Origin of the sequence: Bifidobacterium sp. B4142 (assembly GCF_026537325.1) — a bacterium.
GTDB lineage: Bacteria > Actinomycetota > Actinomycetes > Actinomycetales > Bifidobacteriaceae > Bombiscardovia.
Window position 1 is genome coordinate 115,343 of the sequence record NZ_JAFNMJ010000002.1, and the last position, 115,343, is coordinate 230,685.

At 60.1% G+C, this 115,343-nt stretch carries 94 protein-coding genes, 1 other RNA gene and 4 pseudogenes (2 of these 99 running past the window's edge); 68 read left to right on the plus strand and 31 right to left on the minus strand.

Translation table 11 applies throughout. The features are described from left to right. The 14 genes from ftsZ to glnA form a co-directional block, all read left to right on the plus strand. Positions 1-118, plus strand: the 3' portion of a protein-coding gene (ftsZ, locus tag J3U06_RS04965) for a cell division protein FtsZ (RefSeq protein ID WP_267431323.1). The gene continues 1,055 nt to the left of window position 1, outside the view; only the last 118 of its 1,173 coding nucleotides appear in the window; its start codon lies beyond the left edge, outside the window; the stop codon is at positions 116-118. A gap of 18 nt (positions 119-136) precedes the next feature. After that, positions 137-604, plus strand: coding sequence for a cell division protein SepF (locus J3U06_RS04970; RefSeq protein ID WP_267431324.1), 468 nt, complete (start codon positions 137-139; stop codon positions 602-604). Positions 605-645: 41 nt separating this feature from the next. Next, complete coding sequence (locus tag J3U06_RS04975; RefSeq protein WP_220237037.1) at positions 646-930, plus strand: YggT family protein; 285 nt, start codon at positions 646-648, stop codon at positions 928-930. A gap of 91 nt (positions 931-1,021) precedes the next feature. Then, positions 1,022-2,314, plus strand: coding sequence for a DivIVA domain-containing protein (locus J3U06_RS04980; RefSeq protein ID WP_267431326.1), 1,293 nt, complete (start codon positions 1,022-1,024; stop codon positions 2,312-2,314). Between the two features lie 21 nt (positions 2,315-2,335). Beyond that, on the plus strand, positions 2,336-2,866 hold the full coding sequence (locus tag J3U06_RS04985; protein WP_267444497.1) for a signal peptidase II: 531 nt from the start codon (positions 2,336-2,338) through the stop codon (positions 2,864-2,866). After that, entirely contained in the window at positions 2,863-3,792 is a 930-nt protein-coding gene (locus tag J3U06_RS04990; RefSeq protein WP_267400701.1) for an RluA family pseudouridine synthase, read from the plus strand. Before J3U06_RS04985 ends, J3U06_RS04990 begins: the two co-directional genes overlap by 4 nt. 43 nt (positions 3,793-3,835) lie before the next feature. Continuing rightward, positions 3,836-7,393, plus strand: a complete 3,558-nt coding sequence (dnaE, locus tag J3U06_RS04995) for a DNA polymerase III subunit alpha (protein WP_267400700.1) — start codon at positions 3,836-3,838, stop codon at positions 7,391-7,393. Positions 7,394-7,475: 82 nt separating this feature from the next. Then, a complete protein-coding gene (gene hisD, locus J3U06_RS05000; RefSeq protein WP_267400699.1) occupies positions 7,476-8,873 on the plus strand; it encodes a histidinol dehydrogenase in 1,398 nt (465 codons plus the stop codon). After that, positions 8,870-10,018 (plus strand): histidinol-phosphate transaminase, encoded by a 1,149-nt coding sequence (locus J3U06_RS05005; protein WP_267400697.1) that lies wholly within the window; start codon positions 8,870-8,872, stop codon positions 10,016-10,018. The genes hisD and J3U06_RS05005 overlap by 4 nt, the downstream gene beginning before the upstream one ends. A 98-nt stretch (positions 10,019-10,116) precedes the next feature. Further along, positions 10,117-10,719 carry an imidazoleglycerol-phosphate dehydratase HisB gene (gene hisB, locus J3U06_RS05010; protein ID WP_267400695.1) on the plus strand — a complete coding sequence of 201 codons (603 nt, stop codon included), beginning with the start codon at positions 10,117-10,119 and terminating at the stop codon, positions 10,717-10,719. Beyond that, entirely contained in the window at positions 10,716-11,468 is a 753-nt protein-coding gene (locus J3U06_RS05015; protein WP_267400693.1) for a hypothetical protein, read from the plus strand. Before hisB ends, J3U06_RS05015 begins: the two co-directional genes overlap by 4 nt. A gap of 31 nt (positions 11,469-11,499) precedes the next feature. Continuing rightward, positions 11,500-12,258, plus strand: coding sequence for an imidazole glycerol phosphate synthase subunit HisH (gene hisH, locus J3U06_RS05020; RefSeq protein WP_267400691.1), 759 nt, complete (start codon positions 11,500-11,502; stop codon positions 12,256-12,258). A 2-nt stretch (positions 12,259-12,260) separates the two neighbouring features. Further along, positions 12,261-12,992, plus strand: a complete 732-nt coding sequence (gene priA, locus J3U06_RS05025) for a bifunctional 1-(5-phosphoribosyl)-5-((5-phosphoribosylamino)methylideneamino)imidazole-4-carboxamide isomerase/phosphoribosylanthranilate isomerase PriA (RefSeq protein WP_267444498.1) — start codon at positions 12,261-12,263, stop codon at positions 12,990-12,992. A 46-nt stretch (positions 12,993-13,038) separates the two neighbouring features. Further along, complete coding sequence (glnA, locus tag J3U06_RS05030) at positions 13,039-14,376, plus strand: type I glutamate--ammonia ligase (protein WP_267400686.1); 1,338 nt, start codon at positions 13,039-13,041, stop codon at positions 14,374-14,376. A gap of 9 nt (positions 14,377-14,385) precedes the next feature. Here the strand turns inward: glnA and J3U06_RS05035 are convergent, their stop codons facing one another. From J3U06_RS05035 to J3U06_RS05045, 3 genes are read right to left on the minus strand one after another with little or no spacing between them, the layout of a single operon-like run. After that, positions 14,386-15,273, minus strand: coding sequence for a hemagglutinin (locus tag J3U06_RS05035; RefSeq protein ID WP_267400684.1), 888 nt, complete (start codon positions 15,271-15,273; stop codon positions 14,386-14,388). Beyond that, the gene (gene hrpA, locus J3U06_RS05040; protein ID WP_267444499.1) at positions 15,270-19,337 is read right to left on the minus strand and encodes an ATP-dependent RNA helicase HrpA; all 4,068 of its coding nucleotides are present in this window, start codon (positions 19,335-19,337) and stop codon (positions 15,270-15,272) included. The genes J3U06_RS05035 and hrpA overlap by 4 nt, the downstream gene beginning before the upstream one ends. After that, entirely contained in the window at positions 19,334-19,996 is a 663-nt protein-coding gene (locus J3U06_RS05045; RefSeq protein WP_267431334.1) for a class I SAM-dependent methyltransferase, read from the minus strand. Before J3U06_RS05045 ends, hrpA begins: the two co-directional genes overlap by 4 nt. 222 nt (positions 19,997-20,218) lie before the next feature. Between J3U06_RS05045 and hflX the strand changes: the two genes are divergently transcribed. From hflX to J3U06_RS05060, 3 genes are all read left to right on the plus strand, one after another. Beyond that, the gene (hflX, locus tag J3U06_RS05050) at positions 20,219-21,685 is read left to right on the plus strand and encodes a GTPase HflX (protein WP_267444618.1); all 1,467 of its coding nucleotides are present in this window, start codon (positions 20,219-20,221) and stop codon (positions 21,683-21,685) included. Between the two features lie 99 nt (positions 21,686-21,784). Then, positions 21,785-22,747, plus strand: a complete 963-nt coding sequence (locus J3U06_RS05055; RefSeq protein ID WP_024627229.1) for an L-lactate dehydrogenase — start codon at positions 21,785-21,787, stop codon at positions 22,745-22,747. A gap of 71 nt (positions 22,748-22,818) precedes the next feature. Further along, positions 22,819-23,748: a cation diffusion facilitator family transporter gene (locus J3U06_RS05060; RefSeq protein WP_267444500.1), complete on the plus strand. Its 930-nt coding sequence runs from the start codon at positions 22,819-22,821 to the stop codon at positions 23,746-23,748. A gap of 3 nt (positions 23,749-23,751) precedes the next feature. Here J3U06_RS05060 and lexA read toward each other — a convergent pair whose 3' ends face one another. Further along, a complete protein-coding gene (lexA, locus tag J3U06_RS05065) occupies positions 23,752-24,567 on the minus strand; it encodes a transcriptional repressor LexA (RefSeq protein ID WP_267400676.1) in 816 nt (271 codons plus the stop codon). Positions 24,568-24,904: 337 nt separating this feature from the next. Between lexA and J3U06_RS05070 the strand changes: the two genes are divergently transcribed. Next, positions 24,905-25,147 (plus strand): LysM peptidoglycan-binding domain-containing protein, encoded by a 243-nt coding sequence (locus tag J3U06_RS05070; protein ID WP_267444501.1) that lies wholly within the window; start codon positions 24,905-24,907, stop codon positions 25,145-25,147. A gap of 158 nt (positions 25,148-25,305) precedes the next feature. Further along, positions 25,306-25,788, plus strand: coding sequence for a transcriptional regulator NrdR (gene nrdR / locus J3U06_RS05075; RefSeq protein WP_024627226.1), 483 nt, complete (start codon positions 25,306-25,308; stop codon positions 25,786-25,788). 130 nt (positions 25,789-25,918) lie between these two features. Here nrdR and J3U06_RS05080 read toward each other — a convergent pair whose 3' ends face one another. Next, entirely contained in the window at positions 25,919-28,153 is a 2,235-nt protein-coding gene (locus J3U06_RS05080; protein ID WP_267444502.1) for a HelD family protein, read from the minus strand. Between the two features lie 276 nt (positions 28,154-28,429). Here J3U06_RS05080 and mraZ point away from each other — a divergent pair, with 276 nt between their 5' ends. The 12 genes from mraZ (at position 28,430) to J3U06_RS05140 (ending at position 42,912) form a co-directional block, all read left to right on the plus strand. Beyond that, on the plus strand, positions 28,430-28,912 hold the full coding sequence (mraZ, locus tag J3U06_RS05085; RefSeq protein WP_267444503.1) for a division/cell wall cluster transcriptional repressor MraZ: 483 nt from the start codon (positions 28,430-28,432) through the stop codon (positions 28,910-28,912). 11 nt (positions 28,913-28,923) lie between these two features. Further along, on the plus strand, positions 28,924-30,015 hold the full coding sequence (gene rsmH, locus J3U06_RS05090) for a 16S rRNA (cytosine(1402)-N(4))-methyltransferase RsmH (RefSeq protein ID WP_267444504.1): 1,092 nt from the start codon (positions 28,924-28,926) through the stop codon (positions 30,013-30,015). Next, positions 30,012-30,494, plus strand: coding sequence for a hypothetical protein (locus J3U06_RS05095; protein WP_267444505.1), 483 nt, complete (start codon positions 30,012-30,014; stop codon positions 30,492-30,494). The genes rsmH and J3U06_RS05095 overlap by 4 nt, the downstream gene beginning before the upstream one ends. Next, on the plus strand, positions 30,491-32,272 hold the full coding sequence (locus J3U06_RS05100; protein ID WP_267444506.1) for a peptidoglycan D,D-transpeptidase FtsI family protein: 1,782 nt from the start codon (positions 30,491-30,493) through the stop codon (positions 32,270-32,272). The genes J3U06_RS05095 and J3U06_RS05100 overlap by 4 nt, the downstream gene beginning before the upstream one ends. Positions 32,273-32,318: 46 nt before the next feature. Beyond that, positions 32,319-33,200 carry a UDP-N-acetylmuramyl peptide synthase gene (locus J3U06_RS05105; protein WP_121914017.1) on the plus strand — a complete coding sequence of 294 codons (882 nt, stop codon included), beginning with the start codon at positions 32,319-32,321 and terminating at the stop codon, positions 33,198-33,200. 9 nt (positions 33,201-33,209) lie between these two features. Continuing rightward, positions 33,210-34,736: a UDP-N-acetylmuramoyl-tripeptide--D-alanyl-D-alanine ligase gene (locus tag J3U06_RS05110; RefSeq protein ID WP_267444507.1), complete on the plus strand. Its 1,527-nt coding sequence runs from the start codon at positions 33,210-33,212 to the stop codon at positions 34,734-34,736. 74 nt (positions 34,737-34,810) lie between these two features. Further along, positions 34,811-35,914, plus strand: coding sequence for a phospho-N-acetylmuramoyl-pentapeptide-transferase (gene mraY / locus J3U06_RS05115; RefSeq protein WP_267400657.1), 1,104 nt, complete (start codon positions 34,811-34,813; stop codon positions 35,912-35,914). Positions 35,915-35,993: 79 nt separating this feature from the next. After that, positions 35,994-37,433 carry a UDP-N-acetylmuramoyl-L-alanine--D-glutamate ligase gene (gene murD, locus J3U06_RS05120; protein WP_267444508.1) on the plus strand — a complete coding sequence of 480 codons (1,440 nt, stop codon included), beginning with the start codon at positions 35,994-35,996 and terminating at the stop codon, positions 37,431-37,433. Beyond that, positions 37,417-38,640, plus strand: a complete 1,224-nt coding sequence (locus J3U06_RS05125; RefSeq protein WP_267431339.1) for a peptidoglycan glycosyltransferase FtsW — start codon at positions 37,417-37,419, stop codon at positions 38,638-38,640. The genes murD and J3U06_RS05125 overlap by 17 nt, the downstream gene beginning before the upstream one ends. Positions 38,641-38,710: 70 nt before the next feature. Continuing rightward, positions 38,711-39,943 carry a UDP-N-acetylglucosamine--N-acetylmuramyl-(pentapeptide) pyrophosphoryl-undecaprenol N-acetylglucosamine transferase gene (locus J3U06_RS05130; RefSeq protein ID WP_267444619.1) on the plus strand — a complete coding sequence of 411 codons (1,233 nt, stop codon included), beginning with the start codon at positions 38,711-38,713 and terminating at the stop codon, positions 39,941-39,943. Between the two features lie 99 nt (positions 39,944-40,042). After that, entirely contained in the window at positions 40,043-41,653 is a 1,611-nt protein-coding gene (gene murC / locus J3U06_RS05135) for a UDP-N-acetylmuramate--L-alanine ligase (protein WP_416378936.1), read from the plus strand. 362 nt (positions 41,654-42,015) lie between these two features. Beyond that, complete coding sequence (locus J3U06_RS05140; protein WP_267444509.1) at positions 42,016-42,912, plus strand: cell division protein FtsQ/DivIB; 897 nt, start codon at positions 42,016-42,018, stop codon at positions 42,910-42,912. On the opposite strand, the gene dtd is transcribed toward J3U06_RS05140, so the two are convergent. From dtd to J3U06_RS05155, 3 genes are read right to left on the minus strand one after another with little or no spacing between them, the layout of a single operon-like run. Beyond that, on the minus strand, positions 42,905-43,405 hold the full coding sequence (dtd, locus tag J3U06_RS05145; protein ID WP_267444510.1) for a D-aminoacyl-tRNA deacylase: 501 nt from the start codon (positions 43,403-43,405) through the stop codon (positions 42,905-42,907). The two genes, J3U06_RS05140 and dtd, sit on opposite strands and share 8 nt — an antisense overlap. Before the next feature lie 18 nt (positions 43,406-43,423). Next, complete coding sequence (locus tag J3U06_RS05150) at positions 43,424-44,290, minus strand: AraC family transcriptional regulator (protein WP_324123886.1); 867 nt, start codon at positions 44,288-44,290, stop codon at positions 43,424-43,426. Positions 44,291-44,347: 57 nt separating this feature from the next. Continuing rightward, the gene (locus J3U06_RS05155) at positions 44,348-46,666 is read right to left on the minus strand and encodes a beta-L-arabinofuranosidase domain-containing protein (RefSeq protein WP_267444511.1); all 2,319 of its coding nucleotides are present in this window, start codon (positions 46,664-46,666) and stop codon (positions 44,348-44,350) included. Positions 46,667-47,123: 457 nt separating this feature from the next. Here J3U06_RS05155 and J3U06_RS05160 point away from each other — a divergent pair, with 457 nt between their 5' ends. Continuing rightward, positions 47,124-48,689 carry an oligopeptide:H+ symporter gene (locus J3U06_RS05160; protein ID WP_267444512.1) on the plus strand — a complete coding sequence of 522 codons (1,566 nt, stop codon included), beginning with the start codon at positions 47,124-47,126 and terminating at the stop codon, positions 48,687-48,689. 81 nt (positions 48,690-48,770) lie between these two features. On the opposite strand, the pseudogene J3U06_RS05165 reads toward J3U06_RS05160, so the two are convergent. Beyond that, a pseudogene (locus tag J3U06_RS05165) lies at positions 48,771-49,067 on the minus strand (DMT family transporter); the annotation flags it as partial. Positions 49,068-49,176: 109 nt separating this feature from the next. On the opposite strand from J3U06_RS05165, the gene J3U06_RS05170 reads away from it, so the two are divergent. Next, entirely contained in the window at positions 49,177-50,616 is a 1,440-nt protein-coding gene (locus J3U06_RS05170) for an FtsX-like permease family protein (RefSeq protein WP_267444513.1), read from the plus strand. A gap of 355 nt (positions 50,617-50,971) precedes the next feature. Here the strand turns inward: J3U06_RS05170 and J3U06_RS05175 are convergent, their stop codons facing one another. The 4 genes from J3U06_RS05175 to J3U06_RS05190 all read right to left on the minus strand — a co-directional run bounded on the left by J3U06_RS05175 (position 50,972) and on the right by J3U06_RS05190 (position 54,996). Next, the gene (locus tag J3U06_RS05175; RefSeq protein ID WP_220237072.1) at positions 50,972-51,196 is read right to left on the minus strand and encodes a type II toxin-antitoxin system mRNA interferase toxin, RelE/StbE family; all 225 of its coding nucleotides are present in this window, start codon (positions 51,194-51,196) and stop codon (positions 50,972-50,974) included. 493 nt (positions 51,197-51,689) lie between these two features. Then, positions 51,690-52,088, minus strand: a transfer-messenger RNA (tmRNA) gene (gene ssrA / locus J3U06_RS05180). A 112-nt stretch (positions 52,089-52,200) separates the two neighbouring features. Further along, complete coding sequence (locus J3U06_RS05185; protein ID WP_220237073.1) at positions 52,201-53,145, minus strand: LysR family transcriptional regulator; 945 nt, start codon at positions 53,143-53,145, stop codon at positions 52,201-52,203. 228 nt (positions 53,146-53,373) lie between these two features. Then, positions 53,374-54,996 carry an NAD-dependent malic enzyme gene (locus J3U06_RS05190; RefSeq protein WP_267444514.1) on the minus strand — a complete coding sequence of 541 codons (1,623 nt, stop codon included), beginning with the start codon at positions 54,994-54,996 and terminating at the stop codon, positions 53,374-53,376. 299 nt (positions 54,997-55,295) lie between these two features. Here J3U06_RS05190 and J3U06_RS05195 point away from each other — a divergent pair, with 299 nt between their 5' ends. Next, a complete protein-coding gene (locus tag J3U06_RS05195; RefSeq protein WP_267444515.1) occupies positions 55,296-56,774 on the plus strand; it encodes a DASS family sodium-coupled anion symporter in 1,479 nt (492 codons plus the stop codon). 90 nt (positions 56,775-56,864) lie between these two features. Here the strand turns inward: J3U06_RS05195 and J3U06_RS05200 are convergent, their stop codons facing one another. Together J3U06_RS05200 and J3U06_RS05205 are read right to left on the minus strand one after the other, a co-directional pair. Beyond that, positions 56,865-57,764, minus strand: a complete 900-nt coding sequence (locus tag J3U06_RS05200) for a carbohydrate kinase family protein (protein ID WP_267444516.1) — start codon at positions 57,762-57,764, stop codon at positions 56,865-56,867. Continuing rightward, a complete protein-coding gene (locus J3U06_RS05205; protein WP_267444517.1) occupies positions 57,754-59,031 on the minus strand; it encodes an ROK family transcriptional regulator in 1,278 nt (425 codons plus the stop codon). The genes J3U06_RS05200 and J3U06_RS05205 overlap by 11 nt, the downstream gene beginning before the upstream one ends. 386 nt (positions 59,032-59,417) lie before the next feature. On the opposite strand from J3U06_RS05205, the gene J3U06_RS05210 reads away from it, so the two are divergent. Both J3U06_RS05210 and xylA read left to right on the plus strand, forming a co-directional pair. Next, entirely contained in the window at positions 59,418-61,430 is a 2,013-nt protein-coding gene (locus J3U06_RS05210; RefSeq protein ID WP_267444518.1) for a glycoside hydrolase family 20 zincin-like fold domain-containing protein, read from the plus strand. Between the two features lie 453 nt (positions 61,431-61,883). Further along, entirely contained in the window at positions 61,884-63,227 is a 1,344-nt protein-coding gene (gene xylA, locus J3U06_RS05215; protein ID WP_220237077.1) for a xylose isomerase, read from the plus strand. Positions 63,228-63,486: 259 nt separating this feature from the next. Here xylA and J3U06_RS05220 read toward each other — a convergent pair whose 3' ends face one another. Next, complete coding sequence (locus J3U06_RS05220) at positions 63,487-63,879, minus strand: carbohydrate kinase family protein (protein ID WP_267444519.1); 393 nt, start codon at positions 63,877-63,879, stop codon at positions 63,487-63,489. Next, complete coding sequence (locus J3U06_RS05225) at positions 63,855-64,247, minus strand: PfkB family carbohydrate kinase (RefSeq protein ID WP_267444520.1); 393 nt, start codon at positions 64,245-64,247, stop codon at positions 63,855-63,857. The genes J3U06_RS05220 and J3U06_RS05225 overlap by 25 nt, the downstream gene beginning before the upstream one ends. Positions 64,248-64,337: 90 nt before the next feature. Here J3U06_RS05225 and J3U06_RS05230 point away from each other — a divergent pair, with 90 nt between their 5' ends. The 25 genes and pseudogenes from J3U06_RS05230 (at position 64,338) to J3U06_RS05335 (ending at position 91,445) form a co-directional block, all read left to right on the plus strand. Further along, the gene (locus tag J3U06_RS05230; protein ID WP_267444521.1) at positions 64,338-64,550 is read left to right on the plus strand and encodes a DeoR family transcriptional regulator; all 213 of its coding nucleotides are present in this window, start codon (positions 64,338-64,340) and stop codon (positions 64,548-64,550) included. Positions 64,551-64,580: 30 nt separating this feature from the next. Then, on the plus strand, positions 64,581-65,111 hold the full coding sequence (locus J3U06_RS05235) for a DeoR/GlpR family DNA-binding transcription regulator (RefSeq protein WP_267444622.1): 531 nt from the start codon (positions 64,581-64,583) through the stop codon (positions 65,109-65,111). Positions 65,112-65,388: 277 nt separating this feature from the next. Beyond that, positions 65,389-65,579: pseudogene (locus tag J3U06_RS09380) on the plus strand (6-phospho-beta-glucosidase); the annotation flags it as partial. Positions 65,580-65,663: 84 nt separating this feature from the next. After that, complete coding sequence (locus J3U06_RS05240) at positions 65,664-65,810, plus strand: hypothetical protein (RefSeq protein ID WP_267444522.1); 147 nt, start codon at positions 65,664-65,666, stop codon at positions 65,808-65,810. A 78-nt stretch (positions 65,811-65,888) separates the two neighbouring features. Next, positions 65,889-66,485 (plus strand): hypothetical protein, encoded by a 597-nt coding sequence (locus J3U06_RS05245; RefSeq protein ID WP_267444523.1) that lies wholly within the window; start codon positions 65,889-65,891, stop codon positions 66,483-66,485. Between the two features lie 301 nt (positions 66,486-66,786). Then, positions 66,787-67,149, plus strand: coding sequence for a hypothetical protein (locus tag J3U06_RS05250; RefSeq protein WP_267444524.1), 363 nt, complete (start codon positions 66,787-66,789; stop codon positions 67,147-67,149). A gap of 34 nt (positions 67,150-67,183) precedes the next feature. Further along, on the plus strand, positions 67,184-67,393 hold the full coding sequence (locus J3U06_RS05255) for a hypothetical protein (RefSeq protein WP_267444525.1): 210 nt from the start codon (positions 67,184-67,186) through the stop codon (positions 67,391-67,393). Continuing rightward, positions 67,387-67,776 (plus strand): annotated as a pseudogene (locus J3U06_RS05260) (alpha-mannosidase); the annotation flags it as partial. The gene J3U06_RS05255 and the pseudogene J3U06_RS05260, both read left to right, overlap by 7 nt. Positions 67,777-67,814: 38 nt before the next feature. Next, positions 67,815-67,949 carry a hypothetical protein gene (locus tag J3U06_RS09385; protein ID WP_416378937.1) on the plus strand — a complete coding sequence of 45 codons (135 nt, stop codon included), beginning with the start codon at positions 67,815-67,817 and terminating at the stop codon, positions 67,947-67,949. Between the two features lie 162 nt (positions 67,950-68,111). Further along, positions 68,112-68,999 (plus strand): glycoside hydrolase family 38 C-terminal domain-containing protein, encoded by an 888-nt coding sequence (locus J3U06_RS05265; RefSeq protein ID WP_267444527.1) that lies wholly within the window; start codon positions 68,112-68,114, stop codon positions 68,997-68,999. Beyond that, positions 68,977-69,327: a glycoside hydrolase family 38 C-terminal domain-containing protein gene (locus tag J3U06_RS09390; protein WP_416378938.1), complete on the plus strand. Its 351-nt coding sequence runs from the start codon at positions 68,977-68,979 to the stop codon at positions 69,325-69,327. The genes J3U06_RS05265 and J3U06_RS09390 overlap by 23 nt, the downstream gene beginning before the upstream one ends. Before the next feature lie 159 nt (positions 69,328-69,486). After that, positions 69,487-69,756, plus strand: a complete 270-nt coding sequence (locus tag J3U06_RS05270) for a glycosyl hydrolase-related protein (RefSeq protein WP_267444528.1) — start codon at positions 69,487-69,489, stop codon at positions 69,754-69,756. An 86-nt stretch (positions 69,757-69,842) separates the two neighbouring features. After that, a pseudogene (locus J3U06_RS09395) lies at positions 69,843-70,839 on the plus strand (carbohydrate ABC transporter permease). Further along, positions 70,836-71,549, plus strand: a complete 714-nt coding sequence (locus tag J3U06_RS05280; RefSeq protein ID WP_267444530.1) for a carbohydrate ABC transporter permease — start codon at positions 70,836-70,838, stop codon at positions 71,547-71,549. The pseudogene J3U06_RS09395 and the gene J3U06_RS05280 overlap by 4 nt, the downstream one beginning before the upstream one ends. Positions 71,550-72,056: 507 nt before the next feature. Next, positions 72,057-72,866: an extracellular solute-binding protein gene (locus J3U06_RS05285; RefSeq protein ID WP_267444531.1), complete on the plus strand. Its 810-nt coding sequence runs from the start codon at positions 72,057-72,059 to the stop codon at positions 72,864-72,866. Beyond that, positions 72,835-73,188 carry a hypothetical protein gene (locus J3U06_RS05290; RefSeq protein WP_267444532.1) on the plus strand — a complete coding sequence of 118 codons (354 nt, stop codon included), beginning with the start codon at positions 72,835-72,837 and terminating at the stop codon, positions 73,186-73,188. The genes J3U06_RS05285 and J3U06_RS05290 overlap by 32 nt, the downstream gene beginning before the upstream one ends. 397 nt (positions 73,189-73,585) lie before the next feature. Next, the gene (locus tag J3U06_RS05295; protein WP_267444533.1) at positions 73,586-76,729 is read left to right on the plus strand and encodes an alpha-mannosidase; all 3,144 of its coding nucleotides are present in this window, start codon (positions 73,586-73,588) and stop codon (positions 76,727-76,729) included. Positions 76,730-76,775: 46 nt separating this feature from the next. Further along, entirely contained in the window at positions 76,776-79,922 is a 3,147-nt protein-coding gene (locus tag J3U06_RS05300; RefSeq protein WP_267444534.1) for an alpha-mannosidase, read from the plus strand. A 21-nt stretch (positions 79,923-79,943) separates the two neighbouring features. Then, on the plus strand, positions 79,944-81,218 hold the full coding sequence (locus J3U06_RS05305) for an ABC transporter substrate-binding protein (protein ID WP_267444535.1): 1,275 nt from the start codon (positions 79,944-79,946) through the stop codon (positions 81,216-81,218). Then, positions 81,215-82,192 (plus strand): carbohydrate ABC transporter permease, encoded by a 978-nt coding sequence (locus tag J3U06_RS05310; RefSeq protein WP_416378939.1) that lies wholly within the window; start codon positions 81,215-81,217, stop codon positions 82,190-82,192. The genes J3U06_RS05305 and J3U06_RS05310 overlap by 4 nt, the downstream gene beginning before the upstream one ends. Continuing rightward, positions 82,182-83,015, plus strand: a complete 834-nt coding sequence (locus J3U06_RS05315; RefSeq protein WP_267444537.1) for a carbohydrate ABC transporter permease — start codon at positions 82,182-82,184, stop codon at positions 83,013-83,015. The genes J3U06_RS05310 and J3U06_RS05315 overlap by 11 nt, the downstream gene beginning before the upstream one ends. A gap of 16 nt (positions 83,016-83,031) precedes the next feature. Next, positions 83,032-84,300: a glycoside hydrolase 5 family protein gene (locus J3U06_RS05320; protein ID WP_267444538.1), complete on the plus strand. Its 1,269-nt coding sequence runs from the start codon at positions 83,032-83,034 to the stop codon at positions 84,298-84,300. An 85-nt stretch (positions 84,301-84,385) separates the two neighbouring features. Continuing rightward, on the plus strand, positions 84,386-86,938 hold the full coding sequence (locus J3U06_RS05325) for a glycoside hydrolase family 31 protein (RefSeq protein WP_267444539.1): 2,553 nt from the start codon (positions 84,386-84,388) through the stop codon (positions 86,936-86,938). 81 nt (positions 86,939-87,019) lie between these two features. Next, positions 87,020-88,093, plus strand: a complete 1,074-nt coding sequence (locus J3U06_RS05330) for a LacI family DNA-binding transcriptional regulator (protein ID WP_267444540.1) — start codon at positions 87,020-87,022, stop codon at positions 88,091-88,093. Positions 88,094-88,148: 55 nt separating this feature from the next. After that, positions 88,149-91,445 carry a glycoside hydrolase family 2 TIM barrel-domain containing protein gene (locus J3U06_RS05335; RefSeq protein ID WP_416378933.1) on the plus strand — a complete coding sequence of 1,099 codons (3,297 nt, stop codon included), beginning with the start codon at positions 88,149-88,151 and terminating at the stop codon, positions 91,443-91,445. A gap of 19 nt (positions 91,446-91,464) precedes the next feature. On the opposite strand, the gene J3U06_RS05340 is transcribed toward J3U06_RS05335, so the two are convergent. After that, positions 91,465-93,006 (minus strand): xylulokinase, encoded by a 1,542-nt coding sequence (locus J3U06_RS05340; protein WP_267444541.1) that lies wholly within the window; start codon positions 93,004-93,006, stop codon positions 91,465-91,467. Positions 93,007-93,205: 199 nt separating this feature from the next. Between J3U06_RS05340 and J3U06_RS05345 the strand changes: the two genes are divergently transcribed. Beyond that, a complete protein-coding gene (locus J3U06_RS05345) occupies positions 93,206-94,441 on the plus strand; it encodes an ROK family protein (protein WP_267444542.1) in 1,236 nt (411 codons plus the stop codon). A gap of 506 nt (positions 94,442-94,947) precedes the next feature. Here the strand turns inward: J3U06_RS05345 and J3U06_RS05350 are convergent. The 4 genes from J3U06_RS05350 to J3U06_RS05365 form a co-directional block, all read right to left on the minus strand. Beyond that, on the minus strand, positions 94,948-96,384 hold the full coding sequence (locus J3U06_RS05350; RefSeq protein ID WP_267444543.1) for an FtsX-like permease family protein: 1,437 nt from the start codon (positions 96,382-96,384) through the stop codon (positions 94,948-94,950). A 1-nt stretch (position 96,385) separates the two neighbouring features. Further along, positions 96,386-97,192 (minus strand): ABC transporter ATP-binding protein, encoded by an 807-nt coding sequence (locus J3U06_RS05355; protein ID WP_267444544.1) that lies wholly within the window; start codon positions 97,190-97,192, stop codon positions 96,386-96,388. Positions 97,193-97,267: 75 nt separating this feature from the next. Beyond that, positions 97,268-97,822 carry an NUDIX hydrolase gene (locus J3U06_RS05360; RefSeq protein ID WP_267444545.1) on the minus strand — a complete coding sequence of 185 codons (555 nt, stop codon included), beginning with the start codon at positions 97,820-97,822 and terminating at the stop codon, positions 97,268-97,270. A gap of 3 nt (positions 97,823-97,825) precedes the next feature. Continuing rightward, the gene (locus J3U06_RS05365; protein WP_416378934.1) at positions 97,826-99,427 is read right to left on the minus strand and encodes an aminopeptidase P family protein; all 1,602 of its coding nucleotides are present in this window, start codon (positions 99,425-99,427) and stop codon (positions 97,826-97,828) included. A 155-nt stretch (positions 99,428-99,582) separates the two neighbouring features. Here J3U06_RS05365 and J3U06_RS05370 point away from each other — a divergent pair, with 155 nt between their 5' ends. Together J3U06_RS05370 and smc are read left to right on the plus strand one after the other, a co-directional pair. Continuing rightward, positions 99,583-101,004 carry a bifunctional folylpolyglutamate synthase/dihydrofolate synthase gene (locus J3U06_RS05370; RefSeq protein ID WP_267444546.1) on the plus strand — a complete coding sequence of 474 codons (1,422 nt, stop codon included), beginning with the start codon at positions 99,583-99,585 and terminating at the stop codon, positions 101,002-101,004. Continuing rightward, entirely contained in the window at positions 101,004-104,642 is a 3,639-nt protein-coding gene (gene smc, locus J3U06_RS05375) for a chromosome segregation protein SMC (protein WP_267444547.1), read from the plus strand. The genes J3U06_RS05370 and smc overlap by 1 nt, the downstream gene beginning before the upstream one ends. Here the strand turns inward: smc and J3U06_RS05380 are convergent. From J3U06_RS05380 to J3U06_RS05395, 4 genes are all read right to left on the minus strand, one after another. Next, entirely contained in the window at positions 104,575-105,318 is a 744-nt protein-coding gene (locus tag J3U06_RS05380; protein WP_267444548.1) for an aspartate/glutamate racemase family protein, read from the minus strand. The genes smc and J3U06_RS05380 overlap by 68 nt on opposite strands. Next, positions 105,315-106,559 (minus strand): carboxylate--amine ligase, encoded by a 1,245-nt coding sequence (locus tag J3U06_RS05385; RefSeq protein ID WP_267444549.1) that lies wholly within the window; start codon positions 106,557-106,559, stop codon positions 105,315-105,317. The genes J3U06_RS05380 and J3U06_RS05385 overlap by 4 nt, the downstream gene beginning before the upstream one ends. Positions 106,560-106,645: 86 nt before the next feature. Further along, positions 106,646-108,214, minus strand: coding sequence for a Mur ligase family protein (locus tag J3U06_RS05390; RefSeq protein WP_267401222.1), 1,569 nt, complete (start codon positions 108,212-108,214; stop codon positions 106,646-106,648). A gap of 173 nt (positions 108,215-108,387) precedes the next feature. Then, a complete protein-coding gene (locus J3U06_RS05395; protein WP_267444550.1) occupies positions 108,388-109,146 on the minus strand; it encodes an exonuclease domain-containing protein in 759 nt (252 codons plus the stop codon). Between the two features lie 143 nt (positions 109,147-109,289). Here J3U06_RS05395 and J3U06_RS05400 point away from each other — a divergent pair, with 143 nt between their 5' ends. Together J3U06_RS05400 and J3U06_RS05405 are read left to right on the plus strand one after the other, a co-directional pair. Then, positions 109,290-109,910 (plus strand): sigma-70 family RNA polymerase sigma factor, encoded by a 621-nt coding sequence (locus tag J3U06_RS05400; protein ID WP_220237384.1) that lies wholly within the window; start codon positions 109,290-109,292, stop codon positions 109,908-109,910. Between the two features lie 39 nt (positions 109,911-109,949). Next, positions 109,950-110,237, plus strand: coding sequence for a hypothetical protein (locus J3U06_RS05405; protein ID WP_267431462.1), 288 nt, complete (start codon positions 109,950-109,952; stop codon positions 110,235-110,237). 139 nt (positions 110,238-110,376) lie between these two features. On the opposite strand, the gene J3U06_RS09400 is transcribed toward J3U06_RS05405, so the two are convergent. Together J3U06_RS09400 and J3U06_RS05410 are read right to left on the minus strand one after the other, a co-directional pair. Continuing rightward, complete coding sequence (locus J3U06_RS09400; RefSeq protein WP_099327425.1) at positions 110,377-110,451, minus strand: 50S ribosomal protein bL37; 75 nt, start codon at positions 110,449-110,451, stop codon at positions 110,377-110,379. Between the two features lie 85 nt (positions 110,452-110,536). Then, on the minus strand, positions 110,537-111,505 hold the full coding sequence (locus J3U06_RS05410; RefSeq protein ID WP_267444551.1) for an aldose 1-epimerase family protein: 969 nt from the start codon (positions 111,503-111,505) through the stop codon (positions 110,537-110,539). Between the two features lie 172 nt (positions 111,506-111,677). Here J3U06_RS05410 and J3U06_RS05415 point away from each other — a divergent pair, with 172 nt between their 5' ends. Next, on the plus strand, positions 111,678-112,763 hold the full coding sequence (locus J3U06_RS05415) for a 4-hydroxy-3-methylbut-2-enyl diphosphate reductase (RefSeq protein WP_267401216.1): 1,086 nt from the start codon (positions 111,678-111,680) through the stop codon (positions 112,761-112,763). 6 nt (positions 112,764-112,769) lie between these two features. On the opposite strand, the gene ybaK is transcribed toward J3U06_RS05415, so the two are convergent. Beyond that, the gene (gene ybaK, locus J3U06_RS05420) at positions 112,770-113,276 is read right to left on the minus strand and encodes a Cys-tRNA(Pro) deacylase (protein WP_267401215.1); all 507 of its coding nucleotides are present in this window, start codon (positions 113,274-113,276) and stop codon (positions 112,770-112,772) included. A 77-nt stretch (positions 113,277-113,353) separates the two neighbouring features. Here ybaK and J3U06_RS05425 point away from each other — a divergent pair, with 77 nt between their 5' ends. Then, on the plus strand, positions 113,354-113,950 hold the full coding sequence (locus J3U06_RS05425; RefSeq protein WP_267444552.1) for a DedA family protein: 597 nt from the start codon (positions 113,354-113,356) through the stop codon (positions 113,948-113,950). A 72-nt stretch (positions 113,951-114,022) separates the two neighbouring features. Here the strand turns inward: J3U06_RS05425 and gap are convergent, their stop codons facing one another. Then, positions 114,023-115,078, minus strand: a complete 1,056-nt coding sequence (gene gap / locus J3U06_RS05430; protein WP_267444553.1) for a type I glyceraldehyde-3-phosphate dehydrogenase — start codon at positions 115,076-115,078, stop codon at positions 114,023-114,025. A 189-nt stretch (positions 115,079-115,267) separates the two neighbouring features. Beyond that, positions 115,268-115,343, minus strand: partial view of an arsenate reductase family protein gene (locus tag J3U06_RS05435; RefSeq protein ID WP_267444554.1) — the 3' end only. The gene runs 350 nt beyond the window's last position; only the last 76 of its 426 coding nucleotides appear in the window; its start codon lies beyond the right edge, outside the window — the gene reads right to left on this strand; it ends in the stop codon at positions 115,268-115,270.

Here is a 115,343-nt window from a genome sequence, read left to right on the forward strand (position 1 = left end):
CCCGTCTGTCCAGGCGGAGTCCGATGAGACCTCCGAACACGATGTGGTGCCCCCTGCCTCCGGCGATGACGGCACCTCCGACCCGGGATATCTGGATATCCCTGACTTTCTGCGGTAATCAGGCGAAGGAGCAGGTATGGCAGGATTGATGAAGAACGCAATGTCCTTTTTCGGCATGTCGGATGTCGTGGACGACGATGACGACGACCTGGCCGACGATGAAGAGGCCAGCGATGGCTTCGACACTGATCACTCTGTGACTCCCATGGCTCCGCAATCCACGTCCAGCAGCCAGGAGACCGAGTCCACGCCCTTCAAGAGCCGGATCAACCGCATCACCACCATCCATCCCAAGTCCTATGAGGATGCCCAGATGGTCGGCAGGGCCCTGCGGGATGGGGTGCCGGTGGTCCTCAACCTGACTGGCGTGTCCGAGTCGGTGGCCTATAGGATCGTCGATTTCTCAGCCGGCGTGGTCTTCGGGGTGCGTGGATCCATCGAGCGGGTCACCCCCAGGGTCTTCCTGCTCAGTCCTGCACAGGTCAACATCAAGGTGGAGGAGCCCGAATCAGGCTCTTCGGCCAAGGGGCTTTTCGCCCAGTGACCGACCCTCTGGCAGCCGTGTCCGCAGGAGCCTAAAGACGCATGCTTGTTCCCTTTATCCGATATCTGGTAGACATCTGCATTGAAACCTACCTGCTCATCCTATTCGTGCGGATGATTCTGGACTGGGTCATGGTTCTGTCACCTCGCTGGTATCCCCGCGGCTTCCTGGCCTCGCTCATTCGGGTCATCTATGCCTTGACTGAGCCGCCCCTGCGCTGGCTGCGCCGGTACATCCCGCCCCTGCCCATGGGCAGGATCCAGCTCGACGTCTCCTTCATGGTGCTCTATGCCGCCCTGATTATCATCCAGGTGCTGCTGGGATAAAGGCAAGACCGCGGATACGGCAGACTCCGTGCTAGCATGCAGTAAGAGAACACAATCGGGCTGGTTGGCCTGAAGCGAGGTGGAGAAACATATGGCTCTATTGACGCCTAATGACATAAGGGAGCATACCTTCCAGACAGTGCGGTTCAAGGAAGGCTACGACGTCGACGAGGTTGACGACTTCCTGGATCAGGTCACCGACACGGTTGAAGCCTTGGGCAAGCAGGCCATGCAGGGCAACACCGCTTCCACCCAGTCCCTGGGTACCGACGTGGCCTCGCTGAACTCCAAGATCTCTGACCTGACGGCTCAGGTGGAATCCCTGCAGACAGAAAACCGGGATCTGAAGCAGGCCCAGGGTAATGCCGCCCAGCAGCCTGCCGTGGATGCCCAGACCAAGCGTCTCCTGGCTGAGTCCCAGAGTCAGGTCAAGACCCTGGCCTCCCAGAACGACCAGCTCAAACGTCAGGTCGAGCAGCTCAACTCGCAGATCGACCAGCTGACTGCCCAGGCCGCCGCGGGCAACAACACCCAGGCTCTGACCAACCAGCTGACCGCAATGCAAAAGGAGCGCGACCAGGCCCGCCAGCAGGCCCAGGCTCTGACCAGCCAGCTCAATGCCTCCAAGCAGAGCATGGCCGCGGCTCGCCAGCAGGTCGCTCAGGCCCAGAAGGCCTCTCAGGAACAGCAACAACGCACTGAGCAGCTGAACAAGCAGCTGGAGGAGTCCCACAAGCGCGAGGAGCAGCTGCGCCAGCAGGTCTCCAAGTCTGAGCCCTCCACCGAAACGGGCAGCCTGCAGCGGATTGCTGGTGCTGGCGCCGAGGTCAGCGAACCCGAGAGGGCCACTGCCATGATCTCCCTGGCTATGACCCTGCACGACCAGTACGTAGACAAGGGCAAGGCCGACGCTTCTCAGCTGGTGGCTGAGGGCCACGCCCGGCACGACGACATCGTCAAGAAAGCGGAGGACTACTCCAAGAGGACCCGCGCCGAGGTGGACGAGTACTCCAAGCGAGTGCACTCCGAGGCTGATGGCTACTCACAGCGTGTACGCTCCCAGGCTGACGAGTACTCGGTCAAGACCCGTTCCGATGCTGACGCTTATTCCAAGCGCCAGCACACCCAGGCCGACGAGTACGAAACCCAGGTGCAGACCCGGGCTCAGGAGTACGACAAGAACACTCGCGACGGAGCGGACCGCTATGCAGCCGATGTCAAGAACAAGCTCATGGATCAGTCCAAGGTTCTTGAGGAGAACATCCAGGGGCTCAAGCAGTTCGAGGCGGGTTACCGCAGCAAGCTGACCGAGTTCCTCAACCAGCTGATCAACCAGATCTCGGACACCAGCAATTACCAGTCCATGGAAAAGAAGCCTGAATAGCCCCACTTATTCCATCCGGTAATGACCAAGAACATATACAAGAGACGGCTGCGCGGGCACGTGGCCGTCTTCGTTGCTCTGGCGGCAGTGGCCATAGCCCTGGACCAGGTGACCAAAGCCCTGGCCGTGGCACGGCTGGGCAACGGGATCAGAGTGGCTCTGCCTGGACCGTTGCGTGGACTGCGTCTGGTGCGCAACCCCGGGGCTTCGCTTGGATTGGGGTCCGGGAGCACCTGGGTCATATCCCTTATTGCTCTGGCGGCCTGTCTGCTTATCATTGTTCTGGCTCTGCGCACCACCTCCATGGTCTGGACCCTGGTCCTCTCCCTGGCCTTTTCCGGGGCAGCAGGCAATTTGATCGACAGGGCGGCCTATGCTTCCGGTTTTCTTGACGGTGCCGTGGTCGACTTTCTGGACTACGGCTGGTCGGTGGGCAATGTGGCCGACGTGTATCTGACCCTGGCAGGCATGGCCGTAGTGGTGCTCATTATCTGCAATGTGCGGTTCAGCGACAGGGACAAGACACCGGATCATGGGGGAGCGGCCAAGTGACCCGGCTTCTTCCCGCGCCTGATGCCTTGGTGGGTCGGCGCCTGGACATGGCCCTGTCCAAGATGCTGGGCCTGTCCAGGGCCAAGGCCAGCGATCTGGTGGCCCAGGGCCATGTGCGGATCATGGGCCGTCGGGTAAACAAGGCCACAACCCTGATGGGCGGTGATCTTATCGAGCTGGACGAGCCCGAGCCAGCCAAACAGGTTGAGCCGGTGGCCGAAGACATGCCTGTGGTCTACGAGGACGAGGACGTGGTAGTCGTAGACAAGCCGGTGGGGGTGGCGGCCCATCCCTCCATAGGCTGGACCGGCCCAACCGTTCTGGGCAGCCTTTTGCAGCGGGGCACCCACATCACTTCCATGGGGGCCCAGGGCCGTCAGGGCATCGTCTCCCGCCTGGACGCAGGCACCAGCGGCCTTATGCTGGTCTGCAAGTCCGACCTGGCCTACAAGGAGATGCGTCGGCAGTTCGCCCGGCATGAGGTGGTCAAGATTTACCACGCCTTGGTCCAGGGCAACCTGACCGAGGACAAGGCCACCATAGAGGCCCCCATCGGACGGGCACGCGTCTCGGACTTCCGCTTTACGGTCACGCCTGCCGGCAAGGAGGCCATCACCCACTGGGATGTGCTGGAGCGCTTCGGCTCGGCTACCCTGGTCAGCGTCAATCTGGAGACCGGGCGTACCCATCAGATACGTGTGCACTTCTCCTCCATAGGTCATCCCCTGGTGGGCGACCACATGTATGGGGCCAACCCCGACCTGGCGGACAGACTGGGCCTGAAGCGGCAGTGGTTGCATGCCATGCGCTTGGAATTCCGCCATCCGCGCACCAAAATCTGGACCCAGGTGGTCTCCTCCTACCCGGCTGATCTGCGCCGCTCCCTACAGATCGAGCGTCAGAGCGCCACTGGTATACGCAGCTAGCGGACTCCGGCGATTCGGCCAGGGATCTGGGTAGGTTGGAGATATGTCCTCAACCCGGTCAGACTTCGTTCACCTTCACACCCACACCCACTATTCCACCTTGGACGGGGCCAGCAGGATTCCCGATCTGGTAACCGAGGTGAGTCGCTTGGAGCAGCCGGCCGTGGCCATCACCGACCACGGCAACATGCACGGGGCCTACGAGCTCTGGCGGACGGCCGTGGATGCCGACATCAAGCCCATCATCGGCATCGAGGCCTACGTGACCCCTGAGACTGCCCGCCAGGACAAAAGCCGGGTCCACTGGGGAACCGACGAACAGCGTTCTGACGACGTCTCCGGCGGCGGCTTCATCACCCACATGACCCTCTGGGCCAGTGACGACACAGGCCTGGTCAACCTGATCAAGGCTTCCTCGGTGGCCAACCTGGAGGGCTTGGTGGGCAAGTGGCCCCGCATGGACAAGGATCTGCTGTCCACCTATCACCAGGGGGTCATCGCCACCACTGGCTGCCCATCTGGCATCGTTCAGACCAGACTGAGGCTGGGCCAGTTCGACGAGGCCCTGAGGGCCGCCGGGGAGTTCCAGGACATCTTCGGCAAGGAAAACTATTACGTGGAGCTGATGGACCACGGGCTGGAGATCGAGCATCGGGTGACCAAGGATCTGCTGGAAATCGCTCGTCGTCTGGATGCACCCCTAGTGGCCACCAACGATTCGCACTATGTGCGCAAGGACGATGCCTCGGCCCAGGATGCCTTGCTCTGCATCAACTCGGGGTCCCGGCTGACCGACCCCGGCCGCTTCAAGTTCGATGGCAGCGGCTACTACATTCGCTCCGCCCAGGAGATGCGCGAGATTTTCAAGGAGTTCCCAGAAGCCTGCGACAACACCTTGGAGATCGCGGAACGCTGCAACGTCATGTTCGACGACCACGAGGACGGGGCCTTCATGCCCCGCTTCGAATGCCCGGAGGGCTGGGACGAAACCTCCCTCTTCCTGAAGAAGGTGGACGAGGGGTTGAAGAACCGCTACCCGGACGGGGTGCCCGAGGAGGTCTCCCACCAGGCTGACTACGAGTGCGGCGTCATCTGCCAGATGCAGTTCACCGGATACTTCCTGGTCGTGGCCGATTACATCAACTGGGCCAAGAACCACGGAATCATGGTGGGGCCGGGCCGTGGATCGGCGGCAGGATCCATGGTGGCCTACGCCATGGGCATCACCGAGCTGGACCCGCTCAAGCACGGGCTGATCTTCGAGCGCTTCCTCAACCCCGAGCGCGTCTCCCTGCCTGATATCGACGTGGACTTCGACCCCGAGGGGCGCATGAAGGTCCTGGACTATGTGGGCCGCAAGTACGGCTCCGACAAGGTGGCCCAGTGCGTGACCTACGGCACCATCAAGACCAAACAGGCCTTGAAGGACTCAGCCAGGATCATGGACTACGAGTACTCCGTTGGCGACCAGGTCACCAAGGCCCTGCCGCCTACGGTCAACGGCAAGGACATGAGCCTCAAGGAGATCTTCGACCCCCAGTCCAAGCGCTACCCGGAGGCCAAGGAGTTCCGCGATCTGTACGAGTCCAACCCGGATGTCAAGCGGATCACCGAGGAGGCCAAGGGCATCGAGGGCATCATCCGCCAGACCGGTGTGCACGCCTGTGCCACCATCATGGCCTCCAATCCCATCACCAATACCTCACCGCTGATGGAGCGCACCGACGGCACGGTGACCACCACCTTCGAGTACCACACCTGCGAGACCCTGGGGCTGGTCAAGATGGACTTCCTGGGGCTGTCCAACTTGACGGTCATCAGGGACACGGTCACCAACATCGAGCGCAACGGCAAGGAGCCCATCAGCATCGAGAAGGTCCCCTTGGATGACAAGGAGACTTACCAACTGCTGTCCCGGGGCGACACCCTGGGCGTCTTCCAGCTCGATGGCGACGGGATGCGATCCCTGCTGCGCATGCTTAAGCCCGACAACTTCAACGACATCTCCGCCCTGATCGCCCTCTACCGGCCGGGGCCCATGGATATGAACTCGCACATCAACTATGCAAAGCGCAAGAACGGACTGCAGAAGATCGAGCCCATCCACCCCGAGGTGGCCAAGCCCCTGGCGGGCGTGCTGGACGAGACCTACGGCCTGATCGTCTACCAGGAGCAGGTCCAGTCCGCAGCGCGAATTCTGGCCGGGTACTCCCTGGGCCGAGCCGATGTGCTGCGAAGGGCCATGGGCAAGAAGAAGCCCGACGTCCTGGCCAAGGAGCAGGTGCCCTTCTTTGAGGGCATGAAGGCGCACGGCTACTCCCAGGAGGCCGCCCAGGCGGTCTGGGACGTCCTGGTGCCCTTCTCCGGCTACGCATTCAACAAGGCGCACTCGGCAGCCTACGCCCTGATCGCATACTGGACCGCCTACCTGAAGACCCACTATCCGGTGGAATTCATGGCCGCCCTGCTGCAGAACGAGCGGACCAACAAGGACAAGACCGCCCTCTACCTGGGCGAGGCCAGAAGGATGGGCATCCGCATCCTGGCTCCCGACATCAACGAGTCCGTGTCCGAGTATTCCGCTGTCGGCGACGTGGTCCGCTTCGGCCTGGGAGCCATCCGAAATGTGGGCGACAAGGTGGTGGCGGACATCATCAAGGAGCGCCAGGGGCCCCGGGGCAAGTACATCAACTTTATGGACTTCGTCAAGCGGGTGCCCATGGAAGTGCTCAACAAGCGAACCGTGGAATCCCTGATCAAGGGCGGCGCCTTCGACGGTATCGACCCCAACAGAAGGGCCCTCTTCCAGATCCACGACGAGGCCGTCGACCAGGTCATGCCCATCAAGCGCAAGCAGGCCGAGGGCCAGTTCGACCTCTTCGCCGACGCCGATGACGACGCACCCCAGCAGGATGCCTTGGGCGACGCCCAAGTGACTGTGCCCGACATCGATGAGTGGGACAAGTCCACCAAGCTCAACTTCGAGCGACAGATGCTGGGTCTGTATGTGTCCGACCACCCGCTGAGCGGCATGACCTCGGTTCTGGCCGGCATGCGCGACATGTCCATCGCCCAGCTGCTCAACCGGTCCAGGGGCATGGAAGGCAAGGCGGTGACCCTGGCCGGGCTGGTCACTGCAGTGGACCGACGGGTCTCCAAGAAGGGCAATCCCTGGGCCATCGTCACCATTGAGGACCTGGAGAGCTCCATCCAATGCATGTTCTTCGGCAAGGTCTACGACGCCCACTCCGACGACCTGGCCCTGGACTCGGTCATCCGAGTGAGGGGGTTGGTCGAGCTGCGCGATGAGGCCACCAATATCCGCGTCAACGATATGGAGGTGCCCGTCCTGGAGTCGGCGGACGAGCGGCCATTGACCATCACCCTGCCCAGGCAGGCCCTGGATCGGGGGCACATGGAGCGGCTGGCCCGGATACTCAAGTCCCACCCCGGCTACTGCCAGGTCCGCCTGGCCGTCACCGACGACCGGGGCAACGTCCGTCTGCTGACCTTTGGCGACGGATTCCGCACCGGGCACGACACCTCCATGATGGCCGAGATCAAGTCGGTGTTCGGGCCCTCCTGCCTGCCGTCGGCCTAGGACGCGCCCGAAACCGTCTCACCATTTGGGACGGTGGTCAGTCACTGGCTTTGGCGACACAAAAGTTCACTACCATCAAAGTATGACAAAGCTCATGATGAGAACCATGGATCTGCGCGGGAAAACCATGTCCCGCGCCCAACTTCTCGCCGCCATGCCCCGTGCCGATATGGGTACCCGGGAGGCCAGTGCCCAGGTGCAGCCCATACTGGACCGGGTGCGCGAGCATGGGGCCGCTGCCCTGCGTGACCTGGAGGAGAGGTTCGACCATGTGCGTCCCCATGATCTGAGGGTCCCGGCATCGGCCATGCAGAAGGCCTTGGAGGGGCTTGATCCCAAGGTCAGGGCGGCAATCGAGGAGTCCGTTACCCGCATCCGCAAGGTCTGCACCACCCAGGTGCCCAAGCCCATGGCCACCGACCTGGCACCCGGTGCCCGGGTCAGCGAGCGGTGGATCCCGGTCCAACGCGTAGGTCTCTACGTGCCGGGAGGCAAGGCCCTGTATCCTTCCTCGGTCATCATGAACGCAGTGCCCGCCCAGGTGGCCGGCGTCGATTCCCTGGCCGTGGCCACTCCGCCCGCCTCTGACGATCCCCGTGGTCTGCCAGCGGCCATCATCCTGGCCACCTGTGCCATCCTGGGCGTGGATGAGGTCTATGCCGTGGGCGGTGCCCAGGCTATAGCCATGTTTGCTTACGGGGCCAAGGGGTCGGAACCTCAGGACGGGGAGATTCTCTGCGACCCGGTCGATAAGATCACAGGCCCGGGCAACATCTTTGTTGCGACGGCCAAGCAGATGGTCTCCGGCATGGTGGGAATCGATGCCGTGGCAGGACCCACGGAAATCGCTATTCTAGCCGACGGCCAGGCCAACCCCGACTGGGTGGCAGCAGACCTGATCGGACAGGCCGAGCATGACGAGCTGGCCGGCTCGGTGCTGATCACCGACAGCCAGGACCTGGCCCAGGGCGTTCAGGAGGCCCTGGATCGCAGGGTGCCTAGGACCGAGCACGCCGACCGGGTGCGCACCTCCCTGGGCGGCAACCAGTCGGGAATCATCCTGACCGACGGAATCGACCAGTCCATCGACGTGGCCAATGCCTATGCCGCCGAGCATCTGGAGGTTCAGACGGCCGATCCTGATGCCGTCATCGACCGGATTCGGAATGCAGGGGCCATCTTCCGCGGCCCTTACGCTCCTGTGCCCTTGGGCGACTACATGTCCGGGTCCAACCACGTCCTGCCCACCGGCGGCACCGCCCGGTTCGACGTGGCCCTGGGCGTCCACACCTTCATGAAACCTGTCGAAGTCATCGAATATGACCAGGAAGGGCTCAAGCCTATCGCAGCCAAGATCAATGATTTCGCCGTATCCGAGGATCTGCCCGCCCATGGCGAGTGCGTCCTGAGCCGGTTCCTGGAGGATCCCTACGACAAGGCCGACCTGGAAGCCAACGAAGAGAATGCCGGTCTGCGGTGAGTGCCATACCTGCCGATCTTCCCCTCCGTAGGGACTTGGTAGGGGAGGAGCCCTATGGCGCCCCCCAGCTGGATGTCCCGGTCTGTCTGAATGTGAACGAGAACCCCTACCCCCTGGACCAGGAGGTGGTCGATGCCATCTGCCAGCGTGTGCGCCAGGCGGCCCCCGGTCTCAACCGCTATCCGGACAGGGAGCATGAGGATCTGCGGCGGGCCTTGTCTGCCTATCTGAAGAAGGAGTCAGGGACCTCGCTCCAACCCGAGCAGATCTGGGCGGCCAACGGGTCCAACGAGATCATGCTCCAGCTCTTCCAGGCCTTCGGTGGACCGGGCAGGATCGCCTTGGGCTGCGATCCGACCTACTCCATGTATCCCGAGTACGCCAGAGACACCTTCACAGACTGGGAGCTGGCTCATCGGCAGCCTGATTTCAGCCTGGATATTGAAACGACCATCGAGCGCATCAAGACGCTAGGCCCCGCCATGGTCCTGGTCACCAGCCCCAACAATCCCACGGGGACGCCCCTGCCCATGGATCAGCTGACCAGGCTCCTGGAGGCCTGCTCCAAGGTCCCTGTAGCGGGCGCGGATAAGTCCGCCCAGCCCATCGTGGTCGTGGATGAGGCCTACATCGAGTTCCGAGACCCGGGCACGCCCTCGGCGGTCAGTCTGATCGGGCAGTACGACCATCTGGCAGTCACCCGGACCATGTCCAAGGCCTTCGCCTTCGCCGGCGCCAGGGTGGGCTACCTGGCAGCATCCAGGGGAATAGTTGACGCGGTCCGCATCGTTCGTATGCCCTACCACCTGAGCGCCCTGACCCAGGCTGCGGCCCTGGCTGCCCTGGAGCACACCGACCTCCAGCTGGCTCGGGTGGATCAGCTTCGCCAGACCCGTCGGGAAACCGCTGAGTGGCTGGCCGGACAGAAGTTCCATGGTCGTCCCTTGACCGTGGTCCCCTCGGCCTCCAACTTTATCCTCTTCGGTACCTTCCCCGACCGCGATGCCATCTTCGAGGCCATGAAGGATGAAGGCGTGCTGATCCGGGCCGTCGGTCCTCAGGGCTACCTGAGGGTCTGCATGGGCACGGACGCGGAGATGGAGCGATTCCGTCAAACCCTGGTCCATGTCCTCAAGCGGTTCTGAAGGATCAGACCAGCGGCACGGCTATGCTGGTGGTCTAGATGCCGTGCAGGAGCCGCAGTGCGGACTGGAATGCGCGGCAAGAAAGCGGAGGAGCAGCAATGGCAGGCAGAACAGCCACCATCACCCGCCAGACCAGTGAATCCAAGGTGAGTCTGAGTCTGGACCTGGATGGCACCGGAGTGACCGACATCGACACCTCAGTTCCCTTCTATGACCATATGATGACGGCCTTGGGCAGGCATTCCCTGATTGACCTGACCATCAAGGCCAGCGGGGACACACAGATCGACGTCCACCACACCGTCGAAGATGTGGCCATCGTCTTTGGCGAGGCCCTGGCCCAAGCTTTGGGGGACAAGCGGGGCATCAAGCGTTTCGCTGACGCCACTGTTCCCCTGGACGAGGCTCTGGCCCGAGCCGTGGTCGACATTTCCGGCAGGCCCTATGCGGTCTGCGCCGGCGAACCGGAAGGGTTCGAGTACGCCATGATCGGCGGGCACTTCACCGGCTCCCTGGTAAGGCACGTCATGGAGTCCATCGCCCTGCACGCCGGCATCTGCCTGCACCTGATCCTTTTGTCGGGCAGGGATCCGCACCACATTGCCGAGGCTGAGTTCAAGGCCCTGGCCAGGGCCTTGCGCTTTGCTGTGGAGCCTGATCCCAGGGTGAAGGGCATCCCCAGCACCAAGGGGTCGCTATGAGCGCTGATGAACACGATAACAAGGACGGCAAGGATCAGGACCTGCCGGATTCCGGCCATCATCTGAGCGAGGAGGAGGTCGAGCGGGCCCTGGCCAGCTTTGAGGCCGAGTTCAATGAGGGCCAGGATCAAGCGGATCAACCTGTTGAACGGTCTGCATCAGGCGTGGATGACGAGGCTGGTTCGGATTCTGCGCCCACTGACGAATCGTCGGTGGAACCAGATGGGACTGATGGTGTTGCTGCCGATTTCGATCAGGAACTGGAAGGTCTGATCGGCAACCGGGCCAAGGCCGCCGTCATGGTGACCCGTCTGGCTTCGGCAGAGCTTCTGGCGGCCTTCTGCCAAATCTCCGATATCTCGGCCTGGTGCATTCAGGCCCGTGAGGGTGCCGTGGCCGTCCTGAGAAACCTGGACGGTGACGGACCCGAGGCAGCCATCCGCGATCTGACTACCGTCGTATCCGGGCTCAGCGCCATCCTGGCGGTCAACAGGGCCGACAAGCTCGAAGTGACCCTCTGGATCAGCGGACAGTCGGGGCAGACGCTTGCGCCGCCCATTCTCTTTGCCGCCACCGCCGACTTCGTGGAGGACCTGATGATCGGGACCACTACGGTGGACAGGCTGCGCCAGGATGGGGCCACCATCTTCGACTCGGGGGAGTACAACCGCGAGAAGGCCATGGGCATCATCGCTTCGCACACCAGGTTCGGGGCCGGAGGATCGACCCGCCAGGGTCGCGTCGAGTAATCGTTGAGACCAAAGACCTGCTAGGAGGAACATGACCAGGATACAGGTGCTTGACTATGGGTTCGGCAATGTCAGATCCATGGTGCATGCCCTCTCCCAGCTGGGGGTAGATGCCCAAATCAGCGCCGACCAAGACCTGGCCATGAAGGCCGACGGCCTGGTCATTCCCGGCGTGGGGGCTTACGGGGCCTGCATGGCGGGGTTACGCGCCGTCGGCGGCGATCGGATCATCCTGGACCGCCTGACCCAGGGTCTACCGGTTCTAGGGGTCTGCATAGGTCTTCAGATCATGTTCCAGTTCGGGGACGAGGATGGCCGCAGCGAACCCGGAATGGGCCTGATCCCCGGTCGGGTGACCAAGCTGGATGCTGATGTCGTGCCCCATATGGGCTGGGATCATGTCCAGGCACCTCAGGGAACACAACTGCTGGCGGGGGTTCAGGATCAGCGTTTCTACTTCGTCCACTCCTATGCAGCTATGGCGGTGCAGGGGGATGACCGGGCCGGCGAGACACAGCACGACCTGGCCCTACGAGTTTCGGCGTTGAATGAACAAAGCGGCAGCCAGCCGGAGTCAGGCAAGACCTCACAGGGCGTCACTTTTGGTGAACCGCTGGTTACCTGGGCCACCTATGGGCGCAGCAGGTTCGTGGCTGCCTATGAGTGCGGTCCCTTGAGCGCCACTCAGTTCCATCCGGAAAAGTCCGGTCAGGCCGGGGCACGGTTGCTGACCAATTGGGTGCGGACCCTTCCCGGGGCTTCCGGACTCCCCTCCGAGAAAGGTGAATGAAGATGCTGACGCTGCTACCCGCTGTCGATATCCGCGACGGAAAGGCGGTCCGTCTCAGGCAAGGGGTCTCCGGCTCCGAGAAGGTCTACGGCGAGCCTGCCGATGCAGCCAAGGCCTGGGTCGACCAGGGTGCCGAGTGGCTCCACCTGGTCGACCTGGATGCGGCTTTCGGTACCGGAGAAAACCGTGACAAGTTGGCCGCCCTGGTCAACCAGCTGGGCGATCGCGTCAAGGTGGAGCTCAGCGGCGGCATCCGCGACGACGCCAGCTTGAAGGCCGCCCTGGATGCCGGTGCCACCCGGGTCAACATCGGCACGGCGGCCCTGGAGGATCCGGAGTGGACCAGCCAGGTCCTGGCTCGCTACGGACAGAAAGTCTGCGTGGGTTTGGACGTGCGTGGACACACCCTGGCCGCCCGGGGCTGGACCAGACAGGGCGGAGATCTCTTCGAGGCCATGGAACGATTGGACCGGGACGGGTGCAGCCGGTACGTGGTCACCGACGTGACCTGCGATGGGATGATGACCGGCCCCAACCTGGATCTGCTGGGCCAGGTGGCTGACCGGACTCCGGCCAAGGTGACCGCTTCCGGGGGCATCTCCAGTCTGGATGACCTGAGTCACATCCTGGACCTGGTCGATCGGGGCGTGGACAGCGCTATTCTGGGCAAGTCCCTTTATGAAGGGGCCTTCACCCTGGAGCAGGCGCTGGACCTGGTCTCGGGGCATTGTTAACGCTATAAGCAAGTCTGCGAAATATAGGAATGGGAGCATAAGCTCTATGGATAAACAAGAGGAGTTCGCGCTGCGCACTGTCGAGGAGCGCGATGTCCGGTTCATTCGCCTCTGGTTCACCGACGTCTTGGGAACCCTGAAGTCGGTGGCCATAGCGCCTACCGAGCTGGAGGTGGCCTTCGAGGAGGGACTGGGCTTTGACGGCTCGGCCATCGAGGGCATGACCAGGGTCTCCGAGGACGACATGATCGTCAAGCCCGACCCATCCACCTTCCAGATACTTCCCTGGAGGGGAGGGCCGCAGGGCACAGCGCGAATCTTCTGCGACGTGCTCACCCCGGACGGCGAGCCCAGCAGCGGGGATCCCCGGCACGTGCTCAAGCGGGCCTTGGCCAAGGCCAAGGAGAAGGGCTTCATCTTCTACACGCATCCGGAGATTGAGTTCTACCTGTTTGAAAACCAGGATGACTGGTCCCAGACCCCGACCCCTATCGACGAGGGCGGCTACTTCGACCACGTGCCCCGCAGCCCGGGGATGGACTTCCGCCGGGCCTGCGTCAACATGCTGGAGCAGATGGGCATCTCGGTGGAATACTCCCACCACGAAGCCGGACCGGGTCAGAATGAGATCGACCTGCGCTATGCTGACGCCCTGACCACCTCCGACAACATCATGACCTTCAGGACCGTAGTCAAGGAGATCTCCCTGGAGCGGGGGATTTACGCCAGCTTCATGCCCAAGCCCTTCACCGACCAGCCGGGCTCGGGCATGCACACCCATCTGAGCCTGTTCGAGGGCGACGCCAACGCCTTCTACGAGGTGGGCCAGGAGTTCAACATGTCCCAGACGGCCCGGCAGTTTGCAGCCGGCATCCTGGCCCATGCGGCTGAGATCTGCGCGGTGACCGACCAGTACGTCAACTCATACAAGCGGCTCTGGGGCGGGGCCGAGGCGCCCAGCTACGTCTGCTGGGGGCACAACAACCGGTCCGCCCTCCTGCGCATACCCCAGTACAAGCCCGGTAAGGGCAACTCGGCCAGGATGGAGTTCCGCGGGCTGGATCCAGGGGCCAACCCCTACCTGGCATACTCGGTGCTGCTGGCTGCCGGCCTGGACGGGATCGAGCAGAAGATGACCCTGGGCGAGCCCACCAGCGACGACGTCTGGGAGCTGACCGACGCTGAGCGTCAGGCCTTGGGCATCGAACCCCTGCCTGACAGCCTGGACGCGGCGCTGAAGGTCATGGAGAAGTCGGACTTCGTGGCCCAGGTGCTGGGCGAGCAGACCTTCGAGTATTTCCTGCGCAACAAGCATCGGGAGTGGGCCGGGTACAGCCGGCAGGTCACCCCCTACGAGCTGGCCTACTACCTGCCTAGGCTTTGAAACCGGGGCTCACTGGTCCGATCGGCCGAACCAATTGTTGTAGATGATGACGAAGTTGCGGTTGCCGTAGCTGGAGCAGCGGTCGCCTTCGCCGTCGCCTGCCTGTAGCGCTGCCTCGTTGGGTTGGTAGGGCGTATAGATGTAGAGCAGGGCAGTGGCATCATTTTCGATGTAGACTTTGCCGCTGCCACAGGATACATCGGGGCTGAAGCGTACATCGTTCAGAGCCTTGGTCTGGTAGGCATACTGGTTCCGATGGGCCTGGTAGTAGCGGAATCGGTGGGCAGCCCCGTAGACCTGATTGAAGAATCCGGCATAGCGGGTGTCACAGTCTGCATCATCTGGGCAGGAAAGGCCCATGGCCGACCGAAGCTGGACCTGGGTGGGGGGATGATTGGTGGCCACTAGATGCTGCTCCTTTTCCAGCATGGTCAGGAGGACCTTCTGGCTGATTCCACAGGAGCGGGCGGCCCCGTCGATGATCTGAGCCGCGCTCTGTTTCTTGCCGCCCTTGTAGGCATCACATAGACCGTCACCGGGACGGTCGGGAACATCCATCTGCAGGCTGCGCAGGCAGGTGGATCCGTTGCATGAGGCCTCGTGTTTGTTTAAAAAGGCCTGGACGTCGTCGGCGTTCATGTCCACGGTGTCATGGAAACGGTGATCGGTGATGATTTTGCCTGGATTGAAAACGTATTCCTGGGACAGCTCCTCCTGGTGGCGGATGACGCGGCCTACCATCAGCCGGTAGGAGACGAAGCGGACAGCCAGGATGCATAGGGCGACCACCAGGACTACGGCCATCAGGGCGGCCCCCAAGGTCTGCGCGCGGCGGAGGCTCGTCCCTCCGCGTTTGGTGCCGCCCTTACGTGATCGTCCCGATGGTCTTTTGCTCATGGCTTTCCTTCCAGCACCTTCCTGATTCGTTGCAGACTGACAGGGATTGCTGTCCCCAACTCCTGGGCCCAGATGGAGACGAAGTACTCCTCCATCATCCAACGTCCCCTTCGTGCACGGTCCATGGCCTGGTCTCTTCCGGGACCGGCGGGCAGAGCCTGGGCCGTCTTGGCCGCCTGGCCCACCAGATCCTGGGCGGTCTGTGCCTGCCATGCCCATCGTACGTCACGGTCCTTGTCCCTACGGGCCTTGTCCAGGCGCATCAGGTCCGCCTTCAGGTATGTGCGCAGGCGGGGAAGGGCATAGGGCGGGTCGGCGCCGATGAAGCCCTTGGCCACCAGGCTGGCCGAGTGCTGGCGTATCCACTGCAGGACGGAGAGCAGGGGCAAATCGGCCGGGCCAGACACGGCCTTGTCCACCTGGGCCGAAGTCTCCAGAATGGCAACCACATCCTTGGCCACCTGATACACAGTGTCCTCGTAGACCTGGCTGACGCCGGCCACAGCCTCCTGCAGGGTCTGATCGTCGGTGATGGTCTCGGTGTGGGGGATCAGTCGCTTGACAGCGGCCATCTGCAGGTCTTCGGCAAGGGCAGAGGTGTCCGGGTAGGGGGCCGAAGCCAATATCAGGGCTTCCCGGCTCAGCCAGCGTGAGGAGATCCGCTGGGCAGGCAGGTGGAGCTTGTCCAGGGCGACCTGCCAGATCAGTTCCTCGCGCGGTTTGGTGGTGGCGCCGGACTGGTGGAGGAGGTCGGCGCTCTTGACCACCTGGCCCTGTTGGGCGGCCTTGCTGGCCTGGGAGTCCACCCGTGACCGGGCCGACTGTCGGGCCTGTCCAGCCAGGTTTCGCTGCAGATCGGTCAAGGACTTGGACCGGCCCAGGACCTTGGGGTGGCCGTGGCGCCGTTTCTCCTCCACCTGGAAGGTGGGCCGCAGGTAGTCGGGCAGTCGTTCCAGCCTGGCCTGGGTGAAGACCTCCGGGTGTAGCTGGGCTCCGAGAGTATCAATGGCCGCCGCTGTGAAGACCTGCTCGAAGTCCGGCCAGCCCCCGGTGGGGATGGCTCCTGCACCATTTTCGTCTCCGTCCGCATGCTGGTCTGCCGACCCGTAGGTGGCCTGCTCTGCCGACGCAGGATCGGCACCGGGCAGCAGGGGATAGTGGCCGTCTATCCAGGAGCGGATGGTCCGGGCGGCGTCAGGGGCGGGAACGAACTGGACCCGGAGGGCCTTGGGCAGGGACTTGATGGTGGCTGTGATCAGGTCGTCCAGGAGGCCGGGCACAGTCCAGCTGAACTGTCCTGGCGTCAGCTGGTTCAGGCAGTGCAGGGGGATGTGGACTGTGATGCCGTCGTCAGGCTCTCCCGGCTGGTAGCGATAGGTCAGGGGCAGATCCATGGGCCGGCCGTCGGTGCCCAGGGTGTGCCAGTGGTCGGGGTAGTCTCCGGGTCGATAGGAGGCGGACTGGTCGTTCAGGCGCTCCACCTTGTCAGGGTCGAAGTCCAACAGGTGCGGGTCCGCATCGTGGTGCTTCCGCCACCAAGAGCCCAGTGCGGCCAGGGAGGTGGCCTCCTGGGGAATGCGTTCCTGGTAGAAATCGTAAAGGTCCTCTTCGGTGACGGTGCCGGTCACTTGGCGGGTTCGGCTGGTCCGCTCGCCAGCCTCGCTGAGCACCTGCCGGTTGGCCTGGATGAAGCCGTCATGGGGGAAGCGCTCGCGCACGTCGCCCTGCACTAGGCCCTGGCGTATCAGCATATCCCGAGCCTGGCCCGGGTTGATCCGTGCCCATTGGACGGTCCGGTCGCGCACGATGGGCAGACCATAGAGCAGGACCTTGGAGGTCGCCACCGCGGCACCACGGGAGGCCGACCAGTGGGGTTCGGCGTAGGTGGTTCTGGTCAGGGACTTGGCCAGGGGCTCGGCCCAGGCCGGATCGATGGCCGCGCAGCAGCGAGCCCAGAGCCGGGAGGTCTCCACCAGCTCAGCAGCCATAATCCAGGGCGGATTGGCCTTGGAGAGTGCAGAACCTGGGAAGATGGCGAAATGTGTGCCGCGCGCACCCTGATAGTCGTTCTTGGCCTGCCGGCGTGCCCGCTTCATAGCCTTGGCCCGGGCCGCGCCATGCAGGCCGGCGAAATCGGAGGCCTTGGGTTCGTGAACCACCTGCATGCCCATGCTGGAGAGCAGGCCAGCCAGCATGGAACGGTGGATGCCCTGGTCGTCCCAGGAGCAGACCAGGGCGTGTGCTGCCTGCTGTCCAATAGGCAGGTCCAGCAGGGTCTGGTCCGGTCCCTTGACAGGTACTGGGGAACCCACTTTCATGTGCAGGCCTCGGCACATCTGGGCCAGCTGCCGGTAGAGGTCATGCCACTGCCGCATGCGCAGGAAGGCCATGTACTCCTGCTTGCAGGCCTTGCGCAGGGTCCCGTTGGAGGGCTCCTTGTCCTGCGGGAAAAATCGGTTCCAGATGTTCAGGGCCGTCAGGAAGTCGCTGGAGGGGTCCTCGTAGCGGGCGTGGATCCGGTCGGCCTCCTCGCGCTTCTCCTCCGGGCGCTCGCGAGGGTCCTGCAGGGAGAGGAAGGCCACGACCACCAGAACAGCGGCCAGGGTGTCCGGGGTGGCGTCCTGACCGGCCTGCAGGATCATTCTGCCCAGGCGGATGTCGATGGGGATTCTGGCCAGCCGCCGTCCCAGATTGGTCAGACGGATGAGGCCCTGCTGCCGGGATATGGCCTGCAGCTCGGTCAGTTTGCGTAGACCGTCGCTGACCGCACGGGTGTCGGGCGGATCGATGAAGCCGAAGTCGGTGACGTCCTCGGCCGTATGGGCCACACCTACCGAGAGCATGTGCAGGATGACCGACCCCAGGGATGTGCGCAGGATCTCCGGGTCGGTGAACTTGGGACGGGCGTCGTAGTCGTCCTTGGCATACAGGCGGATGGCGATGCCGTCGGCCACACGTCCGCAGCGGCCTGCACGCTGATCGGCCGAGGCCTGGGAGATGGGCTCGATGGGCAGCCGCTGGACCTTGGCCGACTTGGAATAGCGGCTGATTCTGGCCAGTCCGGGGTCCACCACGTATCGGATGCCCGGCACCGTCAGGGAGGTTTCGGCCACATTGGTGGCGATGACGATGCGCTGATGGCCGTGGTGTTCGAAGACCCGGTGCTGCTCCTTGGCGGACAGGCGGGCGAAGAGGGGGATGATCTCCAGGGCATCCGGGCGACGCATGTCGGAAGTCCGCGGGCCGAAGTAGCGCCGCATGGCAGTCTCGTACTCCCGGGTGTCGCGCTCGCCGGCGGCGAAGACCAGGATGTCCCTGGGGCCGTCGACATGGGTGGAGTGGATGACCAGTTCAGCGCAGGCCCGGGCCACCGCCTTGGGTATGTCCGGCTCCTCCCTGTCCTGGCCCTCCTCCTCGGAGTCGAACCCGGGGACATGCCGCATCAGGGCAGGGGCCGATCCGGCAGGCTCGTAGAGGGTCTGGACCGGATAAGTGCGGCCGGAGACCTCCAGCACGGGCACCTGGGTGTGCAGGGCCTTGGCGAAGTGGTCCCGGAACTTGACCGAATCGATGGTGGCCGAGGTGATGATCAGTTTAAGATCGGGCCGTTTGGGCAGCAGGGCGGTCAGATACCCCAGCAGAAAGTCGATGTTGAGGCTGCGCTCGTGGGCCTCGTCGATGATGATGGTGTCGTAGGCCCGCAGTTGCGGATCGCCCTGGATCTGCGCCAGGAGGATGCCGTCGGTGACCACTCGCAGGCGGGTGCTTCGGCTGGACTTGTCGGTGAAACGTACCTGGTAGCCGATCTGGTCGCCCAGCCTGGTGCCCGTCTCCGAGGCGATACGCTCGGCCACGGTTCTGGCGGCGATCCTCCTGGGCTGGGTGTGCACAATCTGGCGGCCGTGGTCGCCACGGCCCATTTCCAGGAGGATCTTGGGGATCTGGGTCGTCTTGCCCGAGCCGGTCTGTCCCGAGACGATGACCACCTGGGAGGACTGCACGGCATGGACGATGTCCTCCTTGGCCGCGCTGATGGGCAGCTCGGCTGGATACTCGAACCTCATGCCCGGCCCACCTCGATGACCCGGTAGCCCTTGGCTGAGGCGTATTTCTCCGCCGTCCAGCCGGAGCCCAGGGTGTCAGCCAGCCAGGGAATCAGGGAGTCGGCACCCAGGTTGCGCTGGACCACCAGATAGGCACGGCCCTGGGGCTTTAGCCTGGGTAGGTAGGTCATCAGTATGTCGTGCAGGGCCGCCTTGCCCACCCGGATGGGCGGATTGGACCAGATCAGGTCGAAGTGCAGATCGTCCGGCACCTGTTCCGGGGTTAGGGTGCGCACCCTGTCAAGACCCTGGGTTTGTGCGTTGCGGGCGGTAAGGTCCAGGGCTCGCAGGTTGGTGTCCACAGCGTAGACGTCAGCCTTGGGCGACTGCATGGCCATGCTCAGGGCTATGGGCCCCCAGCCGCAGCCCAGATCCAGAAAATCGCCCTCGGCCGGAGGCTGGGGGACGCGTTTGAGCAGGACCGAAGTCCCCAGGTCAAGCCTTCCTGACGAGAAGACCCCGTGGGAGACCTCCACCTGGCAGGTACGGCCGGCCAGCTCCACCTGGATGGTCCGCCGCTGGTCGGGGGAGGCCGGACGGGCCACGAAGTACTGTTCGCCTCCGTCCGTCCCGGTCCTGGAGGATTGTCCCCGGCTGCTGCCATGGTCCCTGTGCGTCATGTCCATCCTGTCCGTCTTCGAATCCTGCCCGTCCCTCGGGCACTCACTGATGTCTGCTAAGAAGATGATAATAAAGACTGTGTCATGATTCCGCCTATACCGGATTCGTTCCCTAGTTCATAAACCAGTGCAGAGGTGCCTTTGACCCAAGAACAACCGACCCAAGAGCTTGGCCCAACAATTGTCGATGCCCACCAGGACCCGCTCGCCCACAAGTCCGAGGTGCTGACCGGCAGCGAGGGGCAGGTCGGGCAGGACCAGGATCAGGAGTGGCAGGAGCGCAGCCGGCGCAACGCCTTCCGCCATGTCGAGGGGCTGGGCGAGCTCCAGGACGTGACCGAGGTGGAGTATCGGAAGGTTCGTCTGGAGCGGGTGGTCCTGGTCGGCGTCTGGTCGGGTTCGCGCACCACGGTCGGTCAGGCCGAGGAGTCCCTGCGCGAGCTGGCCGCCCTGGCACGGACTGCCGGGGCTCAGGTGCTTGATGGACTGCTCCAGCAGCGGGTCAAGCCCGATCCGGCCACCTACCTGGGTTCAGGCAAGGCGCGGGAGCTGGCGGATATCGTGGCCCGGCTGGGCGCCGACACCATCATCACCGATGACGACCTTCATCCCTCCCAGCGACGGGCCCTGGAGGATGTCACCAAGGTCAAGGTGGTCGACAGGACGGCCCTGATCCTGGACATCTTCGCCCAGCACGCCACCAGCCGCGAGGGCAAGGCCCAGGTGGAGCTGGCCCAGCTGGAGTACATGCTGCCTAGGCTGCGCGGCTGGGGCGGATCCCTCTCCCGGCAGGCTGGCGGCCAGGCTGCCGGGCAGGCCGGCGGCATAGGCTCCCGAGGCCCTGGTGAGACCAAGATCGAGACCGACCGACGGGTCATCAGACGACGGATTTCCCGGTTGAAGCGTCAGATCGCCCAGATGGCCCCCTCGCGTCAGGTCAAGCGTGGATCCCGGCGGCGCTACCAGCTGCCGGCAGTGGCCGTGGTGGGGTACACCAATGCCGGCAAGTCTTCGCTGACCAACCGGCTGACCGGGTCCGAGGAACTGGTGGAGAACGCCCTCTTCGCCACCCTGGATACGGCCGTCAGGCGCACCAAGGCGGCGGACGGTCGGCTCTACGTCTACGTGGACACGGTCGGGTTCGTCCGCCGTCTGCCTACTCAGCTGGTCGAAGCTTTCAAATCCACCCTGGAGGAAGTGGGTCAGTCCGACCTGATTCTGCACGTCGTGGACGGCTCCCACCCCGATCCTTTTGGGCAGATCAGGGCTGTGGATGCCGTGCTGGCAGACATCCCCGGCGCTGAGTCCATCCCCCGTCTGCTGGTTTTCAACAAGGTGGATCTGATCGATCAGGATGCCCGGCAGCGGCTCGCCAACCTTGAGCCTGATGCCTTTTTGGTCTCGGCCAGGCAGGGTCAGGGCCTTGAGTCCCTGCGCAGACGAGTGGAGGAGCTGCTGCCCGCCCCCGCCGTGCATGTCGAGGCCATCCTGCCCTACACCAGTGGCTCCCTGCTGGAACAGGTGCGGCAGTTGGGACGGGTGAATTCGTTGGAATACCGGGCCGATGGGGTTGTGCTGAGCGCTGATGTGGACGACCGGCTGGCGGCTGCCGTGCTTGACCAGGCCATCGACGAGAAGCCCTTGCAGGCTTCAACGGGTGACACGCCAGCAACCGGGTTGGGCTCCTAAGGGGCAGGTGCACGCCAGGTCACCTATGCTGGGTAAACTACGTATGTTGTCAGCGGCAAACCCGTTTCCCGGGTTCCGATAAGAGAGGTCCATAAAACTATGGCGGAATCATCAATCAAGCCAACCAAGCTAGCGATCGTAGGAGCCGGAGCCGTGGGGTCGACCCTGGCCTTCTCGGCGGCCCAGCGCGGTGTGGCTCGGGAGATCGTCCTTGAGGATATCAACGCCCAGCGTGTTGAGGCCGAGGTCCGCGACATGCAGCACGGATCCAGCTTCTACCCCACAGTCACCATCGACGGCTCGGACGATCCGCAGATCTGCGCCGATGCCGACATGGTGGTCATCACTGCCGGAGCCAGGCAGAAGCCGGGGCAGACTCGGCTTGACCTGGCCGGCGCCACCATCAACATGATGAAGTCCATCATCCCTCAGATGGTCGAGGTGGCCCCCAATGCCATCTTCCTGCTGATTACCAACCCCGTCGACATCGTGACCAGGGTTTCCCTGGAGCTGTCCGGGCTGCCGGTCAACCAGATGTTCGGTTCGGGCACCAACCTGGACTCCGCCCGCCTGCGCTACCTGATCGGCCAGCAGACCGGCGTCAACGTAAAGAACGTCCATGCCTACATTGCCGGTGAGCACGGCGACTCCGAGGTCCCCCTCTGGAGTTCGGCCACCATCGGCGGCGTGCCCATGTGCGACTGGATGGAGCTGCCTGGCCATGAGCCCCTGGACGCGGCCAAGCGCGAGGAGATCCACCAGGAGGTGAAGAACGCGGCCTACCAGATTATCGAGGGCAAGGGGGCGACCAACTTCGCCATCGCCATGTCCGGCGTGGACATCATCGAGTCCATACTGAACGGCACTGACCGAATCCTGCCGGTCAGCTCTCTGCTGGAGGACTTCCACGGGATCTCCGACGTGTGCATGTCAGTGCCCAGCGTGCTCAACCGTGATGGGGTCAACACCCACATCAACACCCCTCTGAGCGACGGCGAGCTGGCCGCTCTGAAGCGTTCCGCCGAGACCCTCAAGGAGACGGCAAGCAAGTTCGGTTTCTGAGTATTTCTCAGAAGACTCTTGCCTTATGACCCCTGGTGACATACTTTGGTGACTGATGAATCGGGGTATGCATGAGCGCTCATGAAGGTGATGTCCGGGGTGGCGGATCCGCCCATCGTCGACAGTTGCTGATGACCCTGGCGCTGACGGGATCGGTCTTCGTGGCTGAAGTTGTCGGCGCCGTGGTCACCCGTAGCCTGGCTCTGCTGGTAGATGCCGGGCACATGATGACCGACATGGCTGTGCTGATCGCCTCCACGGTCACTGCCGTGTTGATGGAGCGTCGCCCCACGAACCGACGTACCTGGGGCTGGTCCCGTCTGGAGGTCATCACGGCGGCTGGCGGTGCTCTGGTTCTGCTGGCTGTGGGCATCTACGCCATTGTGGAGGCCGTCTTGCGACTCTGGTCACCTGGGCGGGATCAGGTCCATCAGCAGGGGCTGCTGCTCTTCTTCGGCATTTTGGGCCTGGCTGCCAACGTAGGGTCAATTTTTGTCCTGGCCTCAGGGCATAAGGACAACCTGAACATGCGTGCCGCTTTTCTCGAAGTGGTCAACGACGCATTGGGCTCGGTGGCGGTTCTGATATCAGCTGTGGTTATGATGATCACCGGTTGGGCCGGGTTCGATGCCGTGGCGGGAGCCCTGATCGCCCTGCTGATGATTCCCCGCGCAATCAAGCTCCTGGCCTGCAGCGTCTCCGTGCTTCTTGAGGAAACCCCGCCGGAGCTCGACATGGCCAAGGTCAGGAAGCACCTGGAGGGAGTGCCTGGCGTACTTGAGGTTCATGATCTGCATGCCAGCAGCGTTTCCACTGGTCTGCCGCAGCTGACGGCACATGTGGTAGTGCGTCAGGGCACGACGGCTGTCGAAAACGAACGTATTCTGACCAGCATGCAACGCTGTCTGCGCGATCATTTCCCGGTCTCGGTCGAACACACGACCTTTCAGATAGAACCGCAGGGCCACCGGAACAGCAGCGGCGAGCATTTGGATATGTAACCCTCAGACCTTGCGCAGAACGGTGACCACCTTGCCCATGATGACGGCGTGGGTGCCGTCAATGGGGGAGTAGGCCGGGTTGTGGGGAATCAACCAAACGTGGCCCTCCTCGCGGCGGAAGGTCTTAACTGTAGCACCATCGTCCAGCAGGGCTGCAACGATATCTCCGTTCTCGGCCTCCTGCTGGCGGCGGACGACCACGAAGTCCCCGTCGCAGATGGCGGCATCGACCATGGAATCCCCATGGACCTCAAGCATGAAGAGCTCGCCGGATCCGGTCAAACGTTCCGGCAGGCGCATGACATCGTCCACATGCTGTTCGGCCAGAATGGGCTGGCCGGCGGCAATTCTGCCGACCAGGGGTACATCGCGTGACTGCATGATGGCCTCGTCGGCCTTTGCGTCAGGGAAAGGAACGATTCTGGCGGTTCCTGCGGTCGGCTCAGGATGGTTCTGGACCAGTTCTATGGCACGGCCCTTGTTTGCAGTCAGACGAATGTAGCCCAGATCCTGCAAGACCTGAAGTTGGTGCTTGACAGAAGAAGTACTGCGCAGTCCAGCGTCTCTGCCGATCTCCCTGTAGGAGGGCACGAATCCGCGCTCTGACAGGTGACGCTTGATGGCTTCCAACACCCTGGCCTGTCGATCGGTCAGCTCAGGCCTGGATCCTTGATTCGGGCTCTCAGTGGTGGCGGCGTTTTCTTTCGCTTCGTTTTTGGCTGAGGTCTCGGCCTTTTCCTGAGAGGTTGCGTTGTCAGTGGTGGTGGACTGGCTGGCGGAGCTCATGGTCGCAGACCCGGCAAAGGGGATGGTGCTCACTGATGGCTCCTTTCCTTGGAAACTGAACCCAGCTTAACCTGCCTGAAGTGAAAAATCAAACAAATGTTCGAATCGGTCTTGCCAAATGACGACTGCAGTGCCACAATGAGAACATCTGTTCGATAGAACAAATGTTCGAAAGAGGTGTGCCATGGTTGTTCGTTCCTGCGCCAGTTCCCGCATGTCCGCGCCTTCGAACCTGTTTTCGGACTGCCGGACGCGTATCAGTGCTGTGTTCTCATCCATCATGGCTCGTCTGCGTGGAGCTATAACAGCATGTTTGTCCGCGCAGGGTTTTGCGAGCGTCACCATACGCAGATCTGTGGTTTTCCTAGCAGTGAGCGCCTTGGCCCTGACTGGGGTCGGATTGATGGCTCGTCCGGCAAGCTCCGCTCCAGGACCACAGGAGGTCGTCACCCGTACAGTTCGTCCGGGCGATAATGTCTGGTCCTATGCGGCCTCAATCACGCCGCAAGGCGAGGACGTCACTAAAAACGTAGACCGCATCATGCAGATCAACAATATGTCCTCACCCAATCTGCGCGTTGGGGACCGAATTCTGATTCCCAGCGACGAGTGAGGCAGTGATCTTCGGTTCAGGAAATCACCAATGGGGCTTCAATAGCTTGTCGACTGGAAAAGGGTAACTAGCTGAGTTTGAGGAGTTTGTCCAGTGTTATACGCTGATAGGCCCGGTATACGTGGGTCTTGAGGTTCTTTGGCGCTATGATAGTGCACATGCACTGTCCTTTCTGCCAAAATCCCGATACCAAGGTTGTGGATACGCGAATCAGCGACGACGGCCATGCCATCAGACGCCGCCGTGAGTGTCCGCAATGCTCGCGTCGGTTCACCACGGTGGAGACCTCAATCCTCCTGGTTATGAAGCGCTCAGGCAATGCCGAGCCCTTCAATCGGGACAAGGTCATTGCTGGCGTGAGGAAGGCCTGCCAAGGTAGGCCCATTGATGAAAATGACCTGAAACTTTTGGGCCAGCAGGTCGAAGAGGATCTGCGTTCGCGTGGCCTGGCACAGGTCGATTCGGAAGAGGTCGGCAGGGCTATCCTGAAGCCTCTCCGGGAGCTGGACGAGGTGGCCTATCTGCGCTTCGCCTCGGTCTACCGCAACTTCAGCAACCTGGAGGACTTCCAGCAGGCCATCGACACCCTGCGCGCCGAAGACCAGTCAGCTGAAGAGCAGTCTGCTACTGCACAGTCCTGAATTCGGCTATTCGGGCACCGGCCATTCTGCCTGCAGCAGGCGAGCAGCTTCCGTCATTGTGTGACGGGGCTGGCCTGTGACTGGAAGTGAACGCGGTGCCAGGCCTGATACTGGCCCGGCACTAGATACTTCATCCCAGGTTCAATAGTTTCTGATCCCCGGAAGTTTGGGCAATGACCAGCTCCTGAGTGGGGCGCGTCATGGCCACATAGAGGTCAGACGCTGCGCTCAGCCTGGAAGGAGCCTCATCCTGAATGGCACCAGGCTCCACGAGAACCACGGCATCAAACTCCAGGCCCTTGGTGTGGCCGGTGGTCGTGACCGTGATCTGATGCTCCTGAGCCTTATCAATATGCAGGCGCGAGCTGACTTCGGCTTGCAGGGCGCTGGGAACGATGATGGCCAGGCGTCCGGTGCCGTCCTTGCCCAGATGACGTTCCGCCAGTTCGCGCACCAGGTCAGGCAGCTGGTCCAACAGACTGACCCGATCCTCTGCCCGTAGGCGGCTTACCGATCCTTCCACCTCGCGCACAGCCTTGAGGGTCGAAACCTCAAGGCCCTCGGAGGCTGCGAAGGAGGAGGCCAGGTTGGATACCTGACGAGGGTTGCGATAGTCGATGGTCAGCTGCCGCAGATCCCATCCATCCGGTCCGAAAAGCGCGTCCATGGTGGAGGCCCAGGACCGGGTGCCACCCAGTGCGGCCGTCTGCGCCACGTCCCCGACGATGGTGAAGGATCGGGAGGGACAGCGCCGGACCAGCATCCTCCAGTCCATGGCTGTCAGCTCCTGGGCCTCGTCGACCACGATGTGCCCGTAGACCCATTCGCGGTCGGCGGCCGCCTGAGTGGCTGCCTGGTTCTCGTCCTGGCCGTTGATGGAATCAAGCAGCATCTGCGAGGTCACGATGCCCGTTCCGATGCCATTCTGGGCCAAGGTGTCGCTGGCAAACCGTCGTTCCTCATCGCGGCGGGCCTTTTCAGCCTGGTCGCGGTCCGCCTGACGGGGGTCAGGGCCCAACAGCTCCATGGCCTCATCCAGGATGGGAATGTCGGATACGGTCAGTTCGGCGCCGTCCTGGCGGGTCAGCAGATCAATCTGTTCAGGAGTCAGCCAAGGGGCGAACCGGCGCAGACGATCCGGCCTGGACCAGAGGTCATTGACCAGCCAGCGGGGGTTCATGGGCAGCCAGGCTAGATTGAGGGTCCGCCGCACCTGGTCGTTCAGTCTCAGCAGGGAGGTGAGCCGGGCGAGTTCCTCGGCTCCAGGCTGATAGTCCACGCCCTCGGCATAGCGGGCGGTCATGGCGTTCAGGGCCGAACGCACGAAGGTATTCCTGGCTTTGTTGTGGGGCTGGTGGCTGCGTCGGGCATCGACCAGGGCCTGTTCCAGGTCGACCGCCAGCATAGGGACGGCCACCCCATCCACCTTGACCGTGGGCAGGGAGGCAGGCACCCGCTCCCGGGAGGCGACGGCATTGGCTACGGCCTCGGCCATGCGGATGTCTCCCTTGAGCCGGGCCACGTGCGGGTCCTCCTGGCGTTCGGTGCTGATGCCGGGGATGAGGTCGCCCATGGTGCGGCTGAGCACTCCGGTCTCGCCCAGGGAGGGCAGGACCTGATCAATATAGTGCAGGAAGGCGTTGCTGGGCCCGGCGATCAGCACGCCTGAACTCTCCAGTCGACGCCTATGGGTGTAGAGCAGATAGGCCGCCCGGTGCAGGGCCACGGCCGTCTTGCCGGTGCCCGGCCCGCCCTGGACCACCAGTGGACGGGTCATGGGGGAGCGGATGATCCGGTCCTGTTCAGCCTGGATGGTGGCCACGATGTCGGTCATCTGCCCGGTGCGCCGGCTGGACAGGGATGCCATGAGCGCGCCCTCGCCGGCCAGGGTGCCGCCCTGGGCCGCCTTGTCCACTTCTGGGGCCGACAGGTCCAGAACCTCATCCTCGATGCCGGTGACTTGGCGGAAGTTAAGGGTGATGTGCCTACGCATGACGATGTCGCCGTGGTCCGCTGGAGTGGCCTCGTAGAAGGGGCGTGCGGCCTCGGCACGCCAGTCGGTCAGGATGGGCTCATGGTTGCTGTCGAGCAGGCCCAGTCGTCCGATATATCGCCGACCGCCCTGGGCAGTATCCAGTCGGCCGAAGACCAGACGGTCCTCCATGGCTCGCAGTTGGGTGAGCCGGTCCTCGTACATGTTGGCAAAGGAATCCCGTTCGGTGCGCTGGGTGGGGGAACCGTGGGAGCCGGCGGCCCGAACCGCGTCCAGTCTGGTCCTGGCCTGCGTCCGCAGCTCGTCCAGACGGCCGTAGGCCCTGTCCACCGCCGTCTGCTCTTCATGCAGCTGTGAGGAATAGCTCGACATGTGCGTCCGTTCTGTGGAATGTTCAAAATCGGATGATCCAATATACCGCCCGTCCTCTACTTTTTCGGTTCAACTGACCCTTGGCCGTGCCCTCTTTACCGGGTGGCGAAACGCCGAGGTGAACCCTTCGGCGGGGCGAATGGTTGGGTTTGGGCCTGAAGTGGTGTCAAGGTGGTGAGCAATGGGGATAAGTGGGGTAAAATGGGGAGCACTGCGTAGGGGACGCTACCCGGTGGGGCCGTCCCATGGATACCAAACTGGCATTGGAGGTGGGGCATGGCCGATACATACGACGCAGATGCCGCCTCGCCTTCCCTGCCGCCCATGCTTCTGGGCACCTACACCCCCAAGATGGATGCCAAGGGCCGCCTGGCTCTGCCCGCCAAGTTCCGCGCTCAGCTGGGTCAGGGCCTGGTCATGGCCCGTGGCCAGGAACGCTGCGTCAGCCTGCTGCCCACCGAGGAATTTCGGCGGATGGCCGTGCGCATCCAACACACCTCCATGGGTGACAAATCGGCCAGGGACTACCTGCGCGTATTTCTGTCAGGCGCCGTCGACCAGGTCCCGGACAAGCAGGGCCGCATTCTGGTCCCGCCCATGCTGCGCTCCTATGCACGGCTGACCGGCCGCGTCGTGGTCATCGGCGTGGGCACCCGTGCTGAAATCTGGGATCAGGATTCCTGGACTGCCTACCTGGAGAGCAAGGAGCAGGGCTATGCCGACATTGCCGATGATGTTCTTCCGGCGGTGGATTGCTGATGGAGGCCCTGATGTCAGAACGCAATCCTCTCGACCAGGAGGCCGTGGACAGCGGCAAGGTCCACCGTCCCGTCCTACTGGAACGCTGCCTTGCGCTGGCTCGGCCCGCCTTGGAGCACCCTGGGGCCGTGGCTGTGGATTGCACGCTGGGCCTGGCTGGTCACGCCACCGCCTTTCTCAAGTCCTGCCCTGAGGCCCGTCTTATTGGCATAGACAGGGATAGCCAGGCCCTGGATCTGGCCACTGGCCGGATGCGCGACGAGGGCCTGGCCGACCGTTTCACGCCGGTTCACGCCCCCTTTGATCAGCTGGACCAGCAGCTGGATGCCCTGGATGTAGGCCAGGTGGACCTGGTCTTCATGGATTTGGGATTGTCTTCTCTGCAGATCGACCAGCGCGACAGGGGATTCACCTACCGTCAGGATGCTCCGCTGGACATGCGCATGGACACCAGCCAGGAGCTGACGGCTGCGAAGGTCCTGGCCGAGTACGACCAGGACCAGCTGGCTTACATCTTCTCCCGGTATGGGGAGGAGCGCTATGCAGGACGCATCGCACGAGCCATCGTTGAAGCCAGGCAGGAGCAACCGCTGACCACCTCGGCCCAGCTGGACCGTCTGGTCGATAGGGCAGTGCCGCGTGGCCACCGTCCTCCTGGCAATCCGGCCAAGAGGGTCTTTCAGGCCCTGCGCATCGAGGTCAATGGAGAGTTGGATCGTTTGAGGCGCACCCTGCCCCAGGCCATTCTGCGGCTGGCCAAGGGCGGTCGTCTGGTCGTGGAGTCCTATCACTCCCTGGAGGACCGCATGGTCAAGCGCTTCATGGCGCCAGGGCTGCATGTGGATCTTCCTGCAGGCATGCCGGTGGTGCCCGATCAGGCCCGACCCTACCTGTCGGACCTGACTCATGGTGCTGTTAAGGCCGATGCGGCCGAGCGGGAACGCAACCCCAGGTCTGCTTCAGTGCGCCTGCGGGCTGTTGAGAAGATCGGAGCCATCCCCGAGGAGCGTCGTCGTCGGCTTCAGGCCGAGGCCCGTGGGCAGGGCTCAGCCGGTCACCATCGTCATGTCGGCCACGGTTCGGAATCGAGGCGCCGGTCATGACCATGCCAGCACGTTCGGTCCGTTCCAAGACATCTGCGGACAAGGGTCATCCTCGCATCCAGGAGATGCCCACCAGGCCTGAGCTCAGTCTGATCAAGGGCACAGGCAAGGCCCGCCGTCCCGAACGAGGTCCATTTGCTGAGGGGGCTCGGCGTCTGATCGGCTGGACGCGGACCCGCGGCAATCCTCTCTTGCGCATCATGACCTCCGTGATCTTTTTGGCCGCCTGCATGTTCGGATCCCTGATGCTGCGTACCCAGATGGTCCAGGACTCCTTCGAGGCCACCAGGGTCCAGCATGAAATCAGCAATCTGACCCAGGACGTCCAGGATGACCAGAACAAGCTCGACCAACTCCAAGCCTCCCTGCCGGACAAGGCCCAGCAGTTGGGCATGCAGCCCCAGCAGGGCCTGAACTCCATCGATCTGCAGGGCTACAAGCCCCCTCAGGATGCCCAGAGCAAGGCGGGGCATCCATGAGCGGCAACGGAACCAAACGCTCCTGGCACCTGTCTTTCTGCAAACGTTCCTTGTCTGTGGGTCTGATTCTGGTCCTGGTGGCCGCCTTGGCCCTGGGTAAGCTGGCCTATATCCAGCTCTTCGACGGAAGGTCCATGGCGCAAGCGGCTGCGGCGGGCCGCACTGTGCCGCACACCATCAAGGCCCAGCGTGGCCGCATCCTGGATGTCAATGGCCGGGTGCTTGCCCAGAGCCTGGAGCGGTACAACATCATCGGCGACCCCGAGGCGGCCGCCTCCTTCATACCTATCAACTGCACCAAGCGCACAGGCAGTGACTGCCATAGCATCAAAGGCCATCCGGTGGGCGCTGACGGTGCTGCCGGCGTGGCCCGCCTCCTGGCGCCGGCCCTGGGCATGAACGCCATGGAGCTGGGCGGCAAGCTCAGCGTCCCTGGACGGTACGTGGTTCTGGCCAAGCGGGTGACTCCCGAGGTCAAGCGCTCCATCGACAAGCTGGGGCTGCAGGGGATCATCACGGCAGAACTGAGCAGTGAGCGCACCTATCCGCATGCGGATCTGATGGGAGCCCTGATCGGGGGCATCGACGACAGCGGCAAGGGCGTGGCCGGGATCGAGCAGATGGAGAATCGGCAGCTGACCGGTACTGACGGTTACACGGTCTACCAGCAGGGAATGCTTGGTCAGGAGATCCCCGGAACCGTGACCCGTCAGCGCAATCCGATCAACGGCAAGGATGTCACCCTGACCGTTGATCAAGACGTTCAGTGGTACGTCCGTCAAGCCCTCAAGTCAGGCTGTCAGCGATTTCATGCCGACTGGGCCCTGGCTGTCGTCCAGGACACCCGCACCAACGAGATCCTGGCCCTGGCCGACACCGATGACTACCAGGCGGGCAGCGACCAGGCCAAGGTCAACTCCTCGCGGGCGGTGGCGGAGACCTTCGAACCCGGTTCCATCGGCAAGACCATCTCGATCTCCGGCATGCTCCAGGAGCAGGTGCACTCCATGAGCGACCGCTTCACCGTGCCCGACCACATCACCGTGGACAACCAGCAGTACAAGGACGCCTTCGACCATCCAGCCGAGCACTGGACCCTTGCCGGCATTCTGCAGAATTCCTCCAACGTGGGCATGGTCATGGCCGGCGAACACTACCCGGACCAGAAGCGCTACGACTATCTGACCCGTTTTGGCATCGGCCAGGCTTCGGCACTAGGTCTGCCGGGGGAGTCCAAGGGCCTGCTGACTTCGCCTCAGACCTGGGATCGGCGCACCCGCAATACGGTATTGTTCGGCCAGGGCTATGCCACCAACGCCATCCAGCTGACCAACGTCATCGCCACCCTGGCCAACAAGGGGGTCCGCGCTGATCAGACCATCATCCACGGCCAGGGTGCCGTCAATGCCAACCGGGTGAGGGTAGTGGACGAGAAGGTGGCGGCTACCGTTATGAATGGCATGGAGTCAGTGGCTGAAAAGTACCAGAATACGGCCAAGGTAGAGGGCTATCGGGTGGCCTCCAAGACGGGCACTGCCGAGGTGGCCGACAGCTCGGGCGGCCTGGGTGGCATCATCAGCGACTGGGTGGGCATCCTGCCTGCTGACGACCCTCATTTTGTGGTCACCGTGGTGCTGAAGAATCCCCACAGCAGCGATGGCGTTTTCGGCAGCATCACCGCCGGTCCCATCTTCGCCCAGATCGGTGAATTCCTTATGCAGAAATACCAGGTCCCCACGTCCCCGCCCAGAACCGATGCTATCCCGGTAACATGGTGATACCGGCAGGCATCATGGCGTTCCCGGACGAAGGAGAGATTGCAGCATGAGTGCGCTGAGTGAATCAATCTCCCGACGACTGACCCTGGGTCAGCTCAAGGGGCGCTACGGGCTGACCTTGGTCCCTGATTTCGCTGAACCAGTTACGGTGACTTCACTGGTGGACGACCTGCCCTCAGTGCGGCCCGGTAGCCTTTACGTGCCTGCAGACCGGCAGGTGGACCAGGGCATGATTGAGGAGGCTGAGCTTCGCGGCGCCTATGCGGCCCTGTTGCCGACCTCGGCCCGTCAAGAGGTGGGCCGAGCCCGTATACCCCTGCTCTTCGGTACCATGCATGCCTGGCAGATGGGCCAATTGCTGGCCAATGCCGCCGGTGATCCTTCAGGAGCCTTGGCTGTCTTCGCTTTGGTCGGTTCCCAGGTGCAGGACCAGGTGGATCTTTTGGCTGACTTCCTGCATGTGCTGGGCAATCCTGTCGGCATTCTCAGCGCCAAGGGCTCATACTCGCTGGACAGGCGACTGGATCTGGAATATCCCTTGAGCATGTTCGATGTGCAGCGCAGTCTGTCCATCGCCCTGGAGGATGGAGCGGCCGCCGTGGTCATATCCGTGGACGATCAGACCCTGGCCAGGGACGCTTTGCAGGCAGTGGATCTGGATGTGGTGGCCTTGGGCGCCCAGGAGGGCTCCACCCGCGATATGCGGCACGTTCGGCTGATTTCCAGGGCCCGTCGATACGGGTTCAACCTGGGCGGGCATACCATCGTGGCCAAGCGTAACGAGGAATCCGATGGGCTGGCCCGCCAATCCCTGCCCGCCGATGCGAATAGTGACGATCTGTCCCTGTGCATCGCCATGACCATGGCCGCCGGCGTCAAACGCAACAACATCAGGAGCGCCCTGCGCGTCTCCCGCGAGATGTCCTGAGAGGTGAGGATGAGTCAGTCTGTAAGGGCCGGGTCCATGCCCATGACCCTGGATGAGGTCGTCGAATATGTGCACGGTCGGCTGGTTGAAGTCGGTTCTGGTCGTGAACCTGACCGGCGGTCCGTGCGCATGCGGGTGGTGACCGACTCCCGGCAGGCGGGGGCTGATGGCCTCTTCGTAGCCATCAAGGGCGAGCATGTGGATGGCCATGACTATGTTCCCGGCCTGGGAGCCAAGGGCTGCCGCGCGGCCCTGGTCGATCATCTCGTTCCGGGCGCTGACCTGTCCCAGATTCTCGTGGACGATACGGTTGCTGCCCTGGGGCTGCTGGCCCGGGCCAATATGGACCGTCGGCGTGCAGCGGCAGAACCCTTTACTGTGATCGGCATCACCGGATCCGTCGGCAAGACCACCACCAAGGATCTGCTGTCCTCTCTGCTGGCACTCCTTGGTCCGGTGGTGGCCCCTGTCGGGTCTTTCAACAACGAGATCGGCCTTCCTCTGACCGCCTTGGAAGTGGGGCCCGACACCCGATATCTGGTGGCCGAGATGGGCGCTAACCACGTGGGTGAGATCGCCCGGCTGACCAAAATGGTTCCCCCGGACATGGCTCTGGTCCTCAAGGTGGGAGTAGCACACCTGGGTGAATTCGGCTCCGTAGAGCGCATCGCCCAGGCCAAGAGCGAGATCGTGCAAGGCCTGGTGCCGGGCGGGGCCGCCGTGCTCAATGCCGACGATTCCCGGGTGGCCGCCATGGCTGATCTGGCCTCTGGGTCTGTTCTGCGATTTGGCATGGCCGCTGATGATGGCGGGCAGGACCGCGACCTGGATGGCTCGGCTCGCTACCTGGACAGCGACAGTCTGGACAGGCCGGCCTTCGAGCTGCGTCTGCGTGGCCAGCAACCAGTGCGGCTGCGTCTGGGCATTCCGGGACGGCACAATGTCATGAATGCTCTGGCTGCCGCCACGGTAGCCCACGCCTTGGGTCTGGACGCAGAACGCATCGCCGATGAGCTGGGTCGGCAGCGGCAAATAAGTCCGCATCGGATGGCTTTGTCTTCGGTCCGGTTGCCGGATGCCTCCTTCACCCTGATCGATGATTCCTTCAACGCCAATCCCGATTCCGTGCGGGCTGGTCTGGACGCCTTGGCTACCTGGAGGGGATCCGATGGCCCGGTCTATCGGATAGCCGTCCTGGGGGTCATGCTTGAGCTGGGCGATCGAGGCGAGCAGCTGCACCAGGAGATCGGCGCCTACTGCCGTCGGTTGGGCATCGATGCATTGGTTGCGGTGGGCTGCAGGGATCAGCAGATGGACAGGTTGGTTCATGCCCTTGTCCGTGGTGCTGGTGGCCTATCTGATCCCAGCGAGGAACAGTCTGGGGCCATGTGCGTTCTCTTCGCCCAGGATGCTGACCAGGCCGATCAGATGGTCCGTCGCCTGTGCGCCAGGCATCCGGACCGGCAAAATCTTGTCCTGCTCAAGGGTTCGCACATGTCCGGCCTGTCCGGTCTGGCCGACCGCTGGCAGGGCTGAGCCATGAGTGCACTGGTATACCCGCAGCGGGTTCGAACGTTCAAGGACAGAATTCAAGAGTTGGAGTACACACTGTGATTGCCCTCATCATCGGAATCCTGGTCGCCCTGGTGGTGACGCTGGCAGGGACCCCCCTGCTGATACGGCTGGTCCACCGATTGCATTACGGCCAGTACATCCGCCAGGATGGGCCCAAGTCCCATCTGGTCAAGCGTGGCACCCCGACCATGGGCGGGTTGGTCATCAACCTGGCCATCCTGCTGGGCTGGGCAGCCTCGGCGCTCTACCGCTACCTGTCCCGGGGGGAGTCCGTGTCCCTGTCGGCCATGCTGGTTCTGTTTGCCATGCTCTCCATGGGCTTCCTGGGCTTTATCGACGACTTTGCCAAGGTGCGTAAGAAGCAGAATCTGGGCCTGTCGGTCAGGGCCAAGTTCATCGGCCAGTTCATTCTGGCCACCATATACGCGGTGCTGGCCCTCAAGCTGCCCACCAAGAACGGCTATCCCAGCGCTCAGGCAGGCATATCCTTCGTTGAGCACCCTATTATCGACTTCCGAATGGCGGGCAGCGTCCTGTCCGTGGTGCTGTTCATTATCTGGGTCAATCTGTTGATGACGGCCTGGAGCAATGCGTTCAACCTGACCGATGGCCTGGACGGTCTGGCCTCGGGTTCCTCCATGATTGCCTTCGTGGGCTATACGGTCATTGCAATCTGGGAGAGCTACCACTTGAAGGGTGGCGGCCATCCCGGCCATGCCTATGCGGTCTCCGACCCCTTGGACCTGGCCATCATCGCCTGCTGCGCCGCCGTGGCCTGCTTCGGCTTCCTCTGGTACAACACCAATCCGGCCTCCATCTTCATGGGGGACACCGGATCCCTGGCTCTGGGCGGGCTTTTTGCAGCCCTGTCCATCGCCACCCATACCGAGCTTCTGGCGGTCATCCTGGGCGGACTCTTCGTGGGCGAGGCCGCCTCCGACGTCATCCAGGTGGGTTACTTCAAGCTCACTCACAAGCGTGTCTTCAAGATGGCGCCCATCCACCACCACTTCGAGCTGATGGGTTGGCAGGAGTCCAAGGTGGTTGTCCGGTTCTGGATGGTGGACCTGATCTTCGTCCTGCTGGCCCTGGTCTGCTTCTATGCAGACTGGGTGGTCCGTTCCGGGTTGCCTATCTGAGTGCGTCCATTCACGGTACCGGACTTCGGCAGCCGGTATCATGCCAAGCAGATGCCGGAGCTAGCGGAATGAGGTGTTCATGGATATGGACTTGAGCCAGAAGCGTGTACTGGTTGCCGGGTTGGGCATTTCCGGACGGAGCGTGGCCGCAGCCCTGCGAGGCCGGGCGGCCGGAGTGACTACTGTGGATCAACGCGCCCCCCAGGCCGATCTTCATGACTTCGACCAGGTGGACTGGAGCCAGGTGGACCTGGTCATGGCCTCGCCCGTCTTCAATCCGCGCACCCCATTTATCCTTGAGGCGCAGCGTCGTGGCATCCCTGTGGTCAGCGAGGTGGAGATGGCTTGGATGCTGCGGGTGCCCGCAGCGCGGACCGGCCGGCCAGCCCCCTGGATCGGAATCACCGGCACCAATGGCAAGACCTCCACCACCAGGATGGTCGCCGCCATGATGCAGGCCAGTGGGTTCACGGCCCCTGCGGTGGGCAACATCGGCAAGGCCGTCTCCACAGCCGTCCTGGACCCCGACAATGACATGCTCTGCGTGGAGCTGAGCTCCTTCCAGCTGCACTTCACCTTCTCGCCGGCCCTGGAGTGCGCGGCCATCACCAATCTGGCCGACGACCACCTGGACTGGCACGGGGGCTTCGAGGCCTATGCGGCCGACAAGGCGCGCATCTACCAGGGCGTGCGCAAGGCCTTGGTCTACAACGCTGATGACTCCCGGGTCTCCGATCTGGCCAGACAGGCACAGCCGGCTCCCGGCTGCCGACGGGTGGGCTTCACTCTGGGTCGGCCCGAGCCTGGGCAACTGGGCGTGGAGGACGGCTGGGTCATAGACCGCAGCGGATTGACTGGTCAGAACCCTGAGGAGGGCGTCCGGCTAGTCCGGGTTGCCGACCTGGCGGATCTATGCGAGCCTGACGGCACGGTCTACCCCCATCTGTTGGCTGATGCCCTCTGTGCCCTGGCCTTGGCACTAGGAGCTGGGGCCAAGGTCGACGTGGCCATCGAGGCCATGCGTACTTTCACACCCGGCGACCATAGGATCAGCACCGTGGCGACCCTGGGCCAGGGTTCGCAGGCCATCCGTTTTGTAGACGACTCCAAGGCCACCAACGCCCATGCCGCCGAGGCTTCTCTGGCCAGCTACCATGACGGCCAGGTGGTCTGGCTGGCAGGCGGGTTGGCCAAGGGTGCCCGCTTTGACGATTTGGTTCGGTCCCGCAGGTCCAAGCTGGCTGCAGCCGTGGTCATCGGCCAGGATCAGCAGCCCATGGCCCAGGCCATCAAGGACCAGGCGCCCGATCTGCCGGTGACTTTCATCGATCCTGGTGCCGGCGATCAGGTTATGGCCCGGGCCGTCCGTGCGGCTGGCTCCTATGCACAGCCTGGCCAAGTGGTTCTGCTGGCCCCCGCCTGCGCCTCAATGGACCAGTTCGCCTCCTATGCCGACCGGGGTGACCAGTTTGCCCGGCAGGCCGAACAGTGGGTCCACGAGCATGAAGCGCGACACTGATCCGCACAAGGATCCCTCCCGGGGGTCTGGCGGCAAGGGGAACTACCGGGGCTGGCGGGCCATTCTCAACCCGCTTTGGTGCTACTACGGCTTTTTGGCCACGGTCGTCGCCACTACGGTTTTCGGCCTGATGATGGTCTTTTCCTCCTCGGCTGTGGATCTGGTGGCCCAGGGCAGCTCTCCCTGGAGCCAGGTTATTCGTCAGAGCATATACGCCGTGGTGGGGCTGTTGCTGGCCCTTCTGGCTGTGCGGATCAGCATCGACCGCTACCGGAGCTGGAGTACGGGGTTTCTGATTGTCAGCCAGGGTATTCAGCTGCTGACGCGTACTCCGCTGGGGCGGTCCGCCAACGGCAATGAGGGATGGATCTCGGTGGGGGGCATCTCCATGCAGCCGGCCGAGCTGCTCAAGCTGGCCCTGTGTCTATGGCTGCCCCAGGCCCTGATCGAAGCCCAGCGGCAGGCTGGCAAGGATTCCGACCTGAAGAGCCTGGCCAAGGCCTATGCCAAGCCTGCCGCCGGTTTTATCGTCAGTTTCCTGCTGATCATGCTGGGCAAGGACCTGGGAACGGCCATGATCATCGTCATTATCGGCTTCGTGGCCTTCCTGGTTTCGGGCTTCCCCCTGCGCTGGCTGCTCAGCCTGGCAGTTCTGGGGATGGCCGCGGTCATCGGCTTTTCGGTCTACGGCAACAGCAACCGGACCCAGCGGATCATGGCCGCCTACGGCAAGTGCTCGGCGGATGACATTCAGGGTGTCTGCTACCAGTCCATACACGGGCTGTATGCTATGGCCTCGGGGGGTCTGACCGGGGTCGGGCTGGGCAACTCCAGGGAGAAGTGGAACTACCTGCCCGAGGCGCATAATGACTTCATCTTCGCTGTCATCGGCGAGGAGCTGGGCTTTGTAGGGGCGGCCATGCTTATTCTGGTCTTCGTGGTCATGGGCTGGTGCATGCTGAGGATCGCCCTGACCACCAGGAACCGGTATGCGGGCATGGTGCTGATCTGCCTGGATGTGTGGCTGGTGGGTCAAGCCCTGGTCAACATCTGCGTGGTTCTTGGCCTGTTGCCGGTCATCGGCCTGCCCCTGCCCTTTGTTTCGGCTGGAGGGACCGCCCTGATCTCCTGCCTGGCTTCGGCCGGAGTGGCCCTGCAGATGATTCGGACTCAACCGGACGTGAAGGCGGCCACGGACGGGTCCTGAGATAGGGAATGGATATGGCAGAAAGGAAGCGGATTCGCGGATGACGACAGCGACGAGGACTGAGAACGGGATGCCTGGGGACGGCCAGGAGCATCCCGGAAAAGGTGCTGGTCCCCATCTGGTGCTGGCCGGAGGGGGGACGGCAGGGCATGTCAACCCTCTGCTCAGTGTGGCTGCGGCCATTCGGGAGCGCTGCCCCCAGGCTGCTGTCAGCGTGATCGGTACCGCTGTCGGGTTGGAGCACGACCTGGTGCCGGCCGCCGGACTGCCCCTGGACCTGATTGAGAAGGTGCCCTTCCCTCGTCGTCCCAGTAAGGCCGCTCTGGGCTTCCCTCGGCGTTGGCGGCATGAGGTGCAGCGGGTTCGAGGCTATCTGCAGGATCGGTCGGCCGACCTGGTTGTCGGCTTTGGCGGCTATGCCTCGGCGCCGGCCTACAGGGCTGCACGGAACCTGGGTCTGCCCATCGTCGTCCACGAGCAGAACGCCCGGGCAGGCATGGCCAACAAACTGGGCGCTCGCTGGGCTGATTTTGTAGGTACGGCCTATGAGGATACCGGCATCCGAGCCCGGGCCGGAGTGCCCGTGCGCCGCGTGGGTCTTCCCCTGCGGCCGGCCATCGCCCGACTGGCCAAGCAGATGGAGACCGATCCCATGGGCGCTCGCAGGAAGTCTGCACAGTCCTTGGGTTTGGATCCCGATAGGCCCATCCTCCTGGTCACCGGGGGATCCCTGGGTGCGCTCAGTCTCAATACGGCGGTGGCTGGCGCGGCACGGCAGCTACTGGATCAAACCCAGGTCATCCATTTGACGGGCCGTGGCAAGGCCGACCAAGTCAGAGAGCAGGTGGCGGCTGATCTGGGCGATGGGGTCATCAACGATTTGGACCCGGCTCACCAGGGCCAGGGAGATTACCATATGGCCGAATACTTGGAGCGGATCGATCTGGCCTTCGCCTGCGCCGACTTGGTGGTCTGCAGGGCTGGTGCCGGTTCTGTCAGTGAGCTGGCTGCCCTGGGTGTACCTGCCGTCTATGTGCCCCTGCCCATTGGCAACGGTGAACAGCGATTCAACGCCCAGCCAGTCGTTCAGGCCGGGGGAGGCCTTATGGTCGATGATGCGTCACTGGATGCCAAATGGGTGGCCGAGCACGTCCCTGCTCTTATGGCTGATAAGGATAGGCTGGCTGACATGCGCCGCCGGGCCTGGGGGTACGGGATTCGCGACGCTGCTCAGGTAATGGCCGAGCAGATTCTGACCATGGCCGGCCAACACATTGCCCGCAAGGACTCAGGGAGGGCCTAATCGGGCATAATGGAGGCAGGCGACGGGCGACCCCGTCCTGGATGGTCCTGAACTGTTGGAGGAGATGCAACTACTGTGCCCAAGCATGAATTGAATACCGTGTCCGGTCGGCAGGACGGCGGCGACCGGTCCCTGCCGGTTCTGGACCCCTGCCTGCCTGCCTTGGCCCAGGCCGGAGTGCGCGACCCCAAGGATCTGGGGCCTACACACTTCATTGGCATCGGTGGGGCTGGGATGAGCGTGCTGGCCGAGATGCTCCACCAGGAGGGGGTGCAGGTCTCGGGCTCCGACCGCGCCGAGGGGGGCAAGGCCCGCCGTCTGCGTCAGCTGGGAATACCGGTCACCATCGGTCAGGACGCCAGCAACGTGGCCGGGGCCCGCACAGTGGTTTGGTCCAGTGCCATCAAGCCCGACAATCCAGAGATTCTGGCTGCTCGTGACGCTGGTGCCCGACTGGTTCATCGCAGTGACATTCTGGCCTTGCTCATGGCCTCCAGGATTTCGGTCACCGTGGCTGGTGCCCATGGCAAGACCACCACCAGTGCACTCTTGGCCCACCTGCTGACCAAGGGCGGCCAAGGGGATCTGGCCGATCCCAGCTACGCCATCGGGGGCAGCCTTCAGAGCGACCAGGGGCCTATGGACGGAGGGCATGTGGGAGCCGGACGGGTCCTGGTGGCCGAGGCGGACGAGTCCGACGGCAGCTTTGGCAAGTACACTCCCGACATCGCCATCATCACCAACGTGGAGCCCGACCATCTAGACCACTACGGTACGGCTGATGCCTTCCATCAGGCCTTTGTGGAACATGCCCGGCATGGCCGCCGCTTCCTAGTGGTCTGCGGGGACGATCAGGGCGCCCTGGAGGTGCTGCGGCGGCTGCACGGGGACTGCCGGGCCAAGATCATCGTCTATGCCTCGGATCCTCAGCTGAATACTGACTCCCTGCCCGGGGTTCTGGGCCTGGTCCGCATCGAATCCGAGTCCGAAAGCAGTGGCAGCGGTCGTGAGCATTGCCGTCTGGCTCTCCCGGCGCAGGTGCTCCAGGCTGCAGGGTTGGATGCCGGCAAGCCGCTTGATTTGCAGGTGGACTTGGCGATTCCCGGCATCCACAACGCCCGCAATGCCGCCGCGGCCATCATCGCCGCCATCCTGTTGGGAATGGATCCCGATACGGCCGCCGCTTCTGCCGCCGACTTCCGCGGGGCCTCTCGACGCTTCGAGGTCCGCGGAATCCAGCATGGGGTCACCGTAGTGGATGATTACGCCCATCATCCTACGGAAATCGCTGCTCTGTTGACCGCCGCCAGACGGCGTTATCCGGGGCAGACCATCAGGGTGCTCTTCCAGCCCCACCTGTATTCGCGCACAGCCATCTTCGCTGACCGGTTCGCAGATGCTTTGTCTCTGGCGGACGACGTGACCGTCACTGACATCTTCCCTGCCCGTGAACTGGCCAGTGATTTTCCGGGCGTGGATGCCGGGACCATTCCCGCGGCTGCCCGCAAGGCATCGAACCAGGAGTCCCGAGATTCCGGGAAGAGGTCGACCGGAGCTGTCTTCCGGGCCTGCCCGGACATGCATCAGGCCGCTCTGGATCTGGCCGAGCGGGCGGAGCCTGGGGATGTGATCCTGACCGTAGGCGCTGGCGATGTCACAGCCATGGGACCGGTCATTCTCGACAAGCTGGCTGAACGGGACGAACAGTGAAGACCGGTAAGGGTCGCAGCGCCTCAGGTGGAGCCTCTTCCAGGACCAGGGCTGTCCGGGCTGCCAAGGCCGCACGGACAGCCCGGTCTGGGCGCACCAAGTCTTCGAAAGAGGAACCGCGGACCGGTAGAACCGCCAGATCAGGCAGGTCGACCGTTTCCGATGCTGCTGAACTGGCAGGTCACCGGTCTAAGGCTGAAAGGACAGGCGGCCGGGGCAGGCGTCTTAAGCGGTCTAAGCGCTTCAAGGGTCGTCCGAATCGTGCCAAGAATGCAGGGGGATCCCGGACACGTAGTCCAAGGTCGGCCTCCTCATCATCCCGCTCGCTGGTCAAAGGCAGCAGTGCCTCAGCCTCCAAGTCTGTGACATCCAAGTCTGCAGAATCTCGTTCGACGAGTTCGGCCGGCGGATTCGTCGATGCCCGGACCATACCGCCGGATCGACCCGTCTCAGGCAGGATAGGCAGCGACCAGGAGGATCAGGGGCTGGGGATCTTTGTTCGGCCCAAGGTTCTGGACTTTCAGGCCCGGGTGCGCGAGAAGAAGAAGGTCAGCCGCAGGCTGGTTCTGATCCGAACAGCTGTCGTCGTCCTGGTCATGGCTCTTATTGCAGGACTGTCATGGTTGCTCTTTCTCTCGCCGGTCTTCCGCCTACAGATTGACAAGATCGGTGTCAGCGGCGGCAATGCCTGGGTGTCCAACGATCGGGTGGCTTCAATCGTGGCCCATCAGGGGGATCGCTCACTGTTGCTGATTTCCACCAATGGCGTCGAGGAGGAGATCAGTGGCATGGCCGGGGTGACCGATGCCAAGGTCCGCAAGAGTTTTCCTCACGGTCTGCAGGTGACCTTCGATGCCCAGGAGCCCACTGCGGTCTTCAAGGATGCGCAGGACAAACTGACGGCCGTCGACAGACAGGGGAGGGTGCTCAATACTGTGTCCAAGCCGGTGAAGGGAGTGCCGGTCATCCAGGTGTCCACCGTCAATCGTGCCCAGCAGGATCAGGCGGTCAGGCAGACCCTGCGGATTCTGTCGACCATGCCCGAGGCCATGCGTCATTCGGTGACTAAGGTGACTGCGGAAACCCAGGACTCTATCACCACTGAGCTGGACCAGGGCAAGCATGTCATCGTCTGGGGCGACGGCTCCGACCTGAAGCTCAAACAGGCCGTGGTCGACAAGATCATCAACGATCCGTCCAAAATCGGCGACAAACATCAGCTGGATGTGTCGGCGCCCCTGCGGCCCATCGTCAAATAACCGCTGAAGAGGTCGCCGTCTTCATCAGTTTGTCGGTGTCCAGCAGGATGGTCACAGGGCCGTCGTTGACCGAATTCACTCGCATGTGGGCACCGAAGCGTCCGACGACAACAGGGACACCGGTCGCGGCCAGGGCCCGGTTCAGGTCCTGCCAGACGCTTTGGGCGTGTCGGGGCTCTCCGGCTGCCATGAAACTGGGACGGTTGCCGCGACGCAGATCCGCATAGAGGGTGAACTGGGAGATGGAGAGGATGGAGCCGCCGCAGTCCAGGACCGACCGGTTCATTCGGCCCTCCTCGTCGGAGAAGATGCGCATCCGGGTCAGCTTGCGGACGGCATAGTCCACCTGGTCAATCCCGTCTTCATCCTGGATGGCCACCAGAAGCAAGAGGCCCGTGCCAATGCTCTGGGGTTTGAAATCGGGATCCGGCTGCCCCTGTTCGTCGACAACATCGACTCGGGCGCGGCTGACCCGCTGTATGACGATTCTCATGCTTCCAGTCTAAAGACTTTAGGCGTTGTTGTAGTGACGCAGAGAAAAGCTGGACCGGTACCTGGTTGGGGTCAGGCCGGAGAACCGTTTGAAGACCCGCATGAAGTACTTGGGGTCGTCATACCCGCAGGCCTCGGCTATCTGTCTGACGCCCATGGAGGTCGACAGGAGCAGCTCCTGCGCCCGTTCGATGCGCACCCGCCTGATCTGTCCAGTGATGCCCATGCCGAACCGTCGCTTGTATATGGTCGACAGGTAGGAGGGCGAGTAGTTGAAGTTCTCTGCCACGCTGCCCACACTGATCCGGTCGCAGGCGTTGATGCGGATCCAATCCTGGATCTTCTGGAGGGTGCTGTCCTCGTCGTCCGCTTTTTGAGGGTCCTTTGGTGCAGGCCTTCCCATGGAGATCTCAATGAGCAGACAGGTCATGAAATAGCTGCAGTAGGGGCTGGGATCCGGGTAGGTGCGCTGATAGATGTCGAGCAGCTGGTTGAACATGACGGTCACCCGGTTGTTGTCTGCCAGACGAAAATCCAGGGGCAGCACCACGCGTGCCGCGCCCTGGTCCTTTCCGTCACTCTGTTCGTCGGGCAGGCCCTGGGCCCGTTGCCAGTCGGGCAAGGTGAAGTGGGCCCAGTAGAAGGTCAGCGGCTCCTGTCCCAGCCGTCGACTGCCCTCATGAGGGATGCTGGGAGGGATCAGCAGCAGGCCGCCTGCCTTCAGATCATGATGCCGCCCGGCTACGGTCAGCGGGAGGACGCCCTCTTCAACCAGAATCAGCTCAAAGCTGTCAACGGTGCGGCGCTCGTGGATCCATCCGGGGGTGCCGATGAAGCGTCCGGCGGATTTGAAGACCGCCGCATCGTTGGGGAAACTTGTGATGATTGCCTGATCCGTGCTGACCGTCCTTCCTGTCGCTGAAACCTTGGCCTTAGAACGCGGTCAGTGGCTGGCCACTTCGACGTAGGCATGATAGGGCTGGTTTTCGTCAATGATCCAGAGGGGGACAAATTCCAGGCCGCTGTCCCGGTGACGGAAGACCAGCTTCTCGCCCTGGCGCTCGAAGGCGGACCCGGGATCCTTCCGATTGATGTCCAGACTCTGCATATCGGTGCTGGGACTCAAGGCGGCAAGCACGTAAGGGCCCCAGGCCACGGCGGCCAGGGAGGGTCTGTCAGGGGTGCCGATCAGCCGGATAGTCGGGTCGAACGTCAGCGTAACGGTGGCCCCTGACCAGGAATCCAGCCCGCAAGCGCTCGCCTCCAAGATCGCTACAGCCGGGTCGGTGCCCATGAGAGCCTGGGATGCCGGGGCTCCGTCGATGTCGATGTGGACTCTGCCACGGGTCCAGGCTGGAACTCGCAGAGCCAGGTGCGGTCTGTCCAGGGCTTCTATGGTGATGGTCACCTTCTCGGGGTGGCGGTCGTTCACCTTCATGCTCAGCGCCATCTTCTGGTCGATGTCGTTCAGGCTGCAGGGCAGATACTGCTCGATCCACAGGGTCGTTTCATCCGTGTAGAAGGCTCCATCGGCGTAGTAGAAGTGCGATTCCAGGCCAGTGCCGTGACAGCAGCTGTTCTCCTCGTCGAACTTCTTGCGGCCGCCCGGCTGGGTGGGGAAGAAGTAGAGGCTGCCGCCTTGGGGCACATGGTCGGTGCCGGCAGCGATGTGGTTGAGTGTGGTCAGCTCAGTGTAGTCTGCATAGGTCTGGTCGGGATCGAAGGAGAACAGGAGCGCCGACAGTTTGAGCAGATTGTAGGAGGCACAGGATTCGGCTGTGTTGTCCTTGAGCAGGGCACCGATCACATCGGGCTGCTGGAACATCTCCCCCTGACCGGTGCCGCCCATGGCGTAGATGTGATGGCCCATGACCGACTTGAGGAAGAATTCGGCTTGATGCAGGTAGTAGGGCAGGCCGGTATGGCGGAAGAGCTCCACCGAGCCGATGACCTGGGGGATGTGTTGGTTGCCATGCAGCCCGCCTAAGGCATCTACTTTCTGACGCATGGGGACCATGAGGCGGTCGTTGTCGAAGAGGCGGGCGGCCTCCAGGTGCTCACGGCGTCCGGTGATGGCATACAGATGGGCCAGGGATTCGTTCATGCCGCCGAACTCACCGGCGATGTACATGCTCCACATGTTCTGCAACTGCTCATGGGGAAGCCGGTGGACGCGGTCATAGACCCAGTCGCCCAGATCCGAGGCCACTCGCAGAGCCGTTTCATTGCCTGCGAAGTGGTAGGCGTCGATCAGGCCCGCCAGAATCTTGTGCAGAGTGTAGTAGGGCGCCCAGATAGTGGGGTAGGGCGCGTACTGTTCCAGCTTGTCGAACTGGCTCTCGTCGTAGGCAGACAGGAAGCCCGGCTTGGTGGTCCCGCCCTTTGCGAAGGCGGCCTGGACCTCGGCCAGTCCGTCGACCAGATAGGTCAGCTTGGCCTGGATGTCCTTGTCGCCGGTAGCGGCATACCCCAAAGCGTATGCGGACAGGACATGCCCTGTGGTGTGGCCGCGCAGGTTGGAGTCCGGAGCGTCCCAGCCGATCATGGGCTTGGCTCCCTTGGTGTCCAGGTGGGAGGCTCGGCGGAACTCAACCAGGAGCTGATCGTCGTCCAGGGTCTTCAGAAAGGCTATCCGTCGGCGCTGGTTGTCTGCCAGCATTCCATCGCCGGTCAGCCGAACCCGGCTGATAGGCACGCGGCGGACCTTAGGGCTGGAATCCACTGGCTGTTCGGGGTCTTCGTCAATCACCTGAACCTTGCATTGCACACGGATGCCGCTGCCGTCGATGGATCCTTGGAAGTCGTGTTCACCGGTCTGCCCGTCCCGCTGCTGAACGCCTTCGTCCCAGTTGACCCGCTGGGAGACTTTCTGTCCGTCCTTGGTCAGTACGGCCGTGAACATGGGCAGATAGTAGGTAGCGCCCTTGCGAGCCTTGATCTCGATGGGGTAGACCTTGCGCACTTCGATCCTGTTGGGCATCTGCAGCACGGTCACATCAAAGCTGCGCTGGGCCCTGGCCTCGCCCTTGGTGACGGTCGCGGTCAGGGTCACGTTACGGTCGCCTCGACCGTATTCGGGCTGATTGACCTTGCCCTGAGGATTCACCCATCGATCGTCGCTGCTGGCCCATTCGATGGTGGCTTCCTCCACCCCTTTGGTCGGCAGCGTCAGGTCAAAGTCCACGGTGCCTGTGTTGCCGATATATATCCGACGGGCTGTCTCGTCGACGCAGTCCTGATCAGTGTGCATGGGTGATGTCATGATGAATTACCTACTCCCTCCGCTGACGGGCGGATTCTGGCCGGTCATGCTCTCCATCGGGTCGTCTCCGATCCGTCGGCGCCGCTCTGCCCTGATGCCTTTGCGCGCCTTACCTCATCAGTTTATGGACGGCTGCCCTATCGAGAAGGTGGGGGATATCGTCGAATGGGTGGACAATCTTGTGTCTTTGGTTTGGAGTCGTTCTGGTTAGCGTCTCTTTCTTCGTAATCCTTTGCCATGGCGCGGTTTCCGAGCAAGCTACAACTTGTCGGGGGGCCTTGTCGAGTAGCGTTCAGACAGCATTACCAAGAAATATCCACCTTTTTCCCTTCGGTTTGCACCTAGGCCAGAAAGGCTGAGGATTTACCGTTCCAAGTGGAACAGCTTGTGGTTCCACGCAGAGCAAAAGGGTGCCGGACAACGAGGGTTGGCACCATTGAGAAGCGAGGAGAAGCGTATGGCTACACCAGCGGAAAACGGTGACGAGCAACCGGATATTGTGGTCGATGAATCCGGTCTCAAGGTTGACCGACAACAGGAGGAGGAGCTGAACCGGCTGAGGGCGGACCGCTCCTTTTTCGGCTATCCCAAGGGCATCGGCGCCCTGGCAGCCGGCAATTTCTTCAATTCGATCTGTTGGGCCTCCTACGGGGCCGTGACGATCTACTACCTCTATAAGCCTTGGACCCAAGGTCTGGGATTCAGCCAGGGGGAGGCAGCCCAGCTTATCGCTATCGTGGCGGCCATCAATTCCATGTTCGGCATTGTGGGCAGCTGGCTGGCGGACCGGGTGTTCGGGGCGCGCAAGGCCCTGGTCATCGGCAACATCGTCAAGGGGCTGTCCTGCGGGCTCTTGGCTATTCCGGCTTTCTCCGTCAGCCAAGGTCGAGCTATGGCCATCGTGGGCATGATCCTCATGAACCTGCCCATTATGGGAGCTTCGAACGCCTCGCTGACCGGCATGCTGTTCCACCGCAAGGACAACCGTCGTGATGGTGCTTTTGCTATTCACGCCATCGCCAACAACATCGCTGGGTTCATTACCCCGATCATCTCCGCGCAGCTGGGACTGATCAACTACCATTATGGATTCGCGATAGGAGCGGTAGCTGCGCTGATCTACGCCGCCATCATCGGTGTGCCGGGCAATCGTTTCTTTGGATCCCTGGGTTCCAAGCCTACGCGTCCGCTCAACAGCCAGGAGCGTAAGCGCTATGGCTTTGGCGCCCTGGGTGTGCTAGTGGCGATCGGCCTGGTCATCGCCGTCCTGCTGATCACCCACAAGGTCAGCGTTAATGCGCTGGCCAGCACAGTAAGCTCCTGCACCTTTGTAGTGGCTATAGCTTTCTTTGCCGTCATCTGGCGGTCCAAGAGGATTGTCGGAGTGGAGCGTCGGCGGCTCAAGGCCTTCGTGCCCATCGTGATCATGCAGATTGTTGCCGGAGTGGATTACGCCATTCAGGGCACCACCCTGCTCATGTTCCTGGACCAGCGGATCAACAGAAAGTTCGGCGGCATTGAAATCGCTCCGGGATCCTTCAACACTCTCGTGGGCATCATCGCCATGCTGGCCGGCATCTTCTTCAGCTGGTTCTGGCTGACCGACACGGGCAAGCGGTGGAAGTCAACCAACCGTCTCTGGTTCGGATTCGCCTTCTTCGGCATTTCCAACCTGCTTCTGATCGTCCCCACTGTGGTGCTCAATCCTCATACGGCAAAGTATTCCGTGCTCTGGCTGCTGCTCTACTATGTGGTCTCCAACTTCGGCGGCTTCCCCTATGGCGTTGCGGCCAACTCGACCGTGGCGGCCATCGCGCCCAAGTCCTACGAGACTCAGATGCAGACCGCTTTCAGCTTGTCGGCTGCCATCGGCACAGCTATTATGCTGCTGATTTATGGGAAGCTGACCACCCTGGACCAGCAGCTGCCGCTGATGCTGATCATCGGCATCGCTGAACTTTTCGTGGCCGTGGCGGTCATGCTCTTCCGCGGCAAGATAGACGCTACCGTCATGTCGGATTGAGCAACTTGATCCCTGCCGGAGGATGGGTCTTCTGCCGGGGATCGTCCCAACAGGCTTCGACCCCCTAGCTATGGCGTACAGGACTGTCAAGGCAGCCCCAATGCCGACCCAGACAGCGTAGGCCATGCTGGAAGGGATGCTGAGAATCAATCCCACAATAAAAACAATGTAAGGAACGATTTCGGTAAAGCCCTGAGATTTTCCCAGGGCGGTGGCCCAGACCGATTCACGGATGCCGGCGAGTATGAGTACGATCCACGAGGAGATGGTTCCCCTCGGCATGTCTTGTCGCTGTCCGGGTGCTTGACCATCGTCCGGGAACCTGAATCTAATCCTGAGTGATGGTGGCCCAAGCAGGGGAGTGGCCGATGGCCTCATGTAAGAGGAATCAGGGTTGATTCAGGGTCGAATAAGGGGTTTGCCGGATACTGTCTTCCGCGTCGATCGACTATACATGTAATAGAGGGATTTGGCAGGTGAATGAATCATGACTTGGGCCTTGCGTGATCTGAAAGCCAATAATGGCATCTGGGCTGGTGTCTTTATCGTTCTTGTGGTCGCCCAAATCCTGCTCTGTGCCATGAGCGTGAGCATGGGCGTCAACAGCTATTACCAAGGTCTATCGGTCAAGACCAGGGATCCTGCCAAGAGTCTGGCTTCGGCCCTGAGTTTGGTCTTCTTCACGGTCATTGTGCTCGGCTGCCTGGTGATCAAGCACACCCTGCAAGCATCAATTCGCCAACGTCGCCAGGGGCTGGCCCTTCTCTCGCTGCTGGGAGCTACGCCTAAGCAGATCCTGGTGCTTACGCTACTGCAGGTAATGATTTTGGCCCTGCTGGCCTCTCTTGTTGCTGCGGCTCTTTCGCCTGTACTGGCTGGAAGGATCCTCGATTGGTATTCCGCCGGGATGCGGAGGCCAGTGCATTTCGCTTTTACCTGGCACGGTTTTCCCAGGTCTGCTTTGACCGGCCTTGCTGTGGGCTTTGCCACGGCCATCTTGGCGACCAGCCTGACTTTGCAAGATTTGGCGAAGATGACACCCGTCCGGGTGGTGCGCCGTGCCGAGGAGAGCGAATCTGTCGAACGGCTCCGACATGGACGCGGTCTTGTGCCGCTTTTCCTTGGGCTGGCCTTGCTGCTATTGCCGTTGCCTGTTTTTGCCTATCTTTCGAGCAGCGGCCCTGGGTCATTGGATCCTAAGCAGGTCTCGGCGGTCCTTAATGCTGTTGGAAGTGGACCGCTGTTCGCCATTCTCTTGCTGCTGATTGCCCTGGCTCGCGCGGGCGAGCCAGTTATTGGCAGGGTCACTCAACTCTGGACCGCTCTGGTGCCGTCATCGTCTGCCGTCTGGCGAATAGCGCGTTCGCAGGCGGAGGCCAGAAGTCGAGACACGACATTTGGCTCTACGGTCATAGCGTTGACCGCCTGCATGTTTCTGGTCGGCGGTCTGTTGACTGCCGGAGGCACCAGTACCGTCGCTATGAACAAAGTACCGGGAATAGAGAACGTCACATCAGGCGGAACCCTGGAGTTGCTCTATGGCTTCTGGGCAGCGCTGCTGATCGCCCTAGTCGGCGTGATCGCGGGGTTCACCATTGCTGCCCGGGATCGTGACCTGGATCTGGCGCTCCTGTCAATTGCTGGTGCAAACCCGCAGCAGCTGACTGCTATATCCATATTGGACGGCACTATCGTGACGACCACAGGCATTATCATCGCAGCTGTCGGTACCGGACTGGTCGGACTGAGTACGGCCCTGGTCTATTGCCCGCTTGTCCACAGTCTGTCCATAGTTTTTCCTTGGCGGTTCTTCCTTATATGCGGGTTGCCGATTATCGTCGTCGGCTCGCTGGCGACCATGCTGACGGCTCGGCCTGCATTGAGGCGCTCGCCCATAGCAATTCTGCAAGGCGCCATAGGCGAATGATCGACAGTGAGCTTTAATTGCTGAGCCCGATCTGTAATTGAGCGGTTTCGCCAAGCATCGATTCCGGCCATGGCTGTGTGTGACCAATTGATCAAGGGGACAGTTCCTTGTCGTATTGACAACTGGTCAATACGACAAATACATGCTGGATGCTCAGAGACGGGTATCCCATTATGACAGGTCAATCTCTAGGTAGTTTAGTGCACGATCATCTATGAAGTGGATAAAAGTGCAAGCAAACTAGCGCCTTGATCGCAGTGATCGAGTATATCGGAACCAGTCTCAATCGCCGAGATACTCGATTGCATCATAGTGTTCGGTCATGGCTGCCAGTGGTCATCAAGGTAAGAATCATTCAGTTCTTGACACGTTTGTACACCAGGGGCCAGTCTGCGACGACATGAAGCTCCTCGTATTTAGACCAGCGACCTTTCAACCGTTGGTTTCGATATTTGCGCTTAAGCAGTGCTGAATTGCAGCCAGCCAAATCGTTGAGCTCTTGATCGAGCCTGCTTAAGTCGAAATGCTTCCTCTTGATTTTCTTGACATCGCGCAGGTTTTTGCGTATATCCAGACTCATACATGATGGATGATGCCTTTCATGTTCTTTGCATCACCCGCGTGAGTGATCGGTGAAGCCCCAGCTTTCTCCATTTCTCTGTCAAATTTTGAAATTCGAGAGCGAAACGGAAGTCCTTCTTCGCACAGCGACTGAAAGTGGAACACATTAATCGCCGTGTCGAGATCTAGGCCCGGATCTTCGAAAAGCTGCGATGCCCGACGCTTTATATCCTTACCAGTGCAAATTTGAATTCTTGCTGTCTCTTTTATTGCTTTCTTCTACTCTAATTGCTCTATTAGTCGTCTTTAGCTCTAAAGATATATCAATTGTGTTCCGACCGGAGTTGTTTTGGAGTCATTCTGAATCTGTGAGCAAAGAAACGAGAATGAGCTGATGTTCATGAATAAGGTTGTTGAAAATGTGATTCACTAAGCAATCAAGAAAGATGATTTTTTGAAGCGTAAAACGGTATAGAAAGGGCCAGCCAAGTTGCCTCGGCTGGCCCTTGTTTTGGTGGAGCTGCGGGGAATTGAACCCCGGTCCGGTGACCGCACCCTCAGTCTTCTACGTGCGTAGTCTGCTGGCCTTTGTGGCTATCTGTCTGCCCCCACCTATGTCGCAGACAACTGGTGGCGGGCATAGCCGCAGAAAAAGTCCCCGAACCGCCCTGTGACGCAGCAGTTCAGGCAAGTCTTCTTAATGACGCTCAGCATCCCCCCGAAGGCGAAGGGGAGTGAACGGAGCAGCTGCTCACTGGTTAATCCTGGCGCGAAGCTCAGGCAGCGAGAGCGAACTCAGTGCGGTTAGATTTAGCACTTGTTGTTTGCGGGAGGACATTAACGAGCGGACCCCCGCGTTCTCGGCACGCTTCCCTGCGACGAACAGGTCACCGTCGAAACCGATCAGCCCCAATCTTGAATTATCAAGCCCCGCTGGTGCCATTACGGACCAGCCTCGTCAGTATACAACAGATGGACGTTGCGGATATTCCGCTTCTCTCTCGGCATTGACCGCGATCCTGGTCAAGCCACAGAGCCCAGTCGACTGGTGGCATAGTCGCTGAAGGCATGCACCTCATCCACATCTTCGTAGAAGGCCTCCCGCTTGGTGTCGTTGAAGAGGAAGATGTTGAAACGGGGCATGTCATCCCCGGCAAAGGGGATGAAGCGCAGGCCATCGCCAGGGTGCACGCCGGCCGAGGTGATCAGACTGCAGACCAGACCGGATGTGGTCACCATCTTCAGGGTTTCTACGTCGGAGACCTCAACCAGATGACTGACTGGTTCAGACAGGTGAATCAGCCGTTCGGCAGCCTGGGCATGGACGAAATCGCGGTTGAGGGTCGTGAAAGGAACGTCCCCGGGAAGCATGGACAGATCCTCGGGGTGCAGACTGGTCATTCCTGCCGTGCCCAACCGTTCGACCATGGACTGGGTGCAGACCATGCCGAAGGGGAAGGATGTCAGCTTGGTCGTTTCAACGCCATCCACACTCAAAGACTCGTCGACACTGGCCACCGCCCCGTAGTCCACACGGTGGGCCTCTATCTGACTCAGCAACTTTTGAGACCCTATGGTTTCTACGGTCGCGTTCTTGTCTGGTTCGCACTGCTCTTGCCGCCCTTGCCCGGAGCTCAGCAGCGATGAGATGATGGGCGGCAGGCCGATGATGCGCCGTCGGATCCCATTCCTCGCAGCCAGGGCCTCGGGCAGGGTGTTGATCAGGTCCAGGGCCTGGCCGACGTGGTCCACCACTGTTCTTCCGGATTGGGTGAGCTGTGTGCCGTCGCCAGCGCCGAAGCGCTTCCTCTGGACCAGCTTGGTTCCCAGACGCATTTCCAGCCTTCTGATGGCCTGCGAGACCGCAGGCTGTGAGATGCCTGCCTCCAATGCGACATCGGTGAAACTGCCGTACCGGGCCAGCATGGTAAGCAGCTCGAGGTCGCGGACATTATCCATATAGGTCATGAGCCGCTTCCCTTGATTGGTGCTCGGACTATTGCTTATCCGTCAACTTTGGCGAAAAACTATTCACAACCACACTATCATCGTCATTTGGACTTGAGAAGATCGACACTTGAAAATATAGCCAGGGCCCGACTCATGACTGGGGTCCGGCCGCCACGATATCGGTTATCAATCGTGCCGGCCGGACCCCAACCTCAATGTCGCAATATGCGAAGAAGCTGGTTTCGCTCAGGCATCGTAGTGCCACTGGGCCTTGGCCACGGCGGCGTCCACATCTTCAATCGGCTCCCGGTTCAGACCCTCTTGGACCGCCTGTGCAGCCACAGCAGCGGCGACCCGATGCGAGATCTCTTTGAGATCGGCCACCGGCGGCAACACGGCGGTGCCAGGCTTGTCCACGTCAATCATGTCGGAGATGGCGTAGGCTGCGGCCAACAGCATTCCCTTGCTGACCAGCCGAGCCTTGGCGACGATGGCTCCGAAGCAGATGCCGGGATACATAAGTGCGTTGTTGCCTTGTCCGATGGAATAGGTGACCCCCTGGTAGTCAACCGGCTTTGAGGGGGTTCCGGTGATGACGAAGCCACGGCCGCGGGTCCAGGCAATCACATCCGCAGCCTTGGCCTCTGCCAGTTCAGTGGGGTTGGAGATGGGACAGATCAGCGGCCGCTCCACGTGCCTGGCCATGGCCTCAACAACATCCCGGTCGAAGGCTCCGGGCCTGGTCGAGGTGCCGATGAGCACCGTGGGTTGGAAGGCGTCGACAACCTGTGCCAGCGAGGTCTTGTCAGTGACTGATGCGAACTCATCCGGCTTGCGGGCATATCGTGTTTGCCCCTCAGTCAGATCATCCTGATCCTGCTCAATCAAACCCTGACGGTCGAAGAGCAGGACCCTGCTCCGCGCGGTCTCGGGATCCATGCCCTGGCGGATGGTCAGGTCATCCACGATCTGATCAGCGATGCCCACGCCGGCGGTCCCTGCACCGAAGACCATGATCCTGGTGTCCTTGGGGTCGGTTCCGGCGATTTTTCTGGCGGCAATCAGTGCGGCCAGGACGGTCACGCCAGTGCCCTGGATGTCGTCGTTTAGAGTCAGGATCCGGTCCTGATAGCGTTTGAGGACGGGCGCCGCCTCGGGCCTGCCGAAGTCCTCCCAGTGAATCAGGGCCTGCGGGTAGCGTTGCAGGACCTGCTGAACGAAGTCATCGATAAAGTCGTCGTAGCGCTGTCCTCTGACCCTGGCGAAGTGGTTGCCCACATAATCGGGATTGTCCAGGAGGGCCTGACGGTTGGTGCCGACATCCACCATGACCGGAAGAACCCGGGATGGGTCAATGTTGGCGGCGGCGGTGTAGACCGCCAGCTTGCCCGTCAGAATCTCAGCGCCCTGGGCGCCCCAGTCGCCGATGCCAAGAATGCCTTCCGCGTCGGTGCAGACCACCAGGTCGACAGGTCGGTCGCCTGCATATTGGTCCAGGGCGTCGCCGATCCCCTCGGGATGATCAATGGAAATGTAAGCCACGTCGCTGCCCGAATAGAACTCGTCATAGCGTTGGATGGATTGTGCCACGGTGGGGGCGTAGACGATGGGCATGTACTCAGTCAGGTGCTTATCCATGCTCCTGTAGAAGAGCCGGCGGTCGGTGCGGCAGACGCTCATCAGATAGAGCCGCTTGTCCAAGTCGGTGGGTTGGGCCAGGAAGCGGCCGTAAACGATGCGCTCGCGCTGTTCGTCATCTTGCACGGCAGCAGGCAGCAGGCCGTCCAGCTTTAGCTCGCGCCGTTGTTCATAGTCGAATCCTAGTCCCCGGTTGGCATAGGAATCGTTGATGGTGTCGAATCCTGTCATGGTCTCACTTGTCCTTCACGATTGGGGCCGGCCGCGTTGCCAGACCTCTGCAAACAGCCTAGAAAAACCTCTTGCCGACCGCCAAATAAGCATCGTCTATATGCTGTCAAGGGCCTATTTACCCTTGTTTGACGGGTCTGGGGGCCCTAGACAGCCGCCAGCTATGGCCCACCCTCATATATGCGGCGCTTATTTGTAGCCTCTGTCGCCTGCCGCATAGCATAAGTCCACATGAGCATGCCGACGAGGAGGCCGGCGGTTTCCGGACAGATATACGCCGGATCATGAGCGAAGGAGCAATGATGGGTGAAACAGTAAGAACGGGTGAGGGCAGGGGAGACCTCCAGGCAGGGGCTAGCCAGCCTTTCAATACGGGCCAACTGGTCAAGGCTCTCATCTGCGTGGCGGTAGGGCTGGTCATCTTCCTCATACCGCCTCCCAAGGGACTGACTCCCCAGGGCATGCATATGCTAGGAGTCTTTGTGGGCACCATCCTAGGGCTGATTCTGCAGCCTCTGCCCACATCAGCGGTGGCTATCATTGGCATGACCGTGGGGATGCTGACTGGGGCCCTGGACCCCAAGAAGGCAGCTTTCAACGGACTAGGCAGTGCCTCCATCTGGCTGATAGTGGCGGCCTTCTTCATTGCCCAGGGATTTGTCTCCACCGGACTGGGCCGGAGGATCGCTTTGGTCTTTCTTTCCCGATTGGGCAAGTCCAGTCTGGGCATAGCCTACGGGCTCTCGGCCGCCGACCTGGTCCTGGCTCCGGCCACTCCTTCAAACACGGCTCGTCTGGGCGGCATTCTTTTCCCGATCATCACCTCCATCAGCGACGTGCAGGATTCAAAACCGGACACGGACGAGTCCCGGCGACGCATCGGCGCTTACTTGGCGATCACGGCCAACAATGTCAACGCCATTACATCGGCCATGTTCCTGACGGCTATGGCGGCAGGCCCTGTCGTAGGACAGCTGGCCCAGAAATTCCATGTGGACATCGGGTGGGGCACCTGGGCCCTGGCCGGTATCGTGCCCGGCCTGATCTGCCTGATCATCATCCCCGCCTTGATCTATCGCATCTTTCCGCCCACCCTGCGGAACGTTCCTCAGGCTCAGGAGGATGCCAAGGATGAACTCAAGGGACTTGGCCCGCTGAGCATGCACGAGTGGATCATGGCTGTGACCTTCCTGGTCATGCTGGTCCTCTGGGCGACCGGCTCGGTGATCCATATCAATTCCACCACCGTGGCCTTCCTGGGCGTGGCTGTGCTGCTGTGCACCAAGATCATCACCTGGCAGGACATGGTCGCCAACAAGTCCGCCTGGTCCACGCTGATTTTCTTCGGTGTTCTGGTAGGCATGGCTGAACCCCTGAATACCCTGGGCGTCACCACCTGGGCAGGGGAGATCATCGCCGGGCTGGTCAAGGGCATGCCTTGGGTATTGGTCTTGGTTATTTTGACGGTCTTCTACTTCTTCATCCACTACATGTTCGCTTCTGAGCTGGCCCAGGTGGCGGCCATCTACACGCTCTTCGTCAGCGTGGCCGTGGCTGCCGGGGTACCCGCCATGCCTGCAGCGCTGATGCTGGGATGCGCCAGCGGTCTAATCGGTGCCATGACCCATTACGCCTCCGGACCGGCGGCCTTGATTTACGGTGCCGGATACGTCAAGACCTCTGAGTTCCTGCGTATTGGCCTGATCTGCGGATTGGTGACTGTGGCTATCTTCCTGACCGTGGGCCTGGGCTGGTGGCGGCTCATCGGCATCTGGTAAATCGTGATTCCGCAGATATAAATCTGGTCCCGTCCAGTCGACAGTTCGACAGGGCGGGACCAAATCATGCTCCGAGAGAGGGGTAGGGGATCATTGGCCCTGCTGACCCAGATAGTCGGGGATATGTTCGGGATATTCGGGCCAGGCGCCCTGCTGGGTGCAGACAAAGGCTGCAGTGTTGACGGCAGCCCGGTGAGCCTGAGTCAGGGAGGCCCCCAACAGGCGGTTGATGGCGAAGGTGCCGGAGAAGGCGTCGCCGGCCCCGACCGTGTCAGCCACAGTGATTTCAGGCGTGGGCAGGTGGGAGGACTGGCCGTCCGCCAGATAGATCGTGCTGTAATCGCTGCCGGCGGTCAGCACGATGGTGTCTAGGTGCCACTGATCCATGAACCAGTGGCAGAGCTCATCATCGGTGGCTCCGGGCACGTGGAACATGTCACGCAGGGTGACCAGTTCTTCGTTGTTGAGCTTGAAGACCGTGGCCATGTCCAGCAGCTCCTGAATCAGATCCTTGCTGTAGAAGGTGCCGCGCAGGTTGATGTCGAAGAAGCGCATGGCATGGCTCTTGGTGTGGCGCAGCACCTGCAAACAGGTTTCGCGAGACTGTCTGCTGCGCATGCTCAGCGTGCCGTAGCAGACGGCGTCGGCCTTGCTGGCCAGACCGGCCAGGTCATCCGTGTATTCCAGATGGTCCCAGGCCACATCGGGCTTGAAGACGTACTGGGGGATGCCCTCAGTCAGCTGGACCTCAACAGTGCTGGTGGGATGGTCGTTGTGCTGCAAGACGGCATCGACGCCGGCCTTCTGGACCGCATCCTCGAGCTCCCGGCCCAGGTCGTCGCGTCCCACGGCGCTGATGGCGTAGCCTTCCGCCCCGTTCTTTGCGGCGTGATAGCTGAAGTTGACCGGTGCGCCACCGGCCCGCTTGCCTGTTGGCAGGACGTCCCAAAGGATTTCGCCGATGCTGAGGACCACGGGTTTACTGGTCATGGTGTTCCTTTCCTGATGACGGGTGATACGCCCGCCTTGTGCTTGTTGATTTCACAGCTGTACGGCCCATACTGGCCGGGTGCTCCAAAAACTGGCTGGCAGCTACAGCCGCAGCGCCGGTCAGCGTAGCATCGGCTGGAAGGCGGGAGAGCAGGATCTGCGTGTGCTCTCGCAGGCCAGGCAGGGAGCGCTGGGACACTATGGATCGGACACGTTCCAACAGGCGTGTACCGGCTCCGGCCACCATGTCTCCAATGACGATCTGGGCGGGGTTGTAGGCGTTGACGATGGTTACGCAGCCATAGCCCACATAGCCGGCTATCTGATCCACCAGGGTCTGGGCGGCCTGCTGGCCCGTGCGGGCTTTGTCGAACAGGCCAGCGCAGGCCTTGGCGTGGGTCATGGCCTCGACTCCAGGGAAGTGATCCCGCATATCCGGCTGGCACATGCGGCGGTGGATGGCTACCGCCGAGCAGTAGCATTCCAGGCAGCCGCGATTGCCGCACTCGCAGGGCAGTCCGTTCAGATCGATGCTGACGTGGCCGATCTCGGTGGCCGCTCCCTGGCTTCCGTCCACCAGGGCGCCCCTGTCGATGACTCCAAGCCCAACGCCTTCGCCCACCAGAAAGTAGGCCATGCTGGATGCGCTCACCCGTGGGTCGAACAGACTCTGAGCCAGTGCGCCGGCGCGGGCGTCCTGCTCGATGAAGGTGGGTACACGGAAGGCTTGGCCGAATTCGTGGATAAAGTCCACGCCACGCCAGCCAGGCATGCTGGTGACCAAGGCGATGTGGCCGGTCTCGCGCAGATAGGGGCCCGGTATGGCCATGCCTACGGCGACGATGGCGGGGTTGGTCTCCAGTCGTCTTCCCACCCGGGTTCTGACCTCGGCTACGGCGCCGGGGATGTCATCGGGGTCGACGGGAGGCAGATCCTCCGAGTCCAGCAGACGGCCGCTGATGTCGAACAGTCCGATGCTGACCAGGCTGCGGGCGAACTTGACTCCGATAACCTGATAGCGGTCGGCGTTCAGGGCCAGGCCGATGGATCGACGGCCGCCCTCTGAGTCCATGCTGCCGGTCTCGCTGATCAGGCCCAGGTCAATCAGACGGCCTGCCAGCTTGCCCACGGCTGCCGGCGTCAGATTGAGGTCTCGGGCCATCTGGGCTCGCGAACTGGTACCGTGCTGGTGCAGATATTGGACTATACGTGACTGGTTGAGCTCGGAGAGGGCCTGTGGCGTGCTGGCGTATGGGCTGCCGCGCATGTCAACCTCCTCCTTGAGCAGTACGGTCACGCGATCTTCGTGCACTTTATGAACGACGTTTATATATTAACACTGTTTATTATCCCTGCGCAAACTGTTCCGAACAGTTCACGCTATCCAGACAGGGGCAACTGCATGGTTGGCTGTGTCGTCATCAACCAGGAAGTTGGCCAGCCTCTGTCTCTGCACCAATGCGATGAATTGCAGATTCTTGCCTTTGCTGCTGTCATTGTGTGCTACCGATGGCCGCTCGCCCTGGGTGCCGGCATCATTCTCTGTCCCCGGCGTATGGGTAGATTGAGGAGGTGGCCATGATGGCCATAGCCGGGGCATGCCGGTGATGCAGTCGTCGGCGGCATCAGCCTATTTCGGGAAAGGCATGGAGCATGAGTCTTGATAATGGCATCGACACCGTTGCCGATCCTTCGCGAGAGCGTCCGTTGGCCCTGATTCCCCAGCCGCTCCATGTGCAAAGGGGCCGGGGCCAGTTGCTGTTGCCGGTGGCGGGCAGAATTGTATGCGGTTCAGCAGTTGACCAGGAGCTGGGTTCCGTCCTGAGCGACCAATTGACAGATACCATCAGGCGGGCTGCAGGAATGGTCTGGGACCATTCGCGGGGACAGGCTTGGACTGGGGCGATCAGTCTGGATCTGGACCAGAGGCTTGGCCCCCAGGAGTATCTTCTGCGCATCGCCGATCCCGGGGAGCGCCGTCCAATTGTGAATATCCGCGGCGGTGACTGTCAGGGGCTGCGCTGGGGGGTGCAGACCCTCCGGCAGATCATCATGCAATGCGGTCCTGTGCTTCCGGCCCTGCACATCCAGGACCGGCCCGCCTATCCAACGCGCATCTACAGCCTGGATGTGACCCGCGGTCGGGTGCCCACCATGGACTGGCTGCGGCACTGGGCGGATATATTGGCCTTGTATAAGTTCAATCAGCTGCAGCTCTACATCGAGCACACCATGGCTTTCCCGGGCATGAGCGAGGCCTGGAGGGGCACAAGCCCCCTGGAGCCCGGGCAGATCACCGATTTCGACGGCTACTGCGCCCGTCTGGGCATCGAGTTGGTGCCTTCGATCTCCACCTTCGGCCACCATTACGCTAACCTTCGCACTCGCGGATTCAGGGATCTAGGCGAGTTTCCTGAGCAGGCGGACCGGCCTTACTCTTTCATAGAGCGCCAGGAGCACCACACCATCAATGTCAACCACCCGCAGGCCCTGGCATTCTCGACCGGACTGATTGACGCCTACGCGCCGCTTATGCGCACACGTAATTTCAATATCGGCGGTGACGAGACCTTCGATCTGGGCAAGGGGCGTTCGCGGCAGAATGGTTCCAGCAAGGATCCTGCTGATATGTATGCCGATTATCTGATCAGCCTGTGCAATCACCTGCATGCACGGGGCCGCCATCCCATGTTCTGGGGCGATGTCGCTGTGTCCATGCCCAGAGTCTTGGACAGGCTGCCCAAGGACTGCACATTGCTCAATTGGCTCTACGACCCGCAGGTAGGGCCGGAAAAGGTTGCCCTTGTGGCCTCTACAGGGGCCCGGCAGGTAGTCTGCTCGGCCGTTCACGCCTGGAATCTTCTCCTGCCGGGAATCGACGATGCATGGAACAACATCAGCCGTCTGAGCCGATACGGAATCCAGTACGGTGCCGTTGGGGCCATGGTTACCGACTGGGGCGATTACGGGCACATCAACGATCCGCGCATGAGCCTGCCTGGCATGGCCTACGCCGCCCAGTGCTTCTGGAACCCGAACGACGATGATAGAGTCCGGGTGGACAGGGATCTGGGCTTGCTGATCTATGGGGATGCGACAGGGGACTATCTGCCGGCACTGATCCAGGCAGGCTCCAGTGAGGTCTTCGGTTGGGAGGACATGGTTCGTTACTGGGAGCTGGATGACGGCCATGGCGGATTGAACCAGGATGTGGCCCACTTCCTTGCCGGTGCATTGCCCGTCTTGCCCGGATTTGATTCGTCCGCCGATGCCGACGAAGCTCGCCGGGGTCTGCTCATGGCTTTGCGCAGTCGTCTCGGGCAGGTGGATCAGCTTGACGATCGGCTGGTCGACGCGGCTGCGCGCATGGGCAGGGCCGCCGCCGGATGCGGGGCCGACGCGGGCAGGGCCTTGCAGGCCCAGCTGATGGCTGTCCATGGCCAACGCCTCTTCAACGCGCTGGGTCGCAGTCTGGCTGTCCGCCATGATGTTCTGCCTGGAGCTCCGGATGCCAGAGCCGACCGGGACCTGGCGGATGCTTTGGAGATCTGGTTCGAGTCTTACGCCACCCTCTGGCGTCAGGTAAGCCGTGAATCGGAGCTGGGGCGGATCGCCCATGTAGTCTGGGGCTTTGCCGATATTCTGCGACGGGGGACGAACCAATGATCGGATCGGTTGCGGAATCATATCGAAAGGCGGCAAGAAGGCGAGATTACCATCAACGAGTATCGCACCGCTCTACGGCATTTTAAGCTTTCCTGGCATGGAGTCTCAGGATTGCATAAATGCCGAGCCAGGCAAATTACCCAGCCCCGCTTGACTGTCATTGCCTCGGATGATTGCTTATGCCAACGCTTGAAGCCGACAGGACAAGCCATCATGCCAAAAGGAGTTCGGCTTTCGTTGTTGGGTGTTAGTCGGGCACTGGGCCCTATACAGTGAAAGAGCTTCTTGAAATCAACTGAGTGAGACTGAGGGTGGCGATAACGCCTCTATATAATTCAACGAATTGACAAAATCGATCCATCACTCTATGCTTGATGCTCAGGCGGCAGGGACTGGCTTCCTCCCCTGTGAACGCTGTCAAAGGCAAATGCAATACGCAAAGGAGCATTTCGGATGGGTCTGTGGGACGTTGACAAGATCGAATACGTGGGTCGCCAGGGCATCAAGGAAGGCCTAGGCTTCCGCTACTACGACAAGAACAAGGTGGTGGCCGGCAAGCCCATGAAGGACTGGCTGCGCTTCGCCGTGGCCTGGTGGCACACCTTCAACCAGGGCCTGGTGGATCCCTTCGGTGATCCCACCGCGCAGAGGCCCTACTACCGCTACACCGATCCCATGGATCAGGCGCTGGCCAAGGTGGACTACGCCTTTGAGCTTTTCACCAAGCTGGGGGTCGAATTCTTCTGCTTCCACGACCGTGACCTGGCTCCCGAAGGCGACACTCTGCGAGAAACCGACGCCAACCTGGACAAGGTGATCGACCGCATCGAGGCCGCCATGAAGGACACGGGCGTCAAGCTGCTCTGGAACACCTCGTCGCTCTTCACCAATCCCCGTTTCGAGGCCGGTGCCGGCACATCGCCCTTCGCTGACATCTACGCATACTCGGCGGGTCAGCTCAAGCACAGCCTGGAGATCGGCAAGCGTCTGGGCGCCGAGAACTACGTTTTCTGGGGTGGCCGTGAAGGGTATGAATCCCTCTGGAACACCGAAATGAAGCGTGAGCAGGACCACATGGCCAAACTCTTCCACATGTGCGTGGACTACGCCAAGGAGATCGGTTTCGATGCACAGTTCCTGATCGAACCCAAGCCCAAGGAGCCCACACTCCACCAGTATGACTACGATGCAGCCACCACCATCAACTTCCTGCGCACCTACGACCTTCAGGACAACTTCAAGCTCAACATTGAAGGCAACCACGCCAACCTGGCCATGCATACCTATCAGCATGAAGTTCGCGTGGCCCGCGAGGCCGGATTCCTGGGATCCTTGGATGCCAACCAGGGCGACAAGCTGATCGGCTGGGACATGGACGAGTTCCCCTCGGACCTCTACGATGCCACCGCCGTCATGTGGGAGGTGCTGGCCAACGGGAGCATCGGGCCCCACGGAGGCCTGAACTTCGACGCCAAGCCGCGCCGTTCCTCCTTCCTGCCCGAGGACCTCTTCAGGACCCACATCGTGGGCATGGACACCTATGCCGCCGGTCTGCTGGTCGCGGCAAAGATGCATGAGGACGGTTACATTGAGCAGCTGCAGCAGGAGCGCTACTCCTCCTTCGATTCCGGCATCGGCGCCACGGTTGAGGACGGCACGGCCACGCTGGCCTCCCTGGAGGAGTACAGCCTTGACAAGCCGCAGGCCGAACTGATCGCCGCCGACAAGTCCGACCATCTTGAAGTGGTCAAGGCCACCATCAACAACTACATTGTGGAGGCTCTGGCTCAGGCCTGAGGATAAGAAATTCTGTTTCCGGCCCCATGCGATGCTGTTGGCACCGCATGGGGCCATCATTTATTTAGATCATGCGCCTGCAGGTTGTTGATGAGCCAGGACCAGTCGTATGGGCCTTCATATCGTTGGATAAATTCGAGAATAGTCGGAATGTCAGATGCGCTAAGGGCACTTCCGGGGGTCTGCACTGAGCAGGAGGATGCCGCGGTTGCCAACTTAATGCAATGGCGCAATGGCTATGACCATGTAAAGGCTGTCATTAAAGCGGCTGCAAAATGTCGCCGGCGCCAGTGGGGTCCTTTGCTTCCACGGGAGGGGCCGGAACTTCGATGAAGCCGGTCCGGTCAGGGGCAAAAGATCCCAGACCGCCGCGTGTGATGATAACCGTTGATACACGCTCACGAAGCATTTTCAGAGCACTTGCTGTTATCTTCAGACCAGTGAAGTGTCTTGCTTCGGTCTCGTTCATCAGCAGGACATGGACTATTCTGGCGGATTCGAGAATCTGTCTAGGCCAGCGGCCGGAGCGATCCCAGCCGACGCCGCCAAATATGATTGTGCCTTGGTCTTGCAGGGGCTGTGACCAGGCGGGCAACTCTTCAGTGAGGTTGATGAAGAGCGTTTTGGTCAGTTTACCGGCAGGCCAATCCAAAGCAAGCGCTGAATGGTCATAGGTGACAATGCGCGATCATTGCTAGTGCTGATAGACACTGAGACCGGATTGCGGTATGTCGTGTCGGTCGTGCACAGATCAAGATTGAGATGGTCAACCTTTTGCAGAGTTTTGAACAGTAAAGTCGATAATTGATCGTGTCCTTGGTTGGTGAGCAGACAGGATTCGGCTCCAAGTCTTGCGGCGGCCACTGCCCTGTTGGCTGCGCCTCCCAGAGAAAAGGAGAGGTTGCCGGCCAGCACTTCGGTTCCTGGCCGTGGGAAATCGACATCCGAAAAAAACAGGTCTAGGTAAGTATTCTCGGCAATCACTACGTCAAAGATTTTCTGACCGGCTTCATCGTTCATCGTCTTATTGTTGATTCTGCTCATTTTAGATAAAAACACTCATAATGAGCAAGCTTTTTCAAATCCTGTCATTTCATATATCGTGGAGTCATGCTTTTGGATGAACGTCGTCAGCGGATTCTCGATCAGCTGGCCAAACATGGACAGTCAGTCAAGGACTTGTCACATGGTCTTGGGGTCAGTGAATCCACTATCAGAAGGGACCTCACATTTCTGGAACAGGATGGTCGCCTTAAGCGAAAATATGGTGGTGCAATGCTGACCCAGGGCAACAGGGCCGATATCACTGACTCAGGCAAGTAGGATCGCGTTGCTGAGGTAACTGATGTGCAGATGCAACTTCGGGAACGCATGGCTAAGGCTGCTGCTGACATGGTTCAGGACGGCTCGGTCGTCATTTTGGATGTGGCCCCTGAAGCAGCTTTGATCGCGCGCAATCTGCGCGGACACAAAGTTACTATCCTAACATCGAATCTGGCCGTGCTTGATCAAGTTCGTGATGATGACGCAGTTGACCTGGTGCTCATAGGCGGAGCGGTGCGGCATCATCACGACAGTCTGGTTGGCCCGTTGGCTGAACGGATGATTACCGATGTTGCAGCTGACTTGATGTTTCTTTGTTGCACTGGCGTGCGGGGGAATGCCGTGGTGGACGATATGGCCGTCGAGGCCCCGGTACGCCAGGGTTTTATAAAGGCGTCCCAGCAAATAGTCCTGCTGGCGGATGAATCCAAATTCCCCGGAACTGGAAGTTTCAGACTGTGCTCATTGACTGATTTGAATGCTCTCGTCACGACTTCGGGGTCCAGGAAAGGAATCCAAGACAGTTTTGCCAAGGATGGCAAGAAGGTGGTGGTCGTATGAAATTAACGATTCTTGGTGGCGGAGGCTTGCGTACGCCGTTCATCTGGTAGGCGTTGATCAGAGATCGAGGCGACCCGCGCGTAAATGAGCTGGCTCTGTATGACACAAGCCAGTCGCGTATGGATACGGTGATGAACATCATGCGCGTCCAGGGCAAAGGCTTTGACCACAAGCCGCGAATCTGCAAATACACGGAGCTTGAGCCGGCCCTGAGCGGTGCCGATTTTTTGCTGCAATTCGTGAGGGAGGTCTCCAGGCTAGATGCTGCGATGAACATGTGGTTTTGGATCTGGGCCTGGTGGGGCAGGAAACCACTGGACCCGGCGGGCTTGTATACGCCATGCGCAATGTACCGGTATGCTGCGGATGGCCCGTGTGGCTGCCAGGGTCTGTCCTGAAGCATACTTTTTGAACTTCACCAACCCAGCTGGCATCATTACCGAGGCATTGCAAAGCGTATTGGGTAAACACGTGGTTGGCATATGTGACACGTCATCTGGATTGGGCAGAAGAATAGCTGCGGCTGTGGGTCATAATCCCGAGGATGTCAGCATGGATTATGTTGGCCTCAACCATCTGGGTTGGATGCGAAGAGTGCTGATCGGCGATCATGATCTGTTGTCGGACTTCTTGGCTGATGCGGAAAAGCTGTCGGGACTGGAGGAGGCCAAGGTCTTCGATCCGGATTGGTTGCGGTAGCTACGGATGATTCCCAATGAGTATCTCTTCTACTACTAATGCGATAGAGATGCTGTCCGTCGTGTCTTGGAGTCTCCCATGACTCGCGTGGACTTTCTGCTCAAGACTCAGACCCGCTTCTATGAACAAGCAGCCAAAGCTGGAAATGAAGCTGATTGTGTCTGGACAGATGCCTTGCAGGAACGTGGAGCTAGTTATATGGCTGAGGCGCTGGGAGGTGTCCAAGGTGCTCCTACTGGCAACCGCAAGGAGGAGTTTGATCCTGCTCATTTGGGTTATGCAGGAGTGGCTCTGGGTGTTATGAATGCAATCGGTCGCCATAAGCGTCGCGTCATGATTCTCAATGTGTGCAATAACGGAACAATAACAGGTCTATCCGATGATGCCGTTGTCGAGGTTCCCTCGCTTGTGGACTCTCACGGAATCCATCCTCTGAATGTGGGAGAGCAGCCTACGATGGACCAGATCGGCCTTATGCAACAGGTGCGTCAGTCGGAAAGGCATGCGGTTCGGGCTGGGATTGAGGGATCTTCCCAGGAGGCTTTGCTGGCTTTCGCCTTGCGCCCTCTCGTGCAGTCCATTCCGTTGGCTAGAAAGAGCTGCTGGCTGGATATCGTTATGAAATTCCTGAGATTAATGCCCTTTTTGAAAAATGAGGATAAAAATGACCACTAGTTTTCGGCCCGAGGTTGAGCAGGTCGGTACGCAGAAGGGGATTCTTTGCGTTTCTCATGTGACGTATTGCAAGAGTTTACAGTGCCAGGTAAAGCGCTCAAAGCGGATTGTTTTGTAAAGGAGAGGTGCTCGGTTTATGCAAATCAAGGTTGATCGAGAGCTGAACAAGTGTTAGCGCTTCCTCAGAGATCGCATACGTCTTTTTATCAAAGAGGAACTTGAATCATGCACTGTCACCGCATATGTCAACGCAGGAGAGTCTGAACCTCACAAGGACTTTATTCGCCGTGCTGGGGCCGGTTTGATTCGATTTCACCCTGATGATCGTGGAGATGCATGGGAAACGAACTGGGGAACGACTTGGTTTCGCGTTGATGGCAGGCTTCCTATGTCGGAGTCTGGTCATGAGACGGAGATTGATTTGATTGTTGACCTGGGCTGGAATACCAGCGTTTCCGGGGGACAGTGCGAGGGATTGGTTTTTGCCAAGGATGGAAGAGCGATCAAGGGCGTTCAGCCAATGAATGCTTGGGTCTGTTTGCAAGGCAAGGGTGCTATGGCGGGTCTGTGTGACGGCAAGGGGACTTTCCGCCTCTATGTTGAGGCCGGGTGCAATCCCATGCTGTTCAATATTCCACAGCGCTCCACGGATTTAGGTGAGTAGGCCGATGGGCGTGTGTGTACGAAGTATGCCTTCCATGGCATTTAGTCTGTGCCGATTTGATCGTGAACTCTGGAAGTATGCCAGCGATCTGGAGGTGGCTACAGGTCTGCTTGACGTCATTGACAAGAACTCGGTGCGATATTGGCAGGTGATGAAGGCCCTGCAGGCCTCGCTTAGTCATTATGATGATGATCACCGTGCTGAAACACTCGGTCAGGCTCGTCTGCATTGGCTGGGGTGTTGAGCAAAACCAACGGTCCAACGGTTTTCCATGATCATGCGGTCGGTCACGCACATATAGACACTGTTTACCTGTGGCCGAAGCGCGAGACAAGACGAAAGATCGGCAGAACTGTTGCCAATGTCCTTGCCTTGATGGATCAGGACGACGAATTTGTTTTTGCAATGAGCTCAGCTCAGCAGTTTGCATGGCTGGAAGAGGATTATCCTGATCTCTTCCGACGCGTAAAGGAACGGATAGGCGAGGGTCGATTCATTTTTGTGGGCGGAATGTGGGTAAAAGCAGACGCCATGATGCCCTCAGGCGAGTCTCTTGTCAGGCAAATCACCTACGGCCGTCGGAATTGTAAAGACCATCTCGGCGTTAGTCCAAAAGGCGTCTGGCTGCCCGATAGCTTTGTGGGTATACAGGAGCTTTCCCGCAGATTGCTAGAAGGGCTGGATACACCTGGTTCCTCTCGCAGAAATTGTCCTGGAATGACACAACCAAATTTCCCCATCATTCTTTCATTTGGGAGGGAATCGACGGCAGCCCGATACTGACTCTTTTCGTCTACTGATACTTATGCCGCTTAAATCACTCCCGGTGAATTGCGTTACTCGGAGATAAATGCAGCCGACAAGGAATGGATCGACCAGGGTTTGTTTATGGATACGGTGACGGTGGCGGTCCCACCAGGGAGATGCTAGGTAGGCTCTCTAGGCTACGCGATCTTGAGGGCGTGCCCACCTTTACCCCCGCTTCGCCTGACGATTTCTTCCAGACGCTGGCAGATCAGATGAATCGTTGTGATGGCTTTGAGAGGCCGCGTTGGCATGGTGAGCTATATCTGCAGCTGCATCGAGCCACGCTCACGGCGCAGCAAGACATGAAGGCTGACTGCCGTTGTGAGGAAGGGATGCTTAGAACCATGGAATATTTGAGTTGTGTAGCCAGCTTGTGCCATGCGGAATATCGTTATCCCGGCAATTGGCTTCAATCCATCTGGCACCGTCTTCTATTCAACCAGTTTCAAGATATTCTCCCAGGTTCTTCGATCTCTTGGGTGCACCGTGAAGCTCGCCAGGAGTATGAGCAGAATATGTCTGAGCTCAGCGGGTTGATTCAGTCGGCTGCTGATACTGTGGCAGAGGCTGATCCTGATCTTCCCGTGCTTCAAAAGGGGTATGTTGCGCAAAAGGATTGGCTGATGCATCCAAGTCTCTCAGACAACTGTGCTGTGGATGACAGTTGTCTTTCCTGCAATGATTCCGCTCCTCGAGTGCATGCTGGAAAAGATGGGTTCGTCATGGAGAATGCTTCGATAAGAGTTGTCATCAATAACGAAGGTCTGATTGTATCTTTACGCGACCTTAAAACAGGATGCGAACTGGTGGCGTCAAATCACGCTCTAGGCTCCTATCGCCTGTTGATCGACAAGCCATGCGAACGTGATGCATGGGAATTGGACCGAGTTGCCTTCATGGGTCTTATTGATGAAGGCAGGGTCGTCAAGGTTGAGCCTATTTGCTCATTCGTTTCGTCTGGCGTGGAGATCACCACGGCTATAGGCGCCGGAACAACTATCAGGACTCAGGTTCTTCTGGATAGCCAAAACCAGGAGTCTTAGGTTCCATGCCTACGTTGACTGGCGGGAGCGGGATCGCTTTCTCAAGGTGGATTTCCCTTTGAATGTCCAGACATCCATGGCTACTTACGAGTGTCAATACGGTACTGTCGATCGTCCCGTCCTTAGGGATGATGCAGACACGGAGGCTGCTTTTGAGTGTTGCACCCATAGATTCTCGTACACCTTCGTGAGGGTGGATATGGAGTTGGGCTGGTCAACGAATCAACATATGGCTCCAGTGTCTTCCCCCTGGAGTCCGATTGGCAGAACGGTGGCAGAACAGGACTCTTTTGGAGTTGTCGCTGCTTTCTGCACCTACATTTCCTGATCCCAATACAGATGTCGGTCGGAGTCACGAGTTCACCTGGGAGGTCCTTCCGGGTGCCGATATGGCGGATACCGTCAAGGAGGCGGGTGTTGTCAACGCACCGACAATTGCTCATTTGCCGCAGGTCAGGCGCTGATCCGATTGGGTCAGAGGAAAGCCATGGTGATTCTGGTCTGGGTCAAGCCAGCAGATGACGGCTCGAAAAACATCATTGTTCGTTTGTATGAACCTGTAGGGGAATCTGCAACTGCGGACATCCTGGCGGATTATCTGATCGCCGAGGCAACCGTATGCGAAACGGATTTGCTGGAAGTAGCTGGGGCGACCCACGACACGCCTTCCGCCCTGGAAGGCGCTTGGATTCCTCTGCAAAGTGCGCACCTTAACCTACGCCCATACCAATTAACGACGTTACGGATTCGACCATGATGGGCTCGGCGCCCAGGCCATGGACAATGAGGACTGTGCCGGGGCGCTTATGCATACAAACAATATCAAAAAGAAAGTAGGGAGATATGACTATGATGTCAGAATCTTACACATCCCTGTCATCGCCAAAATCCGGGGGTGTAAATCTATCCGATCGATGGAAAAAAGGAATACGAAGCAAGGGCAGATGGGCCGGCTTGGGATTTGTCCTGCCCTTCTTGCTGGTCTTTTTTGTTGCTACCATACTGCCCATTATTTATGCTCTGTACTTGAGTCTCTTCCGTGATCAGCTTATAGGCGGCAGCTGTTTCGTTGGATTGGCAAGTACATGTCGCTGCTCGGAAGCGGTACTTTTTGGGACGGGGTATGGCGCGTGATTCGGGTGTTCCTGATCCAGGTTTCAATCATGTTGGGCCTGGCCCTCCTGGCGGCCCTATACATAGACTCCGGGCGACTCAGAGGGCATGGGTTTTTCCGAATCATTCTTTTCCTGCCGTATGCAGTTCCAGGCGTTGTCACAGTGCTGATATGGGAGTTCCTCTATGGGATCAATTCTGGTTGACAGCCAGTATTAACGGCTGGTTCAACCTCGCCATGCATCCTTTGTCCAAGAACGTCATCCTTTGGTCCATTGGCAACATCATGATCTGGTCGTTCTTGGGATACAACATGTTGATCCTGTACTCCGGGCTGAGAACAATTCCTACCGAGCTGTACGAAGCTGCCCGTTTGGATGGTGCTGGTGAATGGGAAATCGCTCATTGCATCAAGGTGCCGGCAATAAAGAAGCAGCTGCTGATCACATGGATGTTTTCTATTATCGGTACCTTCCAGCTTTTCAGTGAGCCGCAGTTGCTGAAGACTCCCGCACCCAACGCCATATCAAGCAACTACACGCCCAACCTTTGGGCATACAACCTGTCGCTTAACGGAAGCCGGCACAACAATGCAGCTGCTCTGGCCATTCTTATGGGGCTAATCACAGAGGTGATCACCTATATCACCCAGGAGCGGGGATCGCGAAGCGGCGATGAGAAGCAATCCAAGGCATCCCGAGTCGCACAAAGGAGGGCTGATCGATGAGTATCGTCAAACGATTCGGGTCAAACAGATCTACTGGCACCCACAGTCTGGTTCGACGCTCGCCGGCCATGCTCATTTTTATGATGCTCTTGGCGTCGTATTCCTTGGTTCCATTGTTGTGGCTGCTTATCAATGCCGCTAAGACCCAGGCTGACGTTATGTCCACGTTCGGTCTGTGGTTCGGACACGGCTTCAACCTGATAAACAACGTCAAGGAGACCTTTGCTTATAAGGATGGGATTTTCGCCACATGGCTTCTCAATACTTTCTTATACGTACTGATCGGAGCCGGCGGCGCAGCTTTTTTGGCGACCATGGCGGGATATGCGCTGGCTATCTTTGACTTTCCGGGCAAGAAAGGCATCCTCGCCACGGTAATCGGAGGCATAGCAATCCCGGGAACAGCGCTGGTCATTCCTACATTCCTGCTTTTTGCCAAGCTAGGCTTGACCAATACGCCGTGGGCTGTCATTCTTCCGTCACTGGTGAGCCCCTTCGGCCTTTATCTCGTCATGAGTTATTCGAGGACCGGCCTACCGGTCAGCGTCATTGAGTTGGCATGCATGGATGGTGCTGGGGAATTCCGAATCTTCGCGCATATTGTGGTGCCTTTTCTGTCGCCCAGCATCATTACGCTGCTTTTGTTCGCTATCGTACAGACCTGGAATAACTATTTCCTGCCGTTGATCATGCTCAACGATCCCCGGTGATATCCGCTGACCGTAGGTCTTAATGAATGGAATGACCAAGCTACGGGTTCGTCGATGCCAGAGCCCATCTACAATCTGGTGATCACTGGTTCCTTGCTTACGGTCATACCGATTATTGTCATTTTCCTAATGCTGCAATGTTACTGGGAATCCGGCCTGACGGCGGGAAGTGTCAAGCAGTAATACGTCGATGTGACTAGGAGGTCATAGAGAAAGTCCCTCGTCTTGGCGGTTGCAGAAGAGACAGGGTTCAATAGGCATCGTCGATTCGTCGGCATGCCACATCAAAGGAGATTGGTGATGGAACATAGCATAATGAAGAAATTCGTCACAGTTGCCACGGCGGCAGCTTTGCGACATCTTTGTTGAGCGTTTGTGGAGGTGGCTCTTCAACAAATCAAAGCGGCCAAGCCAATAACATAGAAAGGCGCTTGCGAAAGGAGGCGATCTGGTCTACTGGACTTGGACCACGTCCGCCGATACGCAGGTCAAGGCTTTCGAGAAGCATTGCCCGGGGTTGATGTCAAGGTCGTCAACCTTGGTAGCGGGGCAGCAGCATATACCAAGATGATGAATGCCATAAAGTCAGGGTCCAATGTACCCGACATCATGCAGATCGAATATCAGGCCTTGTCGCAGTTCTACACGCCTGGCAACCTGTTGGATCTAGTGCCTTATGGCTTTGCCTCGCTCAAGAGTCAATACGCAGCATCGGCATGGAATTCAGTGAGCGTTGGAGGCAAGGTCTATGGGCTTCCTCAGGATACCGAACCGATGGTCCTCTATTACAACAAGAAAGTCTTTGACTCGTTCGGCATAAGCGAAGCGCCAAAGACCTGGGATGAATTCGTAACGGATGGCGAGATCATGCAGCAGCACGATCCAAGCGTCCATATCACGAGCGACTCGGGTCAGGGCAATTTGGTGGTCTCTCTGCACTGGCAGGCTGGCAGCCATGCCTTCAAGGTCTCTGGATCAAGTGTAACCATCAATTTGAGTGAAAAAGGCGCCCAGCGGTGGGCTGCCGTCTGGGACAAGCTGATCGGAGAGCACCTGAATACCACAGTGGCCAATCAGGGCACGGAATGGTATCAGGCTGCCGACAAGGGGAAGATGGCATCCATCATTTCAGCCTCGTGGCTTCGCAACACCCTGCAGACCTCGGTAAAGGAAAGTGCAGGGGACTGGAGAGTGGCTTCAATGCCTGCATATGAAGGGAAACCGGCCTCGGCCAATTATGGTGGTTCATCGCAGGCTTGTATATGTCAAAACGAAGAATCCTGCGTTGGCTGCCGGTTTCGTCAAGTGGCTGAATAATTCCCGTGAATCCATTGGTCTGGCCAAGGTTTCAGGAGTCTTCCCTAGCACTGTTGAGGATTTAAACGCTCAGGACTTTTTAGAAGAAAAAGCCGACTACTTTGGCGGGCAACAGGTTAACAAGGTTTTTAACCAAAGTTCTAGAGATATTCGCTCAGGTTGGGAATTCTTGCCCTATCAAGGATATGCCAATTCGATTGTGAATGATTCGATCGGCAAGGCCTATGAAGGCTCGGTCACTTTTGGAAACGCTTTGCAGACCTTCCAAAAGGATTTGGTTAAGTATGGTAATGAGCAGGGTTACACAGTGAAGGGTCTATAAGTAGATTCATGCGATAGATCTATTGCCCCCCCCCCCCTATCTTGAATACGGCATGTAATGACAGCGTGGTCCGGCACAAGGTACGTCCTAGCTTAAGCAGGAGGGGGGGCATTCTTGTCTTACTAAATAACGGTCGTAGCGTCGGGTTACACCGGTGGCCTGTTCGCTGGCGTGGTCTTGTGCCGTATTTGTTCTCTACGCTGTAGCGCGAAGGTTATTGCTCGTTTTGTTTTTTAGCTTGTCTAGCATCCTCTGACGACACGCTTATCGTGCGGGTTCTTAGCCTGGATTTGCGGGTTATATCTCGAGAATTTTGAGTTCTATGAGAATGCGCTATAATAGAACTAAACCGCTTTAGTTATGGATGTCGGTTCGAATAGACGAGGAGGTTTGCGGGATGCTGCTTAACGTGGAGCGCGAGCTTGACAGGTGTGATCGTGTCGTGCGGCAAAGGGTCCGTCCTTATGTCGATCGTGCCGTCGGCCGTTGCTCGGCGAGGGCCTACCGGATACCCGGCGAGCCCGTCGCCTCCCGGGACTTCTTCGACCGCCTGGGCAGAGGGGCCGTGCCCTTCGAGCCCATCGCCCCGGGCGACGCCTGGGGGACCACCTGGGGGACCACTTGGCTGGAGATCACGGGCATCGTCGACCAGGAGCAACGCGGCGAGGCTCCGCTGGAGCTGATCGTAGACTTGGGCTGGCAGCCGGATTCGCCCGGCAGCCACTACGAGGCCCAGGCCCACCGTCCGGACGGATCCATTATCAAGGCCGTGAATCCCAGGAACCGGTGGATCCCGCTGGACGGCAAGGGCTGGGACGGGGCGGCTATCAACGATGAGCCTTCGTTGGTGCGACAGGACGGCACCTTCACCCTTTATCTTGAGGCGGCCTGCAACCCGCTCATCCTGGGGGTGCCGGCGTTCGTCAAGACCGGCTTGGGGGAAGGCCCCACCGGTCGGGCCGACGAGCCCAGCCTGCTAAACCGGTTGGATGTCTGCCGCTTCGACTACAGGATGTGGAACTATGCCATGGACCTGGAAGCGGCCTATCAGATCATCAGGGAGTGTGACCCGAAGCAGCCGCGCTACTGGCGGCTGGGCAAGGCGCTGCAGGCTTCCTTAAACGAGTATCGGGAAGGGGATGCGGCCAGCCTTCCGCAGGCCCGCAGAGCCTTGGCCGAAGAGCTTGGGCGGCCTGCCGCGTCCAGCAGCCTGGACCATGCAGTGGTGGGCCATTCGCACATTGATTCGGCCTGGTTGTGGCCCAAGCGCGAGACGCGCCGCAAGGTGGCCCGCACGGTCTCCAACATGCTGGCTTTGATGGAGCGCGATCCTAATTTCATCTACGCGATGAGCTCGCCGCAGCAGTATGCTTGGCTCGAAGCCGACCACCCCGATCTGTTTGCGCGTCTCCTGCGCCGGGTCAGGGAGGGGCGCTTCATCCCCGTGGGCGGCATGTGGGTGGAAGCCGACGGAATGCTGCCCTCAGGCGAGTCGCTGACTCGCCAGTTCAGTTACGGGAAACGCTACTACCGCGAGCACTTGGGGGCGGATACCGACGTGGTTTGGGAGCCCGACAGCTTTGGCTATACGGGCCAGTTCCCACAGATCGCCCGCCGCGCGGGGATGCGCTACTTCCTTTCCCAGAAGATTTCCTGGAACGACACCACCAAATTCCCCCACCATACTTTCGACTGGCAGGGCATCGATGGGACGTCCATCTTCACCCACTTCCCGCCGATGGACACCTACGCTTCGAGCATGACCGCCCGGGAGCTCAACCATTCCGAAGAGAACTACCGGGACAAGGACCTTTCCGACAGGGCCATGGTCCTGTGCGGCTACGGTGACGGAGGCGGCGGAGCCACCCGCGAGATGCTGGGCCGTTTCTACCGTCTGCGCGACGTGGAGGGGGTGGCGAGGGTGCGCTATGAAGCGCCGGACGATTTTTTTCGCGAGTCCTGCAGGCAGATCCATAAGCGCGCCGGCCGGGAGATGCCGGTCTGGAGGGGCGAGCTTTACCTGGAGCTGCACCGCAAAACGCTGACCTCCCAGCAGGACATGAAGCGCGGCTGTCGGCAGGAGGAGGCCATGCTGCGCACGGTCGAATACCTGTGCGCCTACGCCGCCTTGGCCGACAAGGGCTATGCCTACCCCAAAGCGGAGCTGGACGGGATCTGGAGGACCCTGCTGTTCAACCAGTTCCACGACATTCTGCCCGGCTCGGCCATATCCTGGGTGCATCGGCAGGCCCGCGAGGATTACCGCCGTGACATCGGCCGCCTGCGCCTGATCGGCCAGGAGGCCGCCGATGTCGTAGCCGGGGCGCAGGACGGGGCCGGCCGCGTGCCTTCCGCCCTCATCAGCCCTATGGATGCCGATGGCGGCAATGCCTGGCGGGCCGTGTCGCCATCAGCCAAGGCAGGCGGCCCGAAGGCCGGGGTCCAGGTTGTTGCCGACGGCCAGGGGTACACGCTGGACAACGGCCTCGTCAGGGCGAGGGTGGGCAACGACGGGACGGTCCGCTCCTTGCTGGATGCCGTCTCCGGCCGCGAGCTGATCCCGCGCGGCGCGGCCATGGGCGGCTACGAGCTGCTCAAGGACGAGCCGGCTATGTGGGATGCCTGGGATCTGGAACGCGATGCCCTGCTCGCCGCCGCCCCGGTGGATGATCCGGTCCGGATCACTGCGAGGGAAAGCGGGGTGGACGTGGTCCGAACCCACGGCGCCACGCGGATCGTCACCGGTATCAGTCTGGCGCCTGGAGCCAGGAGGCTGGACTTCACCGCCTCAGTAGACTGGCATCAGGACGAGCAGCTGCTCAAAGTGGACCTCCCCTTGGCCATCCAGGCACGGTACGCCCAGTTCGAATGCCAATACGGGTTCATTGACCGGCCGATCCAGAAGAACAACGCAGCTGAAGAGGCTCAGTTTGAAAGCTGCACCCACCGGTTCCTGCGGGTGAGGGACGACGGCCTGGCCGTGGGCGTGGTCAACGCCTCGACCTACGGCGGCGACACCACGCCGATCCCGGCTGATCCGGCCCATGGCAAGGAGGCAGGCACCATGGTGCGGCTGACTCTGCTCGCCGCGCCCGTCTACCCCGATCCGGACACCGACCGAGGCCGCCACGAGTTCGCCTGGTCCATCGTCCCCGACGAGGACCAGAACGCTGTCTTGGCGCAGGCATACCGGCTCAATGCCCCGGTCTTCCCCGGGGGCCTGCCCGACGCAGAGCCTCTGGTGAGTCTGGAGGCGGACTCCGGAAGGTTGGTGATCGACTGGATGAAGATGGCTGACGACAACAGCGGCGACCTGATCGTCCGCGTATACGACCCCGACTCCTCCCCCGCACGCGGCCGGCTCCGCCCGGGGCGGCTCCTTAAAGGCGCCACCGTACGGGAGACCGATTCCCTGGAGGAGTCGCCGCTGCCAGACGATCTGCGGCACGGATTGGCAGCCGAAGGCGAAGTGGAAGCAGACGGCGCCCCCCTGGACTTCATGCCTTTCCAATTCACCACGCTCAGACTGCATCAATTATGAAATCGCCCACGCATAACGTCAGAAGAACAATGAAGGGTCATTGATTATGCTGCTCAAAGTTCAACGTGAAATCGATCGCTGCAGGCGGGTCATGAATGAGCGAGTACGTCCTCACATCTACCATGTGTTGGCTCAGTGCGATGTAGAGGCTATTCGTTACACGGGAGAACCGGTGAATCCGCTGGAGTTCTTAAGTCAAGCTCGGCACGGTGATGTAATGTTCGTTCCCCTTGCCGTCGGTCAGCCTTGGGGCACCACGTGGGGGACGACGTGGATGAAAGTAACTGGTCAATTGCCTCGCTGCTCGAGAAATGGATTCCCGATTGAATTGCTCTTCAATCTTGGTTGGCTGGATTGGCCAGTTGGTGGACACATCGAGGGTATGGCTTATCGACCTGATGGCTCGGTGATCAAGGCCATCCATCCTCGTAATTACTGGGTCCCATTGGTTGATGAACATGGCAGGCCAGATCGAGTCGTTGATCAAGACGGTGCCTTTACTGTCTATGTTGAAGCGGCATACAATCCTAATGTCCCATCTTTCACGGTCACGAGTCTCGGTGATGCCCCCACGGGTAAAGCGGACGAGCGTTACGTCTTTGAATCGGTACAGATCGCTGAATATGATTTTGCAGTTCATGAATACTGGATAGATCTTGACATCGTCAGCGGCGCCGTAGAACAGTTGGATGCTGGTTCGCCAAGGTATTGGAAGCTGGCTAAGGCTCTGCAGCGTTCCATGAACATCTTTGATGGAGCTGACGAAGAGACTACGAGAGCCACCCTGCCTGCTGCGCATGAAGCGCTGGAAGTAGTGATGAATAAACCTTCCGCACCTTCCGCTTTACAGCTATCCGCCATGGGGCATGCTCATATCGATTCAGCTTGGCTTTGGCCTGTACGTGAGACTAAGCGCAAGGTAGGACGAACAATCGCCAACGTGTTGACCCTCATGGATAACGATCCAAAGTTTTGCTACGTCATGAGTTCTGCCCAACAGTATGCTTGGCTCGAAGAACGGCACCCGGATTTGTTCGAACGTGTGCAGCGGTACGTAAAGGAGGGAAGGTTTGTTCCTGTAGGAGGCATGTGGGTTGAATCGGATGGGATGGTTCCCTCAGGTGAGTCGCTGATTCGTCAGCTGTCTTATGGACAACGGTATTTTAAGCAAAAGTTTGGTGTTGAAACCCATGGGGTTTGGCTGCCGGACAGTTTTGGATACTCCGGTGCATGGCCCCAAATCGCTCGCCGTTCGGGAGCCCGTTGGTTTCTGACGCAAAAACTCTGTTGGAACGATACGACACGGTTGCCGCACCATTCGTTTATGTGGGAAGGGATTGATGGTTCCAGAATCTTCACCCATTTCCCTCCGGCAGATAAGTATGATTCCGACATGTCCCCCAAGGACCTGCACTATGCGGAACAGAATTTCAAGGATAAGGATCTGTCGGATCATGGGATTCTGCTGTTCGGCTATGGAGACGGCGGTGGAGGACCAACAAGAGAGATGACCATGAGGGCTACGCGTCTTCGTAGCTTCGAAGGCCTTCCTCGAGTGGAATATGATAATCCAGATCATTTCTTTGACATGGCCTATCACGATATGGCTGACCAAGCGGGCAGTGAGATGCCTACTTGGAAAGGCGAGTTGTACCTCGAGCTCCATCGCAAGACATTGACCTCTCAGCAGGACATGAAACGTGGTTGCCGCAAAGAGGAATCATGGTTGCGCGTGACGGAATATTGCTGTGCGTATGCCGAATTGGTCAATGAGGAATATGCTTATCCCCGAGAAGAGCTTGACAGAATCTGGAAGACCTTGTTGCTCAATCAGTTCCATGACATTTTGCCTGGATCCGGCATCGCATGGATATACCGGGTGGCTCACAAGGAGTATGCAGAAGATCTGGCCCGGCTACGTGAGTTGACCGCCGATGCCTTGCGCGCTGTCGAAGCATCTACAAAGACCAGAATTTGGCCTGAAGCGCGGATCATGCAAGTCGGCCGAACTGGATCAGAACAAGTATCCTGGAGCCCGGTTAATGCGAGGGGATTGGTCCGGAATGCTTCAACCATCACGGTATCTCATGATGCAAACAGCGAGTTGATTCTGGACAACAGTTTTTTGCGCGTTGGCATTGCTCAATCAGGAGTGGTGACGTCCATATGCGACCTGCTTACCGGTAGGGAAATGGTGGCACCTGGCCAATCCTGTGGGCTGTATCAGGTACTCAAAGATGAGCCGGGCGTTTTTGACGCTTGGGATGTGGAGCGTGACGCATTCTTGGCTGTCTCTGATTTGGATCAAGGTCAAATCGAAAATGTGAAGACTGATGAGGACGGTACCGTTCACGTTCATGTGATCACCAAGTACCGTGCAAGCACTATTCGAACTAGCATAAGTTTGCGTCCCGGTTTGAGGCAGCTTGATTTTCATACTGATGTTGATTGGCTTGTTCCGGAAAAGTTGCTCAAGGTAGTGCTTCCGCTTGCTGTCAGAACAGAACATGCTCAATATGAAACCCAATTCGGCCTTATTGAACGTCCTATTGTCAAGAACACCGAGGCCGATGAAGCATGCTTCGAGAGTTGTACGCATCGTTTCGTTCGAATAGCTAATGAAGAATTCGGTGTTGGCATCGTCAATGGATCGACCTATGGCTCCGACGTGTCCGCTATATATGGACCTGAGAATGGGCCGGAAGTTGGCACTCAGGTACGTCTGACCCTGGTAGGTGCTCCCAAGGCACCAGATCCACATGCAGATCTGGGCCACCATGAGTTTGATTGGGCTCTGGTGCCTGGTCCTGATCTGAGTTCGACTTTGGCTGCAGCTGCGGAAATCAACACTCCAATATTGAAGGATGTGCCCGATATGGCGCCCTTGGTCGGTTTACAAAAAGTGCAGGGCTTGCCTGTCATTGATTGGATCAAGATGGCCGATGATGGCTCAGATGATTTGATAGTACGCATCTACGAGTCCAATGGCCAACCGGCATCTGCTTCTCTGACAGTGAATGGACCCATGGTGGGGGCACGTGTCTATGAGACCGATTTGCTGGAGCGGAACCGCCACTATCAGGGTGAGCCTGATGCTCTCAAAAAGCCGGGGCTTGCTGAGGGGGCTCGGCTTCATCTGGGACCTTTCCAAATTACTACTCTTCGGCTTTCTAAAGCCGGAATTCAAGGATGAATTAGTAAAGGAGAAATCACAATGAACAAAACCATAAAAACGGCGCTGTCGTTGCTGTGCTCAGCAGCGGCAGTAGTGAGCTTCGGAGGATGTGGGGGAAGCGCATCCTCCGGGTCTGGTACTACCGAACTGAAGTTTCAGACATGGAACCTCAAAAACGATAAGTTCACAGGATACTTCCAGGATTTGATCAAGCAGTTCGAAAAGGAGAACAAAGGCGTCCACATCAAGTGGGTTGATCAGCCGGCTGACAACTATGAGGACAAGCTCTCAACTGACGCTGCTGCAAATTCCTTGCCCGATGTAATTGATATGGGGCCTGAGGCTGCGTATACCCTGGCTGGTGCTGGGGCACTACTTAACATTGCCAAGGAGGAGCCGAAAGCCAAGGATCAATATCTTGATGCTGCATGGCAGTCTGCTACTTTCAAAGGCCCACATCTGGAGGAGGGCACCTATGGGTTGCCTTGGTACCTGAATACAGGCCCTACCTTGTATAACAAGGCCTTGCTCAATGAGTGCGGACTTGATTCAAACAATGTGCCAAAGACACAGGATGAGATGTTTGCCAATGCTGAAATCTTTGGGCCAAAGTGTGGTGGTAAGTATGCTATGACCACTGGACTTCCCAGCATTCAAGATTTCGGCATGTACGGCGTTCCTCTGATGAATAAAGATCACACTAAGTTTACCTTTAATGATCCTAAGGGAGTGGCCTTTGTCCAGCATTATGTGGACATGTATAAGGCCAAGGCCTTTACTGACGAGATGCTGAACACCTCCAATAGCGGCGAGTCAAAGAGTTTCAACTCAGGCTCGCAGGTTTTCCTCAATGGCAGCCTGTACAGCATTGACGATATGAAAAAGAATGCTCCCAAAGTTTATGAGCACATGGGCATTACCAGCATGGTCGCTAACACTCATCCGAACATGATGATGGAGATGATTACTGTCAATGCCAATTCCAAGAATAAGGACATGGCGCTGAAACTGGCCAAATTCGTGACAAACTCTAAGAATCAGCTTGCCTTCGATAAGAAAGCCAATGTCTTCCCATCCTCTAAAGGCACTATTGATGATCCATTCTTCAATCCTTCTGGTGATGATATGAATGCTGTAGGTATGAGGATGGTCGCCAAGCAGGTGCGTGAAGGACGTATATGGGGTCCTCCGCAGTTTACTGCAGTAGACGGCACCAGACTTCAAGAGCAGATCGCCCAGGCCCTGCAAGGCAAGGTGACTCCCAAGCAAGCGCTGGACAATGTTGTCGAATACGCCAATGGCAGGTTGAAATAATGGCTCAGTTGTCCCATAGACAGCGGAAGGGCGCTGGTTCCGCCAGCGCCCGGCGCCTTAACCCTGACGGCACTTATGTGCATCCTTTGGGTGCCAATAGGAGCGGTGTCATTGCTCCATGGTTCTTCGTGACTATCCCGATTTTGTGGATTCTGATCTTTTCCTTGTTGCCGTTCCTGAATACAATCCGCTTGTCCTTCACGGATTCGACCTTATTGCGTCCTGGAAAGTTTATCGGATTCCAGAATTTTGTCGATATGTTCCATGATCCTCATTTCATAACGGCAATGACAAACTCATCTCTGTATGTCGTCTGTGTTGTGCCCTTCATGATTATCCTGCCGCTGATTCTTGCGGCGTTGGTGGCCGACAGAACCAGAATAATGGGATTCTTTCGAACATCGTTCTATATTCCGGTAATCATGTCCAGTGTGGTGGTCGGATTGATTTGGACCAACTTGCTGGATTCCAAGGGGCTAGTCAATGGAATGTTTCGTGCCTTGCACTGGATAACCAAGCCCATTCCATTTCTCACCGACCGTTGGCTGCTCCTGTTCAGCGCTATGACTATAACTATTTGGACCGGTCTGGGCTACTACATGATTATTTATTTGACTACCATCGCCAATATTGATCCTGTCTTGTACGAAGCTGCGCAAATTGATGGAGCAGGTGCAGTCCGTCAATTCATTCATGTCACCCTGCCTGGATGTACCTGGACTATGATTCTGATCTCCTTGCTGTCTTCGATGTCAGCATTCAGAGTTTTTGGTGAGATTTACATGTTGACTAACGGTAGCGGAGGAGTCGGCGGGGCCGACATTACCATGACAATGCTAATCAAGAACGAAGGTACTGGCATCAATGCTCGAACCGGATATGCTGGGGCGTTGGGTCTGGTCATGTTCTTTGTGCTCGGTGCTTTGATTCTCTTCGAATGGTTCTTGGAATCGAGGTCCTCTGATGATGAGTAAGCATATAACGGTGGGCAAAGTCACGAAGTATGTCGTCTTGATCCTGCTCTTTCTTTTCCTTGCCTGCCCGCTGCTTTGGCAGATATCATTGGCTTTCAAGGGTCCTAAGGATGATATGTATGCAGTTCCGCCATACTTCTGGCCTCGCGACCCTACTGTCGACAACTTCAGCGGAGTCTTCAAGCGTCTGCCTATAGTTGGCTATGCACTAAACACACTGGTTGTGGCTGCCATCAATATCCTCGGTAATGTTGTCAGCGGCACTACGGCCGGCTATGCCATTGCTTTGCTCAAGTTCAAAGGAAAACGGATCGTAATTGGAATCCTGTTTCTTTCCATGCTGATTCCTGGAGAAACAGTTATGATTACGCAGTTCCTGATCATTCGTTCTCTGAATTTACAGAACAACTTGATAGGTGTCGCGTTGCCCGGTATTGTAAGCGCGATGAACATTCTGCTGTTCGTTAATGCATTTCGTGCGATACCTCGAGACCTGATTGAGGCCGCGGAAATGGATGGCGCTAGCGTTTGGCAAAGGTTCACCATGATTTGTGCACCGCAGGTCAAGGGAACTATGGCTCTAGTGGCTATCTTCTCATTCATGGGTTCATGGAATGACTTCCTCTGGCCTCTGATCGTTCTGACAGACGACAGTCACTACACGTTGACGTTAGGGATGTCTCGTCTGCAGGGAACATTTGTTTCGGATCCCAGATTGGTAGCTGCCGGGACTGTCATTGCTCTGGTGCCCATTCTCATCTTCTTCTTCGTCTTCCAACGCTATATTTTCCACGGACTGGAAGTTGGAGGAGTTAAGGAATAACGGAAAACATATACTCATGAAATACGGCGTTAATTACACACCATCCGCCGGTTGGTTCTATACATGGCTGCATCCGGATTGGGGACGCATCAGAGAAGACCTGGAACAGATAGCCTCAACCAGGGTGGATCATGTAAGAATCTTCCCTCTATGGCCTATCCTGCAACCGAACAGAAACTATATCAACCCTCAAGCCTTAGATGACTTGCGGCATATGGGGGAACTGGCGGCCGGAGCAGGTTTGGACTGTTATGTTGATGTGCTGCAGGGGCACTTGTCCAGTTTTGATTTTCTTCCGTCTTGGTTGCGCTCTTGGCATTCTCGCAATATGTTTATTGATGCTCAAGCTATAAAGGCTCAGAGTCAGCTGGTTATGGCCATCTATGACGTTATGGCTGATGTTCAAGGCTTTGCTGGATTGACCCTAGGTAACGAATGCAACCAGTTCGCGAGTACGACCCATCCTTCGCCAATGCCACTGACAAAGGAGCAGGCCGACGTTTGGCTTCGCGCCTTACTTTTGCCTTTGCAGGAGCGCGCCCGCCACGATGGGAGAGTGCTTCTGCACAGTGAGAATGATGAGGTCTGGTATGCCGATGGTCATCCATTTACACCCCGCCTGGCAGCGAATCTAGGAGACGTTACAGCTATTCATTCGTGGGTCTTCAACGGAACTGCTCAGTATTACGGTGCTCTGAGCGTCGAAAGTGTTAGCCATGCTGAGTACCTTGTCGAATTGTCCAAAGCTTTCGCGCGTCGTGATCATCGGCAAGTATGGGTCCAGGAGATTGGGGCTCCGAATAATGTGATAAATAGTAGTGAATCCGGAGTTTTCTGTAATCTCTCAATCCAGAGAATGCTGCGTTGCAAAGATCTCTATGGCATTACTTGGTGGTGTTCCCATGATGTCGATGAGCGTTTTGTTGACTTTCCGGAGTTGGAGCATCACCTGGGTCTCTTTAACCTTAAAGGGAATCTAACGGAGGTTGGCAAAGCCTTTTCGCAGATGGTGGCCGAGCCCTTGCCTGTTTCTGTCAATAGACCGGTTGCTGTGGTAGTCGATGTGGACAAGCAAGGGTTGCCGCAGTCGCGAGGTTCCTTGGCTCCTGGAGGCTCTGTTTTCGAAGCTTGGATGCAGTTGTCACGATCAGGAGAGCATCCAGCAGTGGTCACTTCTGCCTGCATGCATGACGAGCAGTGCCTAAATGCAAGGGGCATACATGAATGCTTACCAGTTGAGCTTCGTACTGGGAATGTATACAGCAATGTAGCCCGATCGGATTGAACGTAACTTGGACCGTAACGGGGAGATCCTTCGAGGATGAGCGGAGTATCTCCACTGAAGCAAATAAAGAAAGGGAGATAAACGGATGGTTGATTCTCGTTTGTTCTCATTGGAGAGCATGGGGGCGCATCCTCGGATGTGCGAAAAATCGGTCGTGCAGGGCGACCAGTGGAGAATAGGCATTCTTACGGATGCGCTAATACGTTTTGAGTGGTCAGATACTGGTGTGTTTGTCGATGATGCCACGACTATGGCTATTAATCGGCGATTCGAGCCAGTTCCGAACTATACAGTCACGCGCAATGATGATGGTTCGTTGGAAATAGAGACTTCAGAGTTGCGAATATTCTACGACGGGCAACCCTTCAGACCTGAAGGACTGTACATCTATATGAAGCATTCTGGTGCTCAAGAGAGTACCTGGCATTATGGAGATGAACAGAAAGGCAATTTGGGAGGAACCACCAGGACCCTCGATCAAATCGAAGGTCCTACTGTACTTGATCCAGGTTTGATATCCAAACACGGCTGGGCAGTAATTGACGATAGTCATACAAGTCTGATACGCAAGGCGGATCAGGTAGGCGGCAAGCCCAATCCTTTCGGTACCTGGGTCTTCCCTAAGGAAGGGCCGAGCCAGGATTGGTATTTCTTTGGCTACAATCAGAGGATCACCGAGGCTGTAAAAGATTTTTACCATTTGAGCGGTCATACTCCGCTCTTGCCTAGATACGTCCTCGGTAACTGGTGGAGCCGTTACCATCGGTATTCGCAGGACGAGTATGAACAGCTTATGGTACGGTTCAATCATGAAGGTATTCCATTCACCGTTGCCGTCATCGACATGGACTGGCATCTTGTTGACATTGATCCCAGCTTAGGCTCAGGTTGGACGGGCTATACTTGGAATAAGGAGCTATTCCCTAATCCAAACGACTTTCTGCATTGGTTGCACGAGCATGGCATGCGAATCACGCTCAGCCTGCATCCGCGTGATGGGGTTAGATCGTTTGAAGAACCATATGAGCGTGTAGCTAGAGCCGCCGGGATTGATCCCGCATCAAGAAAAACAGTCGAATTTGATGTGACTTCACCCGTGAGTATGAGCGCTTATTTCGATGCCCTTTTGCATCCAATGGAAGAACAAGGTGTTGATTTTTGGTGGATTGATTGGCAACAAGGATCCATTGCTAAGCAGAAGGATTTGGATCCATTGTGGTTGCTGAATCATCTGCACTATTTGGATTCGGCTCATATGCCAGGGCATCGGCCTCTGACTTTCTCCAGATATGCCGGTCCTGGCTCGCACCGTTATCCGGTAGGCTTCTCAGGTGATACCATTGTTAGTTGGAAATCGCTCAGATTCCAGCCATATTTCACTGCTATGGCCAGCAATATCGGTTACGGGTGGTGGAGTCATGACATCGGCGGTCATATGTTTGGTTACCGAGATGAAGAGTTGGAGGCCCGATGGTATCAGTTGGGGACCTTCAGCCCCATCAACCGATTGCACTCGAGTTCATCACCTTTTAATGGCAAAGAACCTTGGAACTTTCGCGTGGATATTGCTCAGAGTATGGTCGAAGCCCTCAGACTGCGACATGCGCTGATTCCATATTTGTATTCCATGAATAGACGTGCCGCATATGAGGATTTGCCATTGGTAGAACCGATGTATTGGCATTATTGCGGAGGCAATGTGCCCACTCAGTACATGTTCGGCACCGAGTTGATTGTTTCTCCTATTTTGGAACCAGCTGATAGCGCCTTGCAGAAAGCCAAAGCGCAAGTTTGGTTTCCGCATGGCCTATGGTTCGACTGGTTTGATGGCCGTCATTATGATGCAGAACAGAAGAATGGCCGCAGCATGGAAGTCTGGCGTGGGCTGGATCGAATGCCGGTTTTTGCCAAGGCAGGAGGTATCGTTCCACTTCAGAGTCATGCTCACCATAGGGGACAAGATGATGACGGTTATGATTATTCGCTGAACACAGTGGCAAATCCACAATGTCTAGACTTACGTATCTTCCCTGGTGATGACGGGCATTTCACTCTCTGGGAGGATGACGGGGCACCTCAGGGCAGGATTACATGGGTGCGGACGGATCTGGACTTGAATTGGCAAGAAGGAGAATTCACTATCAGCCCGGCTAAAGTATTTCCGGAAGAAGGGGCAATAGGAGTGTCTAGTGACCCGGGGCTTGTGGTGCCAAAGCGCAGGGATTGGATACTGACGTTCCGCGGCCTCGCCCCAGTGGATGCAGGAAGAATCACTGTACTGTCAGACGGTCATATCATCCCTTTTTCCTGCACTTACGATGAGGAACGACTCAGCTTGATCGTAACCTTACGAAGTCTGTTGTGTACCTCGCAAATTAATCTGGTGTTCAATGATCGACCACAAGTCGCGCATAACCCTATGAATCATGATGCTCTACAATTGTTGCGAGGTGCACAAATGTTCTATTTCACTAAGGAACAAGCCTGGGATCAAGTCAGAAATCTTGGCGTCAAAGCATTGTCAGCCCTTCATACTCTCGAAATGCCTCCCGGGGATTATGGTGAACCTTCCTGGTTCCAATCCCACATGCCGCAGGAAGTAATACGAGGTCTGGAGGAAATATTCCTTAGGGGTTAGTGGGTTATCCGTACATTCAAGGTAAGGCGACAGTTACTGACAGTGGAGCAGGGGAAGGGTATGAGTCGAGTCCAAACAGATATGGAGCGGAAGGATTCGTCTTCGGAGCTGCAACGCGTCAGCCTGAAGGATATAGCTAAAGAGCTAGGCATATCCCAGACCGCTGTTTCGTTCGCTATTAATGACAAGCCCGGCGTATCCAGACGTACCAAGCAAAGGGTCAAGGACGCGGCGGCTAGGCTTGGTTGGAGTCCTGTGTACGCGGCTCAGGCCCTTGGTTCCTCTCGTACCATGACCATTGGATTTGCTCCGGCACGATCCACAGATGCTTTCCAGACGGAAACTTTCATGTTGCATTTCATGGCTGGAATTCATGCATCCCTCAGCGATCACGGGTATGGCCTCTTGTTTCGGCCCTGCCGTTCCTTGGAGGAGGAATTAACAACATACGACGATTGGGCTCGACGAAAAAGAGTAGACGGAGTCATCCTGGTGGACTCATTAATCGACGATCCGAGGCCGGGCAGACTCAAAGCTCTGGGAATGCCAGCCGTGTTGGCGGGCGGCCCCGATACCCACCATGATCTGCCTTCACTCTCGATCGATGATTCCAAAACCATGACCACCATTCTCAGACATCTGAGAGCTCAAGGTCATAAACGGATCGCTTACCTTTCCGGAGATTCAAAATTGGATTACAGCAGGGCTAGGGCCTCTGCATTCCATCATTTTGCTCAAAGCAATGGCCTGGATTCAGCTATCGTCAAATTCACGGATTTTGATCCTGCTGAAGCCGTGAACCAGACCTTATCGTTGTTTTCGAGTGCAAACCCTTATACAGCATTTATCTATGAGAATGAAATTCTGGCGGCTGCGAGCCTGCGATCCCTGAATATGAGTCGTTCGGACGAAGCCGCTACAAACCTTCCGGCTATGACTGACGAGTTGCCGGGTATCGTGAGTTTCGAGGACAGCTTCATCTGTCAGTCCACCAGTCCATCGATAACTGCAGTACATCGTGATGCGGGGCTGTATGGCACAAAGGTCGCCAATCTGCTTTTAAAGGTCTTCGACGGCGGTGCAATTAGCAGCAACCGCCGAATTTTGACCCCCAAGCTGGTCATCCGTGAGAGCACGGCGCGTCCGGTGCAATGAGGACTGTGACAACCTCCGGGAATTCTGTGCCATGGCCCCGCTATCATGGTCGCATGTGAGCGTAAACAATTACGCCTGTGAAACGTCTGCTGCCATGGCCACCGAGGAGGATGGAATAGTCATGTTCATACCACGTTATTACGAGGATCCAGCCACGCTGCATGTGGGGACCGAGCCCAACCGTGCATACTGCGTGCCAGCCGGCGCCCCCATGGACACGCGTGGTGACCTGCGCAGGCGTTCCGATCGCTACCTGGACCTGGATGGGGACTGGGATTTTCGCTATTATGCCAGCATCGACCAGCTGGACGCCGAGGTCCAATCCGCGGTCGAGGCCGAGGATCCGGTCTTCTTTGAAGCCGACTACAGCCCTTCCAAGGATGCGGGCCGAGGGGTGTACAAGCCCATCCATGTGCCGGGAGTCTGGCAGACCCAGGGCTATGACAATCCCCAATATACCAACGTGCGCTATCCTTTCCCCTTTGATCCGCCCAGGGTGCCTGCCGACAATCCCTGCGGCATCTACCTGCGCGCCTTCGACTACGATCCCGATCCCTCAGCGCCTCGGGCCCTGCTCAATTTCGAGGGGGTGGATTCCTGCTTCTATCTCTGGGTCAATGGGGATCTGATCGGCTATAGCCAGGTCTCGCACGCCACCAGCGAATTCGACGTGACCGACCATCTGCAGCGGGGCCGTAACCAGCTGGCCGTTCTGGTGCTCAAGTGGTGTGATGGGAGCTATCTGGAGGACCAGGACAAGTTCCGCATGAGTGGCATCTTCCGCGATGTCTACATCCTGCGTCGGCCCAAGGCACGTCTGCGTGACTGGTTCGTCCACACTGACCTCGATAAGGACATGAGCCATGCCAGTGTGACCCTGGATCTGGATCCGACCGGGGTATCGGGCCAGGATGATGCCGCTTTGGACATCCAGGCTCTGCTGACCGACCCTGACGGTGTGGAGGTGGCACGGGCCGAGCTGACGGGTTGCAAGGAGCCTGCGCAATTTGCCATGGAGGTTGGCCATCCTCGTCTCTGGAATGCCGAGGATCCTGAACTTTACCGGCTGACCTTGTCGACCAGGGCCACCTCTACCGGCTCCAGCGACTCGGATGAGGTCATCACCGAGTACATCGGCCTGCGCACCATCAGCGTGGACGGCCAGGTGGTCAAGGTCAACGGCAGCCCTATCAAGATTCACGGGGTCAACCGGCACGACGGGGATCCGCGCACCGGCTTCGCCATCGATCAGGAGCAGATCATGCGTGACCTGACCCTGATGAAAGAGCACAATGTCAACGCTATCCGCACCTCCCATTACCCCAACAGCCCCCAGTATTACGCCCTCTACGACCAGCTGGGCTTCTATCTGATCGCCGAGGCCGACCTGGAAACCCACGGCATCGAGGCCCTCTACCACGGTCCGGACTGGAAGGAGCCAGATTACTGGAATGGTCGCATCGCCGACGAACCGATCTTTACCAAGGCCATTGTGGACCGGGTCCAGCGCAGCCTGGAACGGGACAAGAACCATCCCTCCATCCTGATCTGGTCCATGGGCAACGAAAGCGGATACGGCTGCGGCATCGAAGCGGCTCTGGCCTGGACCAAGTCCCGGGACCCCTCCCGTCTGACCCACTACGAGTCGGCCATCCACGGCTCGCCTCGGAAGGACCTGGACTACAGCAATCTGGACATCACCTCGCGGATGTATCCCAGCATCAAACAAATCGAGGATTACTTCACATCTGAGGGTCCTCACGGCATCAGCAGCCACGGGGATGACGGGGACGGGGGCCGTCGGCCTTACTTCCTCTGTGAATACTGCCATGCCATGGGACTGGGCCCCGGGGATCTGGAGGACTACTTCCGGGTCATTCAGGCCCATCCGGGGCTCCTGGGCGGCTGCATCTGGGAGTGGGCCGACCACGCCATCGACCAGGGCAGGGACCACAAGGGCCGTCGGATCTATGCCTACGGGGGAGACCACGGCGAGTACCCCCATGATGCCAACTTCTGCATGGACGGCCTGGTCTACCCCGACCGGCGGCCCCACACCGGCCTCGAGGAGTTCAAGAACGTCTTCCGCCCAACACGTTTGGTCGGCTACGATCCCCAGACCCGGCTGCTCACCCTGCATAACTATTTGGATTTCACCTCTTTGGATGAATATCTGAGCCTGAAGTGGACCCTCCTGTGTGATGGGGAGCCGGTGGCCTCCGGGACGCCCGAACTGGATCGGGGGACCGGCCTGCATATCGCCCCCCATGCTGAGGGCACCGTGGGTCTGCCGCCCATGGATCCGCCTGAGCATGGCCGTCTGGCCTTGCTTGTGGAGTACACCCTGGCCAAGGCCGATCCAGTGCTTCCCCAAGGGCATCCGCTGGGCTTTGATCAGCTTGAAGCTGCGGACATGGGGTTGCCTGAACGTCCTAACGGCGTGGCCAGGGTCATCAGTGCCGACCCCGGCAGCGGATCCCGGGGCGCCCACCGGCCGGTGGTCAGGCGGACTGATGCCCGTTTCAATGTGGAGGGGGCCGACTGGCGCTACGTCTTCAACCGCCGTACCGGCATGGTGGAATCCATGAGCATCGACAACCGTTCCCTGTTGACCGCCCCTATGGAGGTCAACCTCTGGCGGGCGCCCACCGACAACGATGCCACCATCAAGGAGGAATGGCGCAAGGCTGAATACGACCGGGCTAGTACTCGAGCCCTATCCTGCCAGCTGCAGACCGACCAGGGCAGGGGATTGACCACGATCAGAGCCGAGCTGTCCCTGGTGGCGCCCTTCATTCAGCCCATGGGCAGCATTCTCGCCACCTGGACCCTGAGCGACCAGGGTGGGCTGGATCTGAAGATGGAGCTGCATCGGGATCCCGAGTTCCCCTATCTGCCCAGGTTCGGCCTTCGACTCTTCCTGCCCAAGAGCCTGCAGCGGGTCACCTACTGCGGCTATGGGCCCTACGAGAGCTACCGGGACATGCACCGTGCCAGCCACTATGGCGTTTTCCATGACACCGCGTCAGGCATGGTCGAGCACTACCTGCGTCCTCAGGAGAACGGCTCCCATTATGGCTGCGACTACGTCCTGGTGGAGGATGACCGCTCCCTGCTGCAGACGGCGGGGGATGGGCCCATCAGCTTCAATTGTTCCCCTTACACGCAGGAGGAGCTGACTGTCAAGGGGCACGACCATGAGTTGGAGGAATGCGGCTCGACCGTGCTCTGCCTGGACTATGCCACAAGCGGCATAGGTTCCAACAGCTGCGGACCCGAGCTGGATCCCGCCTACCGCCTGGATGAAACCGATCTGGTCTTCGGACTGCATCTGCGGGTCCGTTCCAAGTGACCCAGGCTGGCGGGGCCTTTCATCCCCGCCAATGCAGGTACTGCTGGTAAACCTGCTCGCAGGGTGCGCCCGTCAGTGTGGTCTCGATGTCCACAGGCCAGGATGGAGGTTCCTCTTCTCCTGTCAGAGTCCAGGCTGCCTGGCGGGCCGCACCGATGGCCACGTACTCGTCCGGCCGGGGCAGCTGCACATCCATGCCTAGGATTCCCGGGGCATAGGCTCTGACCGCTGGGGACTTGGCACCGCCGCCGACCAAAAGGATCCTGGCGACCGTGGTGCCCAGCCGTTTCAGCAGCTCCAGGCAGTCACGCTGGGAGCAGAGCAGGCCCTCCACGAATGCTCTGGCCAGGTTGGTGCGGGTTGTGTTGGCCAGGGTCAGTCCCTCCAGCCTGGCGTGGGCATCAGGGCGGTTCGGGGTGCGTTCGCCGTCGAAGTAGGGGATCAGGGTGATGCCCTCGGCTCCCGGCGAGGACTTCTCCGCCAGCTCCGCCAGACCGTCATAATCAGTTCCCAAGGCGGCTGAGCCTGCATCCAGGATGCGTGATGCGTTGATGGTGCAGGCCAGGGGCAGCCAGTGGCCGGTGGCATCAGCGAATCCGGTTACCGAGGCGCTCATGTCGTAGGCGGGGACTGGGCTGACCGCAGCAGCGACCCCCGAGGTTCCCAGGGAGATGGATACGTCGCCCACCTGCATGGCCAGTCCCAGCGCAGTCATGGCGTTGTCTCCGCCGCCTGGCGCGATGATGCAGCCTCCGGGCACATCCCTGCCGGCGATGCGGGGGTCGGCCTTGGCTCCGACCTGGTGGGGGCCAAGAACCTTAGGTAGGATCACATGCTCGGCCATGCCGTCGGGTAGGGCCATGGCCAGCAGGTCACGCCGGTAGCGGTCGGCAGCGGGGTCATAGTAGCCGGTGCCGGAAGCATCAGAGCGATCAGTGAAGAGGTCCTCCAGCCCGGGTTCAGTCTCGGGGTCGGCAGCAGGGCCGTGGCCGGCGATGGCCCAGCTCAGCCAGTCGTGGGGGAGGCAGATAGCCGAGATAGCCTTTGCATTATCCGGCTCCACCCGGTTGATCCAGGCTACTTTGGTGATGGTCAGCGAGGCTACGGGGGAGGAACCCACAGCCCGCACCCAGGCTTGTTTGCCCAGCATGACCAGGTCCTGGTCTGAATCCGGGTTCTTGCTTGGCCCATTGTTTTCCGCCCGAGCGCTTTCAGCCTCGCAGGTCTTGGACTTGGCTAGCCGGATGATGAGATCGTCGGCATCAGGAGCCGAACGCGTATCGTTCCAGAGCAGGGCATCCCTGATCACCTGCCCTTGGCGGTCCAGCAATACCATGCCGTGCTGCTGGCCGCCCACGCTAATGGCCGAGACATCGTTCAGACCTCCCGCCTGGGCCGAAGCCTCCTGAAAGGCCTTCCACCAGGCCATGGGATCGACGCTGGTGCCTGCCGGGTGTGGAGCCTTGCCGAAGCGGACCAGCCGACCGGTCCGGGCCTCGGTGACCCTCACCTTGCAGGACTGGGTCGATGTGTCCACTCCCGCCACCAGGATCTCATTCATGTCAGCCTCCTCGCTTGTCACGCTCTGGTCATTGGAGTACTCCATAATGATATCCCAATTATTAAGTCGCTGAACTAAATGGGACGGTGACTCTGGATGACCTTTCAATTGCTGACTTGCCGTCAAGCCGGAACGTAAAATATAGAAGATAGCATGAGATCCTTCGGGTCTGTGTTTGTTCATGAAAGGTTGTTGAATCGTGACTGCCCTGCGCTCCATCAATCAGGATGATCTGAGGAACCACAACCTCTCGGTCATCATCGACACCATCCTGCGGTCGTCCACCTCGCTCAGCAGGGCGGATCTGGCCAAGTCCACGGGGCTGACCAAGGCCACTATGTCGCTCCTGGCCGGGCTTCTGCTCAGGAACCGGGTGGTGCGCGAGGAGGAGCCTGACTCTGCGCAGAGCAGCCATGGTCGGCCCAGCACTCCGTTGTCCATCGCCCATGGACGCTGGGCGGGTCTGGGCCTGCAGATCAACACGGATGGCTATGGCTGTCTGGCCATGGATCTGGACGGGACCCTGATCGATTCAGCTTGGGTCAAGGACGATATGCATGAGGCGGAGCCCGATCAGGTTTTTGCCAAACTGGAGAAGCTGACCAAGCCCATCGAGCGCAAGTTGTCTCGTCGGCGCTACCGCACTGTGGGTTCGGGCCTCGCATTGCCCGGCCTGGTCGGCGGCGGTGACACCCTGCTCATGGCCCGGAATCTTGGATGGGAGCGTCTGGATCTGAAGGAGTTTCCTTTGGTTCGTCGCCTGGCTCCAAAGGCGGGCAACGAGGCGCGTCTGGCTGCACTGGCGCAGATTCCCGGCTACGCAGCCCAGCGTCCTGCAGACGGGCACGACAGTCCGCTATCGCCCACAGACTCTTTCGTCTACATCTCCACTGACATCGGCATCGGTGGGGCTGTAGTCCGTCGCGGGACCGTGGAGACCGGTGACCACGGATTCGCCGGCGAATTGGGACATGCCTCGGTGGATCTGAACGGCCCTACCTGCCGTTGCGGCCGCCGCGGATGTCTGGAGACCTACGCCGGGCGCAGGGCTCTGGTGGAGGCGGCTGGCATCGCCGCAGGAACCGAAGCAGACACGCCCAAGGCCATGGAGGAACTGTACCGACGCTGGCAGCGCGGAGATGCCAAGGCTGTGGATGCCATCGACCGGGGACTCGATGCCATGATCTCGGTCATCGCCACAGCCATCAACATCGTCGACGTGGACACGGTCATTCTGGGAGGGTTCTGGTCGCACTTCGGGGGGAACCTGGCGCAGCGTTTGCAGGACCGCCTCAATCAGCTGACCCTGGGCCGAGCAGCCGTGGACATCCGCGTGCTCATCCCGTCCCAGCCCGACTATCCGGCACTCAGGGGGGCAGCGCTGGTAGGATTGCGTTGCTTCATCGATGATCCTTTGGCTTTCTTCGAAGACTGATCCGCCTACAGCATCAAGGTGACTTTTACAACGATTCACACGATGGTCCGCGAATGTATGAACCGGCCAGGTGGTTGGCTCAGCAGTGGTCCAATTGCCAGTTTGTGGTGCTTCCGAGTCAGCGGGCAGCTGTTTGCCGCCGACCCTGAAGTATGCGTGGGCATTGTCGGTATACAGGCGTTACGGACAGGTCCAGGCGCGCGGCATCCGTACCAGGCTCGTCTGGGTCGGCGGTCCCCTAGGGAAGTCCGAGACATCGAATGCCGCACCAAGCTGGCCCGTCATGCCTTCGTCAAGGGCCCACGGTTGCTGGACAGGCGTGGGCCTGCAGATCAAGACCGAGGGGTGCGGTTGCCGGGCCATGAATCTGGGCGGTGCCCTGATCGACGCTGTCTAAGTGCATGGTGAACGTGGACGAGAGGCCCAGCTCGCCCGGGTTCATTGACAATCCTCCCTGCTTCATTGAAGACTGAACCATGGTCTCCTGGGGTCACTGCGGAAACCGGTCATTCGCCGATGGCCCGGGCGATGATTCGGGTCGACTGCTCGAAATGGGTACCGGCGGTTTGGAGGCCGGTGGCCAGGCAGCCCACCAATGCTGTGCAGAGGACGATGGCCGCCCACCAGGACCATTGGATGCCCATCCGTGCATGCCCCAGGTATACGAAGAGGTTGAAGGCTGTACCTCCTGTGCAGATCAGGGTGACGATGAAGGAGAGCAGGGTTGCGGTCACCATGGTGATGGCCCCATCAAGGCTGCCCAGGATTCGTAACTGCCCCACCTCGGCCCCGGAGACATAGGTCAGGGCCAGGTCCAGGCTCCGTCCCCTGGATGTGATCAGCAGTCCGGATATGACCCCGGCCAAGGTGATGACCAGAGCGGGTCCGAGCATAGCCGCCAGGGAGACCAGCATCTGTCCGTTCGAGCTGCTGTCGTCACTGGTGCCTGGGGGTGCGAACAAGGCCATGGAGTTCCTTAGGGTGAGGAGTATGCCGGAAAAGGACATGAGCAGGGAGAGACCTGCTGCCATGGGGATGATGGTGGCGCCCTGCCGTTGGATCCTGCCGACGGCCTGCTGACGGGCCAGCCTCCAGGTGGGCGAGCGGAGAGGGACCAGGTTGGTCCACCCTCGGGTCACGAGGGGCAGGATGTAGGGTGACCAGGCGGCCAGGGTGAAGATCAGCAGGAACAAGGCTCCCATGGACGTTCCTAAGAACAGGTTCATTCTGCCCTGGATTGCCTTGCTGCCCATGAAGTTCGCCAGCTCGGTCCGGCTGGCCTGTCCGGAGGTCAGTCCAGGAATGGCCAGCAGGCAAAGAACTCCGGCGAGGAAGACACCCCCCAGGAAGGTTCGGAAGGTGCCTGCCTTCCTAGGGGGACTCTGAGACTGTCTGAGGGCTTCCATGGGTCGGATCCTGCCCAGGGAATGGACGGTCATGACGGTGCCGATGAGGGTGGCGGCCCCGCTGATGATGAGTCCGGTGCGCAGGGAGAAGGGGAGATTCACATTCCTGTAGGGAAGGGCCATGCCAAAGGAATTGGTTATCAGGGCACAGATGATCGGGGCGACCAGGGGTGTCAGGAAGCAGGAGACGACGGCGGCCATGACGAAGAGGATCAGGATGGTCAGGATGTTCATGGCCAGAAGCTGCCAAGGCATGGCACCCTGAAGGACCAGGAGGGCCAGTTGATGCCTGCGCTGGTCCAGTGCGCTACTGATGACCCAGAGCAGGACGAGGACTGCGGCCACGACGGTGAATACCATGGGAACGCTCGTGGCGCTGGAAGCCATATCGTCGGCATTGCGACCGTGGTAGTCCATGTCGATGACCGCGTGGACAGCGAATATGGAACAGAGCATGGTCTGTGCCGCAATCATGGACAGGCAGACGCCCACCCATACCAAGGGGGCGGCTTTGAGTTCCGATAGGCTTCTTCTCAATTCAGGCCACTGCATTCCCGGGATTGGGCTCCAGTCGCCCGTCCCTTACCTCGACTATGCGGTCGCAGTGGTCAGCCACCTCCGCACTGTGCGTCACCAGGATCACGGTCTTCCCGGACCGTCTGGCCAGGTCGGAAAGAATAGTGATGACCTTGGTGCCGGATTGCTGGTCCAAGGCCCCGGTCGGCTCATCGGCGAAGACGATGTCGGCGTCCGAAAGAAGGACCCGTGCCAAGGCCACCCGCTGCTGCTCTCCGCCTGAGAGGAGGGTGACGCTTCTCTTCTTTTGCTCCGCTAGGCCGAAATAGCGCAGGAGGTCATCGGCCTTCTTCCTCGGCAGGAGGGATCCCCGCAGGGTGAAGGGCAGCGCAAGATTCTCCTCCACGGTCATGCTGGTAATCAGGTTGTAGGACTGAAAGACGAAACCCAGATGCTTACGTCTGAACCGGGTCAGGGAGGCAACCCGTATGTGGGTGATCTCCTTTCCCAGAAGTGATACGCTCCCCTCAGTCACCTCCTCCAGACCCGCCAGGCAGTAGAGGAGGGAGGATTTCCCGCTTCCGGAGGGCCCGACTATCCCCGTGACCTGGCCAGGCCAGGCCTGAAAATCAATGTGGTCGAGGATGGTCAGGGTGTCGCTTTTCCTGGGGGAGACCACTAGGGAAATCCCGTTGGCGACCACGGAAGGTCCGTTAGATTGGTCCGTCGACTTGTCGACTCCGGACTCATGGGCATGCATGAGGGTGCGTTCGTCTGGTTCCCGCTCCAGGATGCCCGTCTCTTTTTCAGATTGAATCGAATGGCTCATGCTTCCATGCAAGCATGAAACCTGATCGGATGGTATCGGTGAAACCCCTGATTCTCCCCTGAAAATCCCTGATGGTCAGTCACTAAGCCTTGGGGGCTGTTCATACGATGGTTTTTCCTGACCACTAAAAACGAAGAGGGCGTGGGCATCGCCGGAGTGCAGACGCTCCTGATAGGAGCGGACCTTGGACAAGCGTTCTATGGTGCTTTGAGCCAGTGGGGAGGGGAGGCGATCCGGACTGAACCAGCCCACTGCGAGACTCTCCTCGTCGCCCACGAAAGGGTCGGCATTGCCGCTTGGGTCAGGCCTGCAGATGAAGAGATGGTCCATATACATAGTCTGGTCGCCGTTGGCGTAGGTAATGATTTCCCGGGATGAGGTGACCGCCGCCAGGTCTGTGACGACCACGTCAACCCCGGTCTCCTCCCTGACTTCGCGGGCTGCGGTGTCGGCCGGGTCCTCGCCAGGCTCATTGATCCCGTAGACCAGGGCCCACTGGCCGGTGTCAGAGCGTTGGCCCAGCAGGATACGGCCCCGGTCATCGCTTACGAAGGCCGTCACGCCATTCAGCCAGAGCAGGTCATGGCCAACAGACCGGCGCAGCCTGAGCACGAAATCAGGGGTAGTCATGCATCAGTCCTGGTCCGGGTCGGCGTCGGCAGCCCGTTGGGCCATCCAGGCCTCCACGTCCTCCACGGTCTTGGGGATGCCAGCAGACAGCCACTGGGGTCCCTGCTCGGTCATGAGCACGTCGTCCTCCACGCGCACACCGATACCGCGGAACTCCGGAGGCACCAGCAGGTCGTTCTCCTTGAAGTAGAGCCCGGGCTCGATGGTGAAAATCATCCCGGGGGTGATGGGCGCGCCCTGGTAGGACTCGTACCTGGCCTCCGCGCAGTCGTGCACGTCCAGACCCAGGTGGTGGGCGCATCCGCAGGCGTGCCAGCGGCGGTGCTGCTGGCCCTGGGGGGAGAGGGACTCTTCCACACTGACCTTGAGGATGCCCCACTCGTGCAAAGTTTCAGCCAGCACACGCATGACGGCATGGTGGATGTCGGAGTAGGTGGCGCCGGGCTTGGCGGCTTCGAAGCCGGCCTGCTGGGCCTTGAGCACGGTCTGGTAGATCCGCTTCTGCAGTGGACTGAAGGTGCCACCTACCGGGAAGGTGCGGGTGATGTCGGCCGTGTAGAGGCTGTTGACCTCCACACCGGCGTCGATCAGGAGCAGGTCGCCCTTCTGAACGGTTCCGTCATTGCGCATCCAGTGCAGGATGGGAGCGTGCTTGCCCGAGGCGATGATGGAACCGTAGCCCACGTCGTTGCCCTTCTCGCGGGCGTTGGCGTTGAAAACGCCCTCCAACATCCGCTCGGAGCGGGGCTTGCCTACCACCTGGGGCAGGTGGGTCAGAATCCGGTCGAACCCCTCCTTGGTGGCGGCGATGGCCTTGCGCATCTCGCCCACCTCATAGTCGTCCTTGATCATCCGGGCCTCGGAGGTGAACTCTTCAAGCTTGTCATCGGCTTCCTCATTGCGGTCCGGACCGCCGATGCCGTTGGCTTTGCGGGCGGCCTCCACCTGGTTCAAGACCTCTTGGTCAGCGGTGCGGATCACACGCAGCTTGACCGCACCCTGGTCCGGCCCCAGATCCTTGGCGATGGCATCGGAGAAGGAAGCGATGTCCTTGGTGGGGATGCCAGTCATGATGGTCAGCTCCCGCAGCCCGGCCCGGGGACCCACCCAATACTCCCCGTACTGGGCGGACCGGTAGTAGTCGCGGGTGGACTGATCGGCCCGGGGATGGACGAAGAGCTCAGGGGTATGGGTCACGCCCTTGGCGGCCTCCGGACTGTCGGGGTCCACTGGGTCCAGGACCAGGATGGCGCCGGGTTCGTAGTCTTCGCCCAGGCCCGTGTAGTAGGCGAAGGTGGTGTCTGGACGGAAGGCGTAGTCGTTGTCGTTGTTTCGGGTCTTGTATGATCCGGCGGGGATGACCAGACGTTCGCCGGGGAAGCGCCGACCCAGCTCGCGAAGGCGGCGCTTGGTGTATTTGCTGGACTCCAGCGGCTCGATCTGCGGCTCCTGGGCCTGCCAGCCGGTGGTCATGAACTTTTGGAAAGAGGGGGAATTGGGGCGCAGGGTGCGGTTGTTCACCCGGTCGTCCATGTTCTGCTCATCCACATCCACGTTCTTTGGATCGGTGTCTCCTTGCAGATGCTCCTGTGCGGATGCAGTCACGTCCAGCCTCCTTGAAATTCCGGTTCTGCCTATGTTGCTTCCATGGTAGTGCGTTCGGCCGATGTGGCAGTCGGCTGTTTCGGCCTTCAATCGGGGTCGGTCGCGCATAGAATAGGCGGGAAGCATCTACAGCCAGCAGGAGGCGCAGGCAGAATATGTCATTCGAACACCCCAACAGCAAGGGTCAGAATATTCGCGATGTCGAGCGGGCCATCATGGCGCGTCCCGCCGAGCATGACAGCCCCAATCTGGACCTGGACAGGATGGGGATGATGCTGGACCTGCTGGGTCACCCCGAGCACAGCTTCAGGGTCATTCACGTTACCGGTACCAACGGCAAGGGGTCCACGGCGCGGATGGCCGAGGCTCTGGTGCGGGCCTACGGTCTGCGCACCGGGCTCTATACCTCGCCCCACCTGGAGCGGATCAACGAGCGGATCGCCATCGACGGCAAGGAGCTCTCAGACGAGGACTTCGTAGACCTCTACCAGCAGATCGAGGATTTCATCGCCATGGTGGATGACCGCTTCGCCCAGCAGGGCAGGGCTCCCATGAGCTTCTTCGAGGTCCTGACCGCCATGGCTGTCTGGGCCTTCGCCGACGCCCCGGTGGACGTGGCCATCGTCGAGGTGGGGATGGGCGGCCGTTGGGATGCCACCAACGTCCTCGATGGCGATGCCGCCATCATCGGACCGGTGGACATGGACCATATGCAGTGGCTGGGGGATACGGTCGAGCAGATTGCAGGGGAGAAGGCCGGGATCATCAAGCCCAAGTCCACGGTCATCGTCGGCGCCCAGCCGCATGAGGAGGCTGTCATGCCCATCATCGGGCAGGCCGTGCGCGAGCAGGGCTCCCCCACCTTGCTGAGGGACGGCAACGAGCTGGAGGTCGTTTCCCGTATGCCTGCGGTGGGCGGCCAGGTGGCTACGCTGCGCACGCCTCAGGGACTCTACAAGGATGTGCCCATCGATAAGTTCGGAGAGCACCAGGCCCACAATGCCCTGGCAGCCCTGGCCGCGGCTGAGACGGTCATCCCTGTCAACGGGGCCCTGGACCAGGATCTGGTGGCCGAAGCCTTGAGTCAGGTGCGCATCCCCGGACGGATCGAGCAGGTGCGTACCTCGCCCACCATCATCATCGATGGCGGGCACAACCTGAACGCGGCCCAGTCTCTGCGCTCGGCCATCGAGGAGAACTACGACTTCAAGCAGCTGGTGGGTGTGATTTCCATGATGGCCGACAAGCAGGTGGAGGACTATCTGGGCCTGTTGGAACCCGTGCTGGACAGCGTTGTGGTCACCGAAAACTCCTGGAAGGGTCGGGTCATGCCCGCCGAAGATCTGGAACGGGTCGCCGTGCGGGTCTTCGGGCCCGACAGGGTGGTCCGTCGCGACCGGATGCCCGATGCCATCCAGACGGCCGTCGACATGGTCGACAGCGAGGACCAGACCGGCGTGGGCTATGGTCGGGGAGTGCTGATCTGCGGCAGCTTCGTCACCGCCGGCGACGCCCGTACCCTGCTGGCCGAGCATCCCAATCCCGATCTGGCCAAACCTAAGGCGGAGCGCGCCTGATGTATCTCAAGGAGCTGACCCTCAAGGGCTTCAAGTCCTTCGCCTCGGCCACCACCCTGCGCTTCGAGCCGGGCATCACCGCTGTGGTGGGCCCCAACGGATCAGGCAAATCCAACATCGTCGACGCCCTGGCGTGGGTCATGGGCGAGCAGGGGGCCAAGAGTTTGCGCGGCGGATCCATGGAGGACGTGATTTTCGCCGGCACCTCCTCCAGGCCGCCGCTGGGCCGGGCTCAGGTCACCCTGACCATCGACAACACTGATCGGACCTTGGACATCGACTACACCGAGGTGACCATCAGCCGGACCATCTACCGCAACGGCGGGTCCGAATACGCCATCAACGGGTCCGACTGCCGTCTGCTGGACATCCAGGAGCTGCTCAGCGACACCGGGCTGGGCCAGCAGATGCACGTGATCGTCGGCCAGGGTCGGCTGGATGCCATCCTGCGGGCTGATCCGGCCGGCCATCGCGCCTTCATCGAGGAGGCGGCCGGCATCCTCAAGCACCGCAAGCGCAAGGAACGGGCCCTGCACAAGCTGGCCAACACCGAGGCCAACCTGTCCCGTCTGGATGACCTGATCGGCGAGATTCATCGGCAGCTGGGGCCTCTGGGTCGCCAGGCCAAGGTCTCCCGCCGAGCCGACATGATCCAGGTCAGCCTGCGGGATGCCCAGGCCCGCATCCATGCCGACGATGCTCTGACCTCGCAGAGGAAGCTAGAGAACCTGCGCTCGCAGATGGCAGAGACTCGGGGGCAGCTGGCTCGCGGGCAGGAGGATCTAACCAGGGTCAAGCTGCGCATCGAGCAGCTGGAGGGGCTGGACCGACAGTCCAGCCCGGCTCTGGAGGCTGTCAACCAGCAGTGGAACGACCTGACCAAGCTGGGTGAGCGAGCCGGTTCCTTGGCATCATTGGCCAGGGAGCGCAGCCGTTCGTTGGAGGCCGGCATGGTGGCCGACCAGGGGCAGGACCCCGAGGTGCTCAGACGGCGGGCCGACGAGCTCAAGGGTCAGGCCGACCAGGAAGAGGCCCAGGTTGGAGCCGATCGGATCGCCCTGGATGGCCGCGTTCAAGCCCGTGCGGATCTGAAGCGACGGCTGGCTGCTCACCGGCAGACCATGACTGAGCTGCGGCAGGCGGCCAGAAAGCGGCAGGCTCGGTTGGGCGATCTGGCCCAGTTGGTGGCCAAGGAGGAATCGGCCCTGGAACTTTCCAGGCAGCGCGAGCGTGACCTGTCCCGCCAGCAGGATCAGCTTAGGGAAGGCCTGGAGCGTGCCAGGAACCGGGTGCGGGACCTGGACAGCCAGGAGGAAGGTTCTGACCAGGATGGCAGACAGGCCCTGGATCAGGCAGGTCAGGTCAGGGATCAGGCCCGAAGCAGGCTCAACGACCTCCAGGAGCGCGAACGCCGTATTCAATCCGATGCCATATCGGCCCAGGCCAAGGCCGATGCCCTGGCGGACACGCTGGACCATCGTGGCGCCGGCGAGGCCCTGTCCCAGGCGGGGGATCCTGCCCTGCTGGGTGTACTGACCGACTTCGTCCGAGTGGAGGATGGCTGGGAGGAGCCCCTGGCCCATGCCTTGCACGACTATGCCTCGGCCCTGGTGGCCAAGAATGACCGGGCGGTCGACCAGACCCTGGATCGGGCCCGCCAAGATCGTCTGGGACGCGCCGCGTTGATTTCGGCATCAGGCCCGCTCAAGGGGGCAGACATACGACCCGGCGATGGCCCCTGGCGGTCGGCCGCCGACCTGGTGGATCTGCGGGAGCATCCTGCCGATCCTGACCAGGCCCAGGGGGTGCTGACGGCTGTCCGCAGTCTGCTGGCCTTTACAGCTGCCGTCGATGACGCCGATCAGGCCCGGCTTGCTCTGGAGGACGGGTGGCAGCAGGCGTTGACCTGCCAAGGCGACCTCTACGACCGCGTTGGTGCTGTAGGCGGATCCGCTCCGGCCACCAGTGACCTGGCGTTGACTGCACGCAGGGATAAGGCCCTGGCGCAGGTGGAGGCCCTCCAGGATGAATCCCGGACGCTGCAGCCGCAGATGGATGCGGCCCGTGCCGCCCTTGAGCAGGCTGAGCAGCAGCTGCAGGAGGCGCGTAACCAGTGCACCGAGGCCCGGATCAAGGCCGAGCAGGCAGCCCGGGAGCTGGCAGCGGCCCGCAAGGAATCGGATCGGGCCCAGGCCGGGGTCAAGGATCTGGACGACCGGCTGGCCCAGGTGCGCGACCAGGTACGCACCCACGAACTCAAACTGGAAGATCTGAAAGCCGGCCTGGCCCGTGCCCAGGAGGATGGGGATTCTGACTCGGATGATCCGGAGGGCATGGAAGACCGGCAGCATGAATTGGAGACGGCCCTGGACCAGGCCCGCACCGCCGAGATGGAGGCCAAGCTGACCTGGACGGAGGGCGACCGGCGGCATGCCTCCCTGCTGCGGCAGATTGATCTGCTGCGGGATCAGGCCGACCAGGCCGAACGCCATCGTCAGCGGATAGGTGAGGAAAACCGTCGTCGCAAGGCCGGCATGGCCTCCCTGGGGCTGATCGCGCTCAAGGCCGACCTGCTGGCCCAGCTGATCAAGGGGAGGATGGAGCATGCGGCCCGCCGCCGGGACCAACTCAGGGCCAAGGCTTCGGCCCACGACAAGGAGCTGACCGATCTGCGGGCCAGCAGGGACAATCTGGAGCCCAAGGTGGCCGGTCTGCGCCAGGATGAGCATGGTCTGGATCTGGAGCGTGAGCGCCTGGCCGGCGAAGATGGTCGCCTACGTCAGCGCATCCAGGATGACCTGGGCATGGAGCCTGAGGAGCTGATCCGCGAATACGGCCCCGATCGTCCGGTGCCCGTCCTGGATGACGAGGGCAATCCGGTGCCCATGGACCAGGAGGCGACGGAGGAAGACGGCGATTCGTCAACCTTCAAAACGGTGCCCTACCAGCGCAGTGAGCAGGAGAAGCGGCTGGCCAAGGCCAAGCGGGATCTGGCTGCCCTGGGTAAGGTCAACCCGCTGGCCACCGAGGAATACGAGGCCCTGGAGTCCCGTAACCGCTACCTGCACGAGCAGCGTCAGGATGTGATAGGCTCCCGGGATGATCTGATGGCCCTGGTCAAGGATCTGGATTCGACCATGGTCACGGTCTTCAAGGAGGCCTTCGACGACACTGCCAAGGCCTTTGAACGCATCTTCGCCACCCTCTTTCCAGGCGGGCGCGGGCGGTTGCGGCTGGAGGATCCGGATGACCTGCTGACCACAGGCGTTCTGGTCGAGGCCAGCCCGGCCGGCAAGAAGGTCCGTCGGCTCTCTCTGCTTTCGGGCGGGGAGCGGTCGCTGACAGCCTTGGCCCTGCTCCTGGCCATCTTCACAGCCCGGCCAAGCCCCTTCTATGTCATGGACGAGGTCGAGGCCGCCCTGGATGACGTGAACCTGACCAGGTTGCTCAAGGCCTTCGAACAGTTGCGTGAGCATGCCCAGCTGATCATCATCACCCACCAGCAGCGGACCATGGGCATCGCCGATGCCCTCTACGGGGTCACCATGCGGGGGGACGGGGTGACGGCCGTCATCTCCCAGCGGCTGAAGGATCCGAATCGTTCCGGTCGTGAAGAGTCCGAGCCCGATAAAGGGTGACCTGCGCCAAAACTGCCTGGGAGTCCACGATGGGCAGCTGCGGCATGGGGTAGGCCTCGTTGAGCACCGAGAGCTCGGTGCAGCCCAGCAGAACCGTGTCGCAGTGGTAGTCGTTCAGGAAGGTATCGAGGACGCCCAGATAGCGGTCCCGGTCCAGACGGCCTTCCTTGACGTCGTTGTAGATAAGCGCGCTCACCCGGTTCTGCAGGGCCTGGTCCGGGTCCACCAGCTTGTAGCCAGCGCTGTCGGCCGGGCCCTGGTAGATGGCGGCATGGCGGGACCCCTCGGTGCCCATGTACCCCATGCGAGGATGAGATTTCGCGGGATAGTGCCGATCAGTCCAGTCGATGGTGGCCTGGGGCATGCTCAAAATGGGCACCGGGGTCAGAGCCTGGAGCCGGGGCAGAATCTGATGGGCGGTGTTGCAGGCCATGACCATGAAGGAGGCGCCCATGGCTGTGGCCTGGCGCACGTCCTCGGCCAGATAGGGGAAGGGATCATCCTTGCTGCGGCCCAGGATGAACTCGGTGCGGTCGGGCACGGTGGCGTGGTTGAAGACCACGTAGTCCAGAAAATCCTGGTCCCGGTGCGCACCGGTCATCCGGTCCAGCACCCGTACGAAGCTCTCGGTGGCCAGCGTGCCCATGCCGCCTAGGACGACGAAGAAGTTCCTCATGCCAGTGTCCTCTTGTCACGGAAGTAGCGCCGGTAACGACGCCGATAGATGGAAAACATGTGTCGAATCAGCAGCCAGCGTTTGAAATTGCGGTCTTTGCTGTACTCCAAGGTGGTGCCCCAATTCCCGCGGCGAATCATGGTCATGGCCTGTCGCTTGTCCTCAGAATCGGTGCAGTATTTGCGGAAGATGTCCTTGGGGATCTCCATCCAGAGGCGATGCCCCCGGCCAAAGACGGTGCGACCGTCGAATGGGGTGTCCAGAACCAGGTCGTCCACAAAGTAGCGGGCCAGGTTGAATCCGTTCAGGGTGACCACGTAGCTGCTGCGGCCTTGGCGCAGATTGATCTCGAAGAGCTTGTAGACGCCGTCGCGCGGGTCGTACTTCATGTCGAAGTTGGCCACCCCGCTGTACTTGATGTCCTCAAGGAAGGCCTTGATACGGTCGAAGATGTCCTGATTGTAGTCGGGGATGATGGCCGCGTAGTTGCCTATGGCCTCAGGCGCGGGATCCTCTAGCAGGGGATGGCCCAGGAACATCATGCGCACTCGGTGGTGGCGGTCCACGTAGGCATTAAGCACCCTCATGTTGTCATCGCCCCCGGGCACGAAGTCTTGGATGACCATCTGCGAGGTGTACCCGGCCTGGTAGGACCTGCGGATCATGGTGTCCAGCTCCTCAGGGTTGCTGAAGATGAAGGCCTTCTTCCTGCCGGGGAAGTCGATTCCCAGCCACTCGTCGCTGTCCGCAGGCTTCATGGCCACCGGGTAGTCGAAGGGCAGGTTGCGGTGGCGGCCGGCTTTCACATCATCGGCATCCACAGAAACAGTCTTCGGGTGGGGCAGGTCGTAGCGGTCGCAGAGTTGGTAGAAGGAGGATTTGAGCGAGAGGGACCGGTTCAGTTCCTGGTCGATGGCGTTGAAGACGAACTGTCCGCGCAGGGGATCGCCGAACTTGTCCAGCAGGTTGGCGTAGGAGTCCCCGCAGGGCAGCAAAAGCAAGGTGGCACTTGGGTGGTCCCGGTGATAAGCGTAGGCCCACTCGTTCAGGGTGGACACGAAGACCTCGGGATTGGTGAAGTCGTCTACCAGGTGCAGGTCCAGGATCTTGCTGTACTTGGTGGGGGAGAGCTGGTAGTGGCCGAATGCGGTGGAGACCAGGCCGTATGCCTCGTGGAAGGCTCGCGCCATCCCGTAGGAGTTGATGTCGGTGCCCAGTATGACCGGTTGGAATTCTTTCATGTGTCCGAAACCACCTACCATGTGCTCGTGCGCCCCACCCTGCCGTGGAGCATTCAGCTTTCCATCTTAGAAACCTGTCGGGATCGTCAGACCGTGGCTGCGCCGGTGGCTCCCAGGTCATAGCTTTTTGTGCCCAGAAGGCGCGCCACTACGTGGTCATCGCCCTCATAAGGCACGTGGCCGCCGTCTTTCTTGAACCAACGTTCCTCACCCTTGCCGATGACCAGAGTGACCCGCAGACGGTCACCTGGCAGGCCCGGATCTCCCAAGGCCTGTTTGATGGCCTGGACCCTGTCCGGTTCGATGCTGGCATCCAGGTTTGGATTGGTCACGAAGCCCAGCATCTGTCGGTCCACTTGGTCCGAGCTCTCCCCAACCTCGTCGTCGGCGGTCAGGATCAGCCGGTCGACGCGGTCCTGGGCGGCGCTGACTATGCCCTCCCTGCGGTCGATGGCCTTGCCGCCAGCGGAACCGGAGACCAGGGTGATGAGGGGCTTGCACTCGCCGTAGCGCTCGTCCACAAAATCCAGCAGGGCTGTGACCGAGGCCTTGTTGTGGGCGTAGTCGACGTAGACTACGCGGTTGTCGGCCTTGAAGCGTTCCATCCTGCCAGCGATCCTGACGTTCTCCATGGCCCGGAGGGCGCAGGCATCAGGCTCTAGACCCAGACTGGTTAGCATGGCCAGGGCAGCGGTCGCGTTCAGAGCGTTGAAATCCCCGTCCATGGACAGGCTGACCGGCCTCATGGCTCCGCCGGAGGGTCCTATCAGGTAGTCGCCTACCTTCCCGGGAGCCTTGCGAGCCAGGAAGTCGGCCTGCCGGGTTCCATCGCCGAATGTCGTCACCGGAACGCTGGCGGCGCGGGCATCTTGAAAGATCAGGTCGGCTCCGCGAGCATCGGCTCCCAGAACCAGCTGCCGGCTGTTGTAGGTTATGCGGCGCTTGCAGTAGAAGTAATCCTCGAAGCTGGGGTGCTCGATGGGGCTGATATGGTCGGGGGAGATGTTCAGGAATGCCCCCAAGTCGAATGTCAGCCCGTAGACTCGGTCCACCTTGTAGGCCTGGGAGGAGACCTCCATGACCAGGTAGCGCATGCCGGCGTCTGCCGCCTGGCGCATCATCCGAAAGAGGTCCAGCGACTCGGGAGTGGTCAGCTCGGATTCCTGATAGTGCCGACCGTCCAGGCAGTTGTCCACCGAGGAAAGCAGGGCGGCGCGACCTTCGGAGAGCCTGGACAACATGGCCTGCAGGAAGTAAGCGGTGGTGGTCTTGCCCTTGGTTCCGGTGATTCCCACCAGTGTCAACTGTTCCTGGGGATACTCATAAAAGGCAGCGGCCAGCAGGCTCATGGATTTGCGCACGTCGTTGACGATGATCCCCGGGGCCTTGGTGCGGGCGGACAGGTCCTGCTGGGCCACATAGGCCTTCGGCCCCTCGGGATCGCAAGCATCCAGATATTCGGGTAGGAAGCGGCCCTTGCAGAAGAGCAGACTGCCTGGTCCAGCCTGGCGGGTGTCGTAGGTGATGTCGGTGAAGGGCTTGGACGACTGGGTGTCTTCTGGAGCATTCAAGGTCCACTGGTCACCCCGAATCACCTCGCGCAGTTGACTATGTTCGCGCAGCAGCTCCAAAGTTGAAGCCATCGTCAGTCCCATGCCGGCTTCCCCCTGTCTGTATGTGTGTCACTGCAGCTGGTTCCGCCCCGATTGGTGATCCCGATCGAGACCGGATACAAGTCTAAACCGCCGCAAGGCCAAGGCAGGAGGATCCGACGACTCCTTGACTGAATGGACAAAAGCAGGGAGCGCATCGGTCTTGGAGCTGAGCCTCAGAGCCAGGAGTCGGTGACCGGGCGGCGGCCCTGGGAGATCAGGTGCTGGTTGAAGCGGTCCCGCCACTTGGCCTGCGCCTGTCGCTGCCAGTCCATAAGGGAGTCCATGGTGATTCGGGCCACCTGGGGGAAGAGGGTGGTCATGGGCTTGATCAGGTCCACGGCCGCAACCGTATCCGCCGTGGCATTGTGGAAGTTCCCATGCGGGATGACGCCGTAGTACTCGCTGGTCAGCCCCAGAGTGCGGCGGCCCGACCGATGGGAGATCTCCCTGTCCAGGACCAGAGGGTCCACCACCAGCAGATCGCCCTTGCTTAGGGGCTTGGCCGAACCCGCGCACCAGCGGGCGATGTCCCCGTCCAGCATCTGCACGTCGAAGGGGGCGTTGTAGGCCAGCAGGGGGATGCGCTTATCCTGGGCGCGGGCAATGAATCCGGCCATCTGCTCGGTGGCCAGCTCAGGCTCCATGCCCTCGGCGGCCAGCTGCTGATCAGTGAACCCGTTGACCCGACTCGCCCCCTTGCTGATATGCCGGTGCGGATTGACTATCCAGGTGGCTATTGCATCCCCTGAGTAGCCCTTGGCCGGGTCGCGCAGAACCAGGCTGGCCGAAACAATGCCATCCTTGCCCGGTCTGGTGCCCGTGGTCTCGGTGTCGAACCCCAGAAGCCAGGAGTCCCCCAGGCGAGTCGACCCCTCTTGCTGCGGGGCGGACTGAAGCGCCTGCTCCATGCTTGGATACTCGGTGTTTTCCATAAGCGTGATTTCTCCTCAGTCATTATGGTAACCGAGGACCGACCGGGTCGGAACAGCAACGGGCGAGGGGGGATGGCACAATAGGGGGTGTGGCAGATACCAGCGAGCTCGAAAGCAGAAAACGTCAATTCGAGGCCCTGGCCATGCCTGCGGTGGATGTGCTTTACCGACAGGCCATGCGCCTGACCAACAACCCCGACGACGCCCAGGATCTGGTCCAGGACACTTTCGAGCGCGGCTTCAAGGCCTTCGACCGCTTCCAGCCCGGCAGCAACTTCGAAGCCTGGATGACCACCATCGAGCGCAACGCCTATTTCAACCAGTACCACAAGGCCAAGCGGCGCCCCCAGAGGGCCAACGACTCTACCGGCGAGTACAACGACTGGGACATCTATTCAGCCTCGGAGCATGGGTCCGAGGGGCTCAAATCCGCCGAGCAGGAATACATGGAGACCTTCGCTCCTGAGGAGATCATGGCCGCCTTGGACCGGCTCAGTCCGGAACGCCGGCGGGTCTTCATCGACGCCGCCATCGACGGCAAGAGCTACCAGCAGGTGGCCGACGAGGAGGGCATCAAGATCGGCACGGTCATGAGCCGGCTGAACCGGGCGCGCTCGCAGCTGCGTCAGGAGCTGGAGCGGTATGCCCAGGAGCGTGGCTACCAGCAGGGGCGTGGGGCTGCGGGCAAGCCCTCAGCGGAACAACATGGCGCTGGTGCTGCCAGGCCTAGTATAAAAAAAGAGATCAGCAGCAAGGGGCACTGAGGGCCTCCGAAGATCGGATACCAGGAAGCGGGCAGGAGCATGGACGGACGCGTGGAGATGAGTCACTACGCCTACGATGACGGCGTCACCGTCAGAGTGTCCCACGCCAGCCTGCGCATCTATCAGGATGCCTCCTGCGTGGATCCCAGCGACAGCTTCGACCCGGAATCATGCTGCGACGATCGGGAGCGCATGGTCATCGAGGAGCTGCGCCGGTATCTGCGCCCCGAATGCGCACCGGACTGTCTGCTGGATCGGCTCAAGCACATGTTCGATCAAATGGATGAACTGGAGCAGGGGACACCGAATCGCAATACAGACAAGTAGATCCAGCCGGTTTCTTGCCAGAGCAGAGGTTCTGTCCACCCACCCAGGCTCTTGCAGAAATCATGGTCATGCGTATGCAGCCATGGTTTTTTACGTATATATGCAAAAACCCCGGCACCGTTGGTGCCGGGGCAGACGATCAGGTGTTCGGCCTCTTGCCGTGGTTGGCGGCCTTCTTGCGGCGATCCCTGCGCTTGCGTCCGCGCATGCCCATGATTGGACTCCTTTGCTACTGATGAACCTATAAACCTTGCCGATTATCGCACACCGGGCTGACCTTTGTCGACGGGCCAGACAGCTCAGACCTCTTGTGCCCGGTATCCCACCTGGGTGGTGTAGACGGCGGCAGGCTGAAGAATCACCAGATTCCGGCCTGTCCGAAAAGCGTTGGCGTAGGCGGTCATGGGCTCCACGGCAACGCCGGCCGGACGCATGCCAGCGTCGAAGCCGGTCCCGGTGCATACCTGCCATGAAGTGATGGTCTCATCGCCCCAGAGCTGAATGCGGATGCCGTCCGGCCGGGTGAACCAGGCCGAGCAGGTGCCGTCATCGTCCCGCTCCACATCGGTCCAGGCATCGTCGAAGTCCGCATCCTCGCCCAGCACAGAACCCTGGCGCAGATCGGTTCGTCCCTGGACGGGTTCGGTGCCGGTGGGCAGCAGCCTGTCCGGATCGACCACCACGTGAGTGCGGCAGGGGATGGACAGGGTGCAGGGGGCGTTGTCCTTCTGGACCTGGTCCCCGACGCCCCGCTTGCCATTGGCCAGCCAGGGGTGGATGCCGAAGGCCCAGGGTGCAGCCTCGTCGCCTAGGTTCAGGGCCCGGGTGGTCATGGTCAGCCCCTGGTCGTCCAGGGCGTAGGTGACGCTGACCACCACGTCGAAGGGGTATCCGGCCATGTCGGGCACCCGCCAGGAGAGGCTGACGGAGTCCTCGGACAGAACCTGCAGGTGCCAGTAGGCCCGGTAGCCGTATCCGTGAATAGCGGTGTTCCGGTCATGCTCGTCAATGGGCAAGGTGTAGGTGTGGCCTTGGAATTCGTAGGTGCCGTCCTCAATCCGGTTAGGGAAGGGGACCAGCACGTTCCCGTTGCTGCAGGGTACGGTTCCATCCGAGTCAAAGGAGGCCAGCAGGTCCTTTCCCCGGTATTTCAGAACCCGCAGTATGGCACCCAGCTCCGTCACCACCGCTTCGTAGTCCCCGTGACGGATGCTGTACTGCTGTCCTGTCCGGGGCAGGGCCCCGCCCATCATTTCGTTCGTATGCATGCTCCCACTTCCATAGTGCCGTTGATGCTTGGTACGCCACCATCCTAGCGCCTCAGTGGTCTTGGCTTCTTGGTGAAAGAGTGGCGTATGGACTACCGGGGGCTGTCCAGGCTTTCTACCATGGACCTGCAGCGTCCGGAACCGTCCGGATTGACATCGATAAGGAGCGGCAGTGGCAGGATTTCGGACCACCGTGTGCGGACAGCCGACCCTGCAGGGGCATGGGCGGGTCATCCTTGCTAATCCGCGCGGATTCTGCGCGGGGGTGGACCGAGCCATCCAGACTGTGCAGACCATCCTGGATGCAGACAACCCTCGCCAGGATCAGGGTTTGCCTCCGGTATACGTGCGCCGGCAGATAGTCCATAACCGGCATGTGGTTGAAGACCTGTCACGGCGGGGGGCCGTGTTCGTGGATGAGCTGGACCAGATTCCCGACCAGGCCGTTCGTGCCGGAGTGCCCGTGGTCTTCTCGGCCCATGGAATCGCCCCCTCGGTCGTCAAGGAGGCCCGGCGGCGGGGGATGCGCGTGGTCGATGCCTCATGCCCTCTGGTCAGCAAGGTCCACCGGGAGGTCCAGCGCTTCGTTCGCGACGGCTACTCGATCATCTACATAGGCCACCGTGGGCACGACGAGGCTGTGGGAGTCATGGGGGAGGCCCCGGACCGGGTTCACCTGGTCGAGCATGAGGCTGATATTAAGGCCTTGGATTTTGGGCCCGACACCCCGCTGGTCATGCTGACCCAGACCACCCTGAGCCTTGATGAGACCGCCGACCTGGGTGCAGCCCTGCGTCGACGCTTCCCCTGGATGGAGGAGCCGCCGGGTTCCGACATCTGCTATGCCACTCAGAACAGGCAGCAGGCTGTCAAGCTGGTGGCCGGCCAGGCGGACTGCATGGTTGTGGTGGGCTCGGCCAATTCCTCCAATTCGGTGCGTCTGGTCGAGGTGGCCCGTCAGGCTCTGGAGACGCGGTTTCCTGGTCAAGGCGGGCAGAGGGCCCACCGGGTCGACGATGCCGGCGAACTGGACCCGACTTGGCTGCAGGACATGGATTCGGTCGGGCTCACTTCGGGTGCTTCGGTTCCCGAAGACCTGGTTCAGGGGGTGCTGGAGACTCTGGCTTCCCGAGGGTTTTCCCAGGTGACCCGAGCCCGGGCGGTCGACGAGCATATGCGCTTCGTCCTGCCTGCCGCCTTGCGCTCCGCCCGGGCAACCAGGAAAGTTCCACAGCCGCAGGGCCAGGCCCAGCGCTAAAAACTCTCAGTCGGCGGCTAGAGGTGCGGTTTTGGCTTTGAGGACACGTATCAGATCCCTCGGGTCCAGCCCCAGGCTGATGCCGCGCTTGCCGCCGGAGACCATGATGGTGTCAAACTCTAGAGCGCCCTGGTCCAGCACTGTCAGGTGCTGGGTGCGTTGCCCGAAGGGCGAAATGCCGCCCAGGACGTATCCGCTCTCTCGCTCGGCCTGGGCTTTGTCGGCCATGCGGGCCTTCTTGGCGCCCACGGCTGCTGCCAGGTGTTTGAGGTTCAGATGGCCAGTAACTGGAACAATGCCGATAACCCGTTCCTTGCCCGTGTCGGCCATCAGGGTCTTGTAAACTGTGCGCGGGTCCAGGCCCAGCTTTTTGGCGGCCTCGATGCCGTACCCCTGGTCCATGTGGTCGGCGCTGTGATGGTACTCATGGATGGTGAAGGGGACTCCCAGACGCTCCAGCTGGGCCATGGCCGGGGTCGCGGCATCCGAGTCCGGCCGCTTCTTCTTGCTCATGACTCCATGTTAAGGTACTGACCGTTTAGGTAGGCTGAGGGGGTGTTTTTGGCGCCCTTGCGTGGAAAGGATCGTCCATGACCGCTGTCAATGCCTGGCTGCTTGATGCGGTGACTGGTGGCTGGGGGCTGGCTGTGCTGTTCCTGGCCGCCTTCCTGGATGCGCTGATCATTCCCATACCCACGGAACTCATGGTTCTGGCTACGGCTTCAGCCTTTCGAGCCTCGGGACGACCCCTGCCCGTCCTGGTCTTTCTGGTATGCGCCCTGGCCTTTGCGGGCGGCGATGCTTGCGCTTATGAGCTGGGGCGGCTGGTCCCGCTGAACCGTCTGGCCGTCTTCCGCGGTGCCGCAGGCAAGGCTGTGGCTTCATGGGCACACCGGGCCCTGCTCCAGGGAGGAGGCTTCTTCACTCTGGCCTCGCGGTTCGTGCCCTCGGGCAGGACCGTGGTCAATCTGACTGCCGGGGTGGCGCGATATCCGCTCAGCCGTTACCTGCCTCTGGCTGCTCTAGCCGGTCTGCTCTGGTCCGTCTACATGTGGACCTTGGGGTATCTGGCATCCTCCTGGCTGAAGAACAACCCTTTGGCCGTCATGGCCATCGGTTTTCTGGTGGGCATGGTCATCGGCCTGGTCTGCGACTTGGCCATGCGGGCGCTTACCCGGAGGCGCTGACTACGACAAGGGGCCCGTCCCCGCATGGGAACGGACCCGAAATCGCTATGGCCGGAGAAACCGGTCTGATGCTCATTCGCCCAGTTCGGCGAAGTAGAGCAGGGTGCGGATCATGTTGCTGGTGAACCCGTACTCGTTGTCGTAGAAGGCGACGGTGCGGACCAATTGATCATCGCCGTGGGTGTTGACGTCAGTCTGGGTGGCGTCAAAGACACCGCCGTGAGTGTCGCCGATCACATCCGAGGAGACGATGCCCTCGTCGTTGTAGCCGTAATAATCGGTGCCCTCGAAGGCCTTCTTGGCCGCAGCGTTGATCTCGTCGACGGTGACCTTCTTGTCCAGGACGGTGGTCAGCTCGGTGACGGAGCCGGAGGGGACAGCCACACGCTGGGCATGTCCCTGCAGCTTGCCGTCCACAGAGGGGACGACCTTGCCGATGGCCTTGGCGGCGCCGGTGGAATGCTCAATGGTATTGATCGCTGCAGCGCGTGTGTTGCGGGGCTTGTTGCCCTTGGGGCCGTCCAGCAGCATCTGTGAGCCGGTATAGGCATGGATGGTGGTCATGTAGCCGATGCGGATGCCGAAATTGTCATCCAGCATCTTGACCATGGCGGCCATGGAGCCTGTCGTGCAGGAGCCTGCCGAGATGATCTTGTCAGAGGCCTTCAGGGTCTCCTGGTTGACTCCGTATACGACGGTAGGGGTGGTATCGTCCTTGGCAGGGGCGGAGATCAGAACCTTCTTGGCGCCTGCGTTCAGATGGGCCTGGGACTTCTCGGCCGAGGTGTAGAAGCCGGTGCACTCCAGCACGTAGTCCACGCCGTCGTTCTTGACCCAGGGGATGTTGTTGGCATCCTTCTCGGCGTAGACCGGGTACGCCTTGCCGTCCACCACAATGGCGGTGTCGGTGGAGGTGACCGAAACCGGTGTGCCGTCGTCGTGGCGGAAGTTGCCCTGGGTGCTGTCATACTTGAGCAAATAGGCCAGAATGGCCGGGGTGGTCAGATCGTTGATGGCGGCCACCTCGATGTTGGAGGCGTCGCCGCCGCGGGCCTGGAGCTCAAAGATGCGCCGGAAGGCCAGACGACCGATACGTCCGAATCCGTTGATGCCAATCTTTACTGTCATTCAATTCTCCCTTGGAGATTGGCCGTATACAGCACAAAAAATACCGGACCGTATATGGCCGATTACTGATAACATCTCATAGTTTATAGAACCCTGTGTACTTATAGCAAGCGATTACACTGGTTATGCAAAGGAAAAAACGAACAAACAAAATGGTAGGTTTTGTTGTTTGTTTGCACAACAAAACGATCAGGAATTGTGAGGATTTTCGTTCGTATCAGCCAGCCAATCCTCCCACTGCTGCTGACGGAATCCAACCAAAACA

Coding starts and splice junctions, on each gene's coding strand:
- rsmH (WP_267444504.1), top strand. CDS start 28,924: ATGTCAGAACGCAATCCTCTCGACCAGGAGGCCGTGGACAGCGGCAAG.
- J3U06_RS05130 (WP_267444619.1), top strand. CDS start 38,711: ATGCCTGGGGACGGCCAGGAGCATCCCGGAAAAGGTGCTGGTCCCCAT.
- J3U06_RS04970 (WP_267431324.1), top strand. CDS start 137: ATGGCAGGATTGATGAAGAACGCAATGTCCTTTTTCGGCATGTCGGAT.
- mraZ (WP_267444503.1), top strand. CDS start 28,430: ATGGCCGATACATACGACGCAGATGCCGCCTCGCCTTCCCTGCCGCCC.
- murD (WP_267444508.1), top strand. CDS start 35,994: ATGGATATGGACTTGAGCCAGAAGCGTGTACTGGTTGCCGGGTTGGGC.
- hisD (WP_267400699.1), top strand. CDS start 7,476: ATGACAAAGCTCATGATGAGAACCATGGATCTGCGCGGGAAAACCATG.
- priA (WP_267444498.1), top strand. CDS start 12,261: ATGCTGACGCTGCTACCCGCTGTCGATATCCGCGACGGAAAGGCGGTC.
- J3U06_RS05225 (WP_267444520.1), bottom strand. CDS start 64,247: ATGAACGATGAAGCCGGTCAGAAAATCTTTGACGTAGTGATTGCCGAG.
- J3U06_RS05205 (WP_267444517.1), bottom strand. CDS start 59,031: ATGCGCGGCAGCCCATACGCCAGCACGCCACAGGCCCTCTCCGAGCTC.
- J3U06_RS05200 (WP_267444516.1), bottom strand. CDS start 57,764: ATGACCAGTAAACCCGTGGTCCTCAGCATCGGCGAAATCCTTTGGGAC.
- J3U06_RS05155 (WP_267444511.1), bottom strand. CDS start 46,666: ATGACATCACCCATGCACACTGATCAGGACTGCGTCGACGAGACAGCC.
- J3U06_RS05060 (WP_267444500.1), top strand. CDS start 22,819: ATGAGCGCTCATGAAGGTGATGTCCGGGGTGGCGGATCCGCCCATCGT.
- J3U06_RS05015 (WP_267400693.1), top strand. CDS start 10,716: ATGAGCGCTGATGAACACGATAACAAGGACGGCAAGGATCAGGACCTG.
- J3U06_RS05300 (WP_267444534.1), top strand. CDS start 76,776: ATGCTGCTCAAAGTTCAACGTGAAATCGATCGCTGCAGGCGGGTCATG.
- J3U06_RS05395 (WP_267444550.1), bottom strand. CDS start 109,146: ATGGAAAACACCGAGTATCCAAGCATGGAGCAGGCGCTTCAGTCCGCC.
- J3U06_RS05245 (WP_267444523.1), top strand. CDS start 65,889: ATGACTCGCGTGGACTTTCTGCTCAAGACTCAGACCCGCTTCTATGAA.
- J3U06_RS05360 (WP_267444545.1), bottom strand. CDS start 97,822: ATGACTACCCCTGATTTCGTGCTCAGGCTGCGCCGGTCTGTTGGCCAT.
- J3U06_RS05390 (WP_267401222.1), bottom strand. CDS start 108,214: ATGGGACTGACGATGGCTTCAACTTTGGAGCTGCTGCGCGAACATAGT.
- J3U06_RS04985 (WP_267444497.1), top strand. CDS start 2,336: ATGACCAAGAACATATACAAGAGACGGCTGCGCGGGCACGTGGCCGTC.
- J3U06_RS05125 (WP_267431339.1), top strand. CDS start 37,417: ATGAAGCGCGACACTGATCCGCACAAGGATCCCTCCCGGGGGTCTGGC.
- J3U06_RS05320 (WP_267444538.1), top strand. CDS start 83,032: ATGAAATACGGCGTTAATTACACACCATCCGCCGGTTGGTTCTATACA.
- J3U06_RS05355 (WP_267444544.1), bottom strand. CDS start 97,192: ATGAGCCATTCGATTCAATCTGAAAAAGAGACGGGCATCCTGGAGCGG.
- J3U06_RS05370 (WP_267444546.1), top strand. CDS start 99,583: ATGTCATTCGAACACCCCAACAGCAAGGGTCAGAATATTCGCGATGTC.
- J3U06_RS05170 (WP_267444513.1), top strand. CDS start 49,177: ATGACTTGGGCCTTGCGTGATCTGAAAGCCAATAATGGCATCTGGGCT.
- J3U06_RS05185 (WP_220237073.1), bottom strand. CDS start 53,145: ATGACCTATATGGATAATGTCCGCGACCTCGAGCTGCTTACCATGCTG.
- J3U06_RS05380 (WP_267444548.1), bottom strand. CDS start 105,318: ATGAGGAACTTCTTCGTCGTCCTAGGCGGCATGGGCACGCTGGCCACC.
- J3U06_RS04980 (WP_267431326.1), top strand. CDS start 1,022: ATGGCTCTATTGACGCCTAATGACATAAGGGAGCATACCTTCCAGACA.
- dnaE (WP_267400700.1), top strand. CDS start 3,836: ATGTCCTCAACCCGGTCAGACTTCGTTCACCTTCACACCCACACCCAC.
- J3U06_RS05405 (WP_267431462.1), top strand. CDS start 109,950: ATGGACGGACGCGTGGAGATGAGTCACTACGCCTACGATGACGGCGTC.
- J3U06_RS05385 (WP_267444549.1), bottom strand. CDS start 106,559: ATGAAAGAATTCCAACCGGTCATACTGGGCACCGACATCAACTCCTAC.
- gap (WP_267444553.1), bottom strand. CDS start 115,078: ATGACAGTAAAGATTGGCATCAACGGATTCGGACGTATCGGTCGTCTG.
- J3U06_RS04975 (WP_220237037.1), top strand. CDS start 646: ATGCTTGTTCCCTTTATCCGATATCTGGTAGACATCTGCATTGAAACC.
- J3U06_RS05080 (WP_267444502.1), bottom strand. CDS start 28,153: ATGTCGAGCTATTCCTCACAGCTGCATGAAGAGCAGACGGCGGTGGAC.
- J3U06_RS05230 (WP_267444521.1), top strand. CDS start 64,338: ATGCTTTTGGATGAACGTCGTCAGCGGATTCTCGATCAGCTGGCCAAA.
- J3U06_RS05190 (WP_267444514.1), bottom strand. CDS start 54,996: ATGACAGGATTCGACACCATCAACGATTCCTATGCCAACCGGGGACTA.
- J3U06_RS05105 (WP_121914017.1), top strand. CDS start 32,319: ATGAGTGCGCTGAGTGAATCAATCTCCCGACGACTGACCCTGGGTCAG.
- J3U06_RS05410 (WP_267444551.1), bottom strand. CDS start 111,505: ATGCATACGAACGAAATGATGGGCGGGGCCCTGCCCCGGACAGGACAG.
- J3U06_RS05305 (WP_267444535.1), top strand. CDS start 79,944: ATGAACAAAACCATAAAAACGGCGCTGTCGTTGCTGTGCTCAGCAGCG.
- J3U06_RS05340 (WP_267444541.1), bottom strand. CDS start 93,006: ATGAATGAGATCCTGGTGGCGGGAGTGGACACATCGACCCAGTCCTGC.
- J3U06_RS05100 (WP_267444506.1), top strand. CDS start 30,491: ATGAGCGGCAACGGAACCAAACGCTCCTGGCACCTGTCTTTCTGCAAA.
- dtd (WP_267444510.1), bottom strand. CDS start 43,405: ATGAGAATCGTCATACAGCGGGTCAGCCGCGCCCGAGTCGATGTTGTC.
- J3U06_RS05175 (WP_220237072.1), bottom strand. CDS start 51,196: ATGAGTCTGGATATACGCAAAAACCTGCGCGATGTCAAGAAAATCAAG.
- J3U06_RS05330 (WP_267444540.1), top strand. CDS start 87,020: ATGGAGCGGAAGGATTCGTCTTCGGAGCTGCAACGCGTCAGCCTGAAG.
- xylA (WP_220237077.1), top strand. CDS start 61,884: ATGGGTCTGTGGGACGTTGACAAGATCGAATACGTGGGTCGCCAGGGC.
- J3U06_RS05055 (WP_024627229.1), top strand. CDS start 21,785: ATGGCGGAATCATCAATCAAGCCAACCAAGCTAGCGATCGTAGGAGCC.
- J3U06_RS05240 (WP_267444522.1), top strand. CDS start 65,664: ATGGATTATGTTGGCCTCAACCATCTGGGTTGGATGCGAAGAGTGCTG.
- J3U06_RS05425 (WP_267444552.1), top strand. CDS start 113,354: ATGACCGCTGTCAATGCCTGGCTGCTTGATGCGGTGACTGGTGGCTGG.
- J3U06_RS05400 (WP_220237384.1), top strand. CDS start 109,290: ATGCCTGCGGTGGATGTGCTTTACCGACAGGCCATGCGCCTGACCAAC.
- hisH (WP_267400691.1), top strand. CDS start 11,500: ATGACCAGGATACAGGTGCTTGACTATGGGTTCGGCAATGTCAGATCC.
- ybaK (WP_267401215.1), bottom strand. CDS start 113,276: ATGAGCAAGAAGAAGCGGCCGGACTCGGATGCCGCGACCCCGGCCATG.
- J3U06_RS05035 (WP_267400684.1), bottom strand. CDS start 15,273: ATGAGCAAAAGACCATCGGGACGATCACGTAAGGGCGGCACCAAACGC.
- J3U06_RS05280 (WP_267444530.1), top strand. CDS start 70,836: ATGAGTATCGTCAAACGATTCGGGTCAAACAGATCTACTGGCACCCAC.
- J3U06_RS05295 (WP_267444533.1), top strand. CDS start 73,586: ATGCTGCTTAACGTGGAGCGCGAGCTTGACAGGTGTGATCGTGTCGTG.
- hisB (WP_267400695.1), top strand. CDS start 10,117: ATGGCAGGCAGAACAGCCACCATCACCCGCCAGACCAGTGAATCCAAG.
- J3U06_RS05325 (WP_267444539.1), top strand. CDS start 84,386: ATGGTTGATTCTCGTTTGTTCTCATTGGAGAGCATGGGGGCGCATCCT.
- J3U06_RS05110 (WP_267444507.1), top strand. CDS start 33,210: ATGAGTCAGTCTGTAAGGGCCGGGTCCATGCCCATGACCCTGGATGAG.
- J3U06_RS05210 (WP_267444518.1), top strand. CDS start 59,418: ATGAGTCTTGATAATGGCATCGACACCGTTGCCGATCCTTCGCGAGAG.
- J3U06_RS05270 (WP_267444528.1), top strand. CDS start 69,487: ATGGTGATTCTGGTCTGGGTCAAGCCAGCAGATGACGGCTCGAAAAAC.
- J3U06_RS05235 (WP_267444622.1), top strand. CDS start 64,581: ATGCAACTTCGGGAACGCATGGCTAAGGCTGCTGCTGACATGGTTCAG.
- J3U06_RS05045 (WP_267431334.1), bottom strand. CDS start 19,996: ATGACGCACAGGGACCATGGCAGCAGCCGGGGACAATCCTCCAGGACC.
- hrpA (WP_267444499.1), bottom strand. CDS start 19,337: ATGAGGTTCGAGTATCCAGCCGAGCTGCCCATCAGCGCGGCCAAGGAG.
- J3U06_RS05315 (WP_267444537.1), top strand. CDS start 82,182: ATGATGAGTAAGCATATAACGGTGGGCAAAGTCACGAAGTATGTCGTC.
- J3U06_RS05195 (WP_267444515.1), top strand. CDS start 55,296: ATGATGGGTGAAACAGTAAGAACGGGTGAGGGCAGGGGAGACCTCCAG.
- J3U06_RS05255 (WP_267444525.1), top strand. CDS start 67,184: ATGGCATTTAGTCTGTGCCGATTTGATCGTGAACTCTGGAAGTATGCC.
- nrdR (WP_024627226.1), top strand. CDS start 25,306: ATGCACTGTCCTTTCTGCCAAAATCCCGATACCAAGGTTGTGGATACG.
- J3U06_RS05095 (WP_267444505.1), top strand. CDS start 30,012: ATGACCATGCCAGCACGTTCGGTCCGTTCCAAGACATCTGCGGACAAG.
- smc (WP_267444547.1), top strand. CDS start 101,004: ATGTATCTCAAGGAGCTGACCCTCAAGGGCTTCAAGTCCTTCGCCTCG.
- J3U06_RS05160 (WP_267444512.1), top strand. CDS start 47,124: ATGGCTACACCAGCGGAAAACGGTGACGAGCAACCGGATATTGTGGTC.
- glnA (WP_267400686.1), top strand. CDS start 13,039: ATGGATAAACAAGAGGAGTTCGCGCTGCGCACTGTCGAGGAGCGCGAT.